Source organism: Dyella telluris (assembly GCF_014297575.1).
GTDB classification, from domain to species: Bacteria; Pseudomonadota; Gammaproteobacteria; order Xanthomonadales; family Rhodanobacteraceae; genus Dyella; species Dyella telluris.
On sequence record NZ_CP060412.1, the window covers coordinates 966910 to 1079647 of the forward strand.

Sequence of the window (112738 nt, forward strand, 5' to 3'; positions counted from 1 at the left end):
GTCGATCACGAAGATGAAGCCCAGCCAGTCTTCGCCCTGCTTGCCAAAGCCGGGCCAGTTGAGCGTGCCGCGCAGGGACATGGATTCGCAGTGGATGCCAGCTTCTTCGAGGATCTCGCGGCGCATGCAGGCGGCGATGTCTTCGCCGGGCTCCATCTTGCCGCCCAGTCCGTTGTACTTGCCCAGATGCATGTCGTCCGGGCGGGAGTTGCGGTGGATCATGAGGACTTGCCGACGATCCGGCGACAGCACATAGCCGAGGGTCGCGACGATGGGGGTGTAAGGCATCGGTTCGCTACGGTTGCGGGGAAAGTGGCCAGTATAGTCAGCCGCGCCGTCAGAGGTTCTGGCCGATGCGCCACAGCACCCCGCTGGGGTCGGTCAACACGAAGTCGCGAATGCGCCAGGGCTGGTCCCTGGGCGGCACGGAGCGCACACCGTAACGCGCGATCACGCCGCTGGCCTGCACGTGCGCCCACCATGCATCCACGTTCGCCACCAGCAGGTGCATCATGAAATTCCCGGCCAGCTCCTTCACGTAGAAGTTCTGCAGCAGGAAGCTGGTATCGCCGTGTCGGAAATAGGTGAGTTCGCTGTCGGACCAACCTTCTTCGAAGCCAAGGTCCCGATAGAAGGCCTGGCTCAACGCGTAATCCCGCGCCGGCACGAAGGCCTTGATCTCCACGGTTGCCAGATCCTGCATGCACGTGCTCCTTGCCCTTGGGGATGGCCGACATGCTACCCCTTCGTTTACCGGAACGTGCCGTGACGGACTTGCGCGCGCCCGGTCCGGGCGGCGACCATCGGTGTATGTGCATCGACGCGAACCGCCCGCCGTCCCGAACACGCCACCTGCCCGGCTGGCTGCTGCTGGCTGCCGTGCTGGTGGCCGGTTGTGACCGGCAGGCGCAGGCGGTGGCAAGCAAGGAGCTGGTGTTCGAGAGCCAGAACTTCCGCGTGGTCAGCATCGACCTGAAGCGCGAATCGCTCAGCCTGCACTGGAAGGATCCGGACAGCGGGGAACCCTACGGCACCATCAACGCCCTGCGCCAATGGGGCATGTCGCACAACCGCCGCCTGCTGTTCGCCGCCAATGCGGGCATCTACGACCGTCAATTCGCACCGCTAGGCCTGCACGTGGAAAACGGCAAGGCCGCGGTGCCGCTCAACCTTGCCCACGGCAATCCCGCATCAGGCAATTTCTCGCTGTTGCCCAACGGGGTGTTCGCCATCTACCCCGACGGCCACGCATCCGTGCAGACCAGCGCCGCGTTCAAGGCGGCGGGGAAACCCGCTCAATGGGCCAGCCAGTCCGGCCCCATGCTGGTGATCGACGGCAAGCTCAACGACCAGTTCATCGACGACTCAAACAGCCTCAAGTGGCGTAGCGGCGTATGTGCGAAAACACCGCACCACGTGGTGTTCGCGGTGAGCGAGGCGCCAGTGAATTTCCACACCTTCGCGCGGTTGTTCAAGGAAGAGCTCGGCTGCCGCGATGCGCTGTACCTGGACGGCACTATCTCGCAGTTCTACGTGGATGGCGAAGGCTATGCCGGCGCCCCCACGTTCATGGTGAAGCCCTACGCCGGCATCTTCGCGGTGTTCACGCAAACCACGCCATGACCGCGCCCGCTGGCGGTCTTCCTTCCTTCTTCCAGGCCCATTCGTCCGCGCCATGACCCGACTTCGACGTTTTCGCTGGTTTCGTTATCTCCTCGGGACGCTGTTGATCCTGGTGCTGGGTGTAGTCATCGCCGGCTGGTTCGTGCTGGCCGGCGGTCGCGCGCAGCTGGAAGGTGAGGTGTCGCTGCCGGGCCTCGGTGATGCCGTGGCCGTGTCGCGCGATGCGCTGGGCACCACCACCTTCCAGGGCAAGAGCCGCGACGACGTCACCTATGCCATGGGCTATGTGCACGGGCAGGAGCGTTTCTTCGCCATGGATCTGATGCGCCGCCTGCCGGCGGGCGAGCTTTCCGAACTGGTGGGTGCGAAGGCACTGGATACCGACTTGAACCACCGCCGCCATCGACTGCGTGCCGTGGCGCAAGCTGCGTATGCAGCGCTGCCGGCGGACCAGAAGCACACGCTCGACCTGTACGCCGCCGGCGTCAACGCAGGCCTTGCGCATCTGCACGTGAAGCCGTGGGAATACCTGCTGCTCAACACCAAACCGCAGGCGTGGCGACCGGAGGATGCCTTCCTGGTGATCGCGGCGATGTATCTGGACCTCAACGGTGATGGCCGCAACGAGCGCGAGCTGCACATGGCCCAGCTGCGCGATGCGCTGCCCACGCCGCTGGCCGACTTCCTGCTGTCGCCCGATCCCGACTGGGAAGCTCCGCTGCAAGGCGATCTCTCGCATCCACCGGTGATGCCCGGTGCCGACGTGTTCGACCTGCGCAAGGCCGCGCCAACGACCAGTGGCGACAACACCGCACTGACAGCCACCCTGCTTCCCGCGCTGGATGCCGCACGCCCGGGCAGCAACAACTTCGCCGTCGCCGGCAACCTGACCGACACCGGTGCCGCCATCGTCGCCAACGACATGCACCTGAGCCTGCGCGTGCCCAACATCTGGTTCCGCGTGCGCCTGCGTTATCCCGATGCCACGGCACCGGGCGGACAGCGCGACGCCAACGGCGTGTCGCTGCCCGGTACGCCGGCGCTGGTGGTGGGTTCCAACGGCCAGGTAGCCTGGGGCTTCACCAACAGCTACGGCGACTGGAGCGACTGGGTGCGCGTGCAGCGCGATCCGGCCAACGCGAGCCGTTACAAAGTGCCCGAGGGCTGGGCCGACATCGAAACACATCACGAGGTCATCCTGATCAAGGACGCGCCCAGCCACACGCTGAAGGTGGAAGCCACGCGCTGGGGTCCGATCATGGCCAAGGATGTGGATGGCACGCCGCTGGCGCTGGCCTGGATCGGCGATCGCGCGAAGGGCTACAACCTGGGCGTGATGCAGCTGGAGCACGCCGCCAGTGCGCACGCCGCGCTCGATCTCGCCCCGGGCATGGGCATGCCGCCGCAGAACTTGCTGGCCGGCGACAGCGCAGGCCATATCGGCTGGACCGTGACCGGCACCTGCATTCCGCTGCGCAAAGGTTTCGACCCGCTGTTGCCGGCCGACTGGTCCGCGACCGACACCGGCTGGACGGGCTGCGCCGAAGCATCCCAGTATCCTCGCATCGAAGATCCCGCCGATGGCCGCCTGTGGACGGCCAACAACCGCACCGTGGACGGCGACGAGCTGGCCCTGTTGGGCAATGGCGGCCATGACCTGGGCGCGCGTGCGCAGCAGATCCGTGACGATCTGCGCGGCCGCAACAGCTTCACGCCGGGCAACCTGCTGGATATCCAGCTCGACAACCGCGCCGTGCTGCTCACGCGCTGGCAGCGCCTGCTGCAGGACACGCTGGCCGGCACGCACGATCCGGAACTGGAGCAGCTGCGCCAGCTCACGGCCACGTGGATCGGCCGCGCGTCCGTGGAAAGCGTCGACTACCGGCTGGTGCGCGCCTTCCGCGACAAGGTGAAAGAGAAAGCGCTGGCCCCGTTCGTCGCCACCGTGAAAGACAAGCACGATGACTTCGCCTGGCCGGGTCTGGTCGATGCGGAAGCGGCCGTGTGGGTAATGGTGCGCGACCGTCCGATGAACCTGCTCGACCCCAAGTACGACAACTGGAACGCCCTGCTCAATGCCGCCGCGCACGACGTGGCCGACGAGCTGGGCAAGCAGCCCGGCGGGCTGGCCGCGCGCACCTGGGGCGAACACAACCGCACGGATATCCATCATCCGCTGTCACGCGCCCTGCCCGGCTTCATCGGCCGCTTCCTCGACATGCCGGACGAACCCGTGGCCGGCGACCACAACATGCCGCGCGTGGTCTCGCCGGGCTTCGGTGCTTCCGAACGCCTCGACGCCATGCCCGGCCATGAAGCGCAGAGCATCCTGCACATGCCGGGCGGCCAAAGTGACAACCCGTTGTCGCCTTACCACGGCGCAGGCCAGGAAGACTGGGTCAATGGACGTCCAACGCCACTGCTGCCGGGACCGGATCAGCACACGCTGACCCTGCTTCCCGCCAAGGAGTAAACGAAAAGAGCCGCCCTTGGGCGGCTCTTTTTTTAGTGACAACGGTTCTGGCGAATCAGGCAGACACCGGGCGTGTCGCCACGAACGACCGTACCGGCGTCAGCCGAGCAGACGTGCGCACACCGCTTCGTACAGCGCGGGCAACTTTTCCAGATCGGCGACGGAAACACATTCATCCACCTGGTGGATGGTGGCATTCACCGGCCCCAGTTCCACCACATCGGCCCCCAACGGCGCGATGAAGCGCCCGTCGGACGTGCCGCCGCCCGTGCTCTCTTCCGGCACGATGCCGCACAGTTCGCGGCACACCGCCACCACGGCGTCGCGCACGGCGCCACCGGGCGGCGTGAGAAACGGTTCACCCGAAAGTGACCAGTCGATCTGCCAGTCCACGCCATGCTTGTCGAGAATGGCCTCCGTGCGCCGGCGCAGATCCTCCGCTCGGCTGGCCGTGCTGTAGCGGAAATTGATCAACGCGGTGAGCGTGCCCGGAATGACATTGTTCGCACCGGTGCCCGCGTTGAGGTTGGAGACCTGGAACGAGGTCGGCGGGAAATCCTGATTGCCTTCGTCCCAGCGCTCCGCCGCCAGCTCCGCCAGCGCAGGCGCAAAGACGTGGATCGGGTTGCGCGCCTTCTCCGGATACGCCACGTGGCCCTGGATCCCGCGCACCACCAGGGTGCCCGACAGGGAACCGCGACGCCCCACGCGTATCAGGTCGCCCAGCTTCTCCCGCGATGACGGCTCACCCACCACGCACCAGTCGATGCGCTCTCCGGTGGCGCGAAAATGCTCGGCCACGCGCCGCACGCCATCGAGGTTGGTCGGCCCTTCCTCGTCACTGGTCAGCAACAGGCCCACGCGGCCACGATGATGCGGGTGCGCCGTCACGAAGGCTTCCAGCGCCACCACCATCGCCGCCACGCCGCCCTTCATGTCGGCCGCGCCGCGGCCATACAGATAGCCATCACGGATGGTCGGCTCGAACGGATCGCTCTTCCAGCTGTCGGCGGGCCCCGTCGGCACCACGTCGGTATGCCCCAGGAACACCAGTAGCGGACCGCCCTCGCCATGCGCGGCCCACAGATTGTCCACCTCGCCAAAGCGCAGGTGTTCGATGCGGAAACCGACAGCGGCCAGGCGCCCGGCCAGCAACTGCTGGCAACCAGCATCGTCAGGCGTGACCGACGGGCGGCCGATCAGATCACAGGTGAGGTCGAGAACCGCAGACATGACATACCTCAGAACAGGAAATACAGGGTGGATGCGCGGAGTGCCCGCCCGACCTTAACCCGCCAGGGCAGTTCCGAGCACATGCCCCACGGCATAGGTGATGCTGGCTGCCGCCACGGTAATGGCTAGCTGGCGGGCGATGGAGAACGTCATGCTGCGTCCGGTGAACAACGCGGTGCCCATGCCGATCAGCACCAGGCCAGCGATGGTCGAGGCGATGCAGGTCATGAAGGCGGCGTGGCCTTTCAGGAACAGGTACGGGGCCACCGGGAACAGCGCGCCGAGGGCGAACAGGCAGAATGAGGAAATGGCCGCGCCCCAGGCCGAGCCGCCCAGTTCGTCGGGATCGATGCCCAGGTCTTCGCGAACCAGGGTGTCCAGTGCGTTCTTGGGGCGCTCGGCGATCTGCTGGGCGAGCTTCCTGGCCGTATCCGGCGCCATGCCTTTCTCGCGGTAGATGCCGGCCAGGCTGCGTGCGCCATCTTCCGGCGCCACGGCCAGGCGTTCTGCGCGCGCGGCGATCTGCGCCTGATAGAACTCGCGCGAGCTGTTGACCGACAACCACTCGCCCAGCGCCATCGAGCATGCACCGGCAACCAGCCCGGCGAACCCGGCAAGCAGGATGGCGTGGTCGCCCGCCGCCGCGCCTGCCATGCCCATCACCAGGCTGCCGTTGGAGACCAGTCCGTCGTTGGCGCCCAGTACGGCGGCGCGCAGCGTGTTGCCACTCTGCGTGCGGTGCCTGCCGCTGCGCGTGGTCGGCGCGGTGGGTTCGTTGAAATGATCGCGATGGCCCTCGCGGTCCACCGGAGTGGGCAGGTGATCTGCATGTTCCAGCCGCACCACCGTCGGCATGACGAACTCGGTGCCGAAGCGGCGCGCGAACCAGCTGAGCACTTTGACGCGGGCGCCGATGCGCGCGGGCGGCACGGTCTCGCCCATCTGCGTGAGGCGCTCCTCCCAGAAAGCGGCATTGGCGCGTTCGCCATCGGCGATGCGCCGGTAGGCGCGACGCAGGCGTGCGTCCGAGGCCAGTTCGGCGAGATGATCGTAGAGCGCGGCGTTATCCCGCTCGATGCGCAGATTGGCGCGATAGTGTCGTGCGCTGCGATCCGTCATGCCGCTGCCCCCGCCGTCATTCGTCCAGTTCGCCTTCACGCTGGCCCAGGCAGACCAGCGCGACGAGCAACACCACCACGAAGCGGAAGGCCGCCTCCAGCCCGTTCCATTGCGTGGACATCCACATGCCGAACCATTCACCGCCGATGGCGATGAAACCCGCGAGCCAGACCAGCAGCCCCACGGTGAGCCCCAGCACGCTCATGCGCTTGGCGCGATGAAACACGGCCGCGCTGCCGGCACGCGCCCGCCACAACCGCCATACGCCGAGCCAGCACAGTACGGCCGCCAGGCTTTCCGTGGCGATGATCAGCGCATAGGCGGCGCGTTGCAGCCACGGCGACGTGATGGCGCGATAGTGGATGCCCGCATCCGGAAAAATCGTGTCCATGGCCAGCACGTGCTGCACGAAGGGCCAGTTGCTGCCGGGGTCGGTGAGGTTGCCGAAGGCAACCAGACTCAGCCACAAGGCGATGGCCGCCAGCAACAGGATCCGTGACAGGCGCACCACCATGCTGCGGCGACCTCAGTGTCCGAACAGTTTCTTGAAGCCGTTGTCGGTGAAGCCGACGCTGACTGAGCCGTCGTCCTGCTCCACCACCGGGCGACGCACCAGCGCGGGATATTCCTTCAGCAGCAGCGTCCACTCCGGGTCGCTGCCGGGGTTCTTGCGTTGCGGCAACAGCGTGCGCCACGTGGTGGACGCCTTGTTCACCAGCTTTTCCCAGCCCCCCAGCTGCTGCGCCCATGCCTTGAGCGTCGCCGCCGGCACGGGGTTGGCGCGATAGTCCACGAAGCTGTACGGCACCTCGAAACGATCGAGCCAGTTGCGCGCCTTGCGGCAGGTATCGCAGGTGGTCAGGCCATACAGCGTCACGCTCATTCGGCGCTCCGGAGCAGTTCGTTGATGCCAGTCTTGCTGCGCGTCTTCTCGTCGACCTGCTTGACGATGATGGCGGCGTACAGGCTGTGCGAACCATCCTTGGACGGCAGGCTGCCGGCCACCACCACGCTGCCCGCCGGCACGCGGCCGTAGCTGATTTCGCCGGTGGCGCGGTTGTAGATGCGCGTGGACTGGCCCAGGAACACGCCCATGCCGATCACGCTGCCCTTCTCCACGATCACGCCCTCGACCACTTCCGAGCGCGCACCGATGAAGCAGTTGTCTTCGATGATGGTGGGGTTGGCCTGCAGCGGCTCCAGCACGCCACCGATGCCCACGCCGCCGGAGAGATGCACGCCGGCGCCGATCTGTGCGCACGAGCCCACCGTGGCCCAGGTATCCACCATGGTGCCCGCGCCGACATAGGCGCCGATGTTGACGTAGCTGGGCATCAGCACAGCGTCCTTGGCGATGTGCGCGCCACGGCGCACCAGCGCGCCTGGCACCACGCGGGCGCCCAGGCCCTCCAGCTCCACGTCGTTGCCGTGTGCAAAGCGCAGCGGCACCTTGTCGAAGGCCAACGCCGGACCGCCATCCACCACGCGGTTGCCGTTGATGCGGAAGTACAGCAGCACGGCCTTCTTGATCCACTGGTTCACCGTCCAGCCACCGTTGCCATCCGGCTCGGCCACCCGGCGCTCGCCGGACTCCAGCAGGTCGATCACCTGCTCCACGGCCGGGCGCAGGTGCGTGTCGACTTCGGCCTGGGTCAGTTCGTTGCGGCGCTCGAAGGCGTCATTGATAAGGGTTTCGATGGTCTGCATGGCGTTCATGGCATGGGGTACCGGAAGGGGCGGCAAGGCGGAGCGCCGCATGGGATAAGGGATTCTGACAAGAAACGCCCCGCATCGCGAGCCGAAGCCCGCGCGACCCGCGCCGGGGCCACGCAGGCGTGCCGGGTTTACAGGCCTACGCGGACGCCGAACATCGGCCCCTTGTAGAGATCATGGTCGCCGAAGCCGTCGAACGAGGTGCGCATGCGGCGGTAGCCACCGAACACGGACACGCTGGAACCGAAGCGCACGTTCACCTGTGCGCCGACGTCATAGCCATGGCTCATGTCGCCATTGGTCAGCGCTTCGGGGGTGTAGAAACCGTAGGCGCCCAGCGACAGCCAGCGGATGCCCGTGGGCACGTCCACCGAGCCACCGAGGCCGACGCCGCCGCCCGATGCGTAGCGCGCATCCTGATACTGGTAGCGCGCACCGATTTCCCAATGGATATCGCGCGAGGCCGGCACGATCATGAGCGCGGCAGAGTAGACATCCGCGTCGCCGCGACGATCGTCCGTCTTGAGGTAACCGAGATCCGCGCGCAGCCCGCTGGTCAGCGGCACGCCAAGGTCGATGCCCACCGAGCCGTCACCGCCACTGGCGGAAACCGAGGTGGCAAATGCCGGCACGCAGAACGACAGGCCCGCGAGCAGGGCCAGGGAAAACTTCCGGGTATTCATACAGCGAGTAATTCCTTTGAATCGGCACAAACCCGCGCGGGGGAAACGACGATGTCGTCAGCGCGGGTCGGCCATTACAACCGCTGAAGGCCACGGTGCCAAGTTTCTGCGAACCACACCGGTGGCCATGTCAGGCGCGTTTTTCCTTGGCCGGGCCCAGACGATCGAGCAGCGCATGCAGCAGTCGATCCTGCAGCTCAATGCCGAGCGGCGCATCGTGGCGGTCGGTGATGAGGAAGAAATCCTCCACGCGCTCGCCGAACGTGGCGATGCGCGCGTCGTGCACGCGCACGCCGGCATCCATCATGCCCTGCGCCACCGCCGCGAGTAGGCCGGGTCGATCACTGCACACCAGCGCCAGCCGCGTACGGCCATGGACCGTACTGAAAGCAATCTTGGGCGTAGCCTGGAAGTGCTTGAGATGCCGCGACATGCTCCGGCGTGATGGCTGGTGCGCGTGTCCCGGTTGCGACAGCGCGCGATGCAGGCGCTGCTTCAGTTCGTCGGCGCGCTCCGGCGTAGCAGGCTGCTGGGTATCGGCTTCCAGCAGCAGGAAGGTATCCAGTGCCATGCCGGTGGGCGAGCTGAGGATACGTGCTTCCATCACGGAGAAATGCAGGCGATCGAGCATGGCCGTGACGGCAGCGAACAGGCCGTCGCGATCGGGCACATAAACAAACAGCTCCGTGGTGCCGCGCACCGACTTCGGATGCACCTCGACCAGCGGCGTCTCGCCCTTCGCACGCACGATGGCCGCTGTCTGCCAGGCGATCTGTTCGGGCCGATGGCGCAGGAAGCTCGATTCGGGAAAACCACGCCAAATGCGCTGGTACTGGTCGGCGTCGAATCCCTCCTGCTCCAGCAGTACCTGGGCCTGCTCACGACAACTGCGCACGCGCGCATCCGCGTCGGAAGGCAGTTCATCGTCGCTGCGCAACACGTAGCGCGTGGCCGTGTAGAGATCCGAAAGCAGGCGATCCTTCCAGCCGTTCCACAGCTTGGGACTCGTGCCGATGATGTCGGCGATGGTGAGCAGGTACAGGTAATCCAACCGTTCGGGCTCGCCCACTGTTTCGGCGAAGCGATTCACCACGTCGGGGTCGGTGATGTCCTGCCGCTGCGCCGTCGTGCTCATCAGCAGATGCCAGCGCACCAGCCACGCAACCAGCTGGATATCCTCCTCCGGCAGGCCAAGGCGGTGACCGAAGGCGAGCGCCTCTTCCTCGCCCAGCATGGAATGATCGCCACCGCGCCCCTTGGCGATGTCATGGAACAGCGCCGCCAGCAACAACAGCTCCGGCTTGGGCAAGGTCGGCCAGATCTTGCAGGCGATGGGGAAATCATTGGCAGCCTCCGCATCCGCGAAGCGCGCGACATTGCGCAGCACGCGCAGCGTGTGCTCGTCCACGGTATAAACGTGGAACAGGTCGTACTGCATGCGGCCGAACACCTTGCCGAAGGCCGGCAGGATCGCCGCCAGCAGGCCGTGGCGATTCATGCGCCACAAGGCTTCCACCGCCGGCGCGCCGAGTTGCAACAGGCGCAGGAATGCCGCCAGCACCTCGGGATCGTCCGCCAGCGTGCGATCGAGCACTGCGGATGCCTGATGCAGGCGGCGCATGGTTTCCGCCGTGAATCCGGTGATGCCCGGCTCACCCAGTCGCGCGATGAATGCCTCGACCAGCGACGCGGGCCGACGCATGAACAGATCGGGATCGCGTACCGCCAGGCGCTTGCCATAGCGGATGAAGTCATCGCCCACGGCACGCGGATCGGACGGCGGCTCCAGCATTTCCTCGAAACGCTCGGCGATCTGCACGCCCAGCCGCTCCACCTGGCTCGCCGCGCGGTAATAGCCCTGCATGAACTGTTCGACGCCGAGATTCTTTTCGTGCTCGTCCTCGAAGCCCAGCCGCGCCGCCAGCGCACGCTGGTAGTCGAACAACAGGCGCTCTTCCGCCCGGCCGGCTTCCAGATGCAAAGCGAAACGGTAACGTCGCAATGTCGCCTCGGACTGTTCGAGCGTGTCCTTCTCCGCCGGGTCGAGCAGACCCTCGGCAACCATGTCGTCGAAGTCTTCCGCGTGCGCCAGCCTGCGCCCCAGCCAGCGCAACGCGTCGAGCGTGCGCAAGCCGCCGGGGCCATCCTTGATATTGGGCTCAAGGTTGTACGCCGTGTCGTTGTAGCGCGCATGGCGGGTGTCGCGCTCGGCCAGGCGCACGGCGAGATAGTCCGCCGGCGGCCACATCGCGGGATCGTTGACGATGGCCTTCAGCCCCTCCTCCATGGCCGGATCACCCACCAGCCGTCGCGCATCGAGCAGGCTGGTGAACACGCTGGCATCTTGCTTCGCCAGCGCGCGGCACTGCGCGAGATCGCGCACCGCGTGCCCCACCTTCAGAGCGATATCCCACAGCGTGGCAAAGCATTGCTCCAGCGCACGCAGGCGCGCCGGTTCCGACGGCCCCACCAGGGCGAGCAGATCCACATCCGAATGCGGAAACAGCAAGCCGCGACCAAAGCCGCCCACCGCGAACAACGCCGCGTCGTTGACGTCGCCCAGGCAAGCCGTCCAGACATGCACCACCACGCGCTGCACGGATTCACTGCGCCGATGCGCCAATGCCGTAGCGTCCGCGCCATCACGAAACGCCGTGGCCAGCGCGCGATCCACATCCCCCAGCAACTGCCGCAACGCGCGCCGCGCCTCCGACGACACGCCCGAACGCGGCACCGCCACGGGAAGGCGGGGCAAGGGAGGCAGCACGATAGGAGCGACAGTCATGAGCACGGGACGCATGTGGCGATGCAGCAAGTCTGCCATGACTGGGGTGGGGAGCAGGTGGATTTTTGGGTGGGGCTCGGCGCGACGCTTGGCTTTCTGGCCGTCATCCCGGCGCCGGGCGGAGGCGCTTCTCAACAGCCGAAGGGCTGGTCATCCAGCGCGTCCATGGCTGGTTTTCGCCCATCACCTGATCGAAGGTCTTTCGGCATCCGGCCCGCTTGCCGCGGCCCGGGCTACTTTTCTGTAGGAGCGCACCCTGTGCGCGACAACCTGACGGAGCGGAATCGACATGGCGCTGCGGTCGCGCACAAGGTGCGCTCCTACAGGGGGTCTCGCACCGTGTGAAGTCCGTTTCTCTCTCACCTCAGTGCCCACCCCCGTCCTCTCCCGAACGGGAGAGGACGAGCGACAGGTGATGTTCAACGTGAACCACCAAGTGGCAAGGAAGGAGGTGCCGCGCAGCGGCACGACGCTCCGCGTTAAGTCCTCTTCGCTTCGGCGCGTTGCGAAGCGCTTGGAAGTACCCGCTGTGTAGAGGCGGAGGTTGCCAAGCAACACTGTTCCTCAGCCGTTCGGGCTTATCCCACCGGCATGCTGCCAGCTTTTAAGGCCATTTCTTTGGGTTACTTTTCTTTGGGCCAGCAAAGAAAAGTGACTCGGCCTCCGGCAGGAGGTCGAAACGCCTCCGCTGCGTAAGCGGCCCGATCGCGGAAACGCGCGAGACCAAAGGCCAAGAGCAAAGGTCGGAAGCAAAGTCAATGAATGACCCGCCATCTGGCGGTTGAAAAGCGCCTCCCGCCTTCGCGGGAATGACGGTCAAAAGAATGAAGCCGCGGGGCGATAACCGACCGCTGAGGCCCTGGATCCCGGCCTGCACCGGGCTGACGAGATATGAAGCGGTAAGGCGATCACACAACCCTTACCCGCTCTTCGAGTCTTACTCCAACCCTCTCCCCAAAAGTAAGGAGAGAGCGATCAACCGGCGCAAGCCTCACATTCCCCGCCAACACCAAAAAAAGGGCTGCCGAAGCAGCCCCTCCAACACCTCACCTCACGCCGCATCCGGCCAAGGCGTCAAAATCTCGAACCCGTCATCCGTCACCGCAATGGTGTGCTCCCACTGCGCCGACAGCGAATGATCCTTGGTCACCACCGTCCAGCCATCGGGCAACTGCTTGGTCTGCGGCTTGCCCGCATTGACCATCGGCTCGACCGTAAACGTCATGCCCTTCTTCAGCTCCAGGCCGGTACCCACGCGGCCGTAATGCAGCACCTGCGGCTCATCGTGGTAGACCTTGCCGATGCCGTGGCCGCAGTACTCGCGCACGATCGAGAAACCTGCCGCTTCCGCGTGCTTCTGGATCGCCGCGCCCACGTCGCCCAGGGTCGCGCCCGGGCGCACTGCCTGGATGCCCTGCATCATCGCTTCGAAGGTGGTGTCCACCAGGCGCTTGGCCAGCACCGAGGGCGTGCCCACGAAGTACATGCGGCTGGTGTCGCCGTGCCAGCCGTCGCGGATGACGGTGACGTCGAGGTTGATGATGTCGCCGTCCTTCAGCACCTTGCCCGGCGTCGGAATGCCGTGGCAGATGACGTGGTTGACCGAGGTGCACAGCGTCTTCGGGAAGCCGTTGTAGCCCACGTTCGCCGGAATGGCCTTCTGCACGTTCACAATGTGTTCGTAGGCGAGGCGATCGAGGTCCTCGGTGGTCACGCCGGGCTTGACGTGTTCCTTGAGCATGGCGAGCACTTCGGCGGCCAGCTTGCCGGCCTCGCGCATGCCCTGGATGTCTTGGGGGGTTTTAAGGGTGACTGCCATAGTTCCACTCACATGGCGGCAAACCTGCTGAAATTCCAGCGACTTGCCGCACCGCCGGCGCACCGGCTACAATTTCGAAGTTTTGCTGACCCGAGGTATCCCTTTCAGAGGGTTCCAGCGGTCGTCGCAAAGCGAATGGAGATTGTAACCGCCCTGCGGCGCAAGCCTCCAAGTCCTTGATTGGACACATTAAACGCCACACACGCATCGGCACCGCCTTCGGGGTGCCTCGATCAGCCCTCTCCATCATAACGGGCTGCCGGGGTCGAAGCCGGGGATGCGTGGAGGTCCCAACCCCCGGGTCATTCCCCCGCAAAGGGCGACCCAACAATCGGAGTTTTACCCATGGCACAAGTCACCATGCGCCAGATGCTCGAAGCTGGCGTGCATTTCGGTCACCAGACCCGTTACTGGAACCCGAAGATGGCCCCGTTCATCTTTGGCGCCCGCGGCAAGATCCACATCATCAACCTCGAGAAGACGCTGCCGCTCTTCACCGACGCGATGAACTTCCTCTCGGCGATCGCGCAGAAGCGCGGCACCGTGCTGTTCGTCGGCACCAAGCGTTCGGCCCGTGAGCCGTTGGCTGAAGAAGCCGCACGCGCCGGCATGCCGTTCGTCACCGCCCGCTGGCTGGGTGGCATGCTGACCAACTTCCGTACCGTGAAGCAGTCGGTTGCCCGCCTGAAGGAACTGGAAGCCGCCGAAACCGACGGTTCGTTCGACCGCCTGGTCAAGCACGAAGTGCTGGCCCGTCGCCGCGAGCGCGACAAGCTCGAGAACTCGCTGGGCGGCATCAAGGACATGAACCGCCTGCCGGACGCCCTCTTCATCATCGACATCGGTCATGAAGACATCGCCGTGCAGGAAGCCAAGAAGCTCGGCATCCCGGTGATCGCCGTGGTCGACACCAACTACAACCCGGAACTGGTCGATTACGCCATCCCGGGCAACGACGACGCCATCCGCGCCATCCAGCTGTACGCCCGTGCCGCTGCTGACGCCATCCTGGAAGGCAAGGCCGCTGCGCCGGCTGCCGCCCAGGGCGACGCCAACGAGTTCGTCGAACTCGACGAAGAAGGCAACCCGGTTGCCAAGGAAGAGCGCAAGGCTGCCCCGCGCCGTGACGACCGCAACAACCGCGGTCCGGCCAAGAAGGGTGCTGGCGCTCCGCGTCGTGACGGTGGCCGCGGTGGTCGCGGTGGCCGCAACGACGAGTCGTCGGACGGCGAGTAAGCCTTCCCTGCCCCGGCCCGCAAGGGTCGGGGCGCATCAAAGATTTTGAGGAACCCAGATGACCGCCATTTCCGCAAAACTGGTTAGCGAACTGCGCGAGCGCTCCGGCGCCGGCATGATGGATTGCAAAAAGGCGCTGGTCGAAAACAACGGCGACATCGAAGCCGCTGTGGAATACCTGCGCAAGACCGGCCTGGCCAAGGCTGACAAGAAGGCCGATCGCGTGGCCGCCGAAGGTCGCATCGCTACCGCCCAGGCCAACGGCAAGGCCGTGCTAGTCGAAGTGAACAGCGAAACCGACTTCGTCGCCAAGGCGCCGAACTTCATCCAGTTCACCAACGAAATCGCCGAGGCCGTGCTGGCGTCGGGCGCTACCGACATCGACGGCGCCAAGGCCGCTGCCTTCCCGGGCGCCGACAACGTCGAGTCCGCCGCCAAGGCCCAGACCGCCACCATCGGCGAGAAGATCGAAGTGCGTCGCGTGGCCCACGTGGCAAACGACGGCCCGCTGGCGACCTACTCGCACGGCGGCAAGATCGGCGTGATCGTGGCGCTCAAGGGCGGCTCGGAAGAGCTGGCCAAGGGCATCGCCATGCACGTGGCCGCCATGAACCCGCCGCACATCAAGCCGGAGCACGTCCCGGCCGAGTTTGTCGCGAAGGAAAAGGAAATCGCGCTGAGCCAGATGACCGAGAAGGACAAGGCCAAGCCGGCCGACATCCTGGAAAAGATCATCTCCGGCAAGATCAACAAGATCGTCTCGGAAGTGACCCTGGTTGGTCAGCCGTACGTGCTGGACACCAACACCACCGTGGGTGACGTCCTGAAGAAGGAAGGCGCTGACGTTGTGGCCGTGGTTCGCCTGGCCGTGGGCGAAGGCATCGAGAAGGTGCAGGAAGACTATCTGGCCGAAGTGGCCAAGGCGATGCAGGGCTAACCCCCTCGCTTCCCTGGAAGTCTCGAAGAAGCCGCGGGCAACCGCGGCTTCTTTTTTTATGAGAACCCCGTGCCGCCGCACCGGCCATCCCCAGGGCCACCTCCCCCGGCGCGACGGTCACCGCCAACCCCTCGTTGGAGCTGAATTTTCTCTCCCTGCCGCGACATGAAGACCCTTACCCCTTCACGTCACTGCCGTTACAATGCGCGCGTTTTGCCCCACACAATCCGGAGACCCCATGAGCGAACCTCTTAAGTACCGCCGTATCCTGCTCAAACTCTCCGGTGAAGCTCTCATGGGCGAGGCCGATTACGGCATCGACCCCAAGGTTATCGGCCGACTGGCCGACGAGATCATCGAAGTACAGAAAGCCGGCATCCAGATCGGCGTCGTCATCGGCGGCGGCAACATCTTCCGTGGTGCAGGCCTGGCGGCTGCGGGCATGGACCGCGTCACCGGCGACCACATGGGCATGCTGGCCACCGTGATGAACGCCCTGGCCATGCAGGACGCCATCGAGCGTCGCGGCGGTTTCGCCCGCGTGATGAGCGCCATCCCGATCCACGATGTCGCGGAAGACTTCATCCGTCGCCGCGCCACGCGCCACATCGAAAAGGGCCGCATCGTGCTGTTCGCCGCCGGCACCGGCAACCCGTTCTTCACCACCGACTCGGCCGCTGCACTGCGTGCCGTGGAAGTGGGCGCGGACCTGCTGCTGAAGGCGACCAAGGTGGATGGCGTGTACACCGCCGATCCGGCCCGCCATGCCGACGCCACGCGCTACGACACACTCACCTACGACCAGGTGATCGAGCGCAAGCTCGCCGTGATGGACACGGCCGCCATCGCGCTTTGCCGCGACCATGGCATGCCGCTGCGCATCTACGACATGACCGTGCCGGGCAACCTCATGAACATCATGCGCGGCGAACACATCGGCACTCTGGTCAGCGAACACTGACGCTGACCACCCTCTCCCCGCTGCGGGAGAGGGTCGACGCGCCGGGCGTGCCATCGCCCGGCAGCGCGCGCGGGTGAAGCCCATCGCAACGCCCGTGCCGCGCCACCCCAATGCCCCATAGCCCCCTGCTATACTCGCCGGCTTGCACGGTTTGAGGGGTGTTTCCCATGCTTAACGACATCAAGAACGATGCCCAGACCCGCATGGGCAAGAGCATCGACTCGCTCAGGCACAGCCTGACCCGTCTGCGCACGGGTCGCGCCAGCACCGCGCTGGTGGACGGCATCAAGGTGCCCTACTACGGCTCGGACATGCCGCTGAACCAGGTGGCTACGGTCGCCCTGGGCGATTCGCGCTCTATCATCATCACGCCGTTCGAGAAGACCCTGGTGGCTCCGATCGAAAAGGCCATCATGGCCTCGGACATCGGCATCACGCCCAATACCGCCGGCACCACCATCCGCCTCAACATGCCGCCGCTCACCGAAGAGCGTCGCCGCGAGCTGGCCAAGCACGTGGCACATGAAGGTGAGGAAGCCAAGATCGCCATCCGCAACGTGCGTCGCGACGCCATGCAGCAGGTCAAGGATCTGCTCAAGGAAAAGCTGATCACCGAAGACGATGAGCGCAAGGCCGAAGACGAAATCCAGAAGCTCACCGACCGTTTCGTCAAGGACGTCGACGCCGTCGTGAAGACCAAGGAAGAGGAGTTGATGGCGCTCTGAGCGCTGTCACTCCGAGTGCCAGCCCCATGACCAGCGCCGATAACGCGCGCATACCGCGCCACATCGCCATCGTGATGGATGGCAACGGTCGCTGGGCGAAGCTCCGCCACCGGCCGCGCACGTTCGGCCACAACGCCGGCCGCAAGGCCGTGCGTACCACGGTCGAAGCCTGCCTGCGCCAGGGCGTCAAGGTACTCACCCTCTTCGCGTTCTCCAGCGAAAACTGGCAGCGTCCACAGGATGAAGTCGGCGCGTTGATGGAACTGTTCGTGCGTGCGCTCGACAAGGAAGTGGACGAGCTGCACGGCAATGGTGTGCGCCTGCGCTTCGTCGGCGACCTGGCCAGTTTCGAGCCGGGCCTGCGCCAGCGCATGCTGGCCGCCATGGCGCGTACCGCCGGCAACGATGCCCTGCACCTCAACGTGGCCGTGAGCTACGGCGGTCGCTGGGACATCGTGCAGGCTGCACGCAAGGCTGCCGAATCGGTGGCACGTGGCGAGCTGCGCGCCGAAGAGATCGACGAGAACCTGCTTGGCCATTTCATGTGCCTGGCCGACCTGCCGCCGCTGGACCTGTTCATCCGCACGGGTGGCGAGTGCCGCGTCAGCAACTTCCTGTTGTGGCAGCTTGCCTACGCAGAGCTGCACTTTACCGATACCCTGTGGCCGGACTTCGACGAGGCCAGCCTGAAGAGCGCCATCGACGATTACGCCCGCCGCGAACGCCGCTTCGGCAAGACCGGCGAACAAGTCGCAAAAGCATGAGCCAAGGACACTGATGCTGCTCCAGCGCACCCTCACCGCACTGCTGCTTGCTCCGCTGGTGATCCTGATGATCCTGCTGGCGCCCACGGGCGTCTTCGCAGCGCTCGTGGCCATCGCCTTCCTGGGCGCCATGTGGGAATGGACCCGCCTGTCCGGCCTCAAGGACACCGTGCCGCGCACTGCCCTGCTGGCGCTTACCGTCATCGTGCTGGTGCTGTGCTGGCTGGTCCGCGGCAGCGTCTGGTGGCCGGTGCTGATCGGCGCAGGCGTGGGCTGGTGGATCGTGGTGTGCCAGTGGCTGCGCCACTTTGCCTTCGGCGCGGCGCCCACGCGTGAAAACAGACTGATGAAGCTCGGCGCGGGCTTCCTGGTGATCGTGCCGGCCTGGGTGGCCGTGGTGACCATCCACGGCTCGACCGAGTGCGGCAACTGGTGGACCCTGCTTGCCCTCTTCGTGGTGTGGGCGGCCGATATCGGCGCCTACTTCAGCGGCCGCCAGTTCGGCCGCCGCAAGCTGGCCCCCACCATCAGCCCGGGCAAGACCTGGGCAGGCGTCTACGGCGCCTTCGTGGCCGGTGCCATCGTCACCGTGGCCGGCGGCATGCTGCTTGGCGTGTCGGGTGGCAAGCTGGCCGGCCTGCTGGTGCTGTCGGTGTTCACCGTGATCGCCTCCATCGTGGGCGACCTGCTGGAAAGCCTGATGAAGCGCCACGCGGCCGTGAAGGACTCCGGCAACCTGTTCCCCGGCCATGGCGGCCTGCTTGACCGGTTGGACAGCGTCTTCGCCGCCATGCCCGTGTTCGCCGCCGGCCTGCTGCTGCTCGGCCTATGAGCCCGGGGCTTCGCCAGGTCGCCGTGCTCGGCGCCACCGGCTCCATTGGCGGCAGCACGCTGGACGTCATCGCGCGCCACCCGGACCGATTCCGCGCCACCGTACTTACCGCCCACAGCAACGTTGCCGCACTAGCGGAGCTGTGCACGCGCTTCCGCCCTGAGCTTGCCGTCATCGCCGATCCGGCGCTGGAAGCCGAGCTGGCGCGTCGCCTTGCCGCCGCTGGCGTGCGCTGCGATATCGCCAGCGGCCACGACGCCATCACCCAGGCGGTTTCCGGCACGCTGTGCGACACGGTGGTGGCCGCCATTGTCGGTGCCGCAGGCCTCGATTCCACGCTGGCCGCCGCACGTACGGGCAAGCGCCTGCTGCTGGCGAACAAGGAATCCATCGTGATGGCCGGCGCATTGCTGCTGGAGGCGCTGGCCGCCGGCGGTGGCGAGCTGATTCCGGTGGACTCGGAACACAACGCCATCTTCCAGTGCCTGCCCGGCGGCCGACCCAATCTGGCGGCCAGTGGCGTGCGCCGCCTCATCCTCACGGCGTCCGGCGGGCCATTCCGCGGGCGCACGCGTGCCGACCTGGCTGGTGTCACCCCGGAACAGGCCTGCAAGCACCCCAACTGGGTGATGGGCCGCAAGATTTCGGTGGATTCGGCCACCTTGATGAACAAAGGCCTCGAGGTGATCGAGGCGCACCACCTGTTCGGCGCCGCCCCGGACCTGATCGACGTGCTGGTTCACCCGCAGAGCCTGGTGCACTCGCTGGTGGAGTACGTGGACGGCTCGGTGCTCGCCCAGCTGGGCAACCCGGACATGCGCACGGCGATCGCCCATGCGCTTGCCTGGCCGACCCGCATCGACGCGGGCGTGGCCCCGCTGGACCTGGCTGCCTGTGCCCCGCTGGCTTTCCAGCAGCCGGACCTGGACACGTTCCGCTGCCTTGCACTGGCCTTCCAGGCGCTGCGCGCTGGCGGCGATGCCACGGCCATCCTCAACGCCGCCAATGAAATCGCCGTGGACGCCTTCCTGGCCGGCGGCCTCCCCTTCCTCGGCATTGCCGATCTCGTCGAGAGCGTACTTACGGAACTGCCGCCGCAAGCTGTGGTCGATGTCCAGACCCTGAATGAACGCGACCGGATGGCCCGAGAGGCCGCCCGCCGCATCCTTCGCAACGCGTGCTGACAAGCCTGATAAGCTCTTACCGATGAATAGTGTATTTGGCTCAGTGTTTTGGTTGCTCGTCACGCTCGGCGTGCTGGTGACCTTTCACGAATTTGGACACTACTGGGTAGCACGGCGCTGCGGCGTCAAGGTGCTGCGTTTCTCCGTGGGCTTCGGCAAGGCCATCTGGAAGCGCATCGGCAAGGACGGCACCGAGTACCAGGTCGCCATGATCCCGCTGGGCGGCTACGTGAAGATGCTCGACGCCCGCGAGGGCGAGGTCGATCCCGCACTGGCCGGCCAGGAGTTCACCGGCAAGCCAGTGTGGCAGCGCATCGCCATCGTAGCGGCCGGCCCCGGCTTCAATCTGATCTTCACCCTCTTCGCGTTCTGGCTGATGTTCCTGGTGGGCAAGCCGGACGTGGCCCCTGTCATCGCCGCCGCGCCGCAGAGCATCGCCGCCGAAGCCGGCGTGCACACGGGCGATCGCATCCTGAGCGTCGACGGCCACGCCGTGGCAACCTGGAGCGACTCCATGGACGCCATCGTCAACGGCCTGCTCGGCCGTGACCCGCTGCCTGTGCAGGTACGCGGCACCGATGGCACCACGCGCAACCTGGTGCTGCCGCTCAATCAGCTCCCGGCCGGCCAGGACATTGGCCAATACCTCGACAAGCTGGGCCTGAAGCTTGCGCCGTCGCCCGCCATCGTGGGCAATGTGCTGGCGGGCAAGCCCGCCGCCAGCGGCGGCATGCAGGGCGGCGATCGCATCGTGAGCCTCAACGGCACGGCCATCGAAAGTTTCGAGCAGTTCCAGCGCATGGTGCCGCAGGAAGCCGTCAAGTCGCCCACGCTGGCCATCGTGGTGGAGCGCGCCGGCAAGACGGTGCCGCTATCCATCACAGCGCGCATGGAGTCACTGGAAGGCCAGCCGAGCGCCTGGGTGATCGGCGTGAAGTTCGCCGAGCGCGAACAGGCCATCCTTCGCTACGGCCCCCTGAAAGCCATGCAGGCCTCGCTGGAAACCACCTGGAACAGCGCCGCCTCCACCTTCAACATGATCGGCAAGATGCTGACCGGACAGGCTTCCACCAAGAACCTTTCCGGCGTGATCGGTATCGCCCAGGTCGCCAATGCGTCGGCCAGCATGGGGGTCGGCTGGTTCTTCAGCTTCCTTGCGCTGGTGTCGCTAAGTCTTGCGATCCTCAACCTCATGCCTATTCCCGTCTTGGACGGTGGTTGGCTGCTGTATTACCTTATTGAGTTGGTCAAGGGCAGCCCCGTCAGCGAACGCACCATGATGGCCGGTCAGTATGTCGGCCTGGTCATGCTGTTCACGTTGATGGGATTGGCTTTCTACAACGACATCCATCGCTTCCTGCCTTCGTGACGCGCGGCGGCTTTTTCGAAAGTCGCGCGATGTCCGAAGGACAGGCGTATCTGCAGCGTGCGCATGCCAGCGCTTTGCGACAGGTACGTGGCGGTGGTTTACCCGGCGCATCTGGGGAAGATGCAAGCACCCTTTCAAGGCTGGGCTAGTCCTGGCTTCACGTATTGATCGGGACGGCCCAGGCCGCCCTATCGGAATAAAACCAACGGAATCGACGATGAAGCGTATCGCCGCCCTGATCCTGCTTGCCTCACTATCCGCCAATGCCCTCGCGTTCGAGCCGTTCGTCGTTTCCGATATCCGTATCGATGGCCTCAGCCGCATTTCCGCCGGTACGGTGCTCAACTACCTGCCCGTCAACCGCGGGGACCGCCTGACCAACGACGGTGCCCAGCGCGCCATCCGCGCCCTGTACCAGACCAAGTTCTTCAGCGACGTGGAGATCGACCGCGAAGGTGACATCATGGTCATCAAGGTCGTCGAGCGCCCGTCCATCGCCAAGCTCAGCCTGCGCGGCAACAAGGACATCAAGGAAGACGATCTGCGCAAGGGCCTGAAGGAGATCGGCCTGTCCGAAGGCGAAACCTTCGACCGCCTCTCGCTGGATCGCGTGCAGCAGGAACTGGTGCGCCAGTACTACAACCGCGGCAAGTACAACGTGTCGGTCGACCCGCACGTGACCCAGCTTGATCGCAACCGCGTGGCCATCGATATCGAGATCCGCGAAGGCAAGGTCGCGAAGATCAAGGAAATCAATATCGTCGGCAACAAGGCGTTCACCGACAAGGACATCCGCACGGGCTTCGAGTCGTCGACCTCCAACTGGATGTCGTGGTACTCGAAGGACGACCAGTACTCGCGTGAAAAGCTCTCCGGTGACCTGGAAAAGCTGCAGTCCTACTACATGGACCGCGGCTACGCCGACTTCGGCGTCGACTCCACGCAGGTGACCATCGCGCCGGACAAGCGCTCGATGTACATCGCCGCCAGCGTCAAGGAAGGCGACATCTACACCATCTCCGAAGTGCACCTGCTCGGCGAGCTGATCCTCCCCGAGGAGTCGCTGCACCAGCTGGTGTACGTGCACAAGGGCGATACCTTCAACCGCAAGGCCATCGAGGCAAGCACCAATTCGATCAAGAGCATCCTGGCCAGCATCGGTTATGCGTTCGCCAAGGTGACGCCGGTGCCGAAGCTGGACAAGGACAAGCGCACCGTCGACCTCACGCTCTACATCGAGCCGGGCAAGCGCGTGTACGTGCGCCGCGTGATCTTCCAGGGCAACACCCGCACGGAAGACGACGTGATGCGCCGCGAAATGCGCCAGCTGGAAGGCAGCTGGTTCTCGCAGCCGGCCATCGACCGCTCCAAGATCCGTCTGCAGCGCCTGGGCTACTTCAAGACCGTCAACATCGACAAGGCACTGGTGCCGGGCACCGAAGACCAGGTCGACCTGACCGTGAAGGTGGAAGAACAGTCCGCCGGCAGCCTGATGTTCGGCGTGGGCTACTCGCAGTACTCGGGCATCATCCTGTCCGCGTCGGTGTCGCAGAACAACTTCCTGGGCACCGGTGACAGCTTCACCGTGGGCGCGTCGCGCAGCGACTACTCCACCGCCATCAATGCCAGCTACTTCAACCCGTACCTCACCGACAGCGGCGTGGGTATCGGTTACAACGTCGGTTACACCAAGAGCAATTACGGCGACACCAACAGCGACTTCGTGAACTACGAAAGCTCGCTGAAGTCGTTCTCCAGCTTCCTGAGCTTCCCGATTTCCGAAACGGACAACATCCGCGCCGGCCTGGGCATCAGCAGCAACAAGATCAACCTCAGCTACCAGTACTACGACACCAACGGCAACATCCAGACGGCCAATTACTCGCCGCAGATCCTGATCGACTATCAGAATGCGCTGGGTCACCAGACCATCCACACCTGGGACGCCACGCTGGGCTGGAACCACGACACCCGCAACGGCTACTGGGCACCCACGCGCGGTGGCCTGATCTCGCTGTCGACCGACATCGCCCTGCCCGGCTCCACCGTGCAGTACTACAAGATCATGGGCGAGGCGAACCATTACTGGCCGATCGGCAAGGGCTTCGTGCTGTACCTGGACGGTCAGGTCGGCTACGGCCAGACCTATGGCCAGACCTTCGAATACGGCAGCGAAGACGGCATCTACCAGGCGGGCCAGAAGATCACCTACCCGTTCTGGGAGAACTTCTACTCCGGCGGCGTGCGTGACGTGCGCGGCTTCCAGGACAACACCCTGGGTCCCCGTGTCTGCGTGGGCACCACCACGGATGCGAACGGCAAGACCGTGCCGATCACCCCGTCGGCGAACGGCACCTGTGCCGGCAGCGTGTACAGCTACGCGCAGCCGCTGGGTGGCGCATTCAAGGTGCTGGGCACGGCCGAGCTCTATCTGCCGCTGCCGTTCCTGAAGGACATCAACACCGCCCGCGTGTCGTGGTTCGTGGACGTGGGTAACGCCTACGAGACCTACTCCAGCTTCACGGCCAAGACGCTGCGCGTGTCGACCGGTATCTCGCTGCACTGGCAGGCGCCGATCGGCCCGCTGATCATCAACTTTGCCGTGCCGCTGCGCACGCAGGCGGATGACGGCCATTACGAAGAGCGCATCCAGTTCACCTTCGGCAGCCAGTTCTGACGAGCTGAGCGTCAACGGTGGAACACAGAAGGCGCGGCCATGCCGCGCCTTCTTTTTGCGCCCGGCCGTGGAGCCATCGCCGGCGTGCCTGCACGGCCGTTCCCCGCCATGGTCCGTGGCCACCATCACGGGCGGCCCATCGCCGGGCCCTCGCTCCGGCCTATTTTTTTGATGCCTACACCGGGGCGACCTACAATGTCCCGATCGCAGGGAGCTGACATGAGCGTCTTTCAAACCACCGTATCCGAGCTGGCCGAGCGCTTTGGCCTTGTCTGCCACGGCGACGGCTCGCGCGCCATCGACGGCGTCGGCACGCTGGCGGGCGCCGGCCCGAGCCAGCTGAGCTTCCTTTCCAACAGCAAGTACGCCTCGCAGCTGGCCGAGACCCGCGCCGGCGTGGTGGTGATGCGCGAGGAGAACGTAGCCGACAGCCCGGTCACCGCACTGGTCGCCCGCGACCCGTACGTGGCCTACGCCAAGATCGCCGCGCTGTTCGAGCGCCTGCCTGCCGCGCCGCAGGGCATCCACCCCACGGCGGTGGTGTCGCCCGGCGCCAGGGTGGCGCCGACCGCCAGCATCGGCCCGGGCTGCGTGATCGAGGACGGCGCGGTGGTGGAAGACGGCGCCATCCTCGGGCCGCATTGCATCATCGGCCCCGAGTGCACCGTGGGCGCCCATTGCCGCCTGGTGGCCCGCGTGACCCTGGTCATCCGCGTCACCCTGGGCCAACGGGTGCTGGTGCACCCCGGCGCAGTGATCGGCTCGGACGGCTTCGGCCTGGCTTTTGACCGTGACCACTGGATCAAGCTGCCCCAGCTGGGCGGCGTGCGCATCGGCGACGACTGCGAAATCGGCGCCAATACCACCATCGACCGCGGCGCGCTGGACGACACCGTGCTCGAGGAAGATGTGCGCCTGGACAACCAGATCCAGATCGCCCACAACGTTTACATCGGCGCACACACGGCCCTGGCCGGCTGCTCCGCCGTGGCCGGCAGCGCCAAGATCGGTCGTTATTGCATGATCGGCGGCAATGCCGGCGTGCTGGGCCATCTCGAAGTGGCTGACCGGGTTACCATTACCGCCAAGAGCCTGGTTACGCACTCGATCCGCGAGCCTGGCGAATACTCCTCGGGCGTGCCGCTGCAGGAGAACCGCCAGTGGCGGCGCAACGCAGCCCGATTCAAGCATCTCGACGAATACGCGCGCCGGCTCTCGGCGCTGGAGAAGGACCGCAACAATGAGTGACCTGACCGTGCCTTTCCACCTCCCTGTGAACGTGGAACAGATCCAGATGCTGTTGCCACACCGCTACCCGTTCCTGCTGGTCGATCGCCTGATCGAGCTGGTGCCGGACAAGAGTGCCGTAGCCATCAAGAACGTGACGATGAACGAGCCGTTCTTCCAGGGCCACTTCCCGGGCCACCCGGTGATGCCGGGCGTGCTCATCGTGGAGGCCATGGCGCAGGCCGCCGGCCTGCTCACGCAGATCTCCAGCCGCCTGAAGGGCACCACGGGCAGTCCGCTGTTCTACCTGGCCAAGGTCGACAACGCGCGTTTCAACGCGCCGGTGGTGCCGGGCGACCAGCTGCGCCTGGAAGTCGAACTCAAGCGCCTGCTGCGCAGCATGGGCCTGTTCGAAGCGCGCACCCTCGTTGACGGCAAGGTCGTGGCCAGCTGCGAACTGATGTGCGCCGCGAGGTCCGACAAATGATCCACCCCACCGCGCAGATCGATCCCACCGCCGTCATCGGCGATAACGTCAGCATCGGCGCGTTCACCGTGGTCGGTGCCGACGTGCATATCGGCGACGGCACCGTGATCGGCCCGCACGTGGTGATCCAGGGCCCCACCCGCATCGGTCGCGAAAACCGCATCAGCCAGTTCGCTTCGCTGGGTGGCGACCCGCAGGACAAGAAGTTCGCGGGCGAGCATACCGAGCTGGTGATCGGCGACCGCAACCAGATCCGCGAATACGTGACGATCAATCGTGGCACCGGCGACGGTGGCGGCAAGACGGAAATCGGCAACGACAACTGGATCCTTGCCTACGTGCACATCGCGCACGACTGCAAGATCGGCAACAACACCGTGTTCTCCAACTACTCGGCACTCGCCGGCCACGTGGAAATCGGCGACTGGGTGGTGATGGCGGGTTTCTCCGGCGCGCACCAGTTCTGCAAGATCGGCGCGCATGCCTTCATCGGCATGGGCTGCCTGCTGGGTTCGGACGTTCCGCCGTTCGTCACCATGGCCAACGAGCAGCGCGGCCGCCCGCGTGGCATCAACAGCGAGGGCCTCAAGCGCCGTGGCTTCGACACCGCCCGCATCTCGGCCATCAAGCGCGCCTACCGCACGCTGTACATGGCCGGCCTGACGTTGGCCGATGCGCGCGAGCAGCTGAGCGTGCAGGCAAACGACAGCGATGACGTGCGCGCCATGCTCGAGTTCCTCGATCGCAGTGAGCGTTCGCTGGCGCGTTGATATGAGCTTCGCTGATATCAACCATTCAAGCGCGCGCTCCGTCTCTGACGGCTGACAGGCACTATGTCCGCGACCGACGTAACCACCCGGGCTCCCACCATCGCCGTCATCGCCGGCGAAGATTCCGGGGACCAGCTCGGTGCCGACCTGATCACGGCGCTGCGGCGCCGTTATCCCCTGGCGCACTTCGTCGGCATCGGCGGCGCGCGCATGCAGGCTGTCGGATTCGATTCCTGGTTCGACATCAAGGAACTGTCACTGTTCGGCTTCGCGGAGGTGGTGTCCCACCTCCCGCGCCTGCTGAAGCTGCGCAAGGAACTGATCGCGCGCATCGTCGCCGCCAAGCCGGACGTGGTGGTCGGCATCGATGCGCCGGACTTCAACCTCGGCGTGGAAAAGCGCCTGCGCGAAACCGGCATCCGCACCGTGCACTACGTCAGCCCGTCGGTCTGGGCCTGGCGCGAGAAGCGGGCCGAGAAGATCGGCCGCAGCGCCCACCGCGTGTTGTGCCTGTTCCCGATGGAGCCGGCCATCTACGCAAGGCACGGCATCGACGCGCGCTTCGTGGGCCATCCGCTCGCCGACCGGTTTGCGCTGGTCTCCGACCGCACCGGCGCGCGCGACTTCCTCGGCCTTGCGCAGAACGTACCGGTGCTTGCCGTGCTGCCGGGCAGTCGTGGCACCGAGATCAAACAACTGGGTAGCGCCTTCATCGAAGCGGCGCGCAAGGTTGCCGCGCAACTGCCGGGGCTCCGCATCATCGTGCCCGCGGCGAACGAACGCGTGCACGCCACACTCAGGCAACTGATCGGCAACAGCGAGAGCGAAAGTGCACCGCTGCTGATCGATGGTCATGCGCACGAGGCCATGCTTGCCGCCGACGTGGTGATGCTGGCCTCCGGCACGGCCACGCTGGAAGCGATGCTCGCCAAGCGCCCCATGGTCGTGGGTTACCGCGTATCGCCGGTGAGCTACCGCATCGCCAAGGCGATGAACATGCTCAAGACGGACGTCTATTCGCTGCCCAACATCCTGGCCCGCGCCAGCGGCATGGGCGATGACGTGGTGTTGGTACCCGAACTGATGCAGGACGACTTCAACGTCGACAAGCTGGCCGAGGCCACGCTGGCGCTGTTCCAGGACAGCGAGCGACGCGGCGCCATCGTGGCCGCCTTCGAGCAGCTGCATCTTGCGCTGCGCGGCGATCTGGATGGCCATGCAGGCGACCTGGCGGCAGACGCCGTCGCCGAACTGATCGAGGCGCCGCATGGCTGAGCCCAGGGCCAGACGACGCACCTCCGCCGAAGCTGCCACGCGCCTCGTCGCCGGCGTGGACGAAGCCGGGCGTGGCCCACTCTGCGGCCCGGTGGCGGTCGCCGCCGTCATCCTCGACCCGCTGCGCCCCATCGACGGTCTCAACGACTCCAAGAAGCTCACCGAGCTGAAACGCGAAGCGCTGTATCCGCTGATCATCGAGCGGGCGCTGGCGTACAGCATCGTGATGGTGATGTCCGATGAAATCGACCGCATCAACATCTACCAGGCCACCATGAGCGGCATGAGCCGCGCGCTGGTCGGCCTGACGCCTGCCGCGCACGAGGCGCTGATCGACGGCAACGCGCTGCCGCGCGACCTGCCCTGCCCGGGGCGCGCCATCATCGGGGGCGATGCGCTGGAGCCGTCCATCAGCGCCGCGTCGATTCTTGCCAAGGTCACGCGCGATCGCTGGATGGTGGCGCTGGACCAGGAACACCCCGGCTACGGATTCGCCGAGCACAAAGGTTATGGCACACCGGCGCACCTGGCCGCACTCCAGCGCTTGGGCCCTTGCCCGCACCATCGCCGCAGTTTCGCGCCGGTGAAGATCCTGGTGGATCAGGGTGTGCTGTTCTGAAGCAGCACCCTGCAGTAATGCAACTGCGAGGCCAACCAACGCACCCGCAGGCATGCCCTATGACCCGCGTCACCGGCCTGCAACGGCGCTAGCCTAAGCTCCAGTCCACGGAACAGCGGTCACTTGCTTTGCACGGCCCGTGCAACCTTTCAGGCGGCCGCTGCATCCGAATGGACAGGAAGCGAAGTTGCCGGGTTGATCGTCTCACCCGATCGTCTCAACGACACGGTGAACTTCCGCCACGCAGGGACGATGGCCCCATGTGCGCCTCCCCACAGCATGGGATTGAAGACTCCAACCAAGCGCGCATTCGACCGCGGGAGTCCAGCATGAGCACGATCCGCCGCCCGAACGACCCAGTCACCGATGGCCTGAGTCCCAACGTGTCTCCCTCGTCGCAGTTCACGCCCGATGAGATGGCCGCCATCGCCGAGGCCGAATACAAGCATGTCGACTACGACCGGCACCCGTTGCGGGTGCAGGGACTGGATCACTACTTCAACTACTCCGAAGGCAACGAGCGTTTCCACATCTCGTAATGCCCGAGCGTCGGCGACGATGGTGGGCCATCGTCGCCGGGATAAGGACGGTCAACCGCGCAGGCGACTGTGGCGATAGCCGTAACCGATGTAGATGAGCATGCCCAGCGCGGTCCAGCCGGCCAGCAGCAGCCAGTTGCCGGTGTTCATCTGCGCCAGCAGGAACAGGCACACGATCACGCCCAGCGTGCACACCACGGGCGCCGCCGGCACGCGGAAACCGCGCGGTAGATCCGGGCGCGTGCGACGCAGCACCAGCACGCCGATGCACACGGTGGCAAACGCCAGCAACGTCCCCATCGACAGCAGGTCACCCAGCAGGCTCAGCGGAAACACCGCAGCGAGAAGGCCACCCACCACACCCACCAGCACCGTGGTGCGATGCGGGGTCTTGAAGCGGTCGTGCACCGCGCCGAACGTGCGCGGCAGCAGGCCGTCACCCGCCATGCTGTAGAGAATGCGCGCCAGGCCCATGTGCATCACCAGGATCACCGAGGTCAGGCCAGCCACGGCACCGATCTGCGTGAGCACCTTCAGCCATGCCAACGAGGGATGCGCCGCCAGCGCGGTGGCCACCGGCTCGGCGGTGGCCAGTTCCGCATACGGCACCAGGCCGGTCAGCACGGCCGCCACCACGATGTAGAGCACCGTGCAGATGGCCAGCGAGATCAGGATGCCCGCCGGCACGTTCTGCTGCGGATTGCGCGTTTCCTGCGCCGCCGTGGCCACCGCATCGAAGCCGATGTAGGCATAGAACACGCTGGTGGCCGCGCGGAACACACCCGACCAGCCGTAGTGGTCGCCACCCTGGCTGGCCGGCACGTACGGATGCCACAGCGAGGTGTCGATGTACTGCAGGCCGAACACCACGAACAGGATCACCACCAGCACCTTCAGCACCACCACCACGCTGGCGAACAGCGTCGACTGGCGGGTGCCTGCGTAGAGCAGCATGGTGATGGCCGCCACCACCAGCAGCGCCGGCAGGTTCATCCAGGCCCCGGTGATCACGAAGTGCCCGTCCTTGAAGGCCAGCGGCGCATTGGCCAGCACGGACGGCACGTCGATGCCCATGCTGTGCAGCAGGCCCACGCCGTAGCCGGACCAGCCCACCGCCACCGACGACACCGCCAGCAGGTATTCGGCCACCACGTTCCAGCCGATGAACCAGGCCAGCAGTTCACCGAAGGTGGCGTAGGCATAAACGTAGGCACTGCCGGACACCGGCAGCATGGCGGCGAACTCCGCATAGCTCAGGGCCGCCAGCGCGGCGGCCAGGCCGGCGAGCACAAACGAAATGGTCAAAGCCGGGCCGGCATGCTCGGCGGCAGCCTGCCCGGTGATGACGAAGATGCCTGCACCGATCACCGCACCCACGCCCAGGACGATCAGATCCTTCAGGCCCAGCGTGCGCCGCATGTTGTCGCTGGCGGCCAGCGACGCCTCGATGGGTTTGACGGTGAACAGCGAGCGGATCAATGACATCGGCGTTTTCCCGGCAGCGTCAGGGCTGCCGTCCAGAAGATGAAAGCACCGGAACATGACAGCCCCGGCCCGTCCCTGCAACCGCCATTGGTCTGCCCTTTCCCGGGCCACCGGCGGCCCCGCGCCCTCCACTATGCTTCGGCATGGGGAAGGAGTTCATCCATGAGACGTTCCATCCACAGGGCGCTGGCCGTGCTGGCGCTGAGCTTCGCCACGGTGTGCCAGGCCCGTCCAGGCCCGGGTGATATCCCGCCCGACTATCTGGGGCATGCCCGGGACGGGCACGACCTGCGCGTATCGGACCTGCACGGCAAGGTCGTGATCGTGACGTTCTGGGCGTCCTGGTGCGGCTACTGCCGCAAGGAGCTGCCTGTGCTCGCCGCCCTGCAGAAGCTCAAGGGCACCCGCGACCTGCAGGTGATTGGCGTGAACCACGACGATGACTACGACAAGTACAAGGACCTGAGCCGCCGCTGGAAGGATCTGGACATCCTGCTCACCTACGACCCGCCGGACGGTCGCATAGGCAAGCCTTACAAGATCGACAGCCTTCCCTTCATGGTCATGATCGGGCGCGACGGCCGCATCGCCCAGGTTTTCACCGGCTATGACGAAGACATGCTCGATACCATCATGTCCGACGTGGATGACCTGCTCGCCCAGCCGGCGCCCACGGCACCGGCGAACGCCACGGCGAGTCCGCCATCCTCCTGATCCCACGCGGAAAAGCCGGTCGGGAAACAATGTCAATTCTTGCCCGGTCCGGGCTGCACCGTTAGGCTGGGCATCCATCCTGCGCGTGCGCCATGTCCGTCCGCTTCGCCCACCTCCACCTTCACAGCGAATACTCGCTGGTCGACTCGACCATCCGTATCAAGGGACTGGTCGATGCCTGCGTGCGCCAGGGTATTCCCGCGGTCGCGCTGACCGACGACAGCAACATGTTCGCGCTGGTGAAGTTCTACAAGGCATGCAGCGCGGCCGGCATCAAGCCGATCGGCGGCTGCGACCTGTGGGTCAGCGCGCCGGATGATCCGCGCCCCTGGCGCCTGACCCTGCTCATCCAGAACCACGCGGGCTATCTCAACCTGTCCCGACTGGTGTCGCGCGCCTGGCGCGACGGCCAGCACAGCGGCCGTGCCATGGTCGACGCGGCGTGGCTCACGCCGGAAGTGACGCACGGCCTGATCGCCGTGCTCGGCCGCGACAGCGAAGTGGCGCGCATCGCCGTGAACCAGGGCGTGGATGTGGCGGTGGCGCGCCTGCGCCCGCTCGCCGCGCAGCTGGCCGACCGGCTTTACCTCGAGCTGACCCGTACCGGCCGCGAGGGCGAGGAAAACTGGAATGCCGCCGCGCTCGGCGTGGCCGCGCAACTCGACCTGCCGGTGATTGCCAGCAACGACGTGCGCTTCCTCAAGCAGGAAGGCTTCGAATCGCACGAAGCGCGCGTGTGCATCAACCAGGGCCGTGTGCTGGCCGACCCCAAGCGTCCACGCGACTACAGCGACCAGCAATACCTCAAGTCGCCCGAGGACATGCAGGCGCTGTTCGCCGACCTTCCCGAGGCGCTGGAAAACACCATCGAGCTGGCCAAGCGCTGCTCCCTGGAGCTGAGCTTTGGCACGTATTACCTGCCCGACTTCCCGGTGCCCGAAGGCCACGACCTGGCCAGCTACATCCGCGAACTCTCGCGCGAGGGCCTGAGGGAGCGCCTGGAATTTGCCGGCGTCGCGCCCGGCCGTACCCGCGAGGAGTACGAGACGCGACTGGAACGCGAGCTGGACGTCATCATCAAGATGGGCTTCCCCGGTTACTTCCTGATCGTGGCGGACTTCATCAACTGGGGTAAGCAGAACGGCATTCCGGTCGGCCCCGGTCGTGGTTCGGGTGCCGGTTCGCTGGTGGCGTGGGTGCTGAAGATCACCGACCTGGACCCGATCCAGTTCGACCTGCTGTTCGAGCGATTCTTGAATCCCGAACGCGTGTCGATGCCCGACTTCGACATCGACTTCTGCATGGATCGCCGCGACGAAGTGATCGACTACGTCGCGCGCAAGTACGGCCGCGACCACGTCAGCCAGATCATCACCTACGGCTCGATGGCGGCGAAGGCCGTGCTGCGCGACTCCGGCCGCGTGCTCGGCATGGGCTACAACGCGGTGGACCGCATCGCCAAGCTCATTCCCGCGCGCCCGCTCGACCTCACGCTGCAATGCGCGCTGGGTCGTTCGGAAAAAGCCAAGAAAGAACCCGATCGCATCGTCAAGGATTTCTGCGACCTCTACGACCAGGACGAGGAAGCACGCACGCTGATCGACCTGGCGCTGAGCCTGGAAAGCATCACCCGCGGTGTCGGCAAGCACGCCGGTGGCGTGGTGATCGGCCCCAAGCCGCTCACCGAATTCGCCCCGCTGTATTGCGAACCGGGTGGCGCCGGCGTGGTCACGCAGTACGACAAGGACGACGTGGAAGCCGTCGGCCTGGTGAAGTTCGACTTCCTCGGCCTGCGCACGCTCACCATCATCGACTGGGCGGTGAAGGCCATCAACGCGCGCCGCGCGGTGAGTGGCGAGGAAGAACTCAACATCGCGGCCATCGCCACCGATGACCCGGCGGCGTACGACCTGCTGAAGAAAGCGCAGACGGTCGCCGTGTTCCAGCTCGAATCCTCGGGCATGCAGCGCATGCTCAAGGATGCAAAACCCGACCGTTTCGAGGACATCATCGCGCTGGTGGCGTTGTACCGCCCCGGCCCGATGGACCTGATTCCCAGCTTCGTCGCCCGTAAACACGGCCGCGAGGAAGTGGTGTATCCCGATCCGCGCGTCGAACCGATCCTGAAAGAGACCTACGGCATCATGGTCTATCAGGAACAGGTGATGCAGATGGCGCAGATCGTGGGCGGTTATTCGCTCGGCGGCGCCGACCTGCTGCGTCGCGCGATGGGCAAGAAAAAGCTCGAGGAAATGGCGAAGGAACGCGCCAAGTTCCGCGAGGGCGCCGCCAAGGACGGACTCACCGGCGAAAAGGCCGATGAGATCTTCGACCTGATGGAGAAGTTCGCCGGCTACGGCTTCAACAAGTCGCACGCGGCCGCGTACGCGCTCGTCTCGTACCACACGGCCTGGCTGAAGGCGCACTACCCCGCCGAGTTCATGGCCGCGACGATTTCGTCGGACATGGACAACACCGACAAGGCGGTGACCTTCATCGACGAGTCGAAGGCGATCGGCCTGAAGGTGCTACCGCCGGATGTGAACGCCTCGGAGTTCATGTTCGTCGCGGTGGAACCGCGCGTGATCCGCTACGGGCTGGGCGCCATCAAGGGCGTGGGCCAGGGCGCGTGCGAAGCGATCGCCGACGAGCGCAAGCGCGGTGGTGATTACAAGGATCTCGCCGACTTCTGCCGTCGCGTGGATTCGACCAAGCTCAATCGCCGCGTGCTCGAAGCGCTGATTCTTTCCGGCTCGCTGGATGCGCTCGCACCGAACCGCGCCAGCCTGATGGCACAGCTGCCGAACGCCATGAAGGCGGCCGACCAGCACCTGAAAAACAAACAGGCCGGCCAGAACGACATGTTCGGCGCCATGATGGGGGGCACCGCTCCCACGGTCGAAGTCGATCTTCCGGTCGTGGGCGACTGGCCGCTCGAACAGAAGCTGCAGGGCGAGCGCGATACGCTCGGCCACTACCTATCCGGCCATCCCACCGACCCGTGGCGTGACGAGCTGGCACAGCTCTCCACCTGCCCGCTGGGCGAGATCGGCGACCGCTACCAGCCGCCCAAGCCGCGCAAGAACGACGGCGACGACAACCGCTTCCGTCGCGGCCCGGATACGCCGTGGACGGTGGCCGGCATGGTCACCGGCGTGCGTAAGCGCGGTGACAGCGACGCCTTCGTGCGCCTTGAAGACGGCACCGGCATCATCGAAGTGAGCTTCTTCGGTGACCTGTACCAGCAGGTCGCCCCCATGCTCACGCGCGACCAGTTGCTGGTGGTGGAAGGCGGCCTGCGCATTGACGACTTCTCCGGCGGTGGTTTCGCCCTGCGCGCCCGTAGCGCCTACACCCTGGGGGATGCCTGCCGCCGCTTCGCGCGCCTCTTGCGTTTAAAACTGAACGGCGTGAACCCGGGTTTCATCGACGACCTGCGCCGCACGCTGGCCGGCTACCGTGGCGGGCGCGCCAGTGTCGTGCTTTACGGCTACCACAACGCCATCGCACAGGCGGACCTTGAGCTGGGTGAGGAATGGCGCGTGGACGCCATCCCGGAGCTCCTGCGCGCCATCCGCGCGGTTCCCGGGGTGGAAGCGGCCAGGCTGCGCATCGTCAAGTCGGACGACCGGCCGCGCGGCGACTGAAATATTAGAAGTGAGTTAAGAGGAGTGAGAAGCGAGAGAAGGCGGGCTGGCTCTCACTTCTCATTCCTCGTCACTGTTTTCCTCGCGCTTTCCCATACGCCCCCGTTCCCGCGATTTTTCACAGACCGGTATACTGGCGCGCTTACGGTTATGAACTGCACCGAATGAATCCCAACTTCCTCGATTTCGAACAACCCATCGCCGAGCTGGACGCGAAGATTGAAGAGCTTCGCCACGCCAGCCACGGGCAGGCGTTCAACATCGACGAAGAAGTCGGCCGCCTGCGTGAAAAGCTGAAGCTGAAGACCAACGAGATCTTCCGCAACCTCACGCCCTGGCAGGTCACACAGCTGTCGCGCCATCCGGGTCGCCCGTACACGCTCGACTACATCAGCGTGATGTGCGACGAGTTCCACGAGCTGGCCGGCGACCGCGCCTACGCGGATGACGCCGCCATCGTCGGCGGCCTTGGCCGCATCAACGGCCGTTCGGTGATGATCATCGGTCACCAGAAGGCACGCGATACCAAGGGCAAGGTGCGCCGCAACTTCGGCATGCCGCGTCCCGAGGGTTACCGCAAGGCACTGCGCCTGATGAAGATGGCCGAACGTTTCGGCCTGCCGCTGATTACCCTGATCGACACCCCAGGCGCCTACCCGGGCGTGGGCGCCGAAGAGCGTGGCCAGTCCGAAGCCATTGCGCGCAACCTGCTGGAAATGGCCGACCTGAAGACACCCATCGTCTGCACCGTGATCGGTGAAGGCGGTTCGGGTGGTGCGCTGGCCATCGGCGTGGGTGACCGCACCGTCATGCTGCAGTACTCGACGTATTCGGTGATTTCACCGGAAGGCTGCGCATCCATCCTGTGGAAGAGCGCCGAGAAGGCCAAGGATGCCGCCGAAGCGCTGGGTCTGACGGCACCGCGCCTGCTGGAGCTGGGCCTGATCGACAAGGTGGTGCGCGAGCCGCTGGGTGGCGCCCATCGCAACCCGCACTCCATGGCCGTGCGCCTGAAGGCGGTGCTGCTCAACCAGCTCGACGAGCTGGAAGCACTGCCGGTGAAGGATCTGCTGGACCTGCGCTACAAGCGCCTGCGCGGCTACGGCGCGTACAACGAGTAAGCGTGACCCCACGGGGATTCGCCACGGTGAATCCCCGTCTCGCCGCCTCGCGGCGATACCGCGCATGTCGCCTGCCCGGCAGGCACGTTCAGCTGGCGCGATGAAACCCAAAACCCATTCCAGGGCACTCACCCTGGGCGAGGCAGGAAACGCTTGCCCGTCGCCCGGGTTACCCGGCGACTGGTCCGGAGGCTGGCCCCGGCTCCACCGGATACGCGACAGGCGTAGCCGGCGACACCCTCTGGCATTCCCATCCGTATCGATACGGAGGCGTCAGTCCATGGCTCACTTCCAGCTTCGACCCGCGTCATCCCGCCTCGCCCTGGCCATTGCCGGCGCGATCGCCGTGGCGGGCATGGCGGTTTCACCCATCGCCCGCGCTCAGTCCGAGGGCAACATCCTTATCGCCGACCAGTTCAACAACCGGGTGATCGAGATCAATCCGGCCACGCATCATGTGGTCTGGACGTTCGGCAATGGCTCGGACGTACCGGGCCCGCACAGCGTCGTCGGCGTCAACGATGCCGAGCGCATCGGCCCGCTCACTCTCATATCCGGCACCGGTACTCCGCCCGGACTGCCCGGATGCAGCGACACCGTGAACGGCTGCCCCGACAACCGGGTCTTCATCGTCGATCCGTCCGGCAACATCGTGTGGCAGTACGGCCAGGCTGGCGTCACCGGCGACGGTCCGAACCAGCTCAACACGCCGGTGCACTCGCTGTTCCTGATCAGCTTTCCGGGCCACACCGGCCCCCACGTCCTGATCACCGACCAGGGCAACCAGCGCGTCATCCTGGTGAACCTCAACCACCAGATCGTCTGGCAGTACGGCACCACGGGCATGGCCGGCGACGGCCCCGGCCAGCTCAGCAACCCCAACAGTGCGGAGGTACTCGCCAACGGGCATGTACTGATCGCCGATGAAAGTAATAACCGCGTCATCGAGATCACCACCGGCGGGAAGCTCGTGAAGACCTTTACCGACCAGGGCACGGTCAGCGGCGCTGCATTCGCCAGCCGGCTGGCCAACGGCGACACGCTGATCTCCGACGCCAACAACAATCGCATCGTGGAAGTGAACGGCAGCGACCACACCGTATGGCAGTACGTCACCAACACCGCCGCGGACAGCAACCCCTCGCCCGCGCCCACGCGCGCCGTGCGCTTGCAAAACGGCAATACGCTGATCAGCGACCAGTTCAACGACCGCGTCATGGAAGTCACGCATGCCGGCAAGATCGTGTTCCAGCAGGGCACGATCAACGCACCCGGCAGTGGCTTCAATCAGCTGAACGGTCCTTACGACGCCAAGGTGATCGGCGACTTCACCGGACTCACGCCGCCGTTCAGTGTGCAGCCTTAGTGAAGGACTTCGCTTCGCAGCCCCGGCACGCCCGGGGCTGCGTTTGCATGACCTGTCGCTTCCACGGGTTATGATCGGCCCCGCCTGTCACAGCGGAGGCCGACATGGCCAGCGAACACGCCACCAAGCTCGCCGTACTCATCGACGCGGACAACGCGCAGCCGACCATCGCCGAGCCACTGCTGGCGGAAGTGGCCAAGTACGGCACCGCGCACGTCAAGCGCGCCTACGGTGATTGGACGTCCAATCACCTGAAGGGCTGGAAGGAGCAACTGCTCACGCAGTCGATCCAGCCGATCCAGCAGTTCGGCTATACCAGCGGCAAGAACGCTACCGATTCGGCCATGATCATCGATGCGATGGATCTGCTGTATTCGGGGCGTTTTGACGGCTTCTGCATCGTTTCCAGCGACAGCGATTTCACGCGACTGGCGGCACGCATCCGCGAATCGGGCCTGATCGTCTACGGCTTCGGCGAACGCAAAACGCCCGACCCGTTCGTGGCAGCCTGCGACAAGTTCATCTACACCGACATCCTCATCGCCAAGCCGGATGAAGAACAACCACTGAAGCCACGCACCGCGGCACAGCTCAAGCAGGATTCCAGCCTGGTGAACCTGCTGCGCAACGCGGTGGAAGCGGCTTCGGACGACGACGGCTGGGCCACGCTGAGCGGCGTGGGTTCCATCGTCACCAAGCAGCGTCCCAACTTCGATGCGCGTTCCTATGGCTACAACAAGCTGAGCGAACTGATCACCGCCACCACCTTGTTCGAGATCGATCGCCGCAGCTCCGGCGAAGGTCGTCCGAAAGTGATCTACGTGCGCAACAAGAGCAAGAAGCCGGCGGCCCGTGACTAATACGCTGCCGGAGATTCTGCACGGCGCGCTGCGCCAGCATCCGCAGGGATCCCTGTGCGTGGCCTACAGCGGCGGCCCCGATTCCACCGCCGTGCTGCACGCACTGGCGCAGCTGCCGCAAGCGCATGCGCGTGGCCTGCGCGCCTTGCATGTCGATCACGGCCTGCACCCGGACAGCCACATCTGGGCCGAGCACTGCAGGCAGCTGGCGCAGGCCTGGGGCGTGACCTGCCTGGTGTTGCGCGTGGACGTGGATCACGCACGCGGCTACGGCCTGGAGGCGGCCGCACGCGATGCGCGCTACCGCGCCTTCGCCGCATCGCTGCAGAAGGGCGAACAACTGGTACTGGCGCATCACCGCGACGACCAGGCGGAAACCGTGCTGCTCAAGCTGCTGCGCGGCGCGGGCCCGGAAGGCCTGGGCGGCATGCGCGCCACGCGCCGGCTGGGTGACGGGCAGCTGTGGCGCCCGCTGCTGGACGCACCACGCCAGACGCTGCGTCGTTACGTGGAGCAGCACGAACTGCCGTGCATCGACGATCCGTCGAACCACGATGCGCGCCTGTCGAGGAACTTCCTGCGCCACGAAATTCTCCCGCGCCTGAGCCAGCACTGGCCGCAGGCGGTGGATTCCATCGTGCACAGCGCACGCCTGCATCGCGCCGCCACCGAGGCACTGGAACAGCAGTGGCGTACCGAGGGGGCCCGGCTGCTGGATGCGTCCAATGGCAGCCTCGACGCCAGTGGCTGGCTGGCGCTGTCGCCTGCGCTGCGCCATCCCCTGCTCGACGACTGGCTGCATGCGCGTGGACTCAGCGCCCCCACCAGCGCGCAGCGCGAACAGATCGAACGCCAGTGCGGCGCCCGCGAGGGCCAGCTGCCATGCATCCGCTGGCCCGGCGTGGAAGTCCACGTGTGGAAGGGGCGCCTGTGGGCACTGCCGCCCCAGCCCGCGATCGACCCGCAGTGGCAGGCCCGTTGGCAGGGCGAGCCGCTGCCCCTGCCCGATGGCGGCAGCCTGCTGCTGGAGCCGCCGGTGCGGCTGCCTGCCCCGCTGACGGTGCGCCTGCGCCGGGGCGGCGAGCACCTTCGCCCGGCCGGCGATCCGCACACGAGGGAGTTGCGCGACCTGTTCCAGCAAAGCGGCATGCCGCCGTGGCGCCGGGCGGCCTGCCCCATGTTCTATGCCGGGGAGGAACTCGTCGGCGCGGGTGACCGCTGGTTCACCGAGCGCGGCATCGCCGTGCTGGGCGACGCCCGCCCCCGCTGGCAGCCCGCCTGGTAGCCCGGCCAGTCGCGGCACGAACGCGACACCACTGCCCCGCGGATTGATTCCGCACGCCCCCTGCGCTAGTTTTGCGGGCCATGGCCAAGTCTGCATCCGCCCCCGTCGCCCCCGCCCCCGATTTCGAACACTCGCTGGACGAACTCGAGCAGCTGGTTGCGCGCATGGAGGGCGGGGAGCTGAGCCTGGACGAATCCCTGTCCTCTTTCGAACGCGGCATCGGCCTATATCGTCATTGCCAGCAGGCATTGGAAAATGCCGAACTGCGCGTACGACTGCTGCTCGATCCCGATGCCCCAGATACAGCCGAACCTTTCCAGCCCGAGCTCTGAGCTCGGCGCCCCGCTCAAGTCGCTGATCGCTCGCGCCGAAGAGGCGCTCGTCCGTTCGCTACCCCCGGCCGATACCGCGCCGGTGGAGCTGCATCAGGCGATGCGATACGCCGTGCTTGGCGGCGGCAAGCGCCTGCGCCCGCTACTGGTGTACGCCGCCGGCTTTGCGCTGGGCGAAATCGGCCCGCGCCTGGATGCCCCGGCCGTGGCCGTGGAGCTGATCCACGCCTATTCGCTGGTCCACGACGACCTGCCCGCCATGGACGACGACGCCATGCGTCGCGGCCGCCCCACCTGCCACATCGTGTTCGGCGAGGCCATGGCCATTCTCGCCGGCGATGCACTGCAGGCGCTGGCCTTCGAGCTGCTCGCCCACGAACTGGATTCAGGCGTGTCGCCAGCCAGCTGCGTGGAGATGCTGCGCGTGCTGGGCCGGGCCTGTGGCGCGGACGGCATGGCCGGTGGGCAGGCGCTGGATCTGGCCGCCGTGGGCCGCAAGCTCACCCTGGAAGAGCTGGAGTTCATGCATGCCTGCAAGACGGGGGCGCTGATCCGCGCGGCCGTGCAGCTGGGCGGCCTTGCCGCCGGCGCTTCACCGGACCAGCTTGCCGCACTGGACCGCTACGCCCACGCCGTGGGCCTGGCCTTCCAGGTGCGCGACGACATCCTCGACGTCGAGGGTGAATCCGCCGTGCTCGGCAAGACGGCCGGCAAGGACGCGGCGGCGGACAAACCCACCTTCCCGTCCATCATCGGCATGGAAGCGTCGCGCGAGCACCTGGACCGCCTGACCGGCATCGCGCTGGATGCCATCGCCCCCTTCGGCGAGCGCGCCGCCCCACTGGCCGAACTGGCCCGCTACGCAGCAGCGCGGTTGCGGTAACGCCCGCTCTGAGCGGGTGAAGTTCCGTGCTCAACTTGCGTGCCGCTGACGATGCGTCAACAGCGGACGCACTGGAACGTTGGAGGGTCATACATCCCTCACCCGTTTCGACCGACATGCCGCTTTCCCGCCTCACACGCCGCCATCGTGGTGCCTTCGCGGGCGCCCTCGTTTCGCTGCTGATCGCCGGCGCGGCCCATGCCGCGCAGACACCTGATTTCTCCGGCGCCTGGCGCCTGGACGACCGCAACAGCGACAGCCCCGATGCACTGACCAACGCCCTGCGCATCGAGGCGCGCAAAGAGCAGGCCAGCCAGCAGATCGCACCGGCTTCGTCATCCTCCAGCCCCACGCCACCGGCCGGCGGCCACGGCGGCGGGCGTCACGGTGGCGGCATGGGTGGCGGCGGCATGGGTGGCGGCGGCATGGGTGGTGGCGGCATGGGTGGTGGCGGCATGGGCGGCGGTGGCATGGGCGGCGGCGGCATGGGCGGCGGTGGCCACGGCGGCGGCCACGGCCATCACGGCGATGGCGGTGACAGCAAGCCGGCCAGCACCAGCGACAAGGACCCGATCGCCACCGCGACCTACCCGATGCCTCCCACGCTGAAGACCGATTCCGTGCTGCTGGTGCAGCAGGACGAGAAGACCTTCCAGATCCGCCTGAACAACGGCGACCAACTCACCGGCAAGCTCGATGGGGTGGCGCGGCAGTCGCTCAACGGCAACGCCATGGTGCGCGGCCATATCGACAACGGACAGCTCACGGTGAACATTCGCTATGCCGACGGCACGCAGCTGGACCAGACCTGGGCCGTGACGCCCGATGGCCAGCAGATGGTGGTGGTCGGCGCCTGGAAAATCCCCACGCTGGATCAGCCGGTGACGTTCAAGCGCACCTACGTGGGCCTCCACTGAAACCGTGCCAGGGCGGCAACGCCGCCCCGGCAGCGGGGGAGGCACGCTAGCCGATCAGGCGCAGCGTGTACGGGTAGCGGTAGCGCACGCCTTCGTTGGCGCGGATGGACGCGATGATGGTGAACACCAGCCAGGCCACGCCAACCACCAGCCCAACTGGCATCGCGATCAGCACACCCAGGCCCAGCGTGATCAGGGTGAGCACGAACAGGGCGAAGAACACGATGGCCACGGTGATGTTGAAGTTCAGTGCTTCCTTGCCCTGGTCATTGACGAAGGGCATGGAATCCTTCTTCACCAGCCAGATGATCAGCGGCCCGAGGAAACAGCCCCAGCCCAGCCAGTGGCCGGTGATGATCAAGCCCAGCAAGGAGGAAAGATGGGCGAACATGGCCCACTGGCGCTCCTGCGCTGAAGGAAGATCGGACGGCGGTACGACAGTCTCGGGCGGAACGCTCATGCGCACTTCTCCTGGGTCGTAAAAGCCTGAATCACATCGTCAGCCACAGGCTGACGACCCGATCCTAGCAACTGTGCACCCGGTTTGCCGGGTGCCACTCGTCGCATCCGCGAGCGCGGGCGTTACTCGCCGGCGATGGTCATCTGCTCCAGGAGGATCGAGCCGGTGAGCAGGTGCGATCGATGGTCCACGTCCGCCCCTACCGCCACGATATTTGCGTACATGTCGCGCAGGTTGGCCGCGATGGTGATTTCTTCCACGGGATAGGCGATCACGCCGTTCTCCACCCAGAAGCCGGCCGCACCGCGCGAGTAGTCACCGGTGATGGTGGATACACCCTGCCCCATCACCTCGGTCACCACCAGGCCGGTGCCCATGCGCTTGAGCAGCGCATGGAAGTCGTCCTGGCCCGGTTCAACGATCAGGTTGTGGATGCCGCCGGCATTGCCGGTGGATTCCAGCCCCAGCTTGCGCGCCGAATAGCTGCCCAGCACATAGCGCGCGAGCACGCCGTTCTCGATCAGCGAGCTGTCGCGGGTAGCCACGCCTTCGGCATCGAAGGCGCCCGAACCCTGGCCACGCATGATGAAGGGGCGCTCCACGATGTTCATCCATGAGGGCATGACCTGCTTCCCGGCGTGATCCAGCAGGAAGCTCGCACGGCGATACAGCGCGCCGCCGCTGACCGCGCCGATCAGGTGGCCAATCAAGCCACGTGCCACTTCCGGCGTGAACAGCACCGGGCACTGGCGCGTGGAGAGCTTGCGCGCACCCATGCGCGACAGCGTGCGCTGCGCGGCCTTGTCGCCCAGCGCCTGGGCACTCATGAAATCACTGGCGGCTCGGACGCTGTCGTACCAGTAATCGCGCTGCATGCCGTCGTCGTCGCCCGCGATGAGCGACAGCGACAACGAATGGCGGGTGCCACGCTCGCGGCCGAGGAAACCGTGGGAGTTGGCATACACGGCCAGGCTTTCGCCCGTCTGCACGCTGGCACCATCGGAATTGGTGATGCCGGCGTGGGCGCGGCCGGCGTCCTCGATCTGCTTGCCCAGCTCGATGGCCTGTTCGGTATCGACGCGCCAGGGATGCCACAGGTCCAGATCGGGGAACTGGGTGGCCATGCGCGCTGCATCGGCCAGGCCGGCCGCCGGGTCTTCCTCGGTGTAACGAGCGATGGCGCAGGCCTGGTCCAGCGTGGCCTGGATGGAATCGGGGTTGAGGTCCGCCGTGCTGGCCGAGCCCTTGCGCTGGCCGAAGTACACGGTGAGCCCGAAGCCGCGGTCGCGGGTGTGCTCCACCGTCTCCACCTCGCCCAGGCGCACATTCACGTTCAGCCCCGTGTCGATGCTGGCAGCCACCTCGGCCTGGCTGGCGCCCGCGGCGCGGGCCCGGCGGATCACGTCCTCGGCCAACTGGGCCAGACGGTCGAGTTCGTCGTTGCTGCGGTCCTGGGTGGGGCTGAGCTGGGTCACGTAGATTCCTGCACGAAAACGGGGAACGGGTAGAATACGCGGTCCAAGCCGCGCCCATCCCCAAGATGGGGTCGCGCACCCCAAAGCAAAGAGCGTCGCGGAGCCAAGTCATGTCACTGACAACCGGCATCTACCGCCACTACAAAGGCCAGCGTTATCGCGTCCTGGGCACCGCCCGGCACAGCGAGACCATGGAGGAAGTGGTGGTTTACCAGGCGCTCTACGGCGAGTACGGCCTTTGGGTGCGCCCCGCCGCCATGTTCTGCGAAACCGTGGAACTGGACGGCGAGCCCATCCCCCGCTTCGCCCTGGAGCAGGCCGAACCCGACCTGCTCGACGGTGTCGTGGCGACACCCTGAGCGCAGCCCCACTGCTGGAACCTGATCTGTGAAGCGCAACTACACCAACGACCCCGACCACGACTACGGCCCCACCCGCACGCAGCAGCGCCGCGATGCGCTGGCCGTGCTGGCACTGGCCGTGCAGCTGGTCGAGCTGCCGCAAAGCAAGCTGGCGCGACTGGAACTGCCGGAAGACGTGCAGCGCGAAATCGCCCAGACGCGCCGCATCACCGCGCACATCGCACGCAAGCGCCAGCTGCAGTTCCTCGCCAAGGTCATGCGCCGCCACGACACCAGCGTGTACGACGGCGTGCGCGCCGCTCTGGGTGAAAACCGCGATCGCCAGCGCCAGGAAACGGCGGCCATGCACCGCCTGGAAGCCACGCGCGATCGCCTGCTGGCCGATCCGGACAACGCCATGAGCGACGTGATCGCCAAATACCCGGGCGTGGATCGCCAGCACCTGCGTTCGCTGGTGCGCCAGGCCAAGATCGAGAAGGACGGCAACAAGCCACAGCGCGCCTATCGCGAGATCTACCAGCTACTCAAGGATCTGGCGAGCGGTGGCGGTACGGAAGAGGTCGTCGTCGATGAAATCGACATCGACGGAACGGAAGAGAACGAAGACTGAGGCGGGTTGAGTCGCGCACTGGGTGTGCGACTCCCCCTGCGTCACCCCTCCCTCGGTGTGAACCGATGGCAGGTATCCCGCGGCGACACCCAGCAATCGTGCACTTCGCACAACGCACTCGCTGCGATGCTCGCCCCGTAAGCCGAACCGAACGACCTCAGCCCCGGCATGCGCTGCTCGGTCTCTCGCGGATCATCGCGCCGAAAGCGGCAGCGCTCGCAGCGCGCATCGGGGCTCGCGGCCGGACTCATCCGCCCAGGCCATTCCAGTAGTTGGCAAACACGTGCACCGACAGCACGTAACCGATGACCACGTTCACCACCACGCCCGCCGTAAAGGCCAGCAGCGGACGCCAGCCGGTGGCCGTCAGCGAACGCAGGCGCGTGGTCAATCCGATGCTGAGGAAGCACAGCGTGAACGCCCACGTGCGCAGCGTGCTGATCGGCGCCACCAGATCCGGCGTGACGATCTTTCGATAGTCCGCCAGCGAATAGTGGCTGGCAATCCAGGTCACCAGCGCCGAGGCGATGACAAAGCCGAACACGAACTTCGGAAAGCGCGCCCAGATCTCGCGCGCATCGGCCTTGGCCTGCACGCCACCTTCTGAAGTGTTCCAGCGTGTGGTCGCCACCCAGGCCAGCACAAACGCCCAGATGCCGATCCAGATATCGCGCCCCACCACCTTCATCAGCGTGAAGGCCTGCACGGCCGCGTCAGGTGCACCGGCAATCGCGCCGCCTGCGTTGCGCGCCGCGTCACCATAAGCCTGCGCGGCAGCGACGCCGGCGGCATCGGCGAACTCCGACGTACCGATCCACGCGCCCGCCACCGCCGTCGACAATCCCAGTGCACGCGAAGCGAACGGCAGCACGAAGATCATCACGATGGCCCATACCACCACCAGCGTGATCGCCACCGACGTGTCCTCACGCTTTGCACGCACGGCGCCGCCGCTGGCGATCGCCGCGGAAACACCGCAGACCGCACCACCGACGCCGAGCACCGCGGCGAAACGCTTGTCCAGTCCCAAGGCCTTGCCGGCCAGGAAGATGGTGAAAAACGTGGCGAGCGATACGATCGTCGCCTGCCCCACCGCGACCGGACCTGCCCAGAACAGCAGGGTCAACGGCAGCGTGGCGCCCAGCAGCACGATGCCCACCTTGATGTAGAACTCCACGCGCAGCCCCGACTGGAACCATTCGGGCAAGCGCACCGTGTTCGACACGATCAGCCCGATGCCGAGCGCCAGCAAGGGTGCTTCAAGGTTATAGCGCGAGGCTTCCGTCCACGCCGAGGCAGTGAAGATCAGCAGCGACGCCACGAACAGGATCAGGAAAGCCGGCAGAAATCGTGACAGCGACTGCCCCAGCACGGCGAGCCCGGTGCCGAACAGCAGGGCCAATGCCGCGAACAGCGCGAGGTAATTGGCCCAGTGCCCGACGAAGCCCTGCCAGGCGTCGCCAAGGGTTTTCCACTTGGCGGGCGCCACCGCCAGCCAGTTGAGACTGCTGCCGTTGGCGAACAGCGCCCAGGCCACCACGATCACCAGCAGGCCGATCCATACCGACCACCAGTCTTCATTGGCGAACACGCCCCAGCGTGCAGGGCGCGCCTCCGCCACATGGGCACGGGCCTTGCCCGGCAGAACCTGTGTCGTGTCGCTCATCGCCCAGCCCCTTGCCGAAGAGTGAACCGGACGTATGGACGTCCGGGCGGCCAACGGGAAGAGCCGCAGCGGACACTGTCCGCCGGGCTGGCGTCAAAGCGAAATGAGGTTTGGTTCTATCGATATAGCCGGTGTTGCCGGCCACGACGATCAGTGATCCGCAGCGCCCTGATCCACGAAAGACAACGCCTGTGCGCGCCCGTCGGTTACTTCCTGATCACTCGTATCGGAACGCTCGGATTCGGACAAATAGACGTAGGCTACGGAATACTGGCGATGACGCAGGGCAGCCAGCCCTGCCTCTTTCAACAAGCTGGTCGTGGCTACATCGTCAAATACACGGCGGTAAACCGTCCAGTCGCCGCCCACCGGATCCTTGTGGTCGATCTCCGCCTCGTAAGCTGACATCAGGGGGCGCACCACGTGAAGCAGCGGTTCCTGGGCAATGGACTGTTCCACCTGCGACAGAAGCCATTGCCGCGCCGCGGGCGTTCCGTACCATCGCGTGGCTGTGTACGTCGCCAGTTGGATAACGATGGGGAATTTGTCGGCCTTCGCCTGCAGGCCCTGTTTGACGGCCTGCGCGACATAATCATGGTCGCCAATCGGCGTACCCAGGGAAATCATGCCCGCGTAGGCCGCAGACAACCTGGGGTTCAGACGCACCGCCTTGTCGAAATCGCCACGCGCGCGCTCCATCAGCTTATCCATGGCATCCATTTTTGCCTGTGGCGTGTCCGCCCCTCTGGCATCCCCGCGGGCTGCCCAGCCGAGGTTCTCGTAGTTCCATCCGCTGAGGGCGTACGCATAGGCACTATCGGGCGACTGCTGCTTCCAGGACTCGATCAACACCTGCCGCGCAGCATCCCCGAAGCGGAAATTTTCCATCAGGAACTTCCTGAATGCGGCGGGATGCATCTTGGGGTCCGCTTCCCAAGAGGCAAGACGTTGATCCAGCTCCCTGGCGTGACCGCCACTTATCAGGCGATCGAACTCCTCCAGACTGATGGTGGGTTGCTGGATATAGCGGCAGTAGGCAGTAATGCCTTCGCGCGACCAATGGCTGCCCGGCGGGTCAGGGAAGTCCAGGCAACGCTTCATGGGGTCTTTCAGCGCGTCTGCCTTAGCGGCGGCCGCCACGAAAGCTTTCATGTCCTGCGGGGTGAATACCGTAAAGGGATCGGCGGCTTCCTGCGTTACGGAAGCCGACTGCGGCTTGACCTTCATCGTTGTCGGCGCAAGCAGCTGGGGGCCTGCAACGGCACCACCTGAAAGCGCAAACGTCATAAAGCACAGCAGCGCCGCATTGCGCGACGCACCCTCCAAACGCATCAACCTCATGTCCTGCTCCCCCGGCAAGAAGCTTCCGCCCACTGGCGGAAGCGCGTCAGCCATCGTCACATAGACCGGAACAAGAGGGGAGGCCCCGGGGCGTTGAAACGCCCCGGACAATCGCTCAGGACGCCGTGCCACCCACCGTCATCGCGTCCACCTTCAGCGTCGGCTGGCCCACGCCCACGGGAACGCTTTGACCGTCCTTGCCGCACACGCCCACGCCTTCATCAAGCGCCAGGTCGTTGCCAATCATCGACACGCGGGTGAGCACTTCCGGGCCGGCGCCGATCAGCGTGGCGCCCTTCACCGGGCGGGTGACCTTGCCGTCTTCGATCAGGTAGGCCTCGCTGGCGGAGAACACGAACTTGCCGTTGGTGATATCCACCTGGCCGCCACCGAAATTGACGGCATACAGGCCCTTCTTCACCGAGCGGATGATCTCCTGCGGATCGTGCTGGCCGGCGAGCATGTAGGTGTTGGTCATGCGCGGCATGGGCAGCTGCGCGAACGATTCGCGGCGGCCGTTGCCGGTGGTCGCCACGCCCATCAGGCGGGCGTTGAGCTTGTCCTGCATGTAACCCTTGAGGATGCCGTCCTCGATCAGGGTGGTGCATTCGGTCGGCGTGCCTTCGTCGTCCACGCTGAGCGAGCCGCGACGGCCGACGAGCGTGCCGTCGTCCACCACGGTGACGCCGGGAGCGGCCACGCGCTGGCCAATGCGGCCGGCAAAGGCGGAGCTGCCCTTGCGGTTGAAGTCGCCTTCCAGACCGTGGCCGATGGCTTCGTGCAGCAGCACGCCCGGCCAGCCGGGGCCGAGCACCACGGGCATGCTGCCGGCGGGCGCGTCGACGGCTTCCAGGTTCACCAGCGCCAGGCGAACGGCTTCATCGGCAAAGGCCAGGGCGCGACCGTTCTCGATCAGCTCGCGATAGCCATAACGGCCGCCGCCACCGGCAAAGCCCTGCTCGCGGCGGCTGCCCTGCTCGGCAATCACGGTAACGTTCATGCGCACCAGCGGACGCACGTCCGCCGCCAGGGTGCCGTCGGATGCGGCGATCAACACGGTATCCATGGTCGCCGCCAGGCTGACGATGACCTGCTTGATGCGCGGGTCGCGCGAGCGCGCGTAGGCATCCACTTCGCGCAGGAGGGCGATCTTGTCGGGGTTGGGCAGGCTTTCGACCGGATCGATGGCCGGATAAAGCTGGCGCGCGCCGTTCAACGCCAGCGGCTTGCCGGCGCCGTTGCCGCCCTGGGCGATGGCGCGGGCGGCCCTGGAGGCCTCCAGCAGCTGCGGCAGCACGATCTCGTCGGAATAGGCGAAGCCAGTCTTCTCGCCACTGATCGCGCGCACACCCACACCCTGTTCGATGGAGTGGCTACCGTCCTTGACGATGCCCTCCTCCAGCACCCAGGACTCACTGCGGCTGTGCTGGAAATACAGGTCGGCGGCGTCGATGGAGGGGCCCATCAACTGGTTGAAGACGCGGTCAAGGTCGGTGGCGGCCAGGCCGCCCGGCGACAGCAGGCGACGTTCAGCCTGCGCGATCAGGGAATCCATGAAGTCGATGCCGTATTCAGTAAAAGGGGGACTTTAGCAAGTTGGGGCCGCCAGCCGGGGGTTTAAAGCCTTTTCGCATAGAGCCCCGGACCGCTAGCGGTTAGGATTCGGCCCATAACTATGACGCCCACGTGAAGGATCACCCATGAGCGATACCCCCCGGCAGCCGCTGACCCACAAGGTCATCGACCGTGCCATCAAGGCCCCCATCGGGGAAACCCGCGAGCTGCTGCACAAGGACGGCGAACTCAAGCCGGGCAAGGGCACGGTGAGCAGCGTGATCGCGCTGTCGCTGGGCTTCCTGAGCCTGCTGGGCGTGGTGGCCTTCCATTTCCCCGAATACCTGACCACGCCGGACCTGCGCCACCAGTATTCGGTGGACGTGCTCCGCCAGCTGCTGCTGGCCGCCCTGCTGATCTCGGGCGGCATGTCGCTGGCGAACATCATCCTTGGTCGCTCGCGCCAGCTGAGCATGGTCGCCTTCCTGCTGGTGATCGCGACCACGGCGCTCGGCGGCTCGCGCGTGCCGGTGGGCAATTTTCCGGATCACACGCCGTACATCGGGCTGGACTGGTTCATCCTGGACCTGCTGGGCTCGACGCTGATCTTCGTGGTGATCGAAAAGCTGTTTCCGCTCTACAAGGGGCAAACCCTGTTCCGCAAGGAATGGCAGACGGACCTCAAGCATTTCGCGGTGAACCACTTCATCGTCGGCCTGGCGCTGCTGGTGGTGAACTTCCTGCTGCACCATCTGTTCGGCTGGCTGGTGCGCAGCGATTTCCAGCAGGCCGTGCAACATATCGCCTTCGTACCGCAGCTGCTGTTGTGCATCCTGGTGGCCGACCTGGCGCAGTACTGGACGCATCGCGCGTATCACGAGGTGCCGTTCCTGTGGCGCTTCCACGCGGTGCACCACTCGGTGAAAACCATGGACTGGCTGGCCGGCTCACGCCAGCACATGCTGGAACTGATCGTCACGCGTGTTGCCGTGCTGGCGCCGCTCTACATCCTTGGCTTCAGCGAGGGCGCGATGAATGCCTACATCATCGTGGTGGGCTTCCAGGCCGTGTTCAACCACGCCAACGTGCATCTGCCGTGGGGGCCGTTGAAGTACCTCATCGTGACGCCGGACTTCCACCACTGGCACCACGCCTCCGATGACGAGGCCATCGACAAGAACTACGCCGCGCACTACGCCTTCCTGGATTACCTGTTCGGCACAGCGGTGAAGTCAACCAAGAAATTCCCGGAACACTACGGCGTGGTGGGTGATTACATGCCCGACGGGTTCGTGCGCCAGCAGTTGTTCCCGTTCCGCGGCAGCACCAAACCGCGCGAGCCTGCAAACTGACAAACCACCCTGCAGGAGCGCACTTGTGCGCGACCGCCGACGTCGGCATGACCGATGCGGTCGCGCACAAGTGCGCTCCTACAAGCTCACCGATGTGGCTCAGCGCCCGCTGCTGCTCGCCGGCGCCGGTGCCGTACCGCTTTCAGGCAACACGGTCGGTGTGACCGGCACGTCCTTCTTCTCGATCAGGGTGATCGATGGCTTGTCCCAGCTGCCGGTGATCTTGTAGCGCGCACTGGCAGCGCGATTGATGCCGTGCCCCAGCAGACCCTGTGCAACGAAACCCGCGGCGATACCGATGGGCCCACCGACCACGGCGCCGACCACCGGCAGGCTGTTGCCGGCGTGTGGAATGGCCAGCACCTGCAGGTCGTAATCCTTGGCGCGCACGCCGGTGCGACCGTTGATGGAAATTTCCGCGGCAGGGCTGCGGATCTGCAGGTTGTCGGTGTTTGCGTTGCCGCCGCCGAGCTTGAAGTCGCCGGCAATGGCATCAAACGCCAGGCCCTTTCCGAACACGTCGCCAAAATCGAACGACAGGCGACGCGGCAGTTCCAGCACGGACACCAGACCGAACAGGCGCGCCACGCCAGGGCCCACTTCCGGCATGCGTCCATCGGTGATGTTGATGCTCAGCTTGCCGTCCATGGTGCCCAGCTCCATGGCGGAGGGGGCACCGGGCCACGTGGCATCGAGCTGCGCACGCACTTTGCCGCCGGCGAGCAGGCCGTCGTAACCGAACGCACCAAGCATGTCGCCCAGGTTGTCGGCGGCGAAATCGATGCGCATGTGCGAGTGGCTGTCGCTGGCGCTACCGTTCCAGTCGCCGACGCCGTTGATCTGCACGCCATGCGACAAGGTGCGGATCTGATCGATATGCATGCCGTGATCGGTCGGCCAGGTTTCCAGTCGCGCATCGCCCAGTTTGGAATCGCCGAAGCGCAGGTCGCTCACCCAGAGATGGAACGGTGGCAAGGCAGACGGCGTGATGCCCGTGGCGGCGGGATTGACCGGCGGCGTCGCGGCAGCGCCTGCCGCCGTTGCGGTCGCGGTACCCGCTGCCGTACCGGCATCGGCGGCGGCGCCCGTCTTCTTTGGCGCCGGCGTGTCCTTGGGCCAGTACAGGCGTTGCAGGCGTGCGGTCACGCCACGGCGCCCGAGATCGGCCAGCGGCACATTGAAGCGACCGGCAAGCCCGGCGCTGTCCACGTCCACCACCAGCCCGTCGGCCTGCGATGTCGCCAGCAGATGCATGTTCGCAAATGGATGGCCAAACACCTGGGCCTGGTCGGCGACCACATCGATGCTTTCAAGGCCTGGCCCGTTGGCGCTGCTGCCCGACGCTGCGTACTGGGTCCACCCGGTCACATCCAGCCGTGCCGGGCGACCGCGAATACGGATGCCCTTGTCGGGCACCGCATCGGGCGCCTTGGTGCCGAACACGAAGGTCGCCGCGAGCGTCTGGTTGTCGTTCTGCGGAACACGCATGCGGGCGCGCACCACCTGCCCCACCGCGAGTTGCACGTCACTGCCCTCCATGGGCAGGTTCATCTCCAGATGCAGCGGCAAGGATTCTTCGGCGGACTTCTTCAGCGGCACGGGGAATTCCAGTGCCATGCCGCCCAGCATGGAATCCACGCTGAGCTGCTGCGTGGTGGCCGCGGAACCGGAACCTGCGGTGTTCACGATGTTGAAGCCCACCGTGAAATCGCTGCGGCCGCTCGCCACCTGATTGAGCCAGTCGATCTGCTTATAGCCCTGGGTCAGCTCGGCCATGCTGAAACGCCCCGCCAGCCTGGCCGACAGCACGGTGTTGGGCTGTCCGGTGGCGCCGGCAATGGCCAGGTCAAGCTTGGCCGGCTGTCCGCGGAAGCTGGTATCGAGGGGACCTGCGTGGAAGCCGGCCTTGTCAAAGGTTGCCGGCCCCGTGAGCTTGTCGAGCTGGAGGTTCCACTCCGGCGCGTTGAAATCCATGTCCTTGAGCTGCGCGCGACCGTCGAGGATCAAGTTGCTTGCATCGGCCACCGGCAGGGAAAGGTGGAAGTCGAATGCACCACCGCCGCCCAGCTTCATCTTCGACAGCACGTCGGAATGATGCATGCCGATGGGGCTGCGCTGCACAAAGTCGAGCATGCTTGCGCCGCTGCCGTTACCGCTCACGTTGAGGTCGAGCACGGTGCGGCCGAGCTCCGGAATGACCGCCACCGCATGACTGACCTTGTTGCCCAGCGACTCGCCCTGGCTTACCTCGGCCATCATGCCGCCGTTGATGAAGTTGGCGACCAGGTTGACGTTCTGCGCGTGCGGCCAGTCCCGGCCGTAGGCCAGTTCCAGTCCGCTGATCTCGGCGCGCGCTTCGAAACGTCCTTCATTGTGATGGAAGGGCCAGTCCTTCAGGTCGCCGCGTACCAGCACATCGCCATGGTCGATGTTGCCGTTGACCAGTGCCTGATCCAGCCACTGCACCGCGGCCGGCGCCATGGCATCCACTGGCCAGAACAGCTTGGCGGCGGCCACATCGGCATGTCCGATGGTGGCGTACAGGTCGAGGAACGGGCGGCCACCGGCATTGGGCAACGCCACCTCGCCACGCGCCTCGCCACCGAAGCCGGCGCCTTCGAAATCCAGCGCATCGGTACCGATGTGCAGGGCATCGTCATCGCGCCAGAACGCCACGTCACCGCCAAGCCTGGACATCACGAACGGTTCGCGGAAGCTGTGCGGAAAACGCAACACGGTGGCCTGCGCCGGCAGCGACACCACCATGGCCTGGGTATCGCCACGCAGCACGCCGTGGATGCCGTCGATGCCCGGCAGCTTGCCGACGGCGTTGACGGCCACCTTGTCGAACGCAACGTTGATCACGCGCAGGCCTTCGGCGTGATTCCAGCCCAGCCATGCCTGCGTGATCTCCCCCCGCGGATTGCCGGTGCCAACCCATTGCGCCAATCCCGGTGACAGCTGCGGCTTGAGCGCCAGCCAGGGCACCAGCGGCGCCAGCTGCACGTTGCGCGCGGCCACATCGACGCTGGCCTGGTCGGTGCCCATGCCCTTCAGCACCGCCACCGCGGCGCCACCGTCGTCCGCGGCCCAGCGCACCGTGGTGCCATCCTTGCCGATGGTCATTTCGGCCAGGCCGTCGAGGGCTTCCGCACTGGCGCTGGCGCCATCGGGGTTGCCCAGTTTCAGGTTGTGCAGATGAAACCGGGTCAGGCTGCGCACCACGCGTGCATCACGCCAGTCCAGCCAGCTATCGAACGAGCCCGTGCCACTGTCGGCCGTATAGCCGGCCATATCCACGCCGATCGACATGACATGCAGATCCAGGTCGTTGCCGCTGATCCACAGTTTGCCGTCCGCGCCGTCGTCGCTGAAGTTGCCGGCGCCGCGTAGCTGGCCCGGCGCCCCTTCCCTGCGCAGCAGCGCGCCCACGCGGATACGGCTGCCCTGCCTGCTCAGGCGGAGCTGATCGGCCAGCAGGGTGAAATGGCGGTTGATGTGGTTGTCGGTGATGTCCAGCCGCGTGTCGCTCAGCCACAGGCCGATGGACAACTGGCCGAAGCCCGGCTTCTGCCGTTCCTCGCCGCCGGCAAGGCCAACGCCATTGACGTGCCAGGTGCCATCGGCATCACGGCTGATGTCGAACTGCAGGCCACGCGCATGCAGATTCACCACGTGGCGCGAGGGCAGCAACCAGCCGCCCGGATCGAGCTTGAGTTCCGCTTCGGGAATCCGCAGCGGCGCACCGCTGTCGCCCGCGCCGATGGTGACGCCGCGCATGACAAACAACGGACCCGAGGGTTGCCAGCGTCCCTCCATCGACTGGATGCTCACCGTGCGATGCAGTTTTGCCGCCAGCCGCGTTTCGATCCATTCCGGGTGGTGAGCCAGCAGTGGCAGCAACAGCTGCGCCAGCCCCATCAGCACGGCCAGCGAAATCACGGCCACGCCGCCGACCCAGGCCAGGGCCCGGGCACAGAAATGGGTACGTTTCCACCAGGAGGCGCTCACGACCGGCTCGCGACGTGCGGCAGCTGGCATCGCGTGTTACAGCAAAACCACATCGAACTGTTCCTGCGAGTAATGCTCCTCAGCCTGAAAGCGTATGCTTTTGGAGATGAACTCTTCCAGTTCGGCCACCGCGGCGGACTCTTCCTCCAGGATGCGGCCGACCACCTTGGGGCTGGCCATCACCAGCAGCTTCTCGGTGTTGAACTGGCGCACGGCGCGGGTGATCTCGCGGAAGATCTCGTAGGTCACCGTTTCGGCGGTTTTCAAGGTGCCGCGCCCGCTGCAGGCCGGGCACGGTTCGCACAGCTGGCGCTCCAGGCTCTCGGTAGTGCGCTTGCGCGTCATCTCTACCAGGCCGAGGGCCGACATGGGGTAGACGGTGGTCTTGGCGTGGTCGCGCAGCAGGCCCTTTTCGAGCATGCGCAGCACCTGGCGCCGATGCTCCTCGTCGGTCATGTCGATGAAGTCGATGATGATGATGCCGCCCAGGTTGCGCAGTCGCAGCTGGCGCGCCGCCGCTTGTGCGGCTTCCAGATTGGTACGGTAAACGGTTTCCTCGAGATTCCGCGTACCGACGTAGCCGCCGGTATTCACGTCGATGGTGGTCATCGCCTCGGTCTGGTCCACGATGAGGTAGCCGCCGGATTTCAGCGGCACCTCCTTCTTCAATGCGCGCTGGATCTCGTCCTCCACGCCGTAGAGGTCGAAGATGGGGCGCTCGCCGGAGTAATGCTCGATGCGGTCGTCCAGCTGCGGCATGAATTTGTGCACGAACTTCACGACTTTCTCGAAGGTCTCGCGCGAATCCACCCGCACCTTCTCAATGTCCTCGTTGAGCATGTCGCGCAGGCTGCGCAGCGGCAGCGAGAGCTCTTCATACACGCGCTCGCCGACCTTGGCCTTGGCGATGTTCTCCTGCACCACGCGCCACACCTTGCCCAGGTAGGTGACGTCGAAGGCCAGCGATTCGGCAGTCTGGCCTTCGGCGTTGGTGCGTACGATGTAACCCAGCGGGTTCTCGCCGATGAGCGAATTGAGCACCTCTTTCAGGCGCTGCCGCTCGGGTTCTTCCTCGATGCGGGCGGAGATGCCCAGCGTGCGCGCATGCGGCAGCAGCACCAGGTAACGGGAAGGAATCGACAGGTGGGTGGAGAGCCGGGCGCCCTTGGTGCCGATGGGATCTTTCACCACCTGCACCACGATCTCCTGCCCTTCGTGCACCAGCTCGCTGATCGACGGGGTATGGCCGTTGCCGCCGCTGCTTGCCATGTCGGCGCCATCGGCCCCCGGCAGGGGCAGTCGCACAATGTCCGAGGCGTGCAGGAAGGCCGCGCGTTCCAGCCCGATGTCGACGAACACGGCCTGCATGCCCGGCATCACCCGCTGCACGCGCCCCTTGTAGACGTTGCCCACGTAGCCCCGGCGGGAGGCCCGCTCGACGTGCACCTCCTGCAACATGCCATTTTCGACCACGCCGACGCGCGTCTCGCGTGGGGTCACGTTGATCAGGATTTCTTCGCTCACCAGCAACTCCCATGGGTGGGCGATCTTTATAGCGGCAGGACGCGCACACTGTCGATGCGCATGCGTATCTGTTTTGTGGACGACCGGTGGCGTCGCCAACTGGCGCCCAAATCAAGGGATTTCGTGTACCGGCGAGTGTTCCATTAGGCCGACGCCAGATGGCTCGCTATGCTGCGCGGGATGCCCGATCCAATCCTGCCCGACCTGCTTCAGCCCGGCCTTGCCCTGGTGTTCTGCGGCACCGCCGCGGGGCGCCGTTCGGCCGAGGAAGGCGCCTATTACGCGCATCCGGGCAATCTGTTCTGGCGCGCGCTGCATGCCGTGGAACTCACCCCGCGGCTGTTCGCCCCCGTCGAGTTTCCCCTGCTCCCGGCGCTGGGCATCGGCCTGACCGACCTGGCCAAGCACCACATGGGCAACGACGACGAACTTCCGCGTGGTGCCTTTGACGTCGATGCCCTGCGAGAGCGCATCCGGCACCATGCGCCCCACCTGTTGGCCTTCACCAGCAAGGCAGCCGCCCGTGCGGCGCTGGGACGGGCCACCGGCTATGGACTGCAACCGGAGTGCTTCGGATCGACCCGGCTGTTCGTGCTGCCCTCGCCGTCCGGCCAGGCCCGCGGCCACTGGGATCTCGCCCCTTGGCGAGCGCTGGCCGACGAGGTTCGCCTGCTACCTCAGCCGCGGGTATAACGCTCCAGCGCCTCCGCAAGGTGGTCGAACAGCCGGCGCACACGCAGGCTGGGGCGCAGGTCTTCGTGCATCACTACCCAGGTTTCCAGCGACAACGACAGCTCGACGGGAAACAGACGCACCAGCAACGGATCGCGGCGTGCCAGGTTCGCCTGCACGATGCCGATGCCAAACCCGGCCCGCACGGCCGCCAGCGCGGCCAGGTCGCTGTCTGTGCGCAGCGCGAAATGCTCGCGGCTGTATGGCAGCCCGGCCGGCCGCAGGCGCCGGATATACGGCCTTTCGGTGTCGAAGCCGATCAGGGCATGGCCGGCAAGCGCATCCAGCGACGCCGGGTATCCGTGCGATTCCAGGTATCGGCGATGGGCGAACATGCCCAGTTCGACCCGGCCGACATGCCGGGCCACCAGCGCCTCCTGCGTGGGCTGCACCATGCGGATGGCGATGTCGGCGTCACGCCGCAGCAGGTCCGCCGCCTGATTGGACAGCACCAGTTCCACCACGATGCCGGGATGGCGTTCCCGGAAGTCGGCCAGGATGGCTGGCAGCACCTCCGCGCCGATCACTTCGCTCGCCGTCAGGCGAACCGTGCCGCTCACCTCGCCCTGCCCGGCCGAGGCCGCGCGCTGCAATGCCGCCGACGCCGCGGCCATGGCCTGCGCGTGCGGCACCAGTTCCCGGGCCAGCTCCGTGGGGGCCAGGCCCTGCGGTGAACGCGCAAACAAGGCGGCGCCCAACGTCGACTCCAGCTCGCGCATGTGGCGCCCCAGGCTGGGCTGGGTCATGCCGAGCGCACGGGCGGCCCCGGACAGGCTGCCTTCCCGCATCACGGCGAGAAAGGATCGGTAGAGCTCCCAGCCGGGTTCAATGTCAGCCATGCATATTTGTATAGCAGATCTTCGACATTGGGTAATTTTCTTTGAATCACCGTGGTTCCAAGCTGGCGTCACTCCCCACGAGGATTTCCTCATGCAGACACAGCGAACGGTTCTGGTGATGGGCGCCAACGGCGGCATCGGTCAGGAAGCCTGCCTTGCCCTGCTGCGGCACGGCTGGCGGGTGCGCGCCCTGGTACGCAAGGTGCCGGAAGCAAATCCCGCCATCGACTGGCGCACCGGTGATGCCATGAACCCGGCCGATGTGCTCGCCGCCGCCGCCGGTGTCGACGTGATCGTGCACGCCGTGAACCCGCCGGGTTACCGAGGCTGGGAGCAGCAGGTGCTGCCCATGCTGGACAACACCATCGCCGCTGCCCGGGCCTGCGGCGCCCGCATCGTGCTGCCCGGCACCGTCTACAACTACGGCCACGACGCCTTCCCGCAGCCGCGCGAGGACTCCCCGCAGCACCCCTGCACGCGCAAGGGCGAGATCCGCGCGGAGATGGAGCGCCGGCTGCAGGCAGCATCGGAAGCGGGCACCCGCGTACTTGTTCTGCGCTGCGGAGACTTCTTTGGCCCGCGTGCCGGCAACAACTGGTTCGCCCAGGGGCTGGTGCAGTCCGGCAAGCCGGTCTCGCGCATGACCTACCCCGGCGACTACGCGCTTGGGCACAGCTGGGCCTATCTGCCGGATGTCGGCGAGGCGCTGGCGCGCCTGCTGGATCGCGAGACCGAGCTGGCCCGCTTCGAACGCTTCCACTTCGGCGGCCACTGGCTGGATGGTCACGCCATGCTCGCCGCGATGCGCCGCGCAAGCGGGAACGACGCCATCAAGGCCGGCCGCTTTCCGTGGTGGCTGGCGCAGCTAGCCTCGCCCTTCCACGTGACGATGCGCGAGCTGTGCAAGATGCGCTACTTGTGGCGCGAGCCCATGCAGTTGGACGACAGCAAACTGCGGGCCTTTCTTGGCAACGATCTGTACACACCCGTCGACGACGCGGTGCGCGCAGCGTTGCTCGGCGCGGGCTGCCTGCCCATGCCCTCGACCGACGGCATGGCGCACGCGTGATGCCGGTCAGTCGATCGGCGTGTGGCGGTATTTGACGACGTCGCGCTCCATCACCACCGACGCCTTGTTCGACCACGACTGGCGGATATAGGTGACCACTGCGGCGACGTCCGCATCGCTGAGCTGCTGCGCGAACGGCGGCATGGAGTACGGACGCGCATTGCCCTGCGTCACCGGCGCGAACCCGCCCAGCAGCACCACGCGCGTGGCATTGATGCCGGTGGGTTCGTTGACCGACGAATTGCCGCTGAGTGGCGGATAGATGCCGGCCACGCCGTTGCCGTCCTTGCCATGGCAGTCCGCGCAACGTTCGCCGTACACCTTGGCGCCCTGGGCGAGGATGGCGCGCGTATCCAGCGGCGAGGATTCGGCGACCACAGCGGGCCGCGCCGGCAACGACTTCAGATAGACGGCCATCGCGCGCAGATCGTCTTCATGCATGTGCTGCGTGCTCTGCGTCACCACTTCCGCCATGGGGCCAAAGGCGGTTCCGCGCGACGACGTGCCGGTCTTCAGCAGATCGACGATGTCCTGCTCGGTCCAGCCGGCAAGCCCGCCGTTGGCCTGCGTGCTGAGGTCCGGCGCGTACCAGTTCTGCACGGGAATCTGCCCACCCGCCAGCGAAGCCTTGCCCTGCTGGCCGCCCAGCGAATCGCGCGGTGCGTGGCACTCGTTGCAATGGCCAAGGCCCTGCACGAGATACGCACCGCGGTTCCACGCGTCGGACTGGGCGGCATCGCGCTGGAATTCACCTTCCTGGAAATACAACGCACGCCAGGCCTTCAGGCTGCTGCGCACGCTGTAGGGAAAGTCGAGCGACGGCGCCTGCGCGGGTGCACGCACCGGCGCCAGGGATTGCAGGTACGCAAAGATGGCCAGCGCATCGTCGCGCGACACCTTGGTGAACGAGGTGTATGAAAACACCGGATAGAGGAATTCGCCGTGGCGACCCTTGCCACTGTGCAGGGCCTGCCAGAAATCCTCGAAGCTCCACTGGCCCAGGCCGGTGTCGTGATCCGGCGTGATATTGGGCGAAGGGATGTTGCCGAAGGGCGTGGGCAGCACGCGGCCACCCGCGTAACGGGCGCCGCCTTGCGCCGTGTGGCAGGAAGCGCAATCGCCAGCGAGGGCGAGGTATTCACCCTTGGCAATGAGTGCCGGGTCCTTGAGCGCAGCAGCATCCACCTTGCTCGCGGACGGCGACACCGGTTGGCGCGTTTCACTGCGGAACAGCCACCAGCCGCTGGCGATCAGCAGCACGGCGATGACGATGAGTGCGATGCGCTTCGCCATGAGTCAGCCTCCGTTGCCCAGCACGCCGCAGTGAAGCGGCGGCGTGACGCTACCCGCCGCTTGCGCGTGCATGTCCGCTGGCAGCTCGCGGCTGGCCAGCCACGCCGACACTGCAGTGATGTCCGAATCACTCAGGCGATTGGCGATCTCCGACATGCAGTCCGGCGCGACAGTGGCGCGGGTTTTCGTGCGCCACGAACCGAGCTGGGAACTGATGTAGTCGTAGGGCAAACCGACCAGCCCCGGAATATCCGGCTGCACGCCGGTGAGCTGGCTGCCGTGGCAGGCTGAGCAAGGGGGAATCTGCCGCGCCGGGTCGCCATGCATTACCAGCGTTTCGCCGCGCTGGCGCACTCCAGCGGAAACGTTAGGCACCGGCGAACGTGCGTAAGGCACGTCCTGCGCCGCGAAGTAATCGGCAATCTCGTGCATGTATTCGGGGCTAAGCGGGCGCACGGTGTATTCCATCGGACCGTACTTGCGCAGGCCATCCTGGAAGTCCTTCAGCTGTCGCGCGAGATAACCCGCAGGCTTGCCGGCAAGGCGCGGAAAGAATCCGCTCGAGGGCGTGCCTTCGCCGTGCACGCCATGACAGGCGGTACACGCGGCAATGCGCTGCTGCAGGGTGTCGGGAACATCGGGGTGCGGCGCTTCCTGCGCGCTCGCCACCGTTGCCTGCGCGGCGAGCAGCAACAGCAACCACGCGCCCAGCACACGACCCACCTGCGACCACTTCGCTGAGAGGCTCTTCATGTTTCCCCTACCTACGGCGCCGTGGCGCAACCACAGGTTCAAGGTGCGCCGGAACGATGGCCCCGATTATAGGCATGCACCTCGCGCCGACAGCGTCAAACCGGCTGCACAGTCGGCGGCGACATCTTGTCGCACAAACGGTTGCGATCAGGCCGACACGGAGCGAATGGCAGGGACGAAGTCGTGCACAGGCGTATCCGCGCGCAGCGCATCGTGCAACAGCAGGGTGACGCCCAACTGATCCTCGCTCTCCCGCTCGTGCACCATGCCGCCATAGATCAGCGCGCGATCGCGCACCGTGGCCATGCCCTGCCCGTTGGTGCCAAGCAAGGCCACCAGCTGCCGCCACTCGGGCACCGGCCGGCCGCGCAGCGAGGGCACCGCCCGTCGGGCCGTCATGCGCAGCACCACCCAACGACGGCCGTGCGTGCAGCCACCGCGGATATGCACGCGGATATGCCTTACCGGCTCGCGCGCCAGCAGGTAGACCATCACCTCGCAGGTCTGCCGGTAAAGCATCATGTGCACATCGGGCGCGAGCTGGTTGAGCCCGTTGCCGGTCAGCGTGCATCGGTAGTCCGCACCGACCAGCGACGCCGCCTGCAACAGCGGGCCGTCCAGGAAGGTGGCTGCCAGCCCGTGTTCGCGCCATGCGCGCGGATGCAGCGTATCGGCGAGTCGCTGCATCTCCCGTTGGGTCAGGTCGAGATGACGGGCGTAGCTTTGTTCCATGTTCGCCGGCAGCACGGGGCGCAGGCGATCCATCATCCGGCGCTGGCCATCGCGCATGGACTGGCCAAGCTGGTCGAGCGATTCGGCCACGTGACGCAGCCGCAGCTCTTCCTGGTAAAGCCCCTGCTGGGCCAGTCGGAAACCACGCAGCATTTCCTCGTGCTCGCCCTTCGGCGGAGCCACCGGCGATGGCAACGACACGCGCGCACCGAGCATGATCAGGCTGGAAACGGCAAAGGCGATCAGCGCCTGTGCCTGGATGATGGCCGGGTCGCGCGCCACGGTCATGGTCAGCTCGATGGCAATGCTGGCCAGCAGGCCGCCCAGGGCCGCACCCTGCCAGCCACGCCGCATGGTGAGCCAGGCGGCGGGCAGGAACATGGCCAGGCGCGCGATGGCCATGACTTCATCGCCATGGCTCTCGGAGGCCAGCCAGATCAGCAGCAGCAGCGGCGGAACCACGCCCCGGGCGCAATCGACAGCGACCGCACGCCGGATGGCGGAAAGCTCCGGCGATGTCGCCCGCGTGCTCCAGCTGAGCCACGCAAAGACCGGCGGAACCACCGTCAGCGCACCCAGATAGCTGCCCAGGAAATACTCCAGCAGGATGTGGATGCTGATCACCGGCGGATGTTCTGGCGGCTGCACCGTAAGCACCGCCAGCGTGCCGGTATTGATCAGCGCACTGATGACGGCAGCGGCGAGCACGGCCGTCATGAGCGAAGTCACATTCACCTGGCCGCCACGGTAGACGGGAACCCGCCAGCGCAGCCAGGCAAAGACCGGCGTACTCAGCAGGATGGGCGGCACCGACATCGCCACTGCCCACAAGGTGCCAAACCTTTCATGGCTGTCCCAACCCAGCCATGCCAGCGGCATGCCCTCGCCCACGCCCAGGGCCAGCCAGTACCGGGGCGGCACCAGCAGCAGGCACAGCACGCGCAGGCCCGCGACCAGATTCCAGTGCGAGACCGAAACGCATCTCAGGAGCGAGTAACACGTTGCATAGGCAAGCGCCACGCCAAGCTGGCACAGCACCGCATGCAAGGTTCCGCGCCTCCCGGCGCCGATCTTCCCTTTCGTTCCCGTGACCATCGAGTAGTGCCAGACCCCTGTTTGGATGACGCGGTGCATCGGCCGCCCGCAACGGCGGTGTGATCGGATGACGGCGCGCTGACGATTGTCGCAGGAAAATACTTACATCACGCGTTGCGCTGCGTCAGCCATCCGTCTCGCCTCCCAAGCCATGCAAAAAGAAAGCCCGGCGAGGCCGGGCTTCAGAAATCGGGTCGAATGGGGGCGCTTCAGGCCCCCATGGGCCCAGCCGACTTGCGCACGATCAGCATGGCCAACTCCAGCGACTGCTCATAATTGAGCCTCGGATCGACCATGGACTTGTAGGCACGGTCCAGGTCCGCCTCGCTGAGGTCACGGGCGCCGCCCATGCACTCGGTGACATCCTCGCCGGTCAGCTCCAGATGCACGCCGCCCAGGCGCGTGCCCGATGCCGCGTGGATATCGAAGGCCTGGTCCAGCTCGCCGCGGATATTGTCGAAGCGACGCGTCTTGTAGCCATTGGACGTCGTTTCGGTATTGCCGTGCATCGGATCAGCCACCCACAGCACCCGCCGGCCTTCGCGCTTCACTGCCTCGAGCAGGGCGGGCAGCGCGCGACCGATGGCGCCGTTGCCCATGCGATGGATCAGGGTGAGGCGACCCGGCTCTTCCTCGGGATTGAGGGCATCGATCAGCGGCAGCAACTGGTCCGGCGTCACCGACGGCCCGATCTTTACCGCGACGGGATTGCGAATGCCCCGGAAGTACTCGACATGGGCGCCATCCAGTGCGGCCGTACGCATGCCGATCCACGGGAAGTGCGTGGACAGGTTGAACCAGCCTTGGTGGCGCGGGACCTGCCGGGTCAACGCTTCCTCGTAGTGCAGCAGCAGCGCCTCGTGGGAGGTGAAGAAATCCACCCGTGAGAAACCGGCGATAGGCCCGGCCAGCGTCTCCATGAAGCGCAGCGAATCACCAATGGCCGTGACCATGCGGCGGTATTCCGCGGCCAGCGGCGAATGCTCGACCCAGGCCAGATCCCAGTATTCCGGGTGGTGCAGGTCGGCGAAGCCGCCGTCGATCAGCGCACGCACGAAATTCATGGTGAGCGCCGAATGTGCATGCGCCTGGATCAGGCGTTGCGGATCCGCGCGGCGCGCCTCGGGCGTGAACTCGGGGCTGTTGACCAGGTCACCGCGGAAACTCGGCAAGGTCACGCCGTCCCGGGTTTCCGTATCGGTGGAGCGCGGCTTGGCGTACTGGCCGGCAAAGCGGCCCACGCGCAGCACGGGCTTCTTCAACCCGTGCACCAGCACCAGGCTCATCTGCAGCAGCACCTTGAGCCGGTTGGAGATAATGGGGCTGGTGCAGTCAGCAAAACTCTCGGCGCAATCACCGCCCTGCAGCAGAAAGCGCTGTCCTTCCTGGGCTTCGGCCAGAGCCTTCTTCAGGGCCACCACCTCCCAGGAGGTCACCAGCGGCGGCAGCGTGGCCAGCTGACCGGTGGCACCGGCCAGTTCGGTGGCGTCTTCGTACAAGGGCTGCTGCAGCGCCTGGCGGGCCTGCCAGCTACGTGGCGACCAGTCGTCGCTGGGTGGCGTGGTCACGGGGGACATGGGCATGGCATGGGACATGGAAACAGGACTCGCTCAGGCGCGCTTGCGTGCAGCGGCGTACACCGCCGCGATCACCAGCAACAAAAACCAGACCAGCGTCCACGCTGGCATCGGCAGGCCAAGTACCGGCTCGACCTTGGCGCATTCACCCGAGCCGGTGAACACCATCTTCAGCACCTTGGCGAACGGGAACGCATCCATCATGTAGCCAAGGTTCGGACCGCAGGCCGGGATCTGGTCCGCCGGCAGGGTCTGCAACCACAGGTGCCGCCCCGCCGTCGCGATGCCGCCCACCGCGCCGAGAACTACACCCCCGGTATACACCCAACGGGCGCCACCGCGCGGCGCATGCAGCCCACCGATCAGGAAAAATACCGCCATCACCAGGAAGGCGATGCGCTGGAAGATACACAGCGGACACGGAATCATGTTGAGCACATGCTCGGCGTACAGCGCGAAGCCCAGCAGCGCCACGCAGACGGCAAAACCAGCCAGGTAAGTGGCGCGATACGACCAGCGGAAAGGATTCATGGATTGGCTTTGGTGCGGTGCGAAAACGGGACATTACCCGCTTGCCCTGCCCCTGTCAGCCCTGCCGGATCACCGGGGTTTCCCTTCGGTCAGGCCCTGAAAAGCAAAAACCCCGGCAGGTTGCCCGGCCGGGGTTTCGCAAAACACATAGGCTACCGATTACTCGGCGGCTGCGTCGGTCTTCGGACGATCGACCAGCTCAACGTAGGCCATCGGAGCGTTGTCGCCCGGACGGAAACCAGCCTTGAGGATACGCAGGTAGCCGCCGGGACGCTCGCGGTAGCGGGGGCCCAGCTCGATGAACAGCTTGCCCACGGCTTCCTTGTCACGCAGACGTGCAAAGGCGAGACGACGGTTGGCGACGCCATCGGTCTTGGCGAGCGTGATGAGCGGCTCGGCGACGCGACGGAGTTCCTTGGCCTTGGGCAGGGTGGTGCGGATCAGCTCGTGCTTGAACAGCGACGAAGCCATGTTCTTGAACATCGCTTCGCGGTGGCTGCTCGTGCGGTTGAGCTTGCGACCGGATTTCTGGTGGCGCATGGCAATTACTCTCTATGTCTGTTGTTATGAAAAGTCGGCGGTTATGTCCGACTTCCCGCGGTTACCCGCTGGTGAAGCCCTTCGTAATACGGGCTCTTATTGAGCAAGACGGCCAGGCTGGCCGTTGAAGGCGTCTGCAAAATCCGAGGGATCAACACTCGTCAGACCGCCAATACCGAGCGACCAAAGGCGGTCGCCCGAAACATCGCGCGGCCCGAAGGCCGCTTTTGACAGCTGGCGAGCGTACCGGGGTACGCCCGCCAGTGTGTCGGTACCGCTGGCGACCGCGAACGGCCGCCCAAACCATCAGCCCAGCTGCATACCGTGCGACAAGCCCGGCGGCGGCCAGTTTTCAAGCTTCATGCCCAGGGCAAGACCACGACCACCCAGCACGTCCTTGATTTCGGTCAGGGACTTCTTGCCGAGGTTCGGCGTCTTGAGCAGTTCGACTTCCGTCTTCTGCACCAGGTCGCCGATGTAGTAGATGCTCTCGGCCTTCAGGCAGTTAGCCGAACGCACGGTGAGCTCCAGGTCGTCGATCGGACGGAGCAGCAGCGGATCGAACCCGCCCTTCTCCGCCTTGTCGGTCGCACTCTCGCGACGCGAGAAGTCACCGAACACCGACAGCTGGTCGTTGAGGATTTCAGCGGCCTTGCGAACCGCGTCTTCCGCACCGATGGTGCCGTTGGTTTCGATGTCCAGCACCAGCTTGTCGAGGTTGGTGCGCTGTTCCACACGGGCAGCGTCCACTTCGTAGGCCACGCGCAGGACCGGCGCGAAAGACGCGTCGAGCTGCAGGCGACCGATCGGACGAGCTTCGTCGTCCGGGTGCTGGCGCGCGCTGGCCGGCTGGTAGCCGACGCCGCGACGCACCTTCAGGCGCATGTTGAGTGCGATGTCCTTGGTCAGGTGGCAGATCACATGCTCGGGGTTGATGATTTCCACCGAGTGATCGACGGCGATATCGCCGGCGGTGACCACACCCTTGCCCTTCTTGGACAGGGTCAGGGTGACTTCGTCACCCGAGTGCTGGCGAATCGCCACGTCCTTGAGGTTCAGCAGGACTTCGATCACGTCCTCCTGCAGACCTTCCAGCGTGGTGTATTCGTGCAGCACGCCATCAATTTCCACCTCGACGATGGCAGAGCCAGGGATCGAGGAGAGCAGCACGCGACGCAGCGCGTTGCCCAGGGTGTGGCCGAAACCACGCTCGAGCGGCTCCACTACCACCTTGGCGCGGTTGGCACCGAGCTGCTCGACGCTGAGGCCGCGAGGCCGCAGCACGCTAGTTGACGAAACTGCCATGCAGGGCTCCGGTTGATTACTTCGAGTAGAGCTCGACGATCAGGCTCTCATTGATGTCGGTCGGCAGATCGCCGCGGTCCGGCATCGACTTGAACGTACCTTCGAACTTCTTGCTGTCCACTTCGACCCACTGCGGACGCAGGTCCATGGTATCGAACACGGTCGCCGCTTCCTGCACGCGCAGCTGGGTGCGGGCGCGCTCGGTCAGGGCAACGATGTCACCCGCACGAACCTGGTACGACGGGATGTTCACCTTCTTGCCGTTGACCAGCACGGCCTTGTGGCCGACCAGCTGACGGGCCTGGGCGCGGGTAACCGCGAAACCCATGCGGTAAACGACGTTGTCCAGACGGCTTTCGAGCAGGCGCAGCAGGTTTTCGCCGGTGTTGCCCTTGAGGGTCGACGCCTTGGCGTAGTAGTTGCTGAACTGGCGCTCGAGCACACCATAGATGCGCTTGACCTTCTGCTTTTCACGCAGCTGCAGCGCGTAGTCCGACATACGCATGCGCTTGTTGGCGCCATGCTGGCCGGGCTTGTTTTCCAGCTTGCACTTGGAGTCCAGCGCGCGCGCCGGGCTCTTCAGACTCAGATCTGCACCCTCGCGGCGGGCGAGTTTGCAGGTAGCTCCACGATAACGGGCCATGGGTGTGCTCCTTAGACTCGACGCTTCTTCGGGGGACGGCAGCCGTTATGCGGAATCGGCGTGACGTCGATGATGTTGAGAACCTTGTAACCGAGGGCGTTCAGCGAACGCACGGCCGATTCACGACCCGGACCCGGGCCCTTGATGCGGACTTCCACGGTCTTCACGCCGTAATCGCCTGCAGCGCGGCCAGCCTTTTCGGCGGCAACCTGGGCAGCGAACGGGGTCGACTTGCGCGAACCGCGGAAACCCGCGCCGCCGGCAGTCGCCCACGACAGGGCGTTGCCCTGGCGATCAGTGATCGTGACGATGGTGTTGTTGAAGGAGGCCTGCACGTGTGCCACGGCATCCGTGACAACGCGCTTGATCTTCTTCTTGGTCTTGACAGGCTTAGCCATGTTCGGAATCCGTTACTTCTTGATGGCGCGACGCGGACCCTTACGGGTGCGTGCATTGGTACGCGTGCGCTGGCCGCGCACCGGCAGGCCACGGCGATGACGCAGACCGCGGTAGCAACCCAGATCCATCAGACGCTTGATGGCAATACCCACCTCGCGACGCAGATCGCCTTCGACGACGTACTTACCGATTTCGTGACGAAGCTTTTCGACTTCGCCTTCACTCAGGGACTTGATCTGCGTGGTGGGAACCACGCCTGCGTCCGCGCAGACCTTCTTGGCCCGGCTGCGGCCGATCCCGTAAATGCTCTGCAGGCCAACCCAGACATGCTTCTGGACCGGCAAATTGACACCCGCGATGCGCGCCATGATGTACTTTCTCCGATGCGTTTCGTGCGCGGTAAACGCGCAATTCTAACTGTAAAGAACCCAACAGGAAAGCCCTGCGGCACCAGGGGTGCCGCCGCCCTCCAATCCAGACCAACTTCCCACCACCCCAGCAGCCAATCAGTTGCGGCGGAGGTTGGCCTTCTTGAGCAGGCTTTCGTACTGGTGACTGACCAAGTGCGCCTGCACCTGAGCAGTGAAATCCATCACCACAACGACCACGATGAGCAGAGAGGTGCCACCGAAGTAGAAGGGGACGTGCCACGCCTTTTGCATAAACGAGGGAACCAGACAGACCAGCACCAGGTAGAGGGCGCCGACACCGGTCAGACGGGTCATCACGTTATCGATGTAATCGGCCGTCGAGCGGCCGGGACGGATACCCGGAATCAACGCGCCGGAGCGCTTCAGGTTGTCCGCCGTCTCCTGGGAGTTGAACACAATCGCCGTGTAGAAGAAGGCGAAAGTGATCACCAGCACCGCGAAGACGATGTCGTACAGCGGCTCACCCGGGGTCAGTGCCTGGGTCAGCTCGGTCAACCAGCGGGACTGGTGACCCTGGCCGAACCAGGTGGCCGCGGTGGCCGGGAACATCAGCAGGCTCGACGCGAAGATCGGCGGGATCACGCCCGACATGTTGATCTTCAGCGGCAGGTGCGACGTCTGGTTCATGTAGGCGCGCTGGCCACCGGAGCGACGGGCGTAGTTCACGGTAATGCGCCGCTGGGCGCGCTCCATGAACACCACGAATGCCGTCACCGCGAGGATCAGACCCACCACCATGATCATCCGGATCACGGAGAGCTCGCCGTTGCTGGCCATGGTCAGCGTGTGCGCAACCGCACCCGGCAGACCAGCCACGATACCGGCGAAGATCAGCAGCGAGATACCGTTGCCGATACCGCGCTCGGTGATCTGCTCACCCAGCCACATCAGGAACATCGTGCCGGCGGTAAGGCCGACGATCGACGCCAGGATGAAGCCCATGCCCGGCGTATACACCACCGGCGCGCCACCCGATGCCACCTGCTTCTGCAGGGCCACCGCGATGCCGAACGCCTGGAATGCCGCCAGACCCACCGTGCCGAAGCGGGTGTAGGTGGTCATCTTGCGACGACCAGCCTCACCTTCCTTGCGCAGCGCCTGCAGACTCGGGATGACCGAACCCATCATCTGCACCACGATGGATGCAGAGATGTAGGGCACCACGCCGAGCGCGAACACCGAGAAGCGTGCCAGCGAGCCACCCGAGAACATGTTGAACATGTTCATCAGGCCGCCGCCCTGCTCGATCAGGTTCGTCATGGCTTCCGGGTTGACGCCCGGAACCGGGATGAAGGAACCAAGGCGGAAGACGATCAGCGCACCAATCACGAAGAAGATGCGCTGACGCAGTTCCGTCAGCTTGCCGAGCGATCCGAGCGATGTGCCCTGGGCTGCCGCCACGTGATTACTCCACGCTGCCGCCGGCAGCTTCGATCGCTGCCTTGGCGCCGGCCGTAGCCAGCACGCCCGACAGCTTCACGGCGCGGCCGATTTCGCCCTTGAGGACAACCTTGACCTTCTTGGCATGGCTGTCGATGAGACCGGCCTGATGCAGGACGATCGCGTCGATCACGTCAGCCTTGAGGGCGGCGATCTCGTACAGGAACACTTCCTGGCTTTCTTTCTTCTTCAGCGAGCGGAAGCCAACCTTCGGCAGGCGACGCTGCAGCGGCATCTGACCGCCTTCGAAACCGTACTTGTGGGTGCCGCCCGCGCGAGCGTGCTGACCCTTGTGACCGCGACCGGCGGTCTTGCCCAGGCCCGAACCGATACCGCGACCGACGCGAAGGCGGGTCTTGCGGGAACCGGCGGCCGGCTTGATGTCGTTAAGACGCATGGTGATTACTCCTCAACCCGCACGAGGTAATAGACCGTGTTGATCAGACCGCGAACCTGCGGGCTGTCCTTCAGTTCACGGACGTCGTTGAGCTTGTTCAGGCCGAGCGCCTTGACGCTCAGGCGATGACGGCTCTGCACACCGCGCAGGCCCTTGACCAGGCGCACGCGCACGGTGGCGGCGGTTTCGTTCTTAGCCATTGCCCAGCACCTCTTCAATCGTCTTGCCGCGCTTGGCAGCGATCTGCTTCGGCGAGGCAACGGCCTGCAGGCCCTTGATGGTCGCGCGAACCAGGTTGATCGGGTTACGCGAACCGACGGCCTTGGCCAGCACGTTCTTCACGCCCACCACTTCCAGCACGGCGCGCATGGCACCGCCGGCAATGACGCCGGTACCTTCGGAAGCCGGCTGCATGAACACGCGGGCGGCGCCGTGGTTGGCCTTGATGGCGTACCACAGGGTGCCGTTGTTCAGGTCGATGTTCACCATGTTGCGGCGGGCGCGGTCCATGGCCTTGGAGATGGCAACCGGCACTTCACGCGCCTTGCCATAGCCGAAGCCCACGCGGCCTTCGCCGTCGCCGACCACGGTCAGCGCGGTGAAGCTCATCTGGCGGCCACCCTTCACGGTCTTGGCCACGCGGTTGACGGCAATCAGCTTCTCGAGCAGGCCGTCTGAATTTTCGCGATCGGTAGAAGACATGTTCTTTTTCCGTATGCCCGGCTAGCCGGGACTTTTGCTTGCGGCTATTGCCGCTTGGAGTTGTAGGTACTACTGGTGGGTTCAAGTGCCGGCCGAGACCGGCACCTGAAACCGGGCCGGCTTAGAACTTCAGGCCGGCTTCGCGAGCCGCATCGGCCAGAGCCTTGATGCGACCGTGGTAGCGGAAGCCCGAGCGATCGAACGCCACGGACTCGATACCGGCAGCCAGCGCACGCTCGGCCACGGCCTTGCCCACGGCAGCAGCAGCGGTCAGGTTCTTCGTGCCCTTCAGGCCTTCGGCAACCGACTTCTGCACGGTGGAGGCAGCAGCCACCACGCTCAGGCCATCGGCCGCGAACACCTGTGCGTACAGGTGCTGACCGGTGCGATGCACCGACAGACGGGCCACGGCGAGCTTGCGGATGTGGGCGCGGGTGGACTTGGCGCGACGCAGGCGGGATTCGTTCTTGTTCATCGTGTTCTCTCCAGGAAGCGGATAGGCGATTAGGCCTTCTTGGCTTCCTTCAGGGTGATCTTCTCGCCGGAGTAGCGCACGCCCTTGCCCTTATAGGGTTCCGGCGGACGGAAGCCACGGATCTTGGCTGCCACTTCACCCACGCGCTGCTTGTCCGAACCCTTGATGAGGATTTCGGTCTGCGTCGGGGTTTCGATGGTGATGCCTTCCGGAGCGTCGAACACGACCGGATGCGAGAAGCCCAGAGCGATGTTCAGCGACTTGCCGGCCATCGAAGCACGGTAGCCCACGCCGACCAGCTCGAGCTTGCGCTCAAAACCGTCGGAAACGCCCTTGACCATATTGGCCAGCAGCGCACGCAGGGTGCCACCGAACTTGTCGTCCGCGCCTTCGGCCACGGCGATGTTCGCCACGCCATTGTCAACGGAGACGGATGCGCCCGGCAGGGCGTGGGTCGTCAGGGTGCCCTTGGGGCCCTTGACGGAGATGCCATTGGCGGTCGAGGAGATCTCAACGCCCTTCGGCAGGGTAATCGGCTGTTTGGCAACGCGGGACATCGTCGACTCCTTATGCGACCTGGCCGATGACTTCGCCGCCCAGACCCTTCGAACGGGCCTGCGCGTCGGTCAGCAAACCGGCGGAAGTCGAGATGATCGAGATACCCAGGCCACCCAGGACCTTCGGCAGCTCGTCCTTGCCGCGGTAGACGCGGAGACCGGAGCGGCTGACACGGGTAATGGTTTCGATGGCCGGACGGCCTTCGAAATACTTGAGCTTGATCTCGAGCACCGGCTTGCCTTCCGCAGTGGAGGCCTTGGCGTCGAGGATGTAGCCCTCATTCTTAAGAAGGTTGGCAATGGCCACCTTCAGCTTCGACGACGGCATGTTTACGGTCTGCTTGCCCGTGAGCTGGGCATTGCGGATGCGCGTAAACAGATCGGCGATGGGATCAGTCATGCTCATGAAAACATCCTTCAGAGTGCACCGATATCCGAAAAACCGGAAATCTGTTTTGAGTTGTATGCCGGCATAGAGCCAGCCTGCGGGTACGCAGACCAACGACTATAGCAGCATTTTTCCGATTATGCGAATAACGGCGCGTAATCGCGCCAACGGCGGCAGGCCAAGGCCTGCCGCCGCATCGGAACGGGACAGGGTTTGCGCCCTGCCCCGCCCAGTTTGGGGTCTTACCAGCTGGCCTTGCGCAGGCCAGGAACGTCGCCACGCATGGTGGCTTCGCGCAGCTTGTTACGGCCGAGGCCGAACTTCTGGTACACGGCGCGCGGACGACCGGTCAGGGCGCAGCGGGTACGCTGGCGGGCCGGGCTGGCGTCACGCGGCTGCTTCTGCAGCTTGGCCTGAGCGTCCATCTTCTCCTCGTAGGAGGCGGTGGGGCTCAGCACGATCGCCTTCAGTTCGGCGCGCTTGGCGGCGTACTTCTTGGCGAGCTTGGTCCGCTTGAGATCGCGGTTGATCATCGAGGTCTTTGCCATGATTTCTCTCGCGGCTCTTAGTTGCGGAACGGGAAGCTGAAGGCTTCCAGCAGCGCCTTGGCTTCTTCGTCGCTCTTGGCGGTGGTGGTGATGGAGATATCCATACCACGCATCGCGTCGACGGCGTCGAAGTCGATTTCCGGGAAGATGATCTGTTCCTTGATGCCGAAGTTGTAGTTACCACGGCCATCGAAGGCACGACCCGAGACACCACGGAAGTCGCGCGTACGCGGCAGCGAGATGTTGATCAGGCGATCGAGGAATTCCCACATCTGGGCACGGCGCAGGGTGACCTTGCAACCGATCGGCCAGCCGTCGCGGATCTTGAACGAGGCAACCGACACGCGGGCCTTGGTCTGGATCGGCTTCTGGCCAGAGATCTTGGCCATGTCAGCCACGGCGTTCTCAAGAACCTTCTTGTTGCCGGCCGCTTCGCCCACGCCCATGTTCAGCGTGATCTTCGTGATGCGGGGAACCTGCATCACGTTCTGGTAACCAAAGCGCTCGGTGAGCTTCTTGATGACCTGGTCTTTGTAAAACGTTTCGAGACGCGTCGTCATATGGATTCCTTACGCGTCCACTACTTCGCCGTTGGACTTGAACACGCGCACCTTACGCCCATCAGAGAGCGTCTTGGCGCCAACGCGTTCACCCTTGCCCGTGGCGGAGTTGAACAGCTGGACGTTGGAGATGTGGATCGAAGCTTCACGCTCGACGATGCCGCCAGCCTGGTTGGCCTGGGGGTTCGGCTTGGTGTGACGCTTGACCAGGTTCACGTTGGAGACGAACACGCGGTCGCCATCAACGCGCAGCACGTCGCCGCGCTGACCCTTGTTCTTGCCGGTGATCACGAGGACCTGATCACCCTTGCGGATACGGTTCATGGTCTGGACTCCGCTCAGAGCACTTCGGGCGCGAGGGAGACGATCTTCATGAACTTCTCGCTGCGCAGCTCGCGAGTGACCGGTCCGAAGATACGGGTGCCGATCGGCTCGAGCTTGTTGTTGAGGAGGACCGCTGCGTTGCCGTCGAAACGGATCAGCGAGCCATCGGGACGGCGCACACCCTTGGCGGTACGAACCACCACGGCGTTGTACACCTCACCCTTCTTCACCTTGCCGCGGGGGATGGCATCCTTCACGGTGACCTTGATCACGTCACCGATCGCGGCGTAACGGCGCTTGGAGCCGCCGAGCACCTTGATGCACATCAGTTCCTTGGCACCGCTGTTGTCGGCCGCGGAAAGCGTGCTTTGCATCTGGATCATGTCTGCACCCTCCCTTAGACGTTAGCGCGCGTGATGATTTCGACCACGCGGTGATGCTTGGTCTTGGACAGAGGACGGCACTCCGCGATGCGGACCACGTCACCCTCGTTCGCGCCCAGGTCGTCCTGCGCGTGAAGCTTGGTCGAGCGGCGGATGATCTTGCCGATCAGCGGATGCTGTTCCTGGCGTTCGATCAGGACCGTCACGGTCTTGTCCATCTTGTTGCTGATGACGCGGCCCTCGAGGGTGCGCGTCTGCTTCTGGTTGTCGCTCATATCGGCCGTCCCTTACTTCTTTCCGCCGAGCACGAACTTCGTGCGGGCGATGTCGCGCCGAACTCGGCGCAGCTGGTGCGGCTGGTTGAGCTGGCCGGTACCCTTCTGCATGCGCAGATTGAACTGCTCCTTGCGCAGGTCCAGCAGGTGCTTATTCAGCTCTTCGGCCGTCTTGTTGGTCAGATCTTTGATGGCCATATCACATCACCGCCCGGGTCACGAATTGGGTCTGGACCGAGAGCTTGGCAGCAGCCAGGCGGAAAGCCTCGCGTGCGGTTGCCTCGTCGATACCCTCGATTTCATAGAGCATGCGGCCCGGCTGGATCGGAGCGACCCAGTATTCGACGCCACCCTTACCGGCACCCATTCGGACTTCGATGGGCTTCTTGGTAATGGGCTTGTCCGGGTACACGCGGATCCACAGCTTGCCACCACGCTTCACGAAGCGGGTGATGCAGCGACGACCGGCTTCGATCTGACGAGCGGTCAGTGCGCCGAACGTCGTGGCCTTCAGACCGAACTCGCCAAAGCTGACGAGGTTCGAGGAGAAAGCCAGACCGTCGTTACGGCCCTTGAACTGCTTACGGAATTTGGTTCGCTTGGGTTGCAGCATGGCAACTCTCCTTACTTCGCCGTCCGCTCGCGACGGCCTTCACCGCCCTCGCGACGCGATTCACGACGACCCTCACCACCCTCACGGCGCGGCTGGGACTGCTCTTCCTTCGACTCCTGGTTGATCTGGGACAGATCGAAGATCTCGCCCTTGTAGATCCACACCTTGATGCCGATGACGCCGTAGGTCGTATGAGCCTCGGCGGTGCCGTAGTCAATGTCGGCGCGCAGCGTATGCAGCGGCACGCGACCTTCACGGGCCCATTCGGAACGAGCAATCTCAGCGCCGTTCAGACGGCCAGAGACATTGATCTTGATACCCAGGGCGCCGAGGCGCATCGCGTTGCCGACCGAGCGCTTCATGGCGCGGCGGAACATGATGCGACGCTCCAGCTGCTGCGCGATGGACTCGGCAACCAGCTGTGCATCGATCTCGGGCTTGCGCACTTCGCTGACGTTGATGTGCGCCGGAACGCCCATCATGTCGCTGACTTCCTTGCGCAGCTTCTCGATATCCTCACCCTTCTTGCCGATCACCACGCCCGGACGGGCGGTGTGAATCGTCACGCGTGCGGTCTTGGCCGGACGCTCGATGAGGATCTTGGAGATGCCGGCCTGGGCCAGCTTCTTGCGCAGCATCTCACGGACCTTCAGGTCGGCCGCGAGGTACTGGGCGTATTCGCCCTTGTTGGCGTACCACTTCGAGTTCCAGTCCTTGGCAATGCCGAGGCGGATACCGGTGGGATGAACTTTATGACCCATCGTCTATGTCCTCTTAGTTGCCAACGACCACAGTGATGTGGCTCGTGCGCTTCAGGATGCGGGAACCGCGACCCTTGGCGCGGGCATACATGCGCTTCATCGCCGGACCTTCGTCCACGAAGATGCGCGAGACCTTCAGCTCGTCGACGTCAGCACCGAGGTTGTTCTCGGCGTTGGCGACGGCCGACAGCAGCACCTTGCGGACAATGGCTGCGGCCTTCTTGTTGGTGAACTGGAGCACGTCGCTGGCACGGCCCACGGGCAAACCGCGGACCAGGTCAGCTACCAGGCGTGCCTTCTGCGCCGAAATGCGGGCGCTACGCAGGATCGCTTTGGCTTCAGTGCTCATCACTTGCCCTTCTTGTCGCCGCCATGGCCCTTGAAGGTGCGGGTCGTCGCGAACTCGCCGAGCTTGTGCCCGACCATGTTCTCGTTGACCAGCACAGGGACATGCTGACGGCCGTTGTGGATGGCGATGGTCAGGCCAACCATCTCCGGGAGGATCATCGAGCGACGCGACCAGGTCTTGAGCGGACGCTTGTTGTTGGCGGAAACGGCGGCTTCCACCTTCTTGATAAGGTGCAGGTCAACGAACGGACCTTTCTTTAAAGAGCGCGGCATAATCGTTTCCTGTTACTTGCGACGACGCACGATGAACTGCTGGGTGCGCTTGTTGGAGCGCGTCTTGTAGCCCTTGGCCGGCGTACCCCACGGAGAAACCGGGTGACGACCGCCAGAGGTCTTGCCCTCACCACCGCCGTGCGGATGGTCGACCGGGTTCATCACCACACCGCGAACGGTCGGGCGAATACCCAGCCAGCGCTTGGCGCCGGCCTTGCCGAGCTTCTTCAGGCTGTGCTCGCCGTTGCCCACTTCACCGATGGTGGCGCGGCAATCGACCGGCACGCGGCGCATTTCGCCGGAGCGAAGACGCAGCGTGGCGTAACCGGATTCACGGGCCACCAGCTGGACCGAAGCACCGGCGGAACGCGCGATCTGCGCACCCTTGCCCGGACGCATCTCGATGCAGTGAATGGTGCTACCCACCGGGATGGCGCGCAGCGGCAGGCTGTTGCCAGCCTTGATCGGTGCATCGCTGCCCGACACAAGACGGTCGCCCGCCTGCACGCCCTTCGGCGCAATGATGTAACGACGCTCGCCGTCGGCATAGCACAGCAGTGCGATATGCGCGGTGCGGTTGGGATCGTATTCAATGCGCTCGACCTGGGCGGCAATGCCTTCCTTGTCGCGCTTGAAGTCGATGATGCGGTAACGCTGCTTGTGACCACCACCCTGGTGGCGAACAGTGATACGACCGTTGTTGTTGCGACCGCCGTTCTTGGACTTCGACTCGGTCAACGCCGCGTACGGCGCGCCCTTGTGAAGACCCTCGGTGCGAACGCTGACTGCGTCGCGGCGTCCGGGGGAGGTCGGCTTATGAGTGATCAGTGCCATCTCAATTCAACTCCTGGCTCAGGCCTTGGACGACACGTCGATGGTCTGACCATCGGCGAGGCGAACGTAGGCCTTGCGCTTGCCCTGACGGTTGCCAGCGCGGAAACGGAAAGACTTGACCTTGCCCTTGGCGTTGACGAGGTTCACCTGCTCGACCTTGACGTCGAACATCTGTTCCACCGCAGCGCGGACATCGGCCTTGGTTGCTTCGGGAGCAACCACGAAAACGTACTGGTTCTTCTCGGCCAGGCGAGCAGCCTTTTCCGAGATGTGCGGCGCGCGCAGCGTGTTCAGAATGCGTTCGTTGCTCATGCGAGCCACTCCTCGATCTTCTTCACCGCATCGACCGTCATGACGATGTGGTCGGAACCGACCAGGCTGACCGGGTTCAGGGCCAGCACGTCAACGACGTGGATGTACGGGATGTTGCGCGCGGCCAGGAAGGTTGCCTCGTTGGCATCTTCCGAAACCAGCAGCACGCGGCCGGAAACCTGCAGCTCGGCCAGCTTCGCAACCATCGCCTTGGTCTTCGGGGTGTCGATGCCGAAGCTCTCGACCACCTTCAGACGATCCTGACGGATCAGCTCGGCAAGGATCGAACGGATGGCAACGCGATACGACTTGCGGTTGACCTTCTGCTCGTAGCTGCGCGGCTTGGCAGCGAAAGCGCGGCCACCACCGACAAAGATCGGTGCACGGTAGTCACCGTGACGGGCGCCGCCGCCCTTCTGTTTCTTGAACTTCTTGGTGGTACCGGACAACTCGCCGCGCGTGAGCTGCGACTGGGTACCTGCACGACCGCCGGCCTGATAGGCAACGACGACCTGGTGGATCAGGGCCTGCTTGAGCTCACCGCCGAACACTTCGTCGGACACGTTGAGCGGCTTGGCGCCAATAACATTGAGTTCCATGGCGTCTCTCCTCAGCCCTTGGTCGTCGGACGGATGACGACGTCGCCACCGGTAGCACCCGGCACCGCGCCCTTCACCGCGATCAGATGACGCTCGGCGTCGACCTTGACCACTTCCAGACCCTGCTGCGTACGGTTCACCGCACCCATGTGGCCTGCCATCTTCTTGCCCGGGAACACGCGACCCGGGGTCTGACGCTGACCGATAGAACCCGGCGCACGATGCGACAGCGAGTTACCGTGGGTAGCGTCACCCATGGTGAAGTTGTGGCGCTTGATAGCACCCTGGAAGCCCTTACCCTTCGACACGCCGGCGACGTCAACGATCTGACCCACCTGAAACACGTCGTCAGCCTTGATCTCGGCACCCACGCTGTACTTGCCGAGATCTTCGGCAGTCACGCGGAATTCCCAGAGACCACGACCCGGCTCGACCTTCGCCTTCGCGTAATGGCCCTTCAGCGGCTGCGTCAGCAGGCTGGCGCGCTTGACGCCGGCTGCGACCTGCACAGCGCTGTAACCATCGTTATCTTCCGTCTTCAGCTGCGTGACGCGATTCGGGGTGGCCTCAATCAGGGTCACCGGAATCGAACGTCCGTCTTCAGTGAAGAGTCGGCTCATGCCGCACTTGCGGCCAACCAGTCCGATACTCATCTTCGTATCCTGTTTATCGCTCAACCGAGCTTGATCTGAACGTCAACGCCAGCGGCGAGATCAAGCTTCATGAGCGCGTCCACGGTCTTGTCGTTGGGGTCGACGATGTCCAGCACACGCTTGTGCGTACGGGTCTCGTACTGGTCGCGGGCATCTTTGTCGACGTGCGGCGACACCAGAATGGTGTAACGCTCGATCTTGGTCGGGAGCGGAATCGGGCCGAGAACCGTAGCGCCAGTGCGCTTGGCCGTCTCGACGATTTCGCTGGCCGAACGGTCGATCAGACGATGATCGAACGCCTTGAGCCGGATGCGAATCTTTTGGTTCGCCATAAACCGTGTCCTGTTATCGAAAGAACAAATTCTGTGAACCGGATGGGCTTCTCACCCATCCGCACAACCCATTGGTACTGCGGTACTACAACAGGCCGCATTGACGGGTTGTCACCCGGCAAATACGACCTTAAAAGGCTAGGCAGGCCCAAAACGGGCCCACCCAGACGAAAAAGTATAAAACGCGCGAAACGGCCAGGTCAACAAAGCGTCATGCTTTGTCGTCCAAGCCCTTTCTTGCGTAGTGGCCATCCAGGCCAGCGAACTCGAAGCACTTCCTGTGCCTCATTTCGCTGTAAGGTCGCCAAGCACAAGGCAAGGCGACAGGCAAGACAGCAACTATAGCTGCAAATCTTCCCAAAGAAAAGCCCTAAATTCTGCTCGCGCCTGAATTTATTAAAAAAAAACCGGCCCGAAGGCCGGTTTTCTTCTCAGGAGGCCACCAGGGGTGGCTCCGTCGTGTCTTACTTGATGACCTTGGCCACCACGCCGGCGCCGACGGTACGGCCGCCTTCGCGAATGGCGAAGCGCAGGCCCTGGTCCATGGCGATCGGGTGGATCAGGGTGACAACCATCTTGATGTTGTCGCCCGGCATGACCATTTCCACGCCTTCCGGCAGCTCAATCGCGCCGGTCACGTCGGTCGTGCGGAAGTAGAACTGCGGGCGGTAGCCCTTGAAGAACGGGGTGTGACGGCCACCTTCGTCCTTCGACAGCACGTACACTTCGGCTTCGAAGTCGGTGTGCGGGGTGATCGTGCCCGGCTTGGCCAGCACCTGGCCACGCTCGACGTCGTCACGCTTCAGGCCGCGGAGCAGCAGACCGGCGTTGTCGCCTGCCTGACCCTGATCCAGCAGCTTGCGGAACATTTCCACGCCCGTGACGGTGGTCTTCTGGGTCGGGCGGATGCCGACCACTTCGACTTCGTCACCGACCTTGATGATGCCGCGTTCGATACGACCGGTCACCACGGTGCCGCGGCCGGAGATCGAGAACACGTCTTCCACCGGCATCAGGAACGGCTGGTCGATCGCACGCTGCGGTTCCGGGATGTAGGTGTCCAGGGCGTCAACGAGGGCGATGATCGCCGGCACGCCGATTTCCGACTGGTCGCCTTCCAGCGCCAGCTTGGCCGAACCCTTGATGATCGGGGTGTCGTCGCCCGGGAAGTCGTACTTGGAGAGCAGCTCGCGCACTTCCATTTCGACCAGCTCGAGCAGCTCGGCGTCGTCCACCATGTCGGCCTTGTTCAGGAACACGACGATGTAGGGCACGCCCACCTGACGCGACAGCAGGATGTGTTCGCGCGTCTGCGGCATCGGGCCGTCAGCGGCCGAGCACACCAGGATCGCGCCGTCCATCTGCGCCGCACCCGTGATCATGTTCTTCACGTAGTCGGCGTGGCCCGGGCAGTCCACGTGGGCGTAGTGGCGGCTCGGCGATTCGTATTCGACGTGTGCGGTCGAAATCGTGATACCACGGGCCTTTTCTTCCGGCGCCGCGTCAATCGCGTCATACGCCTTGAATTCGCCACCGAAGCGCTCAGCGCCGACCTTGGTCAGTGCAGCCGTCAGCGTCGTCTTGCCGTGATCCACGTGACCAATCGTGCCGACGTTGACGTGCGGCTTGGTGCGTTCGAATTTACCCTTTGCCATGACTTAAACCTCTAAAAAGAACGGTAGTGTGGAGGAAGAAAGCCTTATCAGGCCTTCTTCATGACCTGCTCAGCGATGTTGTTCGGCGCTTCAGCGTAGTGGTCGAACTCCATCGTAAAGGTGGCGCGACCCTGGGTCAGCGAACGAATGGTCGTCGCATAACCGAACATCTCACCCAGCGGGACCATCGCGTTGATGGTCTTGCCCGACGGCGTGTCGTCCTGGCCCTGGAGCAGGCCGCGACGGCGGCTCAGGTCGCCCATGACGTCACCGACGTAATCTTCCGGCGTCACCACTTCGACCTTCATGATGGGCTCGAGCAGAACCGGCGATGCCTTGGCAAAGCCCTGCTTGAACGCCATGGAAGCGGCGAGCTTGAACGCCATTTCCGACGAGTCGACGTCATGGTACGAGCCGAACACCAGCTTGACCTTCACGTTCACCACCGGGAAGCCAGCCAGCGGACCGCTGGTGATGGTTTCGCGAAGGCCCTTTTCGACGGACGGGATGAATTCCTTCGGAATCACGCCACCGGTGATGTCGTTGATGAACAGGAAGTCATCCTTAACGGCATCGCTCTTGCGCTCTTCTTCGGTCATCGGCGACAGCTCGATCACCACGTGACCGTACTGACCCTTACCGCCCGACTGCTTGGCGTGCTTGTAGTCCGACTTCACGTCCGACAGGCGGATCGTTTCGCGGTAGGCCACCTGCGGCTTGCCGACGTTGGCTTCCACGTTGAACTCGCGCTTCATGCGGTCCACGAGGATGTCCAGGTGCAGCTCGCCCATGCCCGAGATGATGGTCTGGCCGGATTCTTCGTCCGTACGCACTCGGAAGGACGGATCTTCGGCAGCCAGGCGACCCAGCGCGATGCCCATCTTTTCCTGGTCGGACTTGGTCTTCGGCTCGACCGCCATCGAGATCACCGGCTCCGGGAACGTCATGCGCTCCAGAGTGATGATGTTGTCCTGCGAGCACAGCGTGTCACCGGTCGTCACGTCCTTCAGGCCGACCGCAGCAGCGATATCGCCGGCGCGGACTTCCTTGATTTCCTGACGCTCGTTGGCGTGCATCTGCAGGATGCGGCCGATACGCTCCTTCTTGGACTTGACCGGGTTGTACACCTGGTCACCGGCGTTCAGCGTGCCCGAGTAGACACGGAAGAACGTCAGCGAGCCCACGAAGGGGTCGGTCATGATCTTGAACGCGAGCGCCGAGAACGGAGCCGAGTCGTCAGCCGCACGGGTGGCTTCCTTCTCGTCGTCGTCCACGCCGGACACCGGCGGACGGTCGATCGGCGACGGCAGCAGCTGCACCACCGCGTCGAGCATCGCCTGAACGCCCTTGTTCTTGAAGGCCGTACCGCAGAAGACCGGGATGATCTCGCTGGACAGCGTGCGCGCACGCAGGCCACCGATGATCTCTTCCTCGGTGAGGTCGCCCTCTTCCAGGTACTTGTTCATCAGCTCTTCGGACGCTTCGGCAGCCGACTCCACCATGTAGGAGCGGGCTTCGACAGCCTTGTCCTTCAGGTTGGCCGGGATGTCGGCGTACTCGAACTTCATGCCCTGGGATTCCATGTCCCAGATGATGGACTTCATCTTGAGCAGGTCGACCACGCCCTCGAAGTTGTCCTCGGCGCCGATCGGCACCTGCATCGGAACCGGGTTGGCACCCAGGCGAGCCTTCAGCTGGTCGACCACCTTGTAGAAGTTCGCGCCAGTGCGGTCCATCTTGTTGACGAACGCGAGGCGCGGCACCTTGTACTTATTGGCCTGACGCCAGACGGTTTCAGACTGCGGCTGCACACCACCCACGGCACAGAGCACGAACACCGCGCCGTCGAGGACGCGCAGCGAGCGCTCCACTTCGATGGTGAAGTCCACGTGTCCCGGGGTGTCGATGATGTTGAAGCGGTGCTCGGGCAAGGAACGATCCATGCCCTTCCAGAACGCCGTCGTTGCCGCCGACGTAATGGTGATGCCGCGCTCCTGCTCCTGCTCCATCCAGTCCATCGTCGCTGCACCGTCATGCACCTCGCCAATCTTATGACTGACGCCGGTGTAGAACAGGATGCGCTCCGTGGTGGTGGTCTTGCCGGCATCGATGTGGGCCATGATGCCGAAGTTGCGGTAGCGCTCGATAGGAGTGGTGCGTGCCACGGTCTTAACCTCTGAAAGTTCTAGCTGTACTGCTTACCAGCGGTAATGCGAGAAGGCCTTGTTGGCCTCTGCCATACGATGCGTTTCTTCGCGCTTCTTGATCGCGCCACCGCGATTTTCCGAAGCCTCGAGCAGCTCGGCGGCCAGCTTGCGCGGCATCGAGGTCTCGCCGCGCTTGCGGGCGGAGTCGATGGCCCAGCGCATGGCGAGCGCCATACGGCGGCCCGGACGCACTTCGACCGGCACCTGGTAGGTGGCGCCGCCGACACGACGGGACTTCACCTCAACCGCCGGAGCGATGTTGTTGAGCGCCTTTTCGACAAGCTGGACCGGCTCGGCGTTCTTCTCACCCAGGTGGGCAAGCGCACCGTAAACGATGCTTTCGGCGACCGACTTCTTGCCGCTCTTCATCACCATGTTGATGAAGCGGGCGATCAGCTGACTTCCGTGCTTGGGATCCGGCAGGATCACACGGGCGGGATGGGAACCTTTACGCGACATAGATAATTCCTAAAGATCAGGACTTCGGGCGCTTGGCGCCGTACTTGGAGCGCGACTGACGGCGCTTGGTGACGCCGGCGCAGTCGAGGCTGCCGCGCACGGTGTGGTAACGCACGCCCGGGAGATCCTTGACGCGGCCGCCACGGATCAGGACCACGGAGTGCTCCTGCAGGTTGTGACCTTCGCCACCGATGTAGCTGATCACTTCGTAGCCATTGGTGAGGCGCACCTTGGCGACCTTACGGAGAGCCGAGTTCGGCTTCTTCGGGGTCGTCGTGTACACGCGCGTGCACACGCCGCGACGCTGGGGGCTGTTCTGCAAAGCCGGCGAAGCACTCTTGTAGGTCTTCGGGCTACGGGATTTGCGAACCAACTGGTTGACTGTCGTCATCTGAAGCAGTTCCTGAGAAACATAAAGGCAGACCGAACCGGCTCGGCCTGCCAAGAAGCGGGAATTTAACATGGGCAGCTTGTCAAGGACAAGCTGACGCCCTGCCGGCCATGGCCCGAACACGAGGCGCACTCCTTGCGCCTCTTTTCGTATGTCAGCGAGTAGAACCCGTGAAGGGCTTACTCCACACCAATGTCGCTACCGGTGGTGGCTTCTGCGAAGGAAGCCGACGAAGCGGAGCCGGAGAGAGTTTCGAGCTCCGAGGCGGTAAGACCACCCTGGCGATGACGCGATGCGTGATACGCCAGACCCGTACCTGCCGGAATAAGACGGCCGACAATAACATTTTCCTTCAGGCCACGCAAGGTGTCGCGCGTGCCGCGGACCGCAGCTTCCGTCAGGACTCGGGTGGTCTCCTGGAAGGAGGCTGCCGAGATGAAGGATTCCGTGGCCAGCGATGCCTTGGTGATACCGAGCAGCACCGACTGATACTCCGCCGGACGCTCGCCGCGCTTGACGGCACGCTCGTTCTCGCCATTGATGCGGACGCGTTCGACCTGCTCGCCGCGCAGGTAGTGGCTCTCACCCGGATCGGTGATTTCCACCTTGCGCAGCATCTGGCGAATGATCGCCTCGATGTGCTTGTCGTTGATCTTCACGCCCTGCAGACGGTAGACGTCCTGGATTTCCTTGACCAGGTACGAGGCCAGCGGCTCGACACCCAGCAGGCGCAGGATGTCGTGCGGGCTGGGCTCGCCGTCCACCACGGTTTCGCCCTTCTCCACGTGTTCGCCTTCGAACACGATGACCTGACGCCACTTGGGAATCAGCTCTTCGTGCTCGTTGCCGTCCACGTCCTTGATGATCAGGCGCTGCTTGCCCTTGGTGTCCTTGCCGAAGCTGATGACACCCGAACGCTCGGCGAGAATCGCCGGTTCCTTCGGCTTGCGGGCTTCGAACAAGTCGGCCACGCGGGGCAGACCACCCGTGATGTCGCGGGTCTTGGAGGTTTCCTGCGGGATACGGGCAACCACGTCACCCACGCCCACATTGGCACCGTTCTGGATGGACACGATGGCGCCGGCCGGGAGCATGTACTGCGCCGGCACGTCGGTGCCCGGCAGCTTCAGCTCGCGACCCTTGGCATCTTCCAGGCGCACGATCGGGCGCAGGTCCTTGGCGGCCGTACCACGGCGCTTCGGATCGGTCACCACCGCCGATTCCAGACCCGTCAGGTCGTCGGTCTGGCTCTGCACGGTGACGCCATCGATGAAGTCGATGAAGCGCACGGTACCGGCCACTTCCGACACGATCGGGTGGGTATGCGGATCCCAGTTGGCCACGGCCTGGCCGGCCTTGACCGGATCACCATCTTTGACGGTAATCGTCGCGCCGTAAGGCACCTTGTAGCGCTCACGCTCGCGGCCGTTGGCGTCGATGACGCTGACTTCGCCCGAACGCGACACGGCCACCAGGTGGCCCTGCGAGTGCTGCACGGTCTTGAGGTTGTTGAACTTCAGCGTGCCGGTGGTCTTCACCGTCACGTTGTCCACGGCAGCAGCACGGGATGCCGCACCACCGATATGGAACGTACGCATGGTCAGCTGGGTACCCGGCTCACCGATGGACTGCGCAGCGACGACGCCGACCGCTTCACCCATGTTCACCAGGTGGCCACGGGCCAGATCGCGGCCGTAGCACAGTGCGCACACGCCGTGATCGGCGGAGCACGTGATGGGCGAGCGCACCTTGATCGACTGCACGCCGGCCTTGTCGAGCTTCTCGACCAGGGCTTCGTCCAGCAGGGTGTCGCGGGTGACGATCGGCTCGTTGTCTTCGCCCGGGCCGTAGACGTCTTCCAGCGCCACGCGACCGAGCACGCGGTCGCGCAGCGGCTCGACCACGTCGCCGCCTTCCACGATCGGCTGCATGGTGACGCCTTCGTCCGTACCGCAGTCGAACGAGGTGATCACCACGTCCTGCGCCACGTCCACGAGACGACGCGTCAGGTAACCGGAGTTCGCCGTCTTCAGCGCCGTATCCGCCAGGCCCTTACGGGCACCGTGGGTGGAGTTGAAGTACTGCAGAACGTTCAGGCCTTCGCGGAAGTTCGCCTTGATGGGCGTCTCGATGATCGAGCCGTCCGGGCGAGCCATCAGGCCGCGCATACCGGCCAGCTGACGAATCTGAGCCACCGAACCACGGGCGCCGGAGTCGGCCATGATGTACAGCGAGTTCATGGACTTCTGGTTGACCGTCTTGCCTTCGGCATCGGTCACCTTTTCGGTACCGATACCGTCGATCATCGCCTTGGCGACGAGTTCGTTGGTGCGCGACCAGATGTCGACGACCTTGTTGTAACGCTCGCCGGCGGTCACAAGACCCGACTGGTACTGCTCCTGGATCTCGACGACTTCCTTCTCAGCCTCTTCCAGGATCGGCTTCTTCTGATCCGGGATGATCATGTCGTCGATGCCGATGGAGATACCGGCACGCGTCGCGAAGCGGAAACCGGTGTACATCAGCTGGTCGCCGAAGATCACGGTGTCCTTCAGGCCCAGGCGGCGGTAGCACTGGTTGATCAGGCGCGAGATGTTCTTCTTGGTCAGCTCGGTGTTGGCCAGCGCGAACGGCAGGCCTTCCGGCATGATTTCGAGCAGCAGCGCGCGACCCACGGTCGTGTCGACGATCTGGGTGCTCTCGGTGCGGTTGCCGTCTTCGTCGATCTGCACCTGGTTGATGCGGACCTTGACCTTGGCGTGCAGCTGCACGGCGCGGTTGTCGTAGGCGCGGCGGACTTCGCCGATGCCCGAGAACACCATGCCGTTGCCCTTCGCGTTCACCAGCTCGCGGGTCATGTAGTACAGGCCCAGCACCACGTCCTGGGTCGGCACGATGATCGGCTCGCCGTTGGCGGGCGACAGGATGTTGTTGGTCGCCATCATCAGGGCGCGCGCTTCGAGCTGCGCCTCGATGGAGAGCGGCACGTGCACGGCCATCTGGTCACCGTCGAAGTCGGCGTTGAACGCCGTACACACGAGCGGGTGCAGCTGGATGGCCTTGCCTTCGATCAGCTTCGGCTCGAACGCCTGGATGCCCAGACGGTGCAGCGTGGGCGCACGGTTGAGCATGACCGGATGTTCGCGGATCACCTCTTCGAGGATGTCCCACACCTGGCCTTCTTCGCGCTCGACGAGCTTCTTGGCGGCCTTGATGGTGGTGGCTTCGCCGCGAGCCTGCAGCTTGGCGAAGATGAAGGGCTTGAACAGCTCAAGTGCCATCTTCTTCGGCAGACCGCACTGGTGCAGGCGCAGGGTCGGACCCACCACGATCACCGAGCGACCGGAGTAGTCCACGCGCTTGCCGAGCAGGTTCTGACGGAAGCGACCCTGCTTGCCCTTGATCATGTCGGCCAGCGACTTCAGCGCGCGCTTGTTCGTGCCGGTGATGGCACGGCCGCGGCGGCCGTTGTCGAGCAGCGCATCGACCGATTCCTGCAGCATGCGCTTTTCGTTGCGCACGATGATGTCGGGCGCATTGAGTTCGAGCAGGCGACGCAGGCGGTTGTTGCGGTTGATGACGCGGCGATACAGGTCATTCAAGTCGGACGTGGCGAAACGGCCGCCGTCCAGCGGAACCAGCGGACGCAGGTCCGGCGGCAGCACCGGCAGCACGGTCAGCACCATCCATTCCGGACGGTTGCCCGACTCCAGGAACGCCTCGATCAGCTTCACGCGCTTGGTGAGGCGCTTGAGCTTGGTCTCGGAGTTGGTGGAAGCGATTTCTTCCTTCAGGCGCACGACTTCGCCCGGAAGATCCAGGGACTTGAGCAGCTCGTAGACGGCCTCGGCACCCATGCGGGCGTCGAACTCGTCACCGTGCTCTTCCACGGCTTCCAGGTACTGGTCTTCGCTGAGCAGCTGGCCGCGCTCGAGCGCGGTCAGACCTGGATCGATCACCACGAAGGCTTCGAAGTACAGGATGCGCTCGATGTCGCGCAGGGTCATGTCCAGCATCAGGCCGATGCGCGAGGGCAACGACTTGAGGAACCAGATGTGCGCGGTCGGCGAGGCCAGCTCGATGTGGCCCATGCGCTCGCGGCGCACCTTGGCCAGCGTCACTTCCGTGCCGCACTTTTCGCACACCACGCCGCGGTGCTTCATGCGCTTGTACTTGCCGCACAGGCACTCGTAGTCCTTCACCGGGCCGAAGATGGCGGCGCAGAACAGGCCGTCACGCTCGGGCTTGAAGGTGCGGTAGTTGATCGTTTCCGGCTTCTTCACTTCGCCGTACGACCACGAGCGGATCAGCTCCGGCGAAGCCAGAGCGATCTTGATCGCATCGAAGTCAGGCGCCGTGCGCTGCTGGTTGAACAGATTGAGCAAGTCTTTCATGGATGTCTCCGAGAGATCGGGAATAAGGAATGGAGAATCAGTCAGAGGTAACGAGGAGTACGCCTCGTTACCTCCTCAACTCACTTCACTTCTTCCAGATCGATATCGATACCGAGCGAGCGGATTTCCTTCACCAACACGTTGAAGGATTCCGGCATGCCCGCCGCCATCTCGTGGTTGCCGTCGACAATGTTCTTGTACATCTGGTTGCGGCCCTGCACGTCATCGGACTTCACCGTCAGCATTTCCTGCAGGGTGTAAGCCGCGCCGTAGGCTTCCAGCGCCCAGACTTCCATTTCACCGAAGCGCTGGCCACCGAACTGCGCCTTACCACCCAGCGGCTGCTGCGTGACGAGCGAGTACGGACCGGTCGAACGCGCGTGCATCTTGTCGTCGACCAGGTGGTTCAGCTTCAGGTAGTGCATGTAGCCCACGGTGACCGGGCGATCAAACGCCTCGCCGGTACGACCGTCGAACAGCACCGTCTGGCCCGATTCCGGCAGGTCGGCGAGCTTGAGCATCGCCTTGATCTCGGTTTCCTCGGCACCGTCGAACACCGGGGTGGCCATCGGCACGCCTTCCTGAAGGTTGTTCGCCAGCGCGAAGATTTCTTCGTCGGTGAGCGACTTCAGGTCGACATGCTGCACGGCACCGGCGACGTGGTGGTTGTACACCTGGTCGAGGAACTCGCGGATCTGCGCCACCTTGGCCTGCGCTTCGAGCATCTTCTGGATCTTCTTGCCCAGGCCCTTTGCGGCCCAGCCAAGGTGCACTTCCAGAATCTGGCCGATGTTCATACGCGACGGCACGCCCAGCGGGTTCAGCACGATGTCGACCGAGGTACCGTCTTCGGAGAACGGCATGTCCTCCACCGGCACCACGTTGGACACCACACCCTTGTTACCGTGGCGGCCGGCCATCTTGTCGCCCGGCTGGATGCGGCGCTTCACGGCCAGGAACACCTTGACCATCTTGAGCACGCCCGGAGCAAGGTCGTCACCCTGGGTGATCTTGCCCTGCTTCTCCTTGAAGCGCTTCTCGAACTCTTCCTTGTGGCGCTTGACCTGATCGGCCGCGCGCTCGAGGAATTCGGTGACGTCCTCTTCCTTGACGTTGATCTTGAACCAATCGTCACGCTTGAGGCCGTCGAGGTAGGCGTCGGTGATTTCCGCGCCGCGCTTGAGGCCACCCGGGCCGCTCATCGCGGTCTTGCCGACGAGCTGGGTGCGCATACGGTTGTAGATCGCGCCTTCGAGGATGCGGAACTGGTCATCAAGGTCCTTGCGGATACGCTTGATTTCCATTTCCTCGATCTGGCGAGCGCGCTTGTCCTTCTCGATGCCGTCGCGGGTGAAGACCTGCACGTCGATGACGGTGCCGTCCATGCCCGGGGGCACGCGCAGCGAGCTGTCCTTCACGTCCGAAGCCTTCTCGCCGAAGATCGCGCGCAGCAGCTTCTCTTCCGGGGTCAGCTGGCTTTCGCCCTTGGGCGTGACCTTGCCGACCATGATGTCGCCGGCCTTCACTTCCGCGCCGATGTACACGATGCCGGATTCGTCGAGGCGGGCCAGCGCCTGCTCACCCACGTTCGGGATGTCGGCGGTGATTTCCTCGGCGCCCAGCTTGGTGTCACGCGCGATGCAGGACAGCTCCTCGATGTGGATCGAGGTGTAGCGGTCTTCCTGCACGACGCGCTCGGAGAGCAGGATCGAGTCTTCGAAGTTGTAGCCGTTCCACGGCATGAAGGCGATCAGCATGTTCTGGCCGAGCGCGAGCTCGCCCAGGTCGGTCGACGAACCGTCGGCCAGCGTGTCGCCCTTCGCCACGATGTCACCCACGTTCACCAGCGGACGCTGGTTGAGGTTGGTGTTCTGGTTGGAACGGGTGTACTTGGTCAGCGTGTAGATATCGACGCCGGCGTCGTTGTCGCCGACCTCTTCCTCGTTCACGCGCACCACGATACGGCCAGCATCGACCTGGTCGATCACGCCGCCGCGCTTGGCGGTGACGATGACGCCCGAGTCACGCGCCACGGCGCGCTCGATGCCGGTACCGACCAGCGGGGTCTGCGAACGCAGGGTCGGCACGGCCTGACGCTGCATGTTCGCGCCCATCAGTGCGCGGTTCGCGTCATCGTGCTCCAGGAACGGCACGAGTGCGGCAGCGACCGACACCGTCTGCATGGGCGAAACGTCCATGTAGTCGACTTCGGCGGACGGACGCAGCTCGGACTCGCCGCGGAAACGGCAGGACACGAAGTCTTCGATGAACGCGCCGTCCTTGAGCGGCGAGTTCGCCTGCGCAATGACGTGGTCGCCTTCTTCGATGGCCGACAGGTAATCCACCTGGTCGGTGACCTTGCCGCCCACGACCTTGCGGTACGGCGTCTCCAGGAAGCCGTACTGGTTGGTGCGCGCGTACACGGCGAGCGAGTTGATCAGGCCGATGTTCGGGCCTTCCGGCGTTTCAATGGTGCAGACGCGGCCGTAATGGGTCGGATGCACGTCGCGCACTTCGAAGCCTGCGCGCTCGCGGGTCAGACCGCCTGGGCCCAGGGCCGAGACGCGACGCTTGTGCGTCACTTCCGACAGCGGGTTGTTCTGGTCCATGAACTGCGACAGCTGCGACGAACCGAAGAACTCCTTCACTGCCGCCGCAACCGGCTTGGCGTTGATCAGTTCCTGCGGGGTCAGGCCTTCGGATTCGGCCAGCGACAGGCGCTCGCGCACCGCACGCTCGACGCGCACCAGGCCGATGCGGAAGGTGTTCTCGGCCATTTCGCCGACCGAACGCACGCGACGGTTGCCGAGGTGATCGATATCGTCAACGGTGCCATGACCGTTCTTGATGTCGATGAGCACCTTCAGCACGTCGAGGATGTCGGAACGGTCGCCCTGCGACTTGACCAGTTCCTGGGCTTCCTCTTCCTTGCGATCCTGGAAGTACTTCTTGTCGAACAGCACGCCCGGCCCGACGATCTCCTGACGGCCCACGCGACGGTTGAACTTCATGCGACCCACGGCCGACAGGTCGTAGCGGTCGAAGGTGAAGAACAGGTTGTAGAACAGGTTCTGCGCGGCGTCCTTGGTCGGCGGCTCGCCCGGGCGCATCATGCGGTAGATTTCCACCAGCGCCTCGAGCGGCGTCTTGGTGTTGTCGATGCGCAGGGTGTGCGAAATGTACGCACCGCGATCCAGGTCGTTGACGTACAGCGTCGGCACGACTTCGATACCGGCCTTGCGGAAATTCTCCAGCTGCTCGCCGGTGATTTCGTCATTGGCCTGGGCCAGCAGCTCGCCGGTCTTGGGATCGATCACGTCGATCGCCAGGATGCGGCCGACCGGGTAGTCGTCCGGCACTTCCAGCGCGGTGATGTTCTCGGCGGCCAGCTGGCGCACGTGACGCGCAGTGATGCGCTTGCCGGCTTCCACCAGCACCTTGTCACCAATGGCCAGGTCAAAGGTCAGCGTTTCACCGCGCAGGCGCTCGGCGACGAGTTCCAGCGTGGTGCCACCCTTCTTGCCCAGGTGGAACACGTTGTGCTCGAAGAACGTATCGAGCATCTCGACGTTGCTGTAGCCCAGCGCGCGCAGCAGCACGGTCACCGGCAGCTTGCGGCGACGGTCGATACGAGTGAACAGCGCGTCCTTCGGGTCGAACTCGAAGTCCAGCCACGAACCGCGGTAAGGGATCACGCGGGCCGAGAACAGCAGCTTGCCCGAGCTGTGCGTCTTGCCGCGGTCGTGGTCGAAGAACACGCCCGGCGAACGATGCAGCTGCGAGACGATGACGCGCTCGGTGCCGTTGATGATGAAGGTGCCGGTGTCGGTCATGAGCGGAATTTCGCCCATGTAGACTTCCTGCTCCTTCACGTACTTCACGGCCTTCTTGGATGCCGGGCTGTCCTTGTCATAGATGACCAGGCGCACGGTCACGCGCAGCGGCGCGCCGAAGGTCATGCCGCGGTTGCGGCACTCGCGTTCGTCAAAGGGCGGCTCGCCCAGGCGATAGTCGACATACTCAAGTGCCGCGTTGCCCGAATAGCTCACGATCGGGAACACGGACTTCAGCGCGGCGTGGAGACCCTTGTCGTCGCGGGCCTTGGGAGCGATGTGCTCCTGCAGGAACTCGCGATAGGAATCGGTCTGGATGGTCAGCAGGTTCGGCACGCCCAGTACAGGGGGACGCTTGCCGAAATCCTTGCGGATGCGCTTCTTCTCGGTAAACGAGTAGGTCATGGTGGGTACCGCCTCGGTTCGCAGTGACGCCGGTGGTGCACACACCGGCTGAATTGTGAAAGCTGTGTCTGCGTTCGACGGACCAGGTGTGCTGCCCTGCCCGTCGATGCGTCAAAAAGACATGAGTCAAAGGTCGGCGGTGTGCTGCAGGCCTTTCAGTGCTGTCTTCCGGACGCGTAAAACACGAACCAATAAAGATGAAGCTTTGTCATTACAGGCCGCATCGCGCGATGCAACCCTATTGCAACAGGCAAAGCCCGGGAGCTTACGCTCCCAGGCTTGGCTTGACGCTAGATCAAACTGACGGCGCGCAAGAACGCCAATTACTTCAGTTCGACCGTGGCGCCTGCAGCTTCGAGGTCCTTCTTGAACTTCGCAGCGTCATCCTTCGAAGCGGCTTCCTTCACGACGCCACCGGCTTCGGTCAGGTCCTTCGCTTCCTTCAGGCCCAGGCCCGTGATGGCACGGACGGCCTTGATCACGTCGACCTTCTTGTCGCCGGCGCTCTTCAGGATCACGTCGAACTCGGTCTGCTCTTCAGCAGCCGGGCCGGCAGCGGCCGGGCCAGCGGCCATCATGACCGGGGCAGCGGCGGACACGCCAAACTTTTCTTCGATGGCCTTCACCAGCTCCATCACTTCCATGAGCGACTTGGCGGCAACGGCTTCAACGATCTGATCGTTAGTCAGGGACATTTTGATTTACCTCTGGAAATTGATTCGTTTTAGATACGCGTCGAACTTAAGCTTCAGCCGTGGCTTCCGCGGCGACTTCGCCACCACCCTGCTTGTCGGCCACGGCCTTGACGGCGCGGGCAAACATCGCAGCGGGCTCGGCGAGCACGCGGGCCAGCATGGCCAGCGCTTCTTCGCGGGTCGGCAGCGAGGCGAGCACGTCCACATGGGCGGCCGGCAGCAGCTTGCCTTCCACGGAGACGACACGAGCCTTCAGCTTGTCATTGGTCTTCGCGAATTCCTTGATCAGGCGACCGGCAGCACCGGGCTCCTCCATCGAGAACGCGTACAGCAGCGGACCGGTCAGGGCGTCCTTGACGACCTCGAACTCGGTACCACCGACGGCGCGCGAAGCCAGCGTGTTCTTGACAACCTTCAGGAACACACCGCTTTCACGGGCCTTCTTGCGCATCGCGGTCATCTGTTCGACCGTGGTGCCCGCGTACTCGACAGCGACCAAGGAGTGAGCCTTCGCGGCAACTTCTGCCAGTTCGGCGACTACTTCTTGCTTCTGAGAGAGATTCAGAGCCATATCACTCCTCCACTATGAAATCCGCTTGCGGCTCCTGCCGCTTGCGGTCCTGAGCGACGCCTTCCGTGACGTCGGGGATCGGTGAGATCCCGGGTGGTGGCCTTTCCAGAAAGAGCAATTCCAGAAGGGGCAGCACCATCTACGCAGGCCAGATTCCCTGGGAATCCGATTAAGCGAACCCGCTAGCCACGACGGCGTTTCCTTGCCAACACGAGCTCCCTGCTCGTCGTCGTGGCGCGCTGATCGCGCCTGCGGTCTTTGACGGCGACTCCGGTGGTTCACACCAGGGCCTGCCTTCAAAAACGTGCCCGCACCGACTTACGCCGGTGCGGGACTTGAACTTCTTACTTGGTCGACACCGTCAGGGTCGACACTTCGACCGGCACGCCCACGCCCATGGTGGACGACAGCGCGACCTTCTGCAGGTACTGACCCTTGGCGGTCGACGGCTTGGCCTTCAGCAGGTCGTTGACCAGCGCGTTCAGGTTGTCCGCGAGCTGGGCAGCGTCGAAGCTGGCCTTGCCGATGGTGGCGTGGATGATGCCCGCCTTGTCGTTACGGAACTTCACCTGGCCGGCCTTGGCGTTCTTGACGGCCGTGGCGACGTCGGCGGTGACCGAGCCATCCTTCGGGTTCGGCATCAGGCCACGGGGGCCCAGCAGCTGACCGAGCTTACCGACCACGCGCATCGCGTCCGGCGTGGCGATGACGCGACCGAAGTCGAGATCGCCAGCCTGCATGCGCTCGGCCAGGTCGTCCATACCGACGGCGTCGGCACCGGCGGCCTTGGCGGCTTCGGCCTTCTCACCAGCCGGCACGAACACGGCGACCTTGACGGTCTTGCCGGTACCGTGCGGCAGCAGCGAGGAACCACGCACGCCCTGGTCGGACTTCTTGGCGTCGATGCCGAGACGGACGGAAACGTCCACGGACTCAGCGAACTTCGCCTTGGCGTTGTTCTTGACGATGGTCAGGGCTTCTTCCAGGCCATAGAGCTTGCCCGGCTGCACTGCGGCCTGGGCCGCCTTCATACGCTTCGTGATCTTTGCCATGTCTTAGCCCTCCACCACAAAGCCCATGCTGCGGGCGCTACCGGCAATGGTGCGCACCGCGGCGTCCAGATCAGCAGCCGTGAGATCCGGCTCCTTCTGCTTCGCAACGTCTTCCAGCTGCTTGCGGGTGATCTTGCCGACCTTGTCAGTGTTCGGCTTGGACGAACCCTTGGCGATGCCCGTGACCTTCTTGATCAGGATCGACGCCGGCGGGGTCTTGGTGATAAAGGTGAAGCTACGGTCCGAATAGGCCGTGATGATCACGGGGATCGGGAGACCCGGCTCCAGCTTCTGCGTGGCGGCATTGAACGCCTTGCAGAATTCCATGATGTTCAGGCCGCGCTGACCGAGCGCCGGACCGACCGGCGGCGACGGGTTGGCCTGACCGGCCTTGACCTGCAGCTTGATGTAGCCAACTACTTTCTTTGCCATTGGATTTTCCTCGCGAGTTCAAGCGCCTTGCGGCTCCTCGCAGTGTTGTCGTCCCTGAGAGAGGAAGGCCCGCTATCCCGCGGACCCAAAAACACGGACACGCCGGGGCTAAAATCCCAGCGTGAACCGCATACTATAGAGACTGATCAAGTTTTAAGCAAGCCCTGTGCCGGCGCCTGCCCTGGAGCCAGGTCAGGCCTTCTCGACCTGGCCAAACTCCAGCTCGACCGGGGTCGAGCGACCGAAAATGAGCACCGCGACGCGCAGGCGGCTCTTCTCGTAATTGACTTCCTCGACCACGCCGTTGAAGTCGTTGAACGGACCGTCGGTGACGCGAACCATCTCGCCCGGCTCGAACAGCACCTTGGGCTTGGGCTTCTCGACGCCTTCACGGACGCGACTGAGGATCGCATCGGCCTCGGAATCACGGATCGGGAGCGGACGATCGGCGGTACCGCCGATGAAACCCATGACCTTCGGGGTTTCCTTGACCAGATGCCAGCACTCGTCGTCGATGCGCGGCGCCTTGCCCTCGGTGTCCGTCTCAATCTGGACGAGAACGTAACCCGGGAAGAACTTGCGCTCGCTGCGACGCTTCTGGCCACTGCGCATTTCAATGACTTCTTCGGTCGGCACCAAGACTTCGCCGAACCTCTCTTCCATACCGGCGCGGCGGATACGCTCATCGAGCGAACGCTTCACCTGGTTTTCGAAGCCCGAATAGGCGTGCACCACATACCAACGCTTGCTCATGCCATCACCTCACGTACCGAGCTTGAGCAGCCAGTCGAGCACGACCGACTTCAGAATCAGATCGATCAGGCCCAGCAGCAGCGAGAGCACAACCACCACAACCATGATGATGCCGGTGGTCTTGAGCGTCTCGTCGCGGGTGGGCCAGACCACCTTGCGCAGTTCGAACTGCGATTCGCCGAGGAAAGCGCGCACCCGGCGGCCCGGTGCAGTGAACGCACCAATGGCCAGCGAGATGATCAGCGCAGCCAGCACGCCCAGCAGTCGGACCGACTGCGGAACCGAGCCGTCCGTGCCAAACCACGAATACGCAAAAATGCCGGCTGCCAGCACGATGAAGGCCAGCACCAGCTTGGCGATGTCGGCGCCATTGGCGCCCTTGGTCGGTTCTGCCTTCGTATTCATGCGACATGATCGGATGAGAGAGGCATCGACCGTTTTACGGCCTGCATGCCATCCACCATCCGTCGTGGATCCTCGGGAAGATGGCACGCCAGGAGGGACTCGAACCCCCAACCTGCGGTTTTGGAGACCGCTGCTCTGCCAATTGAGCTACTGGCGTATAAAAAAGGGTGAAGTCGCTCGCCTTGCCGCCACAAGGTGGCGCCTTTCGGCGCCTTTCCAAGAGCAGGGCCTCAGCCCCGCTCCGGATCCTTGCAGCCCGCAGTGCGGGCGACTTCCCAGTCTACAGCTTACTTGATGACCTTGGCCACCACGCCGGCGCCGACGGTACGGCCGCCTTCGCGAATGGCGAAGCGCAGGCCCTGGTCCATGGCGATCGGGTGGATCAGGGTGACAACCATCTTGATGTTGTCGCCCGGCATGACCATTTCCACGCCTTCCGGCAGCTCAATCGCGCCGGTCACGTCGGTCGTGCGGAAGTAGAACTGCGGGCGGTAGCCCTTGAAGAACGGGGTGTGACGGCCACCTTCGTCCTTCGACAGCACGTACACTTCGGCTTCGAAGTCGGTGTGCGGGGTGATCGTGCCCGGCTTGGCCAGCACCTGGCCACGCTCGACGTCGTCACGCTTCAGGCCGCGGAGCAGCAGACCGGCGTTGTCGCCTGCCTGACCCTGATCCAGCAGCTTGCGGAACATTTCCACGCCCGTGACGGTGGTCTTCTGGGTCGGGCGGATGCCGACCACTTCGACTTCGTCACCGACCTTGATGATGCCGCGTTCGATACGACCGGTCACCACGGTGCCGCGGCCCGAGATCGAGAACACGTCTTCCACCGGCATCAGGAACGGCTGGTCGATCGCACGCTGCGGTTCCGGGATGTAGGTGTCCAGGGCGTCAACGAGGGCGATGATCGCCGGCACGCCGATTTCCGACTGGTCGCCTTCCAGCGCCAGCTTGGCCGAACCCTTGATGATCGGGGTGTCGTCGCCCGGGAAGTCGTACTTGGAGAGCAGCTCGCGCACTTCCATTTCGACCAGCTCGAGCAGCTCGGCGTCGTCCACCATGTCGGCCTTGTTCAGGAACACGACGATGTAGGGCACGCCCACCTGACGCGACAGCAGGATGTGTTCGCGCGTCTGCGGCATCGGGCCGTCAGCGGCCGAGCACACCAGGATCGCGCCGTCCATCTGCGCCGCGCCCGTGATCATGTTCTTCACGTAGTCGGCGTGGCCCGGGCAGTCCACGTGTGCGTAGTGGCGGCTCGGCGATTCGTATTCGACGTGTGCGGTCGAAATCGTGATACCACGGGCCTTTTCTTCCGGCGCCGCGTCAATCGCGTCATACGCCTTGAATTCGCCACCGAAGCGCTCAGCGCCGACCTTGGTCAGTGCAGCCGTCAGCGTCGTCTTGCCGTGGTCCACGTGACCAATCGTGCCGACGTTGACGTGCGGCTTGGTGCGTTCGAATTTACCCTTTGCCATACGCCTAAAACCCCGATGGAGTCGAATTGATGAAAAGTGGAGATAAAACCCGCGGACCGCGGTGAGATGGTGCTCATGACTGGAATCGAACCAGCGACCTCTTCCTTACCAAGGAAGTGCTCTACCGACTGAGCTACATGAGCACAACAACAAGACAAACGAGAGCCAATGGAGCGGAAGGCGGGAATCGAACCCGCGTAATCAGTTTGGAAAACTGATGTTCTACCATTGAACTACTCCCGCCCTGCGCGGAACTCGTCTGGTGGAGGGAGGTGGATTCGAACCACCGAAGGCGTAAGCCAGCAGATTTACAGTCTGCCCCCGTTGGCCGCTTGGGTATCCCTCCAACAAAGAACGGCTATTATGTGGATCGAGCCGGGGGTCGTCAACACCTATCGAGGAAAAATTGACGTTTTCCCGCGATTTTTTTCACGGGTCAGAAGTATCCCTCAGAGATCTTCCGCCACGTGCGCGTCAACAAGCTGCTCCATCTCCTTGGAAAGATTCATGAGCTTCATGGCCTGCTCCTGCAACTGGCGCTCGCGGTCATCGCGCGGCTGCCAGGCCGGCACCGGCGTGGGCTTGCCTTCCGGCGCATCGAGCGCCACGAAGACCATCACGCAACTGGTCGCCAGGCGATGTTCGTCGCTGCGCAGGTCGCGCGCAAGTACATCCACCGCCATGTGCATGCTGGAACGGCCCGTGTGGATCAGACGCGCGCGCACGGTGACCAGGTCACCGATCAGGATGGGCTTCACGAACTGGATGCCACTGACCGACGCGGTGACGCAATAAGCCCCGCTCCATGCGACAGCACAGGCGTAACCCGCCTGGTCAATCCACTTCATCACCATGCCGCCGTGCACCTTGCCGCCGAAATTCACGTCGGTCGGCTGGGCCAGGAAACGGAAATTCACTTCGTGTTGCTTGCCGGGCATGGATGAGGGACTCGTGGAAAGACAGGTGGAGGATTATGCGCCGTCACCGACATCGGGGACACCGCCGCCCCTCCATCACGGACGAAGTTTTCGGGCCACTCGGCGGCCCCCGTCGTCACTGACATGCAAGCAGAACGGCTGCACCATGCAATCACGACTTGCCCTGGCGCCGCCATGAAACCCCTCGCCATCCCACGCCTTGCCGGCCTGCTGCCCCTCCTGCTTCTGGTGGCCTGCCATGACACACGCCCGGACACACCATCGGCCCGCCCGCCCCTCATCGTTGCGCATCGCGGCGGCACGGCGGACGCGCCCGAGAACACCCTTGAAGCGATTCGCCTGGCGCTGAGCCACCGGGCCGACGCGCTGTGGCTGAGCGTGCAGCTGAGCGCGGATGGGGTGCCGTTGCTGTATCGCCCGGCGGACCTCAGCGCCCTGACCAACGGCGCCGGCCCGGTAGCGCAGCTCAATGCCGCGCAGCTGGCAGAACTCAATGCGGGCTGGCAGTTCCGGGACGCTCTGGGCAACCTGCCCTATCGGCAGCACCCCGTCGGCATCCCCACCCTGCGTGAAGCGTTGCGTGCCATCCCGGCCGACATCACGGTGATTCTCGACATGAAGGCCTTGCCGGCCGAACCCCAGGCCGAGGCAGTTGCACGGGTACTCACGGAGGAGCAGGCCTGGGCCCGCGTCACGCTGTATTCCACCGATGCGGCTTACCAGACTGCATTCTCCCGCTACCCGCAGGCCCGCCTGTTCGAAAGCCGTGATGTCACCCGCCAACGCCTGCTCGATGTGCTACTGGCCGACCGGTGCGATAACGCACCAGATCCGCGAGCCCCCGCCGCCTTCGAGTGGCGTCGCGACGTGAGCGTGGTGGAGACCTTCACGCTGGGCGAGGCCCGCTCGAAGGTCGCTGCCAACTTCTGGACACCCGCCACGGCCCACTGCTTCCACCGACACCCCACGCAGTGGCTGCTGGCCATCGGAGTGAACAGCGCAGCGGACTATCGTGCTGCGGCATGCCTGGGCCTGGATGCGGTGCTGGTGGATTCGCCGGCCGCCCTGATGCCGGCGCGCGAGGCGTGGGCGCGCGGTGATCGCACCTGCCCCGCCGACGTGTCATCGACCCGGTAGATCATCGGCACGGCGAGCAGATTGCCACGTGGCCGACGAGCATTCCGATCAAACTCGAAGCCAAAATGGCGGTACACCGACACGGCGCCTGCCGCAGCATTGAGCGTGAATACCCGCGTGCCGGCGCGACGCATGCAGTCACGACGCAGGCGATCCCACAACTTTCTGGCAATGCCCTGCCCCTGATGGCGCGTGCCGACGAACAGCTGGCATACATGGCGGTCGTCGCGTACCGCCGCAACGCCGGCAAGGGCTCCATCGACAAAGGCGAGATGGAAGCGTTGCCCTGCCGCCATCCGCTGACGCGTCGCCCGCGTGCCCAGCCACTCGTCCAGCGCTGCCATCGCCCTGGGCGGCTGGCCCGGCATCACCCAGCGACGCGCCACGCGACGCACCAGCCGCGATATGGCCGGCGCATCGTCGGCACGGGCCAGCCGCATGCGCAGTTCACTCATGACCGCATCACAGCACGCGTCCAGCGGCCGGACAAGCGAGCTCAGTGCGCGCCCGCTCCGGCATCCGACTTGGCACCAAACGGCGGCCTGGCAAGCCAGACGAACACGACAAGCCCCAGGAAAATCCAACCCAGCGCGTGAAACAGCTCGTTGAAGGCGATCGGGTAGCCCTGCTGGGTGATCATGCCGTTGAGGATGCCGGCGCCGACTTGGTCGTCGCCACCGCCCAGCTGATGCACGGCGCGCATGGCATACGGGTTGTACATCGTGATGTGCTCGGCCGGGCGTGCATGATGCTGGTCGGCGCGTCGATCCCACAGGAAGGTCGTCAGCGACGCGGAAACGCTACCGCCAGGCGTGCGCAGGAAGGTGGCCAGGCTCCGAGCCGTCCGCCACCTCGCCGCGGAGTTGGAACAGGAGCTGAGGCAGCTCAGCGCGTAGCTACTGGGCGACATCCCGCAGGAGGACCTGGCGGTGGCCGCGCGCGTGCTGAAGGCTGTGGAGGAGCGGGCGCGGGGTTACGTGGAGAGTCACCGCTGACGACCAGCGCCACATGCTTTTTTGTAGGAGCGCACTGGTGCGCGACCAAGCCCCACCCCATCTGAAACGGCCCGGCGCCGCGATCGCGCACATGTGCGCTCCTACAAGAAGCTGGGAGCAAGGATTGCAGCCACAAAAAAGCCGCGCAAAGCGCGGCTCTCTTCTTGCCCTGAAACGTCCGCTCAGACGTTGAACAGGAAGTGCAGCACGTCGCCATCCTTCACGACATAGTCCTTGCCTTCCTTGCGCAGGCGACCGGCGGCAGCGGCACCGGACTCGCCCTTGTACTGGATGAAGTCGTCGTAGCTCACCGTTTCGGCACGGATGAAGCCGCGCTCGAAGTCGGTATGAATCACGCCTGCCGCCTGCGGCGCGGTAAAGCCGCGCTTGATCGTCCAGGCGCGCACTTCCTTCACACCAGCGGTGAAGTAGGTCTGCAGGTTGAGCAGCTTGTAGCCCGCGCGGATCACGCGGTTCAGGCCCGGCTCTTCCAGGCCCAGGTCCTTGAGGAATTCATCGCGGTCGGCATCGTCGAGCTGCGAGAGCTCTTCTTCGATGGCGGCGCACACCGGCACCACTTCGGCGCCTTCCACCACGGCGCGTGCGCGCACGGCATCCAGGTGCGGATTGTTCTCGAAGCCGTCTTCGCGCACGTTGGCGATGTACATCAGCGGCTTCAGGGTGAGCAGGAACAGGTCGCGCACCAGCGCCTTTTCCTCGTCATCCAGACCCAGGCTGCGCGCCGACTTGCCTTCGTTGAGGCCAGCGGCAAGCTTCTGCAGCACCGGCTTCTTGGCGATGGCTTCCTTGTCATTCGCCTTGGCCGAACGCTCGGCGCGGTTCAGCGCTTTCTCGACGGAGTCGAGGTCGGCCAGCGCCAGCTCGGTATCGATGGTTTCGATATCGGCGATGGGGTCAACCTTGCCCGCCACGTGGATGATGTCGGTGTGCTCGAAGCAGCGCACCACGTGCGTGATCGCATCCACTTCGCGGATGTGCGCAAGGAACTTGTTGCCCAGGCCTTCGCCCTTCGACGCGCCCGCCACCAGGCCGGCGATGTCGACGAACTCGACGGCGGTCGGGATCACCTTCTGCGGATTGACGATGTCCGACAGCGCGTTCAGGCGCGGATCCGGCACCGGCACCACGCCCACGTTCGGCTCGATGGTGCAGAACGGGAAGTTGGCGGCCGCAATGCCTGCCTTGGTGAGCGCGTTGAACAGGGTGGACTTGCCGACGTTAGGCAGGCCGACGATGCCGCATTTGATGCCCATGGGGAACTCCGCAAAGCTGTGTTCGTGAGACGGACAGGAAGCAACGACTGCGTATCAGCCGTTGCCTTACTTGCCCGTTCCGGGGGTATGTAGTTGTTGCATGGCCTTGTCGAACTGGCCATCCACCGCCAGCGGCAGCACGTCGAGTGCGCGCGCGATGCCGTCAATGATGGCGTCCTCGTCCTTTTCGGACGGACGACCCAACACCCACGGGGTGACCTTGTCCTTGTGGCCGGGGTGGCCAATGCCGATACGCATGCGATGGAACTTGGCGTGGCCAAGGTGCGCAATGATGTCGCGCAAGCCGTTCTGGCCGCCGTGGCCACCGTCGAACTTCATGCGCACGGTGCCGGCATCCATATCCAGCTCGTCGTGCGCCACCAGGCACTCGTCCGGCTCGATCTTGTAGTAGCGCAGCGCCGATGCCACGGCGATGCCGCTCTTGTTCATGAAGGTGGAGGGCTTGAGCAGCCACACCGACTGGCCGCCGATGCGAACCTTGCAGGTTTCGCCATGCAGCTTGCCGTCGAAACCGAAGCGCTCGCCCTGTCCTGACGCCAAGGCGTCAACAAACCAGAACCCGGCGTTGTGCCGGGTTCGGAGATATTCGGCACCGGGATTACCCAGCCCGACAATGAGTCGCAGACCCGCCATAGGATCGAGCGGTCCGCACTCGTGACGAGCGCGGACCGCAGCGACTTACTTCTTGGGAGCTTCCGCGGCCGGAGCGGCGTCGCCCTCGGCAGCCGGGGCTTCCACTTCTTCCTTCACCGAGTTGGCGGTGACGACGGCGATGTCGTGGTCCGCACCCAGGTGCAGGGCGACGATTTCCACGCCCTTGGGCAGCTTGAGCTGCGACAGGTGAACGATGTCGCCCGGCTTCAGATCGGTCAGGTCGAGTTCGATGAACTCCGGCAGATCCTTCGGCAGGCAGGACACTTCCACTTCGGTCAGGTTGTGCGAGATCACCACGCCCGAGGTCTTGGCGGCGGCGGACTTTTCCTGGTTCAGGAAGTGCACCGGCACCTTGACGTGCAGGGCCTTGTTCGCGTCGACGCGCTGGAAGTCCATGTGCAGCATCTGCAGCTTGTACGGATGCTTCTGCCAGTCACGCACCAGCACCTTTTCCACCTTGCCGTCGACGTTCAGGTCGAGCACCGAGGAGAAGAACCACTCGTGCTTGGCGGAGAGAAGGATGGTGTTGTGCTCGATCTGGATGCTCTGCGGGGCCTGGCCGGCACCGTAGACAACGGCAGGCACGAAGCCGGCATGACGCAGGCGGCGGCTCGCACCTTTCCCCTCGTCATTACGGGCCGTAGCCTTGATTTCGTGAGTCGTAGCCATGTTGGTATTGCCTATCAGTAGTGAACTGCCTCGCGGCAGTCTGGGCGACTCCCCCGCGACCAGAGGAGTCGTAAAACAGCGGCAGGCTCGCGCCCGCCGCTGGAAAATCAATCGATGTAGAGCGAGCTCACCGACTCGCCGAAAGCGATGCGGCGGATCGTCTCCGCCAGAAGCTCGGCCACCGAGAGCTGACGGATCTTGCTGCATGCGGCGATATCGGGCCGCAGCGGCAAGGTGTTGGTGACCACCAGCTGGTCGAGCTGGGAGCCTTCGATGTTCTTCAGCGCCGCGCCCGACAGCACCGGGTGCACGCAGTACGCCACCACCTTGCGGGCGCCGCGCTCCTTGAGCGCCGCAGCAGCCGCGCACAGGGTGCCGGCGGTGTCGACGATGTCGTCGACCAGCACGCAGGTCTTGCCATCGACTTCACCGATGATGTTCATCACGGTGGCCACGTTCGCCTTCGGGCGACGCTTGTCGATGATGGCCAGGTCCGCGTCGTCCAGGCGCTTGGCCATGGCACGCGCACGCACCACGCCGCCCACGTCCGGACTGACCACGATCAGGTCGTCCATGCTGTAGTTGCGCCAGATGTCCGCCAGCAGCACCGGCGAGGCATAGACGTTGTCCACCGGGATGTCGAAGAAGCCCTGGATCTGGTCCGCGTGCAGGTCCACCGTGAGCACGCGATCCACACCGGCGGTGCCGATCATCTTGGCGACCATCTTGGCCGTGATCGGCACACGCGCCGAACGCGGGCGGCGATCCTGGCGGGCATAGCCGAAGTACGGGATCACTGCGGTGACGCTGGCGGCCGAGGCGCGCTTGAGCGCATCCACCAGGGTCAGCAGTTCGAACAGGTTCTCGGCACTCGGCGCGCCCGTGGGCTGCAGCACGAACACTTCCTGGCGGCGGACGTTCTCTTCGATCTCCACCTGCACTTCGCCGTCACTGAACGTGCTGACGAGCGCCTTGCCCAGGGGCACGCCCAGGCGCGTTGCAACGTCCTCGGCCAGCGCACGGTGCGCATTGCCGGTGAAAAGCATCGGGCCGGAAATGTCGAGGGTCATCTCATTGAACCTGTTTGAGCCATGTGGAAATGGCTGGGGCGGAAGGATTCGAACCTTCGCATGCAGGAATCAAAATCCTGTGCCTTAACCAGCTTGGCGACGCCCCAGTAATACTGGTTTCTTGCTACTTGCCGTTCCCGTCGACGCCGCGAAAGCGCGCCAGGGCGACCTGCAACGGAGAAACATCCTCGCCCTTGGCCACGTGGGCCGTGAAACCGGCGGGACACCGCTCCGCGATGGCTTCGGCGCGCTCCACGGAATCCGTTTCCAGGAAAACACACGCACCACTGCCCGAAAGCCTTGCCCGGCCGAAGCCGTCGAGCCAGTCCAGCGCCGCAGCCACGCGCGGATGTCGCGCGCGGACTACGGGCGCGAACGCGTTCTCGACCGTTTCGCCCGAAGCAAAGGATGAAATTGTCGCTGGCGGAGCATTTCGTGTCAATTCAGACGCTTGAAAAAGTGCCCCGGTCGGCACGTGTTCGTGTGGGTCCAGCACCACGTACCAGCGGCCCGGCAGGCTCAGCGGGGTGAGTTTTTCGCCAATCCCCTCAGCCCAGGCTGAACGTCCGCGCACGAACACCGGCACGTCCGCCCCCAGTTGGCGCCCGAGTTCGGCCAGGGTGTCTTCGTCCAGCCCGGCGTCCCACAGCGCGTTGAGAGCCACCAGCACGGTGGCGGCATCGGAACTGCCGCCGCCCAGGCCGCCGCCCATGGGCACGCGCTTGTCCACCTCGATATCCGCACCCGACCCGGCCGGCGCATGGGCCTGCAGCAGGCGGGCCGCCCGGACGACCAGATCGGCCTCCTCGGGCACCCCGGGCACGTCGGTCAGGCGGTGGATACCGCCGTCCGTGCGCACGCGCAGGCGGATCTCATCACCCCAGTCGAGCAGGCGGAATACCGTCTGCAGCTCGTGATAGCCATCCGGCCGACGGCCGACGATGCGCAGGAACAGGTTGACCTTGGCCGGCGCCGGCCAGACGGTCCAGTCGGCCAGGTCCGGCGGCGGCAGCGGCCGGCTCATGAATACGCGCAGGTCTTCCGGAAAGCCGTTCTCGCGGTCTCGCTCCAGTGCGAAGGCGAACTCGGGGCGGGTCTTGTCGACCACCTGAAAGCCATGTTTCGCATAGAACGGTGCATTCCACGGCACATCGGCCAGGGTGCCCAGGTCCACGCGGTGGTAGCCGGCCCTGCGCGCCCAGCCACAGGCATGCTCCAGCAGGGCGGCACCGATGCCGCGCTGCCCGTGCGAGGGCAGCACGTCCATTTCGGCCACGCCGATGGCGTCACCGCCCTCTTCCGCATCCAGCCAGATGAAACCGACGGCTTCGCCCGAGCCGATCACCGCCACCCACACCAGCCCGCGCGCGATGGCCTCGCGCAGCACCTCAGGCGGCACCGACACCTGGCGATAGCACCGCCAGGCACGATGCCCCCGGAACAGCTCGACCGCTGCGCGCTCGATGGCGCACAGGGCGTCGACCTGGTCGGGGCGGGCGCGTTCGATGTGGAAGGTCATGGCAGGTGGAATTCCGGATGACTCTCTCTGTAGGAGCGCACCCTGTGCGCGACCGCCAGACAGGGCGAAGAGCCCCGACCTCTACGGTCGCGCACAGGGTGCGCTCCTACAAAGGCGGATGCTGAGGGTTACTGCTGGATGTTCCAGGACTCGATCGACAACCGCACCGAATACGGTGGATTGGCGGCGAACACCTTGGACGGCACGGCCGGCTCGCGGGTGTTGTTCCAGGCGGGGTATGACACGGTCCAGCTGTCCTGCGTAAGGGTGGACGGCAGGCCATCGTTGCCGAACTGCAGCTCGGCCGGTCCGCTGTCGGCTCGGGTGCCCAGCACCCAGGCGCGCAAGTTGCGCAAGGGCACGCGCCAGCCCAGTGCGTTCTGCACCAGCGACTCGGCATCCGGGCTGCGCTGCGGCCCGCCATCCAGGCCTTCGAGCACGGCGCCGTCCGGGGTCACGCTGAGCTTGAAGCTCTTGCTGCCCACCGGGCCACGTACGACGAAGTCGTAGCTCTCCCCGTTCTGGGTCCAGGTGAGCGTGCCGCTGCCGCCGTCCTTCTTGCCGTTGACCTCGCCCGACACACCGATCTTGCCCTGCAGGACCCAGTGGTCGGCCTTGGCCAGCAGGTGCTCGCGCGCACGTTGCTCGTTGAGCAGCACTGCGTAGTCGGCCTTGGGCTGGGGACGAACCGCTTCCTTAGGGGCGCAGGCGGCTAGCAGCAGCGGCAGGGCTGCCGCGAGGAGGCGAATGGAAAGCTTCATGGATTGAGGCGCTTGAGGGTGTTGTGAAGGTTGATGCTTTGCGGATCCATCTTACGGACTTCGTCGAAGACACGGCGCGCATCTTCCTGGCGCCCCTGCTTCCACAGCACCTCGCCCAGATGCACGCCGACATCGGCGTCCTTGTGCGCCGTCCAGGCACCGCGCAGGGTCGTTTCCGCCTGATCCAGGTGACCCAGCCGGTACTGCAGCCAGCCCCAGGAGTCGAGGATGGCCGGGTCATCCGGGCGCGCCGCGCGTGCCTGTTCGATCAGGCGCTGGGCCTCGGGCAGGTCGCGATTGGCATCGGCCAGCGTGTAGCCCAGCGCATTGGAGGCGTCGGTATCGTCCGGCTTGAGCTGCAGCAGGCGACGCAGGTCGGTCACGGCCTGGTCGGTCTGGCCGGCTTCGGCGTAGGCCAGGCCACGGCCGTACAGCAGGGCCGGATCGTCCGGGTTCACCTGCAGGGCGCGGCTGAAGGCGCGCTCAGCCTGCAGGTACTGCTGCTCATCCATGTACAGCTCGGCGTCCACCTCATAGGCACGACGGAGCATGGCCGGCTGGTCGAGGTAATCGGTCTGCATCTGCGCCAGCTGTTCGTGTGCCTCGGCGCTGCGGCCAAGGTCCTCCAGCAGGATCGCGCTGCGCAGGTCGGCGTCGAAGGCATGGTCGTCATCGTCGGCAACCTGGTCGTACCACTTCAGCGCGTCTTCCTTCTTGTCCAGCATCTCCGCCAGCTGTCCCAGCAGATAGGCGCTGCCCTGGCGCACGTCTTCCGGGGCGCGCTGGAGCTGGGTGTAAAGACGATTGATCGTCTTGGTGTCCTTGGCGCGGGCGGCCAGCGCGGCGCGCATGGCGTAGGTGTCCGCATCCTGCGGGCCGTTGTCGAGCAGCTTCGCGGCTGCCGTGTAGTCACCGCCCTGCCCCAGCAAGGTGGCGTAGGCAAGACGCAGGTGCGTGTCCTTGGGGTCCTTGGCCATCGCCTTGTCGAACAAGGCCTTGGCGCCGGTCCGGTCGCCATCGCGGTACTTCATCTGGCCCAGCCAGGCGTAGGTTTCCGCCGTGCCGAAGCGCTTCACCGCCGCCTCGGCGATCTGCAGCGCGTAGGCATGACGCCCCAGCTTGTCGCCCAGTTCGCTCATGGCCAGCCAGGCCTGGGGGTCGGCAGGCAGGCGCTGCGGGGTGGCAATGGCTTCCAGCAACGCCGACGCCTGGGCGGCGTCGCGGCTGCCAACCAGCACCCGGCCGAACTGGCGCCAGGCATCCGGATCACCCGTACCCACCAGTATCTCGAGCTGGCGGCGGGCCTCTTCGGTATTGCCCTGGCTCAGGGCCAGCTGGGCGCGGGCCTGGGCCAGCGGTGCCGGCTTGGCGCCCAGCGCCTGCCAGCGGGCGATGGCCGCCTGGGCAGCGGCGGTATCGCGCACCGCAATGGCCAGCGCCGCTGCCTGCTCGGCCACCTTGGGGTCGGGCGACAGCTGGGCCGCCCGGCTGTAGGCCTGGGACGCCGCCTTGAGATCGGTGCGGGTGAGCGCCATCTCGCCTGCAAGCAGCTGGGCGATCAGGTCGTGTTCCTGATCGGGAACCGCCACCACCAACCGGCCCAGCGGCTGCTTGTCGGTGGCCGACGAGCGTCCCGACTGCCCCGGCGCGGTGGCGCATGCCGCCAGTGCCAACGCCACCAGGCTGCCGGTCGCAAAATGCCGCAGTTGCTTGAACTTGGACCACCTGCTCAGCACACTATTCTCCGCTCATCCGTCCGTGACACGGCCGTATCCACACTGTAGAACGGTCGTTGCTACCCTCTAGTTTACGCTGCCGGATGCCCTTGGCCCCGCCTTGCCCTGAACCATGAAGCTGATTGCCTTAGGGCTCAACCACCTCACCGCGCCGGTCAACCTGCGCGAACAAGTGGCATTCGATGCGGAGTCCATGGGGCCGGCGCTGCAGGCTCTTGCCCGCGAGCCTGGCGTGGAAGAGGCCATGATCCTCTCCACCTGCAACCGTACCGAACTTTACGTGAGCGTCTCGGCAGGAGCCGAAGGCGTTCCGCAGGCATGGCTGAGCCGACACCATCATCTGACTGCGACCCGGCTGGACGAGTTCCTTTACCGGCATGACGAAGATGCGGCCGTGCGTCACATGTTCCGCGTCGCCACGGGCCTGGATTCGATGGTGCTGGGCGAACCGCAGATCCTTGGCCAGGTGAAGGACGCCTACCAGCAGGCACGCGACGCCCAGGCGCTGCGCGCGCCCATGGAACGCCTGTTGCAACACACCTTCGCCGTGGCCAAGCGCGTGCGTACCGATACCCGCATCGGCGCGCACACCGTGTCGGTGGCCTTTACCGCCGTGCGCCTGGCCGAACAGGTGTTCGCCGACCTGCGCCAGGCCTGTGTGCTGCTGATCGGTGCCGGCGACACCATCGAACTGGCCGCGCGCCACCTGGTCGACAAGCAGGTGCGCCGGCTGATCGTGGCCAACCGCACGCTGGAGAATGCGCAGGACCTGGCCAGCCGTTGTGGCGGCTATGCCATCTCGCTCAACGACCTGCCGCAGCACCTGGCCGAGGCGGATATCGTCATCAGCTCCACCGCGGCACGCCAGCCCATCGTTACGCGGTCGATGGTCGAGAAGGCCATCGCGACACGCCGCCGCAAGCCGATGTTCATGGTGGACATTGCCGTGCCGCGCGACATCGAGCCGTCGGTGGGTGAACTTGACGACGTGTTCCTCTATGGCATCGACGACCTGCGCCAGGTCATCGACGACAACCGCCGCTCCCGCGAAGCGGCCGCACGCGAAGCGGACGCCATCATCGACCTGCAGGTCGAGCGTTACATGGCCTGGCGCCGCGCGCTGTCGGTGCGCAACCCGGCCGTCGACCTGCGCCAGCATGCGGAAATCTACCGCGACGAAGTGCTGGAAAAAGCCCGCGCCATGCTCGCGCGCGGCAAGTCGCCGGACGAGGCGCTGGCCTTCCTGGCCAACACCCTCACCAACAAACTGCTGCATCACCCCAGCGCGCGCCTGCGCGAAGCGGCGATGAGCGGCGACATGGATCTGCTGCACGCCGCAGGCCGCCTGTACGGCCTGGAGGAAAAGCCAGAAGTGAGTGAAGAGTAGTGAGGAGTTAGAGAAAGCCTCGCCAGGCTCGCCGCTCTATCTCACTACTCACTCTTCTTCACTCACTTCTCGACATGACGCCTTCCATACGCCGCAAGCTCGAATCCCTCGCCGAACGCCACGAAGAAATCGGTCTGCTGCTGGCCCAGCCGGATGTGCTTTCCGATACCAACCGCTTCCGTGAACTGTCGCGCGAGTACGCGCAGCTCGAGCCCGTGACGAACGCCTTGCGCGAACACGACCAGGCCGAGCGCGAGCTGACCGATACGCGCGCCATGCTGGACGATCCCGACCTGCGCGACATGGCCCAGGACGACATCGGCCGCCTTGAACAGCGCCTGGTGGAACTCGATGGCGAGCTGCAGATCCTGCTGCTGCCGAAGGACCCGCGCGACGAGGCCAACCTGTTCCTCGAAGTGCGCGCCGGCACCGGCGGCGACGAGGCAGCGATCTTCGCAGGCGACCTGTTCCGCATGTACACGCGCTACGCCGAGCGCCGTCGCTGGCACGTCGAACTTCTGAGCGAGAATCCCGGCGAACACGGCGGCTACAAGGAAGTGGTCGCGCGCATCGAGGGCAAGGGCGCGTATTCGCGGCTGAAGTTCGAATCGGGCACGCACCGCGTGCAGCGCGTGCCGGAAACCGAATCGCAGGGGCGCATCCACACCTCGGCCGCCACCGTGGCGATCCTTCCCGAAATGGATGAGATCGACGACATCGAGATCAGTCCCGCCGACATCCGGACCGATACGTTCCGCGCTTCGGGCGCGGGTGGTCAGCACGTCAACAAGACCGACTCGGCCATCCGCATCACTCACCTGCCCACCGGCATCGTGGTGGAGTGCCAGGACGAGCGCAGCCAGCACAAGAATCGCGCCCGCGCGATGAGCCTGCTGAAGGCGAGGCTGCTGGACGACGAACGCAGCAAGCAGGCTGCCGCGCAGGCGGAATCGCGCCGGCTGCAGGTGGGTTCGGGCGACCGCAGCCAGCGCATCCGCACCTACAATTTCCCGCAGGGTCGCATCACCGACCACCGCGTGAACCTCACGCTGTACCGCCTCCCGGAAGTGCTGCAGGGCGACCTGGATGAGCTGGTGGATACCCTCACCCGCGAAAACCAGGCCGATGAGCTGAAGGCGCTCACCGCCGGCTGAAGCCCGCCGGCCACCCGCGATGCCCGCGGCGGATTGGCAGCTGCGGCCGCCCTGCGTTAATTTGGCGGGATGACTGACCTCTTTACCCCCTCTTCCCAGGTACTCGCGCAGCAGATCGTCGAGAAGCTCGAGCGCGGTGCCTATCAGGACGCCGAACAGGCGGCTGCCGAAGCACGCGGCCACTATCCCGACCATGCCGAGCTGGCCCGCCTGCACGGCATTGCTCTGCTGCAACTGCAACGTCCCGACGATGCGGCCACGGCGCTCGAGGAAGCCTTCCGGCTGGCCCCGCAAAGCGTCGAGGTGCAGTGCAACCTCGGCAGCGCCTGGCTTGCCTGTGGCAAGGCCGACGACGCCATCGAGCATCTGCGCGCCGCGCTGCGCCAGTCGCCCGGCCACCCGGCCGTCCTGCTGACGCTGGGCAATGCGCTGATGGCGGCCGCCCGCTTCCAGCACGCCCGCGAGTCCTATGCCATGGCCACCCATGGCGCCCCGGCCCATCCTGGCCTGCGCCTCAACCTGGCCGCGGCCGAATTCGAACTGGGCAATGTCGACCAGGCGACCGTACATACCGACGAAGCCCTCAACCTGCATCCGCGCTTCGATGCCGCGTACGCCTTGCGCGGGCGTATCCAGCAGACGCAGGGCAACGCGGCCGAAGCCAGCAAGTCCTGGCAGCTGGCCGAAAGCCTGGAGCCGCGCAATCCGCAGTATCCGTTCGCGGTCGGCCAGGCGCTGGAGGACGACGGCCAGCTCGCCGCTGCCGCCGAGGCCTATGAGCGCTCGCTACGACTCAATCCCGACGACGGTCGCGCACTCAGCCAGCTGCTGTTCCTGCGCCGCCGCCTGGTCGACTGGCATGACCTGGACGAACTGAGCCAGCGCGCGCAGGCCGCCGTGGCCTCAGGCGCGGGCACGATCAGCCCGTTCACCATGCTCGCCGAAGATATCGACCCGGCGCTGCAGCTGCGCTGCGCCCAGGACTACGCCGCGGCGGTCGAAAAGCAGATGGCGCCACTGCGCAAGCAGCTGGCATTCGCCCATGCCAAACCTGCGCCGGACAACCCCATCCGCATCGGCTTTGTCGCCGACGGCTTCAACGACCACGCCACCGGCCTGCTGGTCGTGGCGATGTTCGAGGCGCTGGCCGGCTACGACGACCTGGACCTGCACCTGTTCGCCACCACCCGGGACGATGGCGGCCCCATCCGCCGTCGCCTCGCGGCGGCCACCACCATGCACGACGTCTCTGCGCTCAACCACGGGCAGGTGGCCCAGCGCATCCACGACACGGGCGTCGAGATCCTGGTGGATCTCAACGGCTATTCCGGTCGCGACAATGCCGACCTGTTCGCGCTGCGGCCCGCCCCCGTGCAGGTGAACTGGCTGGCCTACGCCGGCAGCATGGGCGCGCCGTGGATGGATTACCTGGTGGCCGACAAGGTCATCGTGCCCGACGACCTTCGCGAGACCGTCAGCGAAAAGCTGGTGCGCCTGCCGCGCTGTTACCAGCCCAACGACAACACGCGCGAGGTGGCGCAGCCGCCGTCGCGGGCCGAATGCGGCCTGCCCGAGCAGGGCACGGTGTTCGCCTGCTTCAACAACAGCTACAAGATCAACCCGGCCGCCTTCGCGCGGCTGATGCTGGTGCTGCAACAGGTGCCGGACAGCGTGCTGTGGCTGCTCAGCGGCAAGGACGGCGCGGACGATCGCCTGCGTGCCGCGGCCAAGGCGGCCGGCATCGCGCCGGAGCGCCTGGTGTTCCTGCCGCGCCTGCCGCACGCCGACTACCTGTCGCGCTACGTCAACGCCGACCTGTTCCTGGACACGCTGCCGTACAACGCGCACACCACCGCGTCGGACGCCTTGTGGGCCGGTTGCCCCGTGCTCACCTGCACCGGCCGCACCTTCGCCGGACGCGTCGCCACCAGCCTGCTGCAGCAGCTGGGCCTGCCCGAGCTGGCA

General features: G+C 64.9%; 108 protein-coding genes, 5 tRNA genes and 1 pseudogene (2 of these 114 running past the window's edge). 35 read left to right on the forward strand and 79 right to left on the reverse strand.

Annotation, left to right across the window (positions count from 1 at the left end; translation table 11 throughout):
• Together H8F01_RS04475 and H8F01_RS04480 are read right to left on the reverse strand one after the other, a co-directional pair.
• On the reverse strand, nt 1-288 hold the 5' portion of the coding sequence (locus H8F01_RS04475) for an NUDIX hydrolase (RefSeq protein ID WP_187057857.1). It extends 201 nt beyond the left edge of the window; only the first 288 of its 489 coding nucleotides appear in the window; the start codon lies at nt 286-288; its stop codon lies off the left edge, out of view.
• Nucleotides 289-337: 49 nt separating this feature from the next.
• On the reverse strand, nt 338-703 hold the full coding sequence (locus H8F01_RS04480; RefSeq protein WP_187057858.1) for a VOC family protein: 366 nt from the start codon (nt 701-703) through the stop codon (nt 338-340).
• Between the two features lie 107 nt (nt 704-810).
• On the opposite strand from H8F01_RS04480, the gene H8F01_RS04485 reads away from it, so the two are divergent.
• Together H8F01_RS04485 and H8F01_RS04490 are read left to right on the forward strand one after the other, a co-directional pair.
• A complete protein-coding gene (locus H8F01_RS04485; RefSeq protein WP_187057859.1) occupies nt 811-1623 on the forward strand; it encodes a phosphodiester glycosidase family protein in 813 nt (270 codons plus the stop codon).
• Nucleotides 1624-1675: 52 nt separating this feature from the next.
• Nucleotides 1676-4096 (forward strand): penicillin acylase family protein, encoded by a 2421-nt coding sequence (locus tag H8F01_RS04490; protein ID WP_187057860.1) that lies wholly within the window; start codon nt 1676-1678, stop codon nt 4094-4096.
• Nucleotides 4097-4195: 99 nt separating this feature from the next.
• On the opposite strand, the gene dapE is transcribed toward H8F01_RS04490, so the two are convergent.
• From dapE to map, 8 genes are all read right to left on the reverse strand, one after another.
• A complete protein-coding gene (dapE, locus tag H8F01_RS04495; protein WP_187057861.1) occupies nt 4196-5329 on the reverse strand; it encodes a succinyl-diaminopimelate desuccinylase in 1134 nt (377 codons plus the stop codon).
• 54 nt (nt 5330-5383) lie between these two features.
• A complete protein-coding gene (locus H8F01_RS04500) occupies nt 5384-6448 on the reverse strand; it encodes a VIT1/CCC1 transporter family protein (protein ID WP_187057862.1) in 1065 nt (354 codons plus the stop codon).
• A gap of 16 nt (nt 6449-6464) precedes the next feature.
• On the reverse strand, nt 6465-6962 hold the full coding sequence (locus H8F01_RS04505; RefSeq protein ID WP_187057863.1) for a DUF2165 family protein: 498 nt from the start codon (nt 6960-6962) through the stop codon (nt 6465-6467).
• A gap of 12 nt (nt 6963-6974) precedes the next feature.
• Nucleotides 6975-7331, reverse strand: coding sequence for a Spx/MgsR family RNA polymerase-binding regulatory protein (locus H8F01_RS04510; RefSeq protein ID WP_187057864.1), 357 nt, complete (start codon nt 7329-7331; stop codon nt 6975-6977).
• Nucleotides 7328-8155 carry a 2,3,4,5-tetrahydropyridine-2,6-dicarboxylate N-succinyltransferase gene (dapD, locus tag H8F01_RS04515; RefSeq protein WP_187059155.1) on the reverse strand — a complete coding sequence of 276 codons (828 nt, stop codon included), beginning with the start codon at nt 8153-8155 and terminating at the stop codon, nt 7328-7330. The genes H8F01_RS04510 and dapD overlap by 4 nt, the downstream gene beginning before the upstream one ends.
• Nucleotides 8156-8292: 137 nt before the next feature.
• The gene (locus H8F01_RS04520) at nt 8293-8844 is read right to left on the reverse strand and encodes a YfaZ family outer membrane protein (protein WP_187057865.1); all 552 of its coding nucleotides are present in this window, start codon (nt 8842-8844) and stop codon (nt 8293-8295) included.
• A 130-nt stretch (nt 8845-8974) separates the two neighbouring features.
• Nucleotides 8975-11629: a [protein-PII] uridylyltransferase gene (gene glnD, locus H8F01_RS04525; RefSeq protein WP_187057866.1), complete on the reverse strand. Its 2655-nt coding sequence runs from the start codon at nt 11627-11629 to the stop codon at nt 8975-8977.
• A gap of 1051 nt (nt 11630-12680) precedes the next feature.
• The gene (map, locus tag H8F01_RS04530; RefSeq protein WP_187057867.1) at nt 12681-13448 is read right to left on the reverse strand and encodes a type I methionyl aminopeptidase; all 768 of its coding nucleotides are present in this window, start codon (nt 13446-13448) and stop codon (nt 12681-12683) included.
• 345 nt (nt 13449-13793) lie between these two features.
• On the opposite strand from map, the gene rpsB reads away from it, so the two are divergent.
• The 15 genes from rpsB (at nt 13794) to H8F01_RS04605 (ending at nt 29050) form a co-directional block, all read left to right on the forward strand.
• A complete protein-coding gene (gene rpsB / locus H8F01_RS04535) occupies nt 13794-14684 on the forward strand; it encodes a 30S ribosomal protein S2 (RefSeq protein ID WP_187057868.1) in 891 nt (296 codons plus the stop codon).
• A gap of 58 nt (nt 14685-14742) precedes the next feature.
• Complete coding sequence (gene tsf, locus H8F01_RS04540) at nt 14743-15621, forward strand: translation elongation factor Ts (protein WP_187057869.1); 879 nt, start codon at nt 14743-14745, stop codon at nt 15619-15621.
• A gap of 238 nt (nt 15622-15859) precedes the next feature.
• Complete coding sequence (gene pyrH, locus H8F01_RS04545; protein ID WP_187057870.1) at nt 15860-16582, forward strand: UMP kinase; 723 nt, start codon at nt 15860-15862, stop codon at nt 16580-16582.
• A gap of 167 nt (nt 16583-16749) precedes the next feature.
• Nucleotides 16750-17307, forward strand: coding sequence for a ribosome recycling factor (gene frr / locus H8F01_RS04550; protein ID WP_187057871.1), 558 nt, complete (start codon nt 16750-16752; stop codon nt 17305-17307).
• Between the two features lie 26 nt (nt 17308-17333).
• Nucleotides 17334-18071, forward strand: a complete 738-nt coding sequence (uppS, locus tag H8F01_RS04555) for a polyprenyl diphosphate synthase (protein WP_187057872.1) — start codon at nt 17334-17336, stop codon at nt 18069-18071.
• A 13-nt stretch (nt 18072-18084) separates the two neighbouring features.
• The gene (locus H8F01_RS04560) at nt 18085-18903 is read left to right on the forward strand and encodes a phosphatidate cytidylyltransferase (RefSeq protein WP_187057873.1); all 819 of its coding nucleotides are present in this window, start codon (nt 18085-18087) and stop codon (nt 18901-18903) included.
• Complete coding sequence (locus tag H8F01_RS04565; protein WP_187057874.1) at nt 18900-20087, forward strand: 1-deoxy-D-xylulose-5-phosphate reductoisomerase; 1188 nt, start codon at nt 18900-18902, stop codon at nt 20085-20087. Before H8F01_RS04560 ends, H8F01_RS04565 begins: the two co-directional genes overlap by 4 nt.
• Before the next feature lie 22 nt (nt 20088-20109).
• Nucleotides 20110-21456: an RIP metalloprotease RseP gene (rseP, locus tag H8F01_RS04570; RefSeq protein ID WP_187057875.1), complete on the forward strand. Its 1347-nt coding sequence runs from the start codon at nt 20110-20112 to the stop codon at nt 21454-21456.
• Between the two features lie 217 nt (nt 21457-21673).
• The gene (bamA, locus tag H8F01_RS04575; RefSeq protein ID WP_187057876.1) at nt 21674-24133 is read left to right on the forward strand and encodes an outer membrane protein assembly factor BamA; all 2460 of its coding nucleotides are present in this window, start codon (nt 21674-21676) and stop codon (nt 24131-24133) included.
• 219 nt (nt 24134-24352) lie between these two features.
• A complete protein-coding gene (gene lpxD, locus H8F01_RS04580; protein WP_187057877.1) occupies nt 24353-25381 on the forward strand; it encodes a UDP-3-O-(3-hydroxymyristoyl)glucosamine N-acyltransferase in 1029 nt (342 codons plus the stop codon).
• On the forward strand, nt 25374-25847 hold the full coding sequence (gene fabZ, locus H8F01_RS04585; RefSeq protein WP_425490075.1) for a 3-hydroxyacyl-ACP dehydratase FabZ: 474 nt from the start codon (nt 25374-25376) through the stop codon (nt 25845-25847). Before lpxD ends, fabZ begins: the two co-directional genes overlap by 8 nt.
• On the forward strand, nt 25844-26617 hold the full coding sequence (gene lpxA, locus H8F01_RS04590) for an acyl-ACP--UDP-N-acetylglucosamine O-acyltransferase (protein ID WP_187057878.1): 774 nt from the start codon (nt 25844-25846) through the stop codon (nt 26615-26617). Before fabZ ends, lpxA begins: the two co-directional genes overlap by 4 nt.
• Nucleotides 26618-26680: 63 nt before the next feature.
• Nucleotides 26681-27892 (forward strand): lipid-A-disaccharide synthase, encoded by a 1212-nt coding sequence (lpxB, locus tag H8F01_RS04595; protein WP_187057879.1) that lies wholly within the window; start codon nt 26681-26683, stop codon nt 27890-27892.
• The gene (gene rnhB / locus H8F01_RS04600) at nt 27885-28511 is read left to right on the forward strand and encodes a ribonuclease HII (protein WP_187057880.1); all 627 of its coding nucleotides are present in this window, start codon (nt 27885-27887) and stop codon (nt 28509-28511) included. Before lpxB ends, rnhB begins: the two co-directional genes overlap by 8 nt.
• Nucleotides 28512-28840: 329 nt before the next feature.
• On the forward strand, nt 28841-29050 hold the full coding sequence (locus H8F01_RS04605; RefSeq protein WP_187057881.1) for a hypothetical protein: 210 nt from the start codon (nt 28841-28843) through the stop codon (nt 29048-29050).
• Nucleotides 29051-29101: 51 nt separating this feature from the next.
• Here H8F01_RS04605 and H8F01_RS04610 read toward each other — a convergent pair whose 3' ends face one another.
• Nucleotides 29102-30535, reverse strand: a complete 1434-nt coding sequence (locus H8F01_RS04610) for an amino acid permease (protein WP_187057882.1) — start codon at nt 30533-30535, stop codon at nt 29102-29104.
• Between the two features lie 162 nt (nt 30536-30697).
• Here H8F01_RS04610 and H8F01_RS04615 point away from each other — a divergent pair, with 162 nt between their 5' ends.
• From H8F01_RS04615 to H8F01_RS04655, 9 genes are all read left to right on the forward strand, one after another.
• On the forward strand, nt 30698-31249 hold the full coding sequence (locus tag H8F01_RS04615) for a TlpA disulfide reductase family protein (RefSeq protein ID WP_187057883.1): 552 nt from the start codon (nt 30698-30700) through the stop codon (nt 31247-31249).
• 92 nt (nt 31250-31341) lie between these two features.
• The gene (gene dnaE / locus H8F01_RS04620; protein WP_187057884.1) at nt 31342-34896 is read left to right on the forward strand and encodes a DNA polymerase III subunit alpha; all 3555 of its coding nucleotides are present in this window, start codon (nt 31342-31344) and stop codon (nt 34894-34896) included.
• A 164-nt stretch (nt 34897-35060) separates the two neighbouring features.
• On the forward strand, nt 35061-36017 hold the full coding sequence (locus tag H8F01_RS04625; RefSeq protein ID WP_187057885.1) for an acetyl-CoA carboxylase carboxyltransferase subunit alpha: 957 nt from the start codon (nt 35061-35063) through the stop codon (nt 36015-36017).
• A 280-nt stretch (nt 36018-36297) separates the two neighbouring features.
• The gene (locus H8F01_RS04630; protein WP_187057886.1) at nt 36298-37383 is read left to right on the forward strand and encodes an NHL repeat-containing protein; all 1086 of its coding nucleotides are present in this window, start codon (nt 36298-36300) and stop codon (nt 37381-37383) included.
• A gap of 104 nt (nt 37384-37487) precedes the next feature.
• A complete protein-coding gene (locus H8F01_RS04635; protein WP_187057887.1) occupies nt 37488-38243 on the forward strand; it encodes an NYN domain-containing protein in 756 nt (251 codons plus the stop codon).
• Entirely contained in the window at nt 38236-39528 is a 1293-nt protein-coding gene (gene tilS / locus H8F01_RS04640) for a tRNA lysidine(34) synthetase TilS (protein ID WP_238481149.1), read from the forward strand. Before H8F01_RS04635 ends, tilS begins: the two co-directional genes overlap by 8 nt.
• Before the next feature lie 80 nt (nt 39529-39608).
• A complete protein-coding gene (locus H8F01_RS04645) occupies nt 39609-39860 on the forward strand; it encodes an exodeoxyribonuclease VII small subunit (RefSeq protein WP_187057888.1) in 252 nt (83 codons plus the stop codon).
• Entirely contained in the window at nt 39820-40743 is a 924-nt protein-coding gene (locus H8F01_RS04650; RefSeq protein WP_187057889.1) for a polyprenyl synthetase family protein, read from the forward strand. The genes H8F01_RS04645 and H8F01_RS04650 overlap by 41 nt, the downstream gene beginning before the upstream one ends.
• 116 nt (nt 40744-40859) lie before the next feature.
• A complete protein-coding gene (locus H8F01_RS04655) occupies nt 40860-41660 on the forward strand; it encodes a hypothetical protein (RefSeq protein WP_187057890.1) in 801 nt (266 codons plus the stop codon).
• Nucleotides 41661-41706: 46 nt separating this feature from the next.
• On the opposite strand, the gene H8F01_RS04660 is transcribed toward H8F01_RS04655, so the two are convergent.
• Both H8F01_RS04660 and pmbA read right to left on the reverse strand, forming a co-directional pair.
• Nucleotides 41707-42120, reverse strand: coding sequence for a DUF4870 domain-containing protein (locus tag H8F01_RS04660; RefSeq protein WP_274380583.1), 414 nt, complete (start codon nt 42118-42120; stop codon nt 41707-41709).
• A 122-nt stretch (nt 42121-42242) separates the two neighbouring features.
• A complete protein-coding gene (gene pmbA / locus H8F01_RS04665) occupies nt 42243-43595 on the reverse strand; it encodes a metalloprotease PmbA (RefSeq protein WP_187057891.1) in 1353 nt (450 codons plus the stop codon).
• A 110-nt stretch (nt 43596-43705) separates the two neighbouring features.
• Between pmbA and H8F01_RS04670 the strand changes: the two genes are divergently transcribed.
• Both H8F01_RS04670 and yjgA read left to right on the forward strand, forming a co-directional pair.
• A complete protein-coding gene (locus H8F01_RS04670) occupies nt 43706-43954 on the forward strand; it encodes a DUF1653 domain-containing protein (RefSeq protein ID WP_187057892.1) in 249 nt (82 codons plus the stop codon).
• 28 nt (nt 43955-43982) lie between these two features.
• Nucleotides 43983-44567, forward strand: coding sequence for a ribosome biogenesis factor YjgA (gene yjgA, locus H8F01_RS04675; protein WP_187057893.1), 585 nt, complete (start codon nt 43983-43985; stop codon nt 44565-44567).
• A 247-nt stretch (nt 44568-44814) separates the two neighbouring features.
• Here the strand turns inward: yjgA and H8F01_RS04680 are convergent, their stop codons facing one another.
• The 3 genes from H8F01_RS04680 to tldD all read right to left on the reverse strand — a co-directional run bounded on the left by H8F01_RS04680 (nt 44815) and on the right by tldD (nt 49129).
• Complete coding sequence (locus H8F01_RS04680) at nt 44815-46233, reverse strand: YeiH family protein (RefSeq protein WP_187057894.1); 1419 nt, start codon at nt 46231-46233, stop codon at nt 44815-44817.
• A gap of 150 nt (nt 46234-46383) precedes the next feature.
• Nucleotides 46384-47574: a DUF4034 domain-containing protein gene (locus H8F01_RS04685; protein ID WP_187057895.1), complete on the reverse strand. Its 1191-nt coding sequence runs from the start codon at nt 47572-47574 to the stop codon at nt 46384-46386.
• Nucleotides 47575-47689: 115 nt separating this feature from the next.
• Nucleotides 47690-49129, reverse strand: coding sequence for a metalloprotease TldD (tldD, locus tag H8F01_RS04690; protein ID WP_187057896.1), 1440 nt, complete (start codon nt 49127-49129; stop codon nt 47690-47692).
• 145 nt (nt 49130-49274) lie between these two features.
• Between tldD and H8F01_RS04695 the strand changes: the two genes are divergently transcribed.
• Entirely contained in the window at nt 49275-50480 is a 1206-nt protein-coding gene (locus tag H8F01_RS04695) for a sterol desaturase family protein (RefSeq protein WP_187057897.1), read from the forward strand.
• A 99-nt stretch (nt 50481-50579) separates the two neighbouring features.
• Here the strand turns inward: H8F01_RS04695 and H8F01_RS04700 are convergent, their stop codons facing one another.
• Nucleotides 50580-54491, reverse strand: a complete 3912-nt coding sequence (locus H8F01_RS04700; RefSeq protein WP_238481150.1) for a YhdP family protein — start codon at nt 54489-54491, stop codon at nt 50580-50582.
• 36 nt (nt 54492-54527) lie between these two features.
• On the reverse strand, nt 54528-56015 hold the full coding sequence (gene rng, locus H8F01_RS04705) for a ribonuclease G (RefSeq protein WP_187057899.1): 1488 nt from the start codon (nt 56013-56015) through the stop codon (nt 54528-54530).
• Between the two features lie 180 nt (nt 56016-56195).
• On the opposite strand from rng, the gene H8F01_RS04710 reads away from it, so the two are divergent.
• Entirely contained in the window at nt 56196-56708 is a 513-nt protein-coding gene (locus H8F01_RS04710; protein ID WP_238481151.1) for a mismatch-specific DNA-glycosylase, read from the forward strand.
• Here the strand turns inward: H8F01_RS04710 and H8F01_RS04715 are convergent.
• Nucleotides 56693-57586, reverse strand: coding sequence for a LysR family transcriptional regulator (locus H8F01_RS04715; protein ID WP_187057901.1), 894 nt, complete (start codon nt 57584-57586; stop codon nt 56693-56695). The two genes, H8F01_RS04710 and H8F01_RS04715, sit on opposite strands and share 16 nt — an antisense overlap.
• A gap of 91 nt (nt 57587-57677) precedes the next feature.
• On the opposite strand from H8F01_RS04715, the gene H8F01_RS04720 reads away from it, so the two are divergent.
• Nucleotides 57678-58655, forward strand: a complete 978-nt coding sequence (locus H8F01_RS04720) for an NAD-dependent epimerase/dehydratase family protein (protein WP_187057902.1) — start codon at nt 57678-57680, stop codon at nt 58653-58655.
• Between the two features lie 6 nt (nt 58656-58661).
• Here H8F01_RS04720 and H8F01_RS04725 read toward each other — a convergent pair whose 3' ends face one another.
• The 50 genes from H8F01_RS04725 to H8F01_RS04970 form a co-directional block, all read right to left on the reverse strand.
• The gene (locus tag H8F01_RS04725; protein ID WP_187057903.1) at nt 58662-59948 is read right to left on the reverse strand and encodes a cytochrome c; all 1287 of its coding nucleotides are present in this window, start codon (nt 59946-59948) and stop codon (nt 58662-58664) included.
• Between the two features lie 3 nt (nt 59949-59951).
• Nucleotides 59952-60701 (reverse strand): c-type cytochrome, encoded by a 750-nt coding sequence (locus H8F01_RS04730; RefSeq protein WP_187057904.1) that lies wholly within the window; start codon nt 60699-60701, stop codon nt 59952-59954.
• Nucleotides 60702-60848: 147 nt separating this feature from the next.
• Complete coding sequence (locus tag H8F01_RS04735) at nt 60849-62471, reverse strand: MASE1 domain-containing protein (RefSeq protein WP_238481234.1); 1623 nt, start codon at nt 62469-62471, stop codon at nt 60849-60851.
• A 266-nt stretch (nt 62472-62737) separates the two neighbouring features.
• Complete coding sequence (locus tag H8F01_RS04740; protein ID WP_425490076.1) at nt 62738-64123, reverse strand: class II 3-deoxy-7-phosphoheptulonate synthase; 1386 nt, start codon at nt 64121-64123, stop codon at nt 62738-62740.
• Nucleotides 64124-64138: 15 nt separating this feature from the next.
• A complete protein-coding gene (locus tag H8F01_RS04745; RefSeq protein WP_187057906.1) occupies nt 64139-64636 on the reverse strand; it encodes a disulfide bond formation protein B in 498 nt (165 codons plus the stop codon).
• 159 nt (nt 64637-64795) lie between these two features.
• Complete coding sequence (gene rplQ / locus H8F01_RS04750) at nt 64796-65176, reverse strand: 50S ribosomal protein L17 (protein WP_019464876.1); 381 nt, start codon at nt 65174-65176, stop codon at nt 64796-64798.
• A gap of 306 nt (nt 65177-65482) precedes the next feature.
• Nucleotides 65483-66481, reverse strand: coding sequence for a DNA-directed RNA polymerase subunit alpha (locus H8F01_RS04755; protein WP_026033857.1), 999 nt, complete (start codon nt 66479-66481; stop codon nt 65483-65485).
• A 16-nt stretch (nt 66482-66497) separates the two neighbouring features.
• On the reverse strand, nt 66498-67124 hold the full coding sequence (gene rpsD, locus H8F01_RS04760) for a 30S ribosomal protein S4 (protein WP_187057907.1): 627 nt from the start codon (nt 67122-67124) through the stop codon (nt 66498-66500).
• Nucleotides 67125-67135: 11 nt separating this feature from the next.
• Nucleotides 67136-67522: a 30S ribosomal protein S11 gene (gene rpsK, locus H8F01_RS04765; RefSeq protein WP_007513384.1), complete on the reverse strand. Its 387-nt coding sequence runs from the start codon at nt 67520-67522 to the stop codon at nt 67136-67138.
• Nucleotides 67523-67534: 12 nt separating this feature from the next.
• Nucleotides 67535-67891 carry a 30S ribosomal protein S13 gene (rpsM, locus tag H8F01_RS04770; RefSeq protein ID WP_019464879.1) on the reverse strand — a complete coding sequence of 119 codons (357 nt, stop codon included), beginning with the start codon at nt 67889-67891 and terminating at the stop codon, nt 67535-67537.
• A 138-nt stretch (nt 67892-68029) separates the two neighbouring features.
• Entirely contained in the window at nt 68030-69355 is a 1326-nt protein-coding gene (secY, locus tag H8F01_RS04775) for a preprotein translocase subunit SecY (protein WP_019464880.1), read from the reverse strand.
• 4 nt (nt 69356-69359) lie between these two features.
• Nucleotides 69360-69797, reverse strand: a complete 438-nt coding sequence (gene rplO / locus H8F01_RS04780) for a 50S ribosomal protein L15 (protein ID WP_222615753.1) — start codon at nt 69795-69797, stop codon at nt 69360-69362.
• Entirely contained in the window at nt 69797-69991 is a 195-nt protein-coding gene (gene rpmD / locus H8F01_RS04785) for a 50S ribosomal protein L30 (protein WP_019464882.1), read from the reverse strand. Before rpmD ends, rplO begins: the two co-directional genes overlap by 1 nt.
• Complete coding sequence (rpsE, locus tag H8F01_RS04790) at nt 69984-70493, reverse strand: 30S ribosomal protein S5 (protein WP_187057909.1); 510 nt, start codon at nt 70491-70493, stop codon at nt 69984-69986. Before rpsE ends, rpmD begins: the two co-directional genes overlap by 8 nt.
• Before the next feature lie 121 nt (nt 70494-70614).
• Complete coding sequence (gene rplR / locus H8F01_RS04795; protein ID WP_187057910.1) at nt 70615-70968, reverse strand: 50S ribosomal protein L18; 354 nt, start codon at nt 70966-70968, stop codon at nt 70615-70617.
• Nucleotides 70969-70997: 29 nt separating this feature from the next.
• A complete protein-coding gene (gene rplF / locus H8F01_RS04800; RefSeq protein ID WP_187057911.1) occupies nt 70998-71525 on the reverse strand; it encodes a 50S ribosomal protein L6 in 528 nt (175 codons plus the stop codon).
• A gap of 10 nt (nt 71526-71535) precedes the next feature.
• Entirely contained in the window at nt 71536-71931 is a 396-nt protein-coding gene (rpsH, locus tag H8F01_RS04805) for a 30S ribosomal protein S8 (protein ID WP_187057912.1), read from the reverse strand.
• 224 nt (nt 71932-72155) lie between these two features.
• Entirely contained in the window at nt 72156-72461 is a 306-nt protein-coding gene (gene rpsN, locus H8F01_RS04810) for a 30S ribosomal protein S14 (RefSeq protein ID WP_187057913.1), read from the reverse strand.
• Between the two features lie 17 nt (nt 72462-72478).
• Nucleotides 72479-73021, reverse strand: coding sequence for a 50S ribosomal protein L5 (rplE, locus tag H8F01_RS04815; RefSeq protein ID WP_187057914.1), 543 nt, complete (start codon nt 73019-73021; stop codon nt 72479-72481).
• A 9-nt stretch (nt 73022-73030) separates the two neighbouring features.
• Nucleotides 73031-73345 (reverse strand): 50S ribosomal protein L24, encoded by a 315-nt coding sequence (rplX, locus tag H8F01_RS04820; protein WP_019464889.1) that lies wholly within the window; start codon nt 73343-73345, stop codon nt 73031-73033.
• 14 nt (nt 73346-73359) lie between these two features.
• Entirely contained in the window at nt 73360-73728 is a 369-nt protein-coding gene (rplN, locus tag H8F01_RS04825; protein ID WP_007513359.1) for a 50S ribosomal protein L14, read from the reverse strand.
• A gap of 14 nt (nt 73729-73742) precedes the next feature.
• Nucleotides 73743-74003: a 30S ribosomal protein S17 gene (gene rpsQ / locus H8F01_RS04830; protein ID WP_019464890.1), complete on the reverse strand. Its 261-nt coding sequence runs from the start codon at nt 74001-74003 to the stop codon at nt 73743-73745.
• A 12-nt stretch (nt 74004-74015) separates the two neighbouring features.
• Nucleotides 74016-74201 carry a 50S ribosomal protein L29 gene (gene rpmC, locus H8F01_RS04835; protein ID WP_019464891.1) on the reverse strand — a complete coding sequence of 62 codons (186 nt, stop codon included), beginning with the start codon at nt 74199-74201 and terminating at the stop codon, nt 74016-74018.
• Nucleotide 74202: 1 nt separating this feature from the next.
• Nucleotides 74203-74616, reverse strand: coding sequence for a 50S ribosomal protein L16 (gene rplP, locus H8F01_RS04840; RefSeq protein ID WP_038620428.1), 414 nt, complete (start codon nt 74614-74616; stop codon nt 74203-74205).
• Between the two features lie 11 nt (nt 74617-74627).
• On the reverse strand, nt 74628-75377 hold the full coding sequence (gene rpsC, locus H8F01_RS04845) for a 30S ribosomal protein S3 (RefSeq protein ID WP_187057915.1): 750 nt from the start codon (nt 75375-75377) through the stop codon (nt 74628-74630).
• A 13-nt stretch (nt 75378-75390) separates the two neighbouring features.
• Nucleotides 75391-75726, reverse strand: a complete 336-nt coding sequence (rplV, locus tag H8F01_RS04850) for a 50S ribosomal protein L22 (protein WP_102303877.1) — start codon at nt 75724-75726, stop codon at nt 75391-75393.
• Entirely contained in the window at nt 75726-75998 is a 273-nt protein-coding gene (gene rpsS / locus H8F01_RS04855; protein WP_187057916.1) for a 30S ribosomal protein S19, read from the reverse strand. The genes rplV and rpsS overlap by 1 nt, the downstream gene beginning before the upstream one ends.
• A 12-nt stretch (nt 75999-76010) precedes the next feature.
• Nucleotides 76011-76832, reverse strand: coding sequence for a 50S ribosomal protein L2 (rplB, locus tag H8F01_RS04860; protein WP_187057917.1), 822 nt, complete (start codon nt 76830-76832; stop codon nt 76011-76013).
• 18 nt (nt 76833-76850) lie between these two features.
• Nucleotides 76851-77144 carry a 50S ribosomal protein L23 gene (rplW, locus tag H8F01_RS04865; RefSeq protein ID WP_130619922.1) on the reverse strand — a complete coding sequence of 98 codons (294 nt, stop codon included), beginning with the start codon at nt 77142-77144 and terminating at the stop codon, nt 76851-76853.
• Nucleotides 77141-77743: a 50S ribosomal protein L4 gene (gene rplD / locus H8F01_RS04870; protein ID WP_187057918.1), complete on the reverse strand. Its 603-nt coding sequence runs from the start codon at nt 77741-77743 to the stop codon at nt 77141-77143. Before rplD ends, rplW begins: the two co-directional genes overlap by 4 nt.
• 11 nt (nt 77744-77754) lie before the next feature.
• Complete coding sequence (gene rplC, locus H8F01_RS04875; protein ID WP_187057919.1) at nt 77755-78396, reverse strand: 50S ribosomal protein L3; 642 nt, start codon at nt 78394-78396, stop codon at nt 77755-77757.
• A 20-nt stretch (nt 78397-78416) separates the two neighbouring features.
• A complete protein-coding gene (gene rpsJ, locus H8F01_RS04880; RefSeq protein WP_014402136.1) occupies nt 78417-78728 on the reverse strand; it encodes a 30S ribosomal protein S10 in 312 nt (103 codons plus the stop codon).
• Between the two features lie 464 nt (nt 78729-79192).
• The gene (tuf, locus tag H8F01_RS04885) at nt 79193-80383 is read right to left on the reverse strand and encodes an elongation factor Tu (RefSeq protein WP_187057920.1); all 1191 of its coding nucleotides are present in this window, start codon (nt 80381-80383) and stop codon (nt 79193-79195) included.
• A gap of 47 nt (nt 80384-80430) precedes the next feature.
• A complete protein-coding gene (fusA, locus tag H8F01_RS04890) occupies nt 80431-82548 on the reverse strand; it encodes an elongation factor G (RefSeq protein WP_187057921.1) in 2118 nt (705 codons plus the stop codon).
• Between the two features lie 33 nt (nt 82549-82581).
• Nucleotides 82582-83049: a 30S ribosomal protein S7 gene (gene rpsG / locus H8F01_RS04895; RefSeq protein WP_109126898.1), complete on the reverse strand. Its 468-nt coding sequence runs from the start codon at nt 83047-83049 to the stop codon at nt 82582-82584.
• A 16-nt stretch (nt 83050-83065) separates the two neighbouring features.
• Complete coding sequence (rpsL, locus tag H8F01_RS04900; RefSeq protein WP_019464011.1) at nt 83066-83440, reverse strand: 30S ribosomal protein S12; 375 nt, start codon at nt 83438-83440, stop codon at nt 83066-83068.
• Between the two features lie 179 nt (nt 83441-83619).
• Complete coding sequence (gene rpoC, locus H8F01_RS04905) at nt 83620-87834, reverse strand: DNA-directed RNA polymerase subunit beta' (RefSeq protein ID WP_187057922.1); 4215 nt, start codon at nt 87832-87834, stop codon at nt 83620-83622.
• A gap of 80 nt (nt 87835-87914) precedes the next feature.
• Nucleotides 87915-92072, reverse strand: a complete 4158-nt coding sequence (gene rpoB, locus H8F01_RS04910; RefSeq protein ID WP_187057923.1) for a DNA-directed RNA polymerase subunit beta — start codon at nt 92070-92072, stop codon at nt 87915-87917.
• A gap of 323 nt (nt 92073-92395) precedes the next feature.
• Complete coding sequence (gene rplL / locus H8F01_RS04915; protein ID WP_019464008.1) at nt 92396-92767, reverse strand: 50S ribosomal protein L7/L12; 372 nt, start codon at nt 92765-92767, stop codon at nt 92396-92398.
• A 46-nt stretch (nt 92768-92813) separates the two neighbouring features.
• A complete protein-coding gene (gene rplJ / locus H8F01_RS04920; RefSeq protein ID WP_187057924.1) occupies nt 92814-93338 on the reverse strand; it encodes a 50S ribosomal protein L10 in 525 nt (174 codons plus the stop codon).
• A 344-nt stretch (nt 93339-93682) separates the two neighbouring features.
• A complete protein-coding gene (gene rplA / locus H8F01_RS04925) occupies nt 93683-94390 on the reverse strand; it encodes a 50S ribosomal protein L1 (protein ID WP_187057925.1) in 708 nt (235 codons plus the stop codon).
• 3 nt (nt 94391-94393) lie between these two features.
• Nucleotides 94394-94822 (reverse strand): 50S ribosomal protein L11, encoded by a 429-nt coding sequence (gene rplK / locus H8F01_RS04930; RefSeq protein ID WP_187057926.1) that lies wholly within the window; start codon nt 94820-94822, stop codon nt 94394-94396.
• A 192-nt stretch (nt 94823-95014) separates the two neighbouring features.
• Nucleotides 95015-95575: a transcription termination/antitermination protein NusG gene (gene nusG / locus H8F01_RS04935; protein WP_102305030.1), complete on the reverse strand. Its 561-nt coding sequence runs from the start codon at nt 95573-95575 to the stop codon at nt 95015-95017.
• A 9-nt stretch (nt 95576-95584) separates the two neighbouring features.
• Entirely contained in the window at nt 95585-95980 is a 396-nt protein-coding gene (gene secE / locus H8F01_RS04940) for a preprotein translocase subunit SecE (RefSeq protein ID WP_187057927.1), read from the reverse strand.
• An 81-nt stretch (nt 95981-96061) separates the two neighbouring features.
• Nucleotides 96062-96137 (reverse strand) — tRNA-Trp (locus H8F01_RS04945).
• Between the two features lie 130 nt (nt 96138-96267).
• A complete protein-coding gene (gene tuf / locus H8F01_RS04950; protein WP_187057920.1) occupies nt 96268-97458 on the reverse strand; it encodes an elongation factor Tu in 1191 nt (396 codons plus the stop codon).
• Nucleotides 97459-97525: 67 nt separating this feature from the next.
• Nucleotides 97526-97601 (reverse strand) — tRNA-Thr (locus tag H8F01_RS04955).
• Nucleotides 97602-97627: 26 nt separating this feature from the next.
• A tRNA-Gly gene (locus tag H8F01_RS04960) sits at nt 97628-97701 on the reverse strand.
• A gap of 17 nt (nt 97702-97718) precedes the next feature.
• Nucleotides 97719-97804, reverse strand: a tRNA-Tyr gene (locus H8F01_RS04965).
• Between the two features lie 103 nt (nt 97805-97907).
• A complete protein-coding gene (locus H8F01_RS04970) occupies nt 97908-98396 on the reverse strand; it encodes an acyl-CoA thioesterase (protein ID WP_187057928.1) in 489 nt (162 codons plus the stop codon).
• A gap of 174 nt (nt 98397-98570) precedes the next feature.
• On the opposite strand from H8F01_RS04970, the gene H8F01_RS21795 reads away from it, so the two are divergent.
• A complete protein-coding gene (locus H8F01_RS21795) occupies nt 98571-99533 on the forward strand; it encodes a glycerophosphodiester phosphodiesterase family protein (RefSeq protein ID WP_187057929.1) in 963 nt (320 codons plus the stop codon).
• A 56-nt stretch (nt 99534-99589) separates the two neighbouring features.
• Here H8F01_RS21795 and H8F01_RS21995 read toward each other — a convergent pair.
• The 10 genes and pseudogenes from H8F01_RS21995 to H8F01_RS05020 form a co-directional block, all read right to left on the reverse strand.
• A pseudogene (locus tag H8F01_RS21995) lies at nt 99590-99988 on the reverse strand (GNAT family N-acetyltransferase); the annotation flags it as partial.
• 41 nt (nt 99989-100029) lie between these two features.
• Entirely contained in the window at nt 100030-100443 is a 414-nt protein-coding gene (locus H8F01_RS04980; RefSeq protein ID WP_187057930.1) for an efflux MFS transporter permease, read from the reverse strand.
• Between the two features lie 267 nt (nt 100444-100710).
• Nucleotides 100711-101802, reverse strand: a complete 1092-nt coding sequence (gene ychF / locus H8F01_RS04985; RefSeq protein WP_187057931.1) for a redox-regulated ATPase YchF — start codon at nt 101800-101802, stop codon at nt 100711-100713.
• A 66-nt stretch (nt 101803-101868) separates the two neighbouring features.
• Entirely contained in the window at nt 101869-102456 is a 588-nt protein-coding gene (gene pth / locus H8F01_RS04990; protein WP_187057932.1) for an aminoacyl-tRNA hydrolase, read from the reverse strand.
• Nucleotides 102457-102501: 45 nt separating this feature from the next.
• Complete coding sequence (locus H8F01_RS04995) at nt 102502-103146, reverse strand: 50S ribosomal protein L25/general stress protein Ctc (RefSeq protein WP_187057933.1); 645 nt, start codon at nt 103144-103146, stop codon at nt 102502-102504.
• A gap of 107 nt (nt 103147-103253) precedes the next feature.
• Nucleotides 103254-104192: a ribose-phosphate diphosphokinase gene (locus H8F01_RS05000; RefSeq protein ID WP_187059160.1), complete on the reverse strand. Its 939-nt coding sequence runs from the start codon at nt 104190-104192 to the stop codon at nt 103254-103256.
• A 54-nt stretch (nt 104193-104246) separates the two neighbouring features.
• Nucleotides 104247-104323, reverse strand: a tRNA-Gln gene (locus tag H8F01_RS05005).
• A gap of 17 nt (nt 104324-104340) precedes the next feature.
• Nucleotides 104341-105735 carry a 4-(cytidine 5'-diphospho)-2-C-methyl-D-erythritol kinase gene (ispE, locus tag H8F01_RS05010; RefSeq protein ID WP_187057934.1) on the reverse strand — a complete coding sequence of 465 codons (1395 nt, stop codon included), beginning with the start codon at nt 105733-105735 and terminating at the stop codon, nt 104341-104343.
• A gap of 128 nt (nt 105736-105863) precedes the next feature.
• A complete protein-coding gene (lolB, locus tag H8F01_RS05015) occupies nt 105864-106496 on the reverse strand; it encodes a lipoprotein insertase outer membrane protein LolB (RefSeq protein ID WP_187057935.1) in 633 nt (210 codons plus the stop codon).
• Nucleotides 106493-108232: a tetratricopeptide repeat protein gene (locus tag H8F01_RS05020; protein WP_187057936.1), complete on the reverse strand. Its 1740-nt coding sequence runs from the start codon at nt 108230-108232 to the stop codon at nt 106493-106495. The genes lolB and H8F01_RS05020 overlap by 4 nt, the downstream gene beginning before the upstream one ends.
• A gap of 112 nt (nt 108233-108344) precedes the next feature.
• On the opposite strand from H8F01_RS05020, the gene hemA reads away from it, so the two are divergent.
• The 3 genes from hemA to H8F01_RS05035 form a co-directional block, all read left to right on the forward strand.
• Nucleotides 108345-109619, forward strand: coding sequence for a glutamyl-tRNA reductase (gene hemA / locus H8F01_RS05025; protein WP_187057937.1), 1275 nt, complete (start codon nt 108345-108347; stop codon nt 109617-109619).
• Nucleotides 109620-109693: 74 nt separating this feature from the next.
• Nucleotides 109694-110773 (forward strand): peptide chain release factor 1, encoded by a 1080-nt coding sequence (gene prfA, locus H8F01_RS05030; RefSeq protein ID WP_187057938.1) that lies wholly within the window; start codon nt 109694-109696, stop codon nt 110771-110773.
• Nucleotides 110774-110842: 69 nt separating this feature from the next.
• A protein-coding gene (locus tag H8F01_RS05035) for an O-linked N-acetylglucosamine transferase, SPINDLY family protein (protein WP_187057939.1) crosses the window boundary here: on the forward strand, nt 110843-112738 show its 5' portion. Its footprint extends 210 nt past the window's final position; 1896 of the gene's 2106 nt are visible here — the first part of the coding sequence; the start codon lies at nt 110843-110845; its stop codon lies beyond the right edge, outside the window.

What these genes read in the sequence shown, in the direction of transcription:
- H8F01_RS04480 (WP_187057858.1), bottom strand. Translation starts at nt 703, where the DNA reads ATGCAGGATCTGGCAACCGTGGAGATCAAGGCCTTCGTGCCGGCGCGG.
- H8F01_RS04485 (WP_187057859.1), top strand. Translation starts at nt 811, where the DNA reads ATGTGCATCGACGCGAACCGCCCGCCGTCCCGAACACGCCACCTGCCC.
- H8F01_RS04490 (WP_187057860.1), top strand. Translation starts at nt 1,676, where the DNA reads ATGACCCGACTTCGACGTTTTCGCTGGTTTCGTTATCTCCTCGGGACG.
- dapE (WP_187057861.1), bottom strand. Translation starts at nt 5,329, where the DNA reads ATGTCTGCGGTTCTCGACCTCACCTGTGATCTGATCGGCCGCCCGTCG.
- H8F01_RS04500 (WP_187057862.1), bottom strand. Translation starts at nt 6,448, where the DNA reads ATGACGGATCGCAGCGCACGACACTATCGCGCCAATCTGCGCATCGAG.
- H8F01_RS04505 (WP_187057863.1), bottom strand. Translation starts at nt 6,962, where the DNA reads ATGGTGGTGCGCCTGTCACGGATCCTGTTGCTGGCGGCCATCGCCTTG.
- H8F01_RS04510 (WP_187057864.1), bottom strand. Translation starts at nt 7,331, where the DNA reads ATGAGCGTGACGCTGTATGGCCTGACCACCTGCGATACCTGCCGCAAG.
- dapD (WP_187059155.1), bottom strand. Translation starts at nt 8,155, where the DNA reads ATGCAGACCATCGAAACCCTTATCAATGACGCCTTCGAGCGCCGCAAC.
- H8F01_RS04520 (WP_187057865.1), bottom strand. Translation starts at nt 8,844, where the DNA reads ATGAATACCCGGAAGTTTTCCCTGGCCCTGCTCGCGGGCCTGTCGTTC.
- glnD (WP_187057866.1), bottom strand. Translation starts at nt 11,629, where the DNA reads ATGACTGTCGCTCCTATCGTGCTGCCTCCCTTGCCCCGCCTTCCCGTG.
- map (WP_187057867.1), bottom strand. Translation starts at nt 13,448, where the DNA reads ATGGCAGTCACCCTTAAAACCCCCCAAGACATCCAGGGCATGCGCGAG.
- rpsB (WP_187057868.1), top strand. Translation starts at nt 13,794, where the DNA reads ATGGCACAAGTCACCATGCGCCAGATGCTCGAAGCTGGCGTGCATTTC.
- tsf (WP_187057869.1), top strand. Translation starts at nt 14,743, where the DNA reads ATGACCGCCATTTCCGCAAAACTGGTTAGCGAACTGCGCGAGCGCTCC.
- pyrH (WP_187057870.1), top strand. Translation starts at nt 15,860, where the DNA reads ATGAGCGAACCTCTTAAGTACCGCCGTATCCTGCTCAAACTCTCCGGT.
- frr (WP_187057871.1), top strand. Translation starts at nt 16,750, where the DNA reads ATGCTTAACGACATCAAGAACGATGCCCAGACCCGCATGGGCAAGAGC.
- uppS (WP_187057872.1), top strand. Translation starts at nt 17,334, where the DNA reads ATGACCAGCGCCGATAACGCGCGCATACCGCGCCACATCGCCATCGTG.
- H8F01_RS04560 (WP_187057873.1), top strand. Translation starts at nt 18,085, where the DNA reads ATGCTGCTCCAGCGCACCCTCACCGCACTGCTGCTTGCTCCGCTGGTG.
- H8F01_RS04565 (WP_187057874.1), top strand. Translation starts at nt 18,900, where the DNA reads ATGAGCCCGGGGCTTCGCCAGGTCGCCGTGCTCGGCGCCACCGGCTCC.
- rseP (WP_187057875.1), top strand. Translation starts at nt 20,110, where the DNA reads ATGAATAGTGTATTTGGCTCAGTGTTTTGGTTGCTCGTCACGCTCGGC.
- bamA (WP_187057876.1), top strand. Translation starts at nt 21,674, where the DNA reads ATGAAGCGTATCGCCGCCCTGATCCTGCTTGCCTCACTATCCGCCAAT.
- lpxD (WP_187057877.1), top strand. Translation starts at nt 24,353, where the DNA reads ATGAGCGTCTTTCAAACCACCGTATCCGAGCTGGCCGAGCGCTTTGGC.
- fabZ (WP_425490075.1), top strand. Translation starts at nt 25,374, where the DNA reads ATGAGTGACCTGACCGTGCCTTTCCACCTCCCTGTGAACGTGGAACAG.
- lpxA (WP_187057878.1), top strand. Translation starts at nt 25,844, where the DNA reads ATGATCCACCCCACCGCGCAGATCGATCCCACCGCCGTCATCGGCGAT.
- lpxB (WP_187057879.1), top strand. Translation starts at nt 26,681, where the DNA reads ATGTCCGCGACCGACGTAACCACCCGGGCTCCCACCATCGCCGTCATC.
- rnhB (WP_187057880.1), top strand. Translation starts at nt 27,885, where the DNA reads ATGGCTGAGCCCAGGGCCAGACGACGCACCTCCGCCGAAGCTGCCACG.
- H8F01_RS04605 (WP_187057881.1), top strand. Translation starts at nt 28,841, where the DNA reads ATGAGCACGATCCGCCGCCCGAACGACCCAGTCACCGATGGCCTGAGT.
- H8F01_RS04610 (WP_187057882.1), bottom strand. Translation starts at nt 30,535, where the DNA reads ATGTCATTGATCCGCTCGCTGTTCACCGTCAAACCCATCGAGGCGTCG.
- H8F01_RS04615 (WP_187057883.1), top strand. Translation starts at nt 30,698, where the DNA reads ATGAGACGTTCCATCCACAGGGCGCTGGCCGTGCTGGCGCTGAGCTTC.
- dnaE (WP_187057884.1), top strand. Translation starts at nt 31,342, where the DNA reads ATGTCCGTCCGCTTCGCCCACCTCCACCTTCACAGCGAATACTCGCTG.
- H8F01_RS04625 (WP_187057885.1), top strand. Translation starts at nt 35,061, where the DNA reads ATGAATCCCAACTTCCTCGATTTCGAACAACCCATCGCCGAGCTGGAC.
- H8F01_RS04630 (WP_187057886.1), top strand. Translation starts at nt 36,298, where the DNA reads ATGGCTCACTTCCAGCTTCGACCCGCGTCATCCCGCCTCGCCCTGGCC.
- H8F01_RS04635 (WP_187057887.1), top strand. Translation starts at nt 37,488, where the DNA reads ATGGCCAGCGAACACGCCACCAAGCTCGCCGTACTCATCGACGCGGAC.
- H8F01_RS04645 (WP_187057888.1), top strand. Translation starts at nt 39,609, where the DNA reads ATGGCCAAGTCTGCATCCGCCCCCGTCGCCCCCGCCCCCGATTTCGAA.
- H8F01_RS04650 (WP_187057889.1), top strand. Translation starts at nt 39,820, where the DNA reads ATGCCCCAGATACAGCCGAACCTTTCCAGCCCGAGCTCTGAGCTCGGC.
- H8F01_RS04655 (WP_187057890.1), top strand. Translation starts at nt 40,860, where the DNA reads ATGCCGCTTTCCCGCCTCACACGCCGCCATCGTGGTGCCTTCGCGGGC.
- H8F01_RS04660 (WP_274380583.1), bottom strand. Translation starts at nt 42,120, where the DNA reads ATGAGCGTTCCGCCCGAGACTGTCGTACCGCCGTCCGATCTTCCTTCA.
- H8F01_RS04670 (WP_187057892.1), top strand. Translation starts at nt 43,706, where the DNA reads ATGTCACTGACAACCGGCATCTACCGCCACTACAAAGGCCAGCGTTAT.
- H8F01_RS04680 (WP_187057894.1), bottom strand. Translation starts at nt 46,233, where the DNA reads ATGAGCGACACGACACAGGTTCTGCCGGGCAAGGCCCGTGCCCATGTG.
- H8F01_RS04685 (WP_187057895.1), bottom strand. Translation starts at nt 47,574, where the DNA reads ATGAGGTTGATGCGTTTGGAGGGTGCGTCGCGCAATGCGGCGCTGCTG.
- tldD (WP_187057896.1), bottom strand. Translation starts at nt 49,129, where the DNA reads ATGGATTCCCTGATCGCGCAGGCTGAACGTCGCCTGCTGTCGCCGGGC.
- H8F01_RS04695 (WP_187057897.1), top strand. Translation starts at nt 49,275, where the DNA reads ATGAGCGATACCCCCCGGCAGCCGCTGACCCACAAGGTCATCGACCGT.
- H8F01_RS04710 (WP_238481151.1), top strand. Translation starts at nt 56,196, where the DNA reads ATGCCCGATCCAATCCTGCCCGACCTGCTTCAGCCCGGCCTTGCCCTG.
- H8F01_RS04715 (WP_187057901.1), bottom strand. Translation starts at nt 57,586, where the DNA reads ATGGCTGACATTGAACCCGGCTGGGAGCTCTACCGATCCTTTCTCGCC.
- H8F01_RS04720 (WP_187057902.1), top strand. Translation starts at nt 57,678, where the DNA reads ATGCAGACACAGCGAACGGTTCTGGTGATGGGCGCCAACGGCGGCATC.
- H8F01_RS04725 (WP_187057903.1), bottom strand. Translation starts at nt 59,948, where the DNA reads ATGGCGAAGCGCATCGCACTCATCGTCATCGCCGTGCTGCTGATCGCC.
- H8F01_RS04730 (WP_187057904.1), bottom strand. Translation starts at nt 60,701, where the DNA reads ATGAAGAGCCTCTCAGCGAAGTGGTCGCAGGTGGGTCGTGTGCTGGGC.
- H8F01_RS04740 (WP_425490076.1), bottom strand. Translation starts at nt 64,123, where the DNA reads ATGTCCCATGCCATGCCCATGTCCCCCGTGACCACGCCACCCAGCGAC.
- H8F01_RS04745 (WP_187057906.1), bottom strand. Translation starts at nt 64,636, where the DNA reads ATGAATCCTTTCCGCTGGTCGTATCGCGCCACTTACCTGGCTGGTTTT.
- rplQ (WP_019464876.1), bottom strand. Translation starts at nt 65,176, where the DNA reads ATGCGCCACCAGAAATCCGGTCGCAAGCTCAACCGCACGAGCAGCCAC.
- H8F01_RS04755 (WP_026033857.1), bottom strand. Translation starts at nt 66,481, where the DNA reads ATGGCAGTTTCGTCAACTAGCGTGCTGCGGCCTCGCGGCCTCAGCGTC.
- rpsD (WP_187057907.1), bottom strand. Translation starts at nt 67,124, where the DNA reads ATGGCCCGTTATCGTGGAGCTACCTGCAAACTCGCCCGCCGCGAGGGT.
- rpsK (WP_007513384.1), bottom strand. Translation starts at nt 67,522, where the DNA reads ATGGCTAAGCCTGTCAAGACCAAGAAGAAGATCAAGCGCGTTGTCACG.
- rpsM (WP_019464879.1), bottom strand. Translation starts at nt 67,891, where the DNA reads ATGGCGCGCATCGCGGGTGTCAATTTGCCGGTCCAGAAGCATGTCTGG.
- rpmD (WP_019464882.1), bottom strand. Translation starts at nt 69,991, where the DNA reads ATGGCTAAGAACGAAACCGCCGCCACCGTGCGCGTGCGCCTGGTCAAG.
- rpsE (WP_187057909.1), bottom strand. Translation starts at nt 70,493, where the DNA reads ATGTCTTCTACCGATCGCGAAAATTCAGACGGCCTGCTCGAGAAGCTG.
- rplR (WP_187057910.1), bottom strand. Translation starts at nt 70,968, where the DNA reads ATGAACAAGAACGAATCCCGCCTGCGTCGCGCCAAGTCCACCCGCGCC.
- rplF (WP_187057911.1), bottom strand. Translation starts at nt 71,525, where the DNA reads ATGTCCCGCGTTGCCAAACAGCCGATTACCCTGCCGAAGGGCGTTGAG.
- rpsH (WP_187057912.1), bottom strand. Translation starts at nt 71,931, where the DNA reads ATGAGCATGACTGATCCCATCGCCGATCTGTTTACGCGCATCCGCAAT.
- rpsN (WP_187057913.1), bottom strand. Translation starts at nt 72,461, where the DNA reads ATGGCAAAGACCTCGATGATCAACCGCGATCTCAAGCGGACCAAGCTC.
- rplE (WP_187057914.1), bottom strand. Translation starts at nt 73,021, where the DNA reads ATGACGACGCGTCTCGAAACGTTTTACAAAGACCAGGTCATCAAGAAG.
- rplX (WP_019464889.1), bottom strand. Translation starts at nt 73,345, where the DNA reads ATGAACCGTATCCGCAAGGGTGATCAGGTCCTCGTGATCACCGGCAAG.
- rplN (WP_007513359.1), bottom strand. Translation starts at nt 73,728, where the DNA reads ATGATCCAGATGCAAAGCACGCTTTCCGCGGCCGACAACAGCGGTGCC.
- rpsQ (WP_019464890.1), bottom strand. Translation starts at nt 74,003, where the DNA reads ATGAGCGACAACCAGAAGCAGACGCGCACCCTCGAGGGCCGCGTCATC.
- rpmC (WP_019464891.1), bottom strand. Translation starts at nt 74,201, where the DNA reads ATGGCCATCAAAGATCTGACCAACAAGACGGCCGAAGAGCTGAATAAG.
- rplP (WP_038620428.1), bottom strand. Translation starts at nt 74,616, where the DNA reads ATGCTGCAACCCAAGCGAACCAAATTCCGTAAGCAGTTCAAGGGCCGT.
- rpsC (WP_187057915.1), bottom strand. Translation starts at nt 75,377, where the DNA reads ATGGGTCATAAAGTTCATCCCACCGGTATCCGCCTCGGCATTGCCAAG.
- rplV (WP_102303877.1), bottom strand. Translation starts at nt 75,726, where the DNA reads ATGAGCACTGAAGCCAAAGCGATCCTGCGTAGCGCCCGCATTTCGGCG.
- rpsS (WP_187057916.1), bottom strand. Translation starts at nt 75,998, where the DNA reads ATGCCGCGCTCTTTAAAGAAAGGTCCGTTCGTTGACCTGCACCTTATC.
- rplB (WP_187057917.1), bottom strand. Translation starts at nt 76,832, where the DNA reads ATGGCACTGATCACTCATAAGCCGACCTCCCCCGGACGCCGCGACGCA.
- rplW (WP_130619922.1), bottom strand. Translation starts at nt 77,144, where the DNA reads ATGAGCAACGAACGCATTCTGAACACGCTGCGCGCGCCGCACATCTCG.
- rplD (WP_187057918.1), bottom strand. Translation starts at nt 77,743, where the DNA reads ATGGAACTCAATGTTATTGGCGCCAAGCCGCTCAACGTGTCCGACGAA.
- rplC (WP_187057919.1), bottom strand. Translation starts at nt 78,396, where the DNA reads ATGAGTATCGGACTGGTTGGCCGCAAGTGCGGCATGAGCCGACTCTTC.
- rpsJ (WP_014402136.1), bottom strand. Translation starts at nt 78,728, where the DNA reads ATGGCGAACCAAAAGATTCGCATCCGGCTCAAGGCGTTCGATCATCGT.
- tuf (WP_187057920.1), bottom strand. Translation starts at nt 80,383, where the DNA reads ATGGCAAAGGGTAAATTCGAACGCACCAAGCCGCACGTCAACGTCGGC.
- rpsG (WP_109126898.1), bottom strand. Translation starts at nt 83,049, where the DNA reads ATGTCGCGTAAAGGTTCCCATCCCGCCCGTGTGATCCTGCCGGATCCC.
- rpsL (WP_019464011.1), bottom strand. Translation starts at nt 83,440, where the DNA reads ATGACGACAGTCAACCAGTTGGTTCGCAAATCCCGTAGCCCGAAGACC.
- rpoC (WP_187057922.1), bottom strand. Translation starts at nt 87,834, where the DNA reads ATGAAAGACTTGCTCAATCTGTTCAACCAGCAGCGCACGGCGCCTGAC.
- rpoB (WP_187057923.1), bottom strand. Translation starts at nt 92,072, where the DNA reads ATGACCTACTCGTTTACCGAGAAGAAGCGCATCCGCAAGGATTTCGGC.
- rplL (WP_019464008.1), bottom strand. Translation starts at nt 92,767, where the DNA reads ATGTCCCTGACTAACGATCAGATCGTTGAAGCCGTTGCCGCCAAGTCG.
- rplJ (WP_187057924.1), bottom strand. Translation starts at nt 93,338, where the DNA reads ATGGCTCTGAATCTCTCTCAGAAGCAAGAAGTAGTCGCCGAACTGGCA.
- rplA (WP_187057925.1), bottom strand. Translation starts at nt 94,390, where the DNA reads ATGGCAAAGATCACGAAGCGTATGAAGGCGGCCCAGGCCGCAGTGCAG.
- rplK (WP_187057926.1), bottom strand. Translation starts at nt 94,822, where the DNA reads ATGGCAAAGAAAGTAGTTGGCTACATCAAGCTGCAGGTCAAGGCCGGT.
- nusG (WP_102305030.1), bottom strand. Translation starts at nt 95,575, where the DNA reads ATGAGCAAGCGTTGGTATGTGGTGCACGCCTATTCGGGCTTCGAAAAC.
- secE (WP_187057927.1), bottom strand. Translation starts at nt 95,980, where the DNA reads ATGAATACGAAGGCAGAACCGACCAAGGGCGCCAATGGCGCCGACATC.
- tuf (WP_187057920.1), bottom strand. Translation starts at nt 97,458, where the DNA reads ATGGCAAAGGGTAAATTCGAACGCACCAAGCCGCACGTCAACGTCGGC.
- H8F01_RS04970 (WP_187057928.1), bottom strand. Translation starts at nt 98,396, where the DNA reads ATGCCCGGCAAGCAACACGAAGTGAATTTCCGTTTCCTGGCCCAGCCG.
- H8F01_RS21795 (WP_187057929.1), top strand. Translation starts at nt 98,571, where the DNA reads ATGAAACCCCTCGCCATCCCACGCCTTGCCGGCCTGCTGCCCCTCCTG.
- H8F01_RS04980 (WP_187057930.1), bottom strand. Translation starts at nt 100,443, where the DNA reads ATGTCGCCCAGTAGCTACGCGCTGAGCTGCCTCAGCTCCTGTTCCAAC.
- ychF (WP_187057931.1), bottom strand. Translation starts at nt 101,802, where the DNA reads ATGGGCATCAAATGCGGCATCGTCGGCCTGCCTAACGTCGGCAAGTCC.
- pth (WP_187057932.1), bottom strand. Translation starts at nt 102,456, where the DNA reads ATGGCGGGTCTGCGACTCATTGTCGGGCTGGGTAATCCCGGTGCCGAA.
- H8F01_RS04995 (WP_187057933.1), bottom strand. Translation starts at nt 103,146, where the DNA reads ATGGCTACGACTCACGAAATCAAGGCTACGGCCCGTAATGACGAGGGG.
- H8F01_RS05000 (WP_187059160.1), bottom strand. Translation starts at nt 104,192, where the DNA reads ATGCTTTTCACCGGCAATGCGCACCGTGCGCTGGCCGAGGACGTTGCA.
- ispE (WP_187057934.1), bottom strand. Translation starts at nt 105,735, where the DNA reads ATGACCTTCCACATCGAACGCGCCCGCCCCGACCAGGTCGACGCCCTG.
- lolB (WP_187057935.1), bottom strand. Translation starts at nt 106,496, where the DNA reads ATGAAGCTTTCCATTCGCCTCCTCGCGGCAGCCCTGCCGCTGCTGCTA.
- hemA (WP_187057937.1), top strand. Translation starts at nt 108,345, where the DNA reads ATGAAGCTGATTGCCTTAGGGCTCAACCACCTCACCGCGCCGGTCAAC.
- prfA (WP_187057938.1), top strand. Translation starts at nt 109,694, where the DNA reads ATGACGCCTTCCATACGCCGCAAGCTCGAATCCCTCGCCGAACGCCAC.